Here is a 112,064-nt window from a genome sequence, read left to right on the forward strand (position 1 = left end):
GGCGTTCCGCGAGCTCGGCGAGCACTACCGCTACGTGCACTGACGCGTCGGCGTCGCGGTCAGTCCGTGAGGCCCTTCGCCAGTCGACGCGACCACGTCGGGCCACCGTAGATCAGCCCGCTGTAGACCTGCACCAGGTCGGCCCCGGCCTCCAACCGCTCGCGGGCGTCCTCCGCTGTGCTGATCCCGCCCACACCGATCAGGGTGAGCCGGTCCCCCACCCGGCCGCGGAGCAACCGGACGACCTCGGTGGAGCGCTCGCGCAGGGGTGCGCCGGACAGACCACCGGCGCCGCACGCCTCGACCTTCGCTGCGTCGGTGGTCAAGCCGTCGCGCGAGATCGTGGTGTTGGTCGCGATGATCCCCGACAGGCCCAGGTCGAGCGCCATGTCGGCGACGGCCAGCACGTCCTCGTCGGACAGGTCGGGGGCGATCTTCACCAGGAGCGGCACCTTGCCGATGCCGACCGCCTCGTCCGCCGTACGACGCACGTGGGCCAGCAGCGGGGCGAGCTTCTCGACCGCCTGGAGGTTGCGCAGGCCGGGGGTGTTGGGCGAGCTCACGTTGACGACGAGGTAGTCGGCGTGGGGCGCGAGGAGCCGGGTCGAGGTCTCGTAGTCGGCCTCGACCTGGGCCTGGTCGTGGTCGGGCACGACCTTGGACTTGCCGATGTTGACGCCCAGGACCGGGCCGCGATCGCGCCGACGGCGCTCCAGCCGCGCCGCCACCGCGTGGGCGCCGTCGTTGTTGAAGCCCATCCGGTTGACGATCGCGCGGTCCTCGGGCAACCGGAACAGCCGCGGCTGCGGGTTCCCCGGCTGGGCGAGGGCCGTGACCGTGCCGATCTCGACGTGGCCGAACCCGAAGGCACCCATCCGGTCGTGGACCTGGGCGGTCTTGTCGAAGCCGGCAGCGAGACCGAGGCGGTTGGGGAAGGTGAGCCCCATCGCCTCGACCGGCGCACCGCCGGGGATCGCCGTACGGGTGAGGACCGGTCCCCCGGCACGCAACGCGTCGTAGGTGAGGTGGTGCGCCTTCTCGGCGTCCATCCGGACCAGGACGTGGTCGAAGAGCCTGTCGTAGACCCGCGGCATCCTCACTGCTCGTGCCACTCCTGGAGCGAACGGACCCCGATCGCGCCGGAGCGGATCGCGGCGATCCCCTGCACCGCGGCGGCCAGACCCTGGACCGTCGTGATGCACGGCGTGCCGGTCAGCACCGCCGCCGAGCGGATCTCGTAGCCGTCGACCCGGGAGTCGCCACCGCCCGTCGCTCCGTGGGGTGTGTTGACGATCAGGTCGATCTCGCCGTCGAGGATCATCTGGACGGTGGTCTTCTCGCCCTCGGGACCCGTGCCCTCGAAGTGCTTGCGCACGATGGTGGCCTGGATGCCGTTGCGGCGCAGCACCTCGGCGGTGCCCTGGGTGGCGAGGATTTCGAAGCCGTAGTCGACCAGGACCCGCGCGGGGAACACCATCGTCCGCTTGTCGCGGTTGGCGATCGAGATGAACACCTTGCCCTCGGTGGGCAGCGAGCCGTAGGCCGCGGCCTGCGACTTGCTGAACGCTGTGCCGAAGTCGGCGTCGAAGCCCATGACCTCACCGGTGGACTTCATCTCCGGCCCGAGGACCGTGTCGACGAACTGTCCCTCCTTGGTGCGGAACCGGTTGAACGGCAGGACCGCTTCCTTGACCGCGATCGGTGCGTCGGCCGGCAACGTGCCGCCGTCGCCCTCGGCCGGCAGCGCACCGGCGGCGCGCAGCTCGGCGATGGACTCGCCCAGCATCAGCCGGGCGGCGGCCTTGGCGAGCTGGGTCCCGGTCGCCTTGGACACGAAGGGCACCGTGCGGGACGCCCGCGGGTTGGCCTCGAGCACGTACAGCACGTCGGAGCCGAGCGCGAACTGGATGTTGATCAGTCCCTGCACCCCGACGCCGCGCGCGATCGCCTCGGTGGCCTCACGGATCCGGGTGATCTCGGCCGCGCCCAGTGTGATCGGGGGCAGGGCACACGACGAGTCACCGGAGTGGATGCCGGCCTCCTCGATGTGCTCCATCACGCCGCCGAGGAAGAGGTCGGTGCCGTCGTACAGGGCGTCGACGTCGATCTCGACCGCGTCGTCGATGAACCGGTCGACGAGGACCGGCCGGTCCGGGCTGATCTCGGTCGCGGCCTCGATGTAGGCAGCGAGGGCAGCGTCGCTGTAGACGATCTGCATGCCGCGGCCGCCGAGGACGTACGACGGACGGACCAGCACCGGGTAGCCGATGGTGTGGGCGATGGCCTGCGCGTCCTCGAAGGAGACCGCGGTGCCGTGCTTCGGCGCGACCAGGCCCGCCTCGGCGAGGACGCGGCCGAAGGCCCCGCGCTCCTCGGCGAGGTCGATGGCCTCCGGGCTGGTGCCCACGATCGGGACACCGGCGTCCTGCAGCCCCTGCGCGAGGCCGAGCGGCGTCTGGCCGCCGAGGGTGGCGATGACACCGGCGATCGGGCCGGCTGCCTTCTCCGCCTCGTAGATCTCCAGGACGTCCTCGAGGGTGAGCGGCTCGAAGTAGAGCCGGTCCGAGGTGTCGTAGTCGGTCGAGACCGTCTCGGGGTTGCAGTTGACCATGATGGTCTCGTAACCGGCCTCGCTGAGCGCGAGGGAGGCGTGCACGCAGGAGTAGTCGAACTCGATGCCCTGACCGATCCGGTTCGGGCCGGAGCCCAGGATGATCACGGCCTGCTTGCCCTCGGCGCGCGGGAGCACCTCGGTCTCCTCGTCGTACGACGAGTAGTAGTACGGCGTCGCGGCCGCGAACTCGGCAGCACAGGTGTCGACCGTCTTGTAGACCGGGCGCACGCCGGCGGTCTGGCGCGCGACGCGCACCTCGGACTCCTTGAGCCCACGGATGCCGGCGATCTGGGCGTCGGAGAAGCCGTGCCGCTTCGCAGTCCGCAGCGCGCCGGCGTCGAGCAGCTCCGTCGCCGCGACTTTCTGCGCGATCTCGTCGATCAGGAACATCTGGTCGACGAACCACGGGTCGATCTTCGTCGCGTCGTGGACCTCGTCCTGCGTGGCACCGGCGCGGATGGCCTGCATCAGCTTCTGGACGCGACCGTCGTGCGGCACCTTGATCGCCTCGAGCAGCTCGTCCTTGTCGCCGACCGGGGAGGCCCACTCGAAGGGCGCCTTCTTGTCCTCGAGGGAGCGCAGCGCCTTGTTGAACGCCTCGGAGAAGTTGCGGCCGATCGACATCGCCTCGCCCACGGACTTCATGTGGGTGGTGAGGGTGGTGTCGGCGGTCGGGAACTTCTCGAACGCGAACCGGGGCACCTTCACCACGACGTAGTCGAGGCTCGGCTCGAAGGAGGCCGGGGTCTCCTTGGTGATGTCGTTGGGGATCTCGTCGAGCGTGTAGCCGATCGCGACCTTGGCGGCGATCTTCGCGATCGGGAAGCCCGTCGCCTTCGACGCGAGCGCCGAGGAGCGCGAGACCCGCGGGTTCATCTCGATCACGATGACGCGGCCGTCGGCCGGGTTGACGGCGTACTGGATGTTGCAGCCGCCGGTGTCGACGCCGACCTCGCGGATGATGTCGATCGCGAGGTTGCGCAGGTGCTGGTACTCACGGTCGGTCAGCGTCATCGCAGGCGCGACGGTGATCGAGTCACCCGTGTGCACGCCCATCGGGTCGAAGTTCTCGATGGAGCAGATGATCACGACGTTGTCGGCCTTGTCGCGCATCACCTCCAGCTCGTACTCCTTCCAGCCGATGATCGACTCCTCGATGAGGACCTCGGTCGTCGGGCTGGCGGACAGACCGGCGCCGGCGATCCGGGCGAGGTCCGACTCGTCGTAGGCGATGCCGGAGCCGAGGCCACCCATGGTGAAGGAGGGCCGTACGACGACCGGGTAGCCGAGCTCGACCGTGGCAGCCTCGACCTCGCTCATCGAGTGGCACACGAAGCTGCGGGCGGTCTCGCCGCCGACCTTCGCGACGATCGCGTTGAACAGCTCGCGGTTCTCGCCGCGGTGGATCGCATCGAAGCTGGCGCCGATCATCTCGACGCCGTACTTCTCCAGGACGCCGTTCTCGTGCAGACCGATCGCGGTGTTCAGCGCGGTCTGGCCGCCGAGGGTCGGGAGCACGGCATCGATCGGGAAGCCTCGCTCGGCCTCCTTGGCGATGACCTTCTCCACGAACTCCGGGGTGATGGGCTCGATGTAGGTCGCGTCGGCGAACTCGGGGTCGGTCATGATCGTCGCCGGGTTGGAGTTCACCAGGACGACCCGCAGGCCCTCCTCCTTGAGCACCCGGCACGCCTGGGTGCCGGAGTAGTCGAACTCGCAGGCCTGGCCGATGACGATCGGACCGGACCCGATCACCAGGACCGACTTGATGTCTTCACGCTTCGGCATCAGGCCGTCTCCTCCAAGAGCTGAACGAATCGGTCGAAGAGGTACGCCGCGTCGTGCGGGCCCGCGGCGGCCTCGGGGTGGTACTGCACGGAGAAGCTCTTGAGGCTGCCCTCCGCGCTGCGCAGCTCGAGTCCCTCGACGACGTCGTCGTTGAGGCACACGTGGCTGACCGTCGCGACGCCGTACGGCGTCTCGGTGGCGGTGTCGCGCGGGGCGTCGACGGCGAACCCGTGGTTGTGGGCGGTCACCTCGACCTTGCGCGTCGTGAGGTCCATGACCGGCTGGTTGATGCCGCGGTGCCCGTACTTCAGCTTGTAGGTGCCGAAGCCGAGCGCGCGTCCGAACAACTGGTTGCCGAAGCAGATCCCGAAGTACGGCAGGTCACGTCCCAGGGCCTCCTGGAGCAGCTCGACCTGACCGGTGGTCGCCGCCGGGTCGCCGGGTCCGTTGGAGAAGAACAGGCCGTCGGGACCGTTGTCCCCGACCGCGAGCACCTCCTCGATGGATGCGGTGGCGGGCAGCACGTGCACCTCGATGCCGCGCTCGCTCATCCGCTGCGGCGTCATGTCCTTGATGCCGAGGTCGAGGGCCGCGACGGTGAACTTCCTGGTTCCCTGTGCCGCGACGACGTACGTCTCGCTGGTGGACACGGCCTCGGAGAGGTTGGCGCCGCTCATCTCCGCGGACGCCTTGACCTTCTCCAGCAGCACCGCGGGATCGGTGTCGACGGTGGAGATGCCGACCCTCATCGCGCCGCTCTCGCGCAGGTGGCGGGTGAGGGCGCGGGTGTCGATGCCGGAGATCCCGACCACGCCCTGTGCCTTGAGCTCGTCGTCGAGCGAACGGCGCGAGCGCCAGTTGCTCGGGACGCGCGCAGGGTCACGCACGACGTAGCCAGCGACCCAGATCCGCTTCGACTCCGGGTCCTCGTCGTTCATGCCGGTGTTGCCGACGTGCGGCGCCGTCATGACCACCACCTGGCGGTGGTACGACGGGTCGGTCAGCGTCTCCTGGTAGCCGGTCATGCCGGTGTTGAAGACCGCCTCACCGAAGGTCTCCCCTTCGGCGCCGTAGGCCTCGCCGTGGAAGGTGCGTCCGTCCTCGAGGACGAGCAGGGCCGGGGTGGTCATACGAGAGCTCCTTCCGACACCGTCGGGGTGCCGCGCAGGAGCGTGGCCACCACCCGTCCGGTGAGCTTGCGGTCATGCCAGGGGTTGTTGCGGCTCAGCGAGACGCTGTCCGCACGGTCGACGACGACCTGCGCGGCCGGGTCGACGAGAGTCAGGTTGGCGGGCTCGCCCACCGCGATCGGCCGGCCGTGGCCGTCCAGTCCGGCGATGCGGGCCGGGTTGGCGCTCATCACGCGGGCGACGCCGGCCCAGTCGAGCAGGCCGCCCTCCACCATCACCGTGCTGACGACCGACAGCGCCGTCTCGAGGCCGAGCATGCCGAACGCCGCGTCGACGAAGGCGTGCTCCTTGTCGTGACGCGCGTGGGGCGCGTGATCGGTGGCGACGGCGTCGATGGTGCCGTCGGCGAGCGCGGCCCGGAGTGCCTCGACGTCCTCCGCCGGACGCAGCGGAGGGTTGACCTTGTACGTCGGGTCGTAGCCGGACAGCAGGTCCGTGGTGAGCAGCAGGTGGTGCGGGGTGACCTCGGCGGTCACGTCCCAGTGCCCGTCGTGCTTGGCCTGCGCCTTGGCCCAGCGGACCATCTCCACACTTCCGGCGGTCGACACGTGCGCGACGTGCACCCGGCTACCGGTGTGGCGGGCGAGCATCACGTCGCGGGCGACGATGACCTCCTCGGCGATGCCGGGCCAGCCGGGCAGTCCGAGGCGCCCGGAGATCTCACCCTCGTGGCAGCACGCGGTCGGACCGGCGAGCGACGGGTCCTGGCTGTGCTGGCTGACCACGCCTCCGAAGGCCTTGACGTACTCCAGCGCACGCCTCATCACCCGGGCGTCGTGCACGCACTTGCCGTCGTCGGAGAAGACCCGGACCTTCGCGCGGGAGCGGGCCATCAGCCCCAGCTCGGCGAGCTCCTCACCGGCCAGGCCCTTGGTGACCGCACCGACCGGCTGGACGTCGACGAGCCCGGCGCTGCGGCCCAGGTCGAGGACGCGCTCGGCCGCCTCGGCGGTGTCGGTGACCGGGTTGGTGTTCGCCATCGCGAGCAGGGCGGTGTAGCCACCGACCGCGGCAGCGCGAGATCCCGTCAGGACGGTCTCGGCGTCCTCGCGGCCCGGCTCGCGCAGGTGGGTGTGCAGGTCGACGAACCCGGGCAGCAGGACCAACCCGTCGGCGTCGATCGTCCGGTCCGCGGCGCTCGAGACCGAGCCCAGCTCGCGGATCTCGCCGTCGACGACGAGCACGTCGCTCGTCGTACCGTCAGGCAGGGTCGCGCCCTTGATCAGGATGCTCATGCGCTGGCTCCATCGGTGTGGTCGGTCTCGCCGGCAAGCAGGTGGTAGAGCACCGACATACGCACCGCGACCCCGGCCGAGACCTGGTCGAGGACCAGGCTGTCGGCAGCGTCGGCGGCGTCGGGAGAGATCTCCAGGCCACGGTTCATCGGGCCGGGGTGGAGGATCGGCGTGCCGGTCTTCAGGGTCGCCAGGCGGTTGCGGGTCAGGCCGTAGCCGATCGTGTACTCCCGCGCCGTGGGGAAGAACCCGCCGCTCATCCGCTCGCGCTGGACCCGCAGCATCATCACCGCGTCGGCCTCGGGAAGCACGGCGTCCAGGTCGTACGACGTCGCGAACCCCGCCGCCTTGGACCAGTCAGCGACACCGGAGGGCATCAGCGTGGGCGGGGCGACCACGCTCACGCTGGCGCCCAGCTTGGTCAGGCACTTCACGTTGCTGCGGAAGACGCGGCTGTGGGTGACGTCACCGACGATCACGACGTGCTTGCCCTCGAGCGTCCCGAGCTTGCGGGTGAGCGTGTAACCGTCGAGCAGCGCCTGGGTGGGGTGTTCGTGGGTGCCGTCGCCGGCGTTGATCACGGGGATGTCGATCCAGCGGCTGATCTGCTCGGCCGCACCACTCGCACCGTGCCGGACGACCAGTCCGTCGACACCCATGGCGGTCACCGTCATGACGGTGTCGCGCAGCGACTCGCCCTTGCTCGCGCTGCTGCCCTTCGCCGACAGGTTGATCACGTCGGCCGAGAGCCACTTGCCGGCGATCTCGAAGCTCGAGCGAGTGCGCGTGGAGTCCTCGAAGAAGAGGTTGATCACCGTACGACCCCGCAGCGCGGGCAGCTTCTTGACCTCGCGGCGCTGCACGTCGTGCATCTCGGCGGCGGTCGCGAAGATCTGCTGGATGTCGGCGACCTCCAGGTCGTCGATGCTGAGCAGGTGTCGGTTCACGCGATCCTCACCCCGTCCTCCCCGTCGATCTCCTTGAGGCGCAGGCTGACTCGCTCGCTGCGCGCGGTGGGCAGGTTCTTGCCGACGTGGTCGGCACGGATCGGCAGCTCCCGGTGGCCACGGTCCACCAGCACCGCGAGGCGTACGACGGCCGGGCGGCCCAGGTCCGAGAGCGCGTCGAGCGCGGCCCGGATCGTGCGGCCGGAGTAGAGGACGTCGTCGACGAGCACGACGGTCTTGCCGTCGATGCCACCGGCAGGGACCTCGGTGCGGTGCGGGGCGCGGGTCGGGTGGGAGCGCAGGTCGTCGCGGTACATCGTCACGTCGAGCGAACCGGTCGCGACCGTCGTCCCCTCCACCGTCGCGATGTGGGCGGCGATGCGCTGCGCCAGCGGGACTCCGCGGGTGTGCAACCCGAGCAGCAGGAGGTCCTCGGCGCCCTTGTTGCGCTCCAGGATCTCGTGGGAGATCCGGATGAGGGCCCGGTTGATGTCATCGGCATCGAGGACGACGCGTCCCGCCGCGGGGATCGATCCGGAAGGGATCGGAGCGTGGGTAGGCATCAGCGTGCCTGACCTCCTTCTCCGCCTCACAGGACGGCTCGTTAAAGGATGTCGAACAGGCTCCACCCTAGCGGTTCCGGTGGGCTCCGACCGAACCGGGTGACGTGTGCTGCCCGTCTCTCAGCTCGACCGCAGACGCTCCAGCAGGGGGACGGCGACCTCGTCCAGGAACTGCTGCTGGTGTCGGTCGCCGATCTGCAGGACCGCGACGTCGCTGAAGCCGGCACTCGGGAAGGCGAGCACCGCCTCGGCGAGCGCATCGAGGTCGGGACCACACGGGATCGATGCCGCAACGTCCTCCGGCCGGACGTACTGGCTGGCCGCCTCGAAGCCAGCCGGTGTGGGCAGGTCCGCATTGACTCCCCAGCCGCCGCCGAACCAGCGGAACTGCTCGTGCGCGGTCCGGATCGCCTCGTCCTCGGTCGGCGCCCAGCAGATCGGCACCTGACCGATGGCACGTGCGCCGTCACCGATCCTGGTGGCGCCCTTCGTCGCGTTCCACGACGCGACGAGGTGGGCCTCCGGCTCGACGGCGATCAGGTGGTCGCCGATCGGTGCGAAGGCCTCGATGGCCCGGTCGCCGCCGACGGCGACCCCGATCTGCACCGGCTCGTCCGGCAGGTCCCAGATCCGCGCGGAGTCCACGTCGAAGTACTCCCCCTTGTGGTCCACCAGCTCGCCCGTGTGCAGCCGTCGGATCACCTCGATCGCCTCGGCGAGCATCGTCTGGCGGGTCTCCAGACCCGGCCAGCCCTCGCCGACCACGTGCTCGTTGAGGCTCTCCCCCGACCCCAGACCGAGCGTGAACCGTCCGTCGGACAGGACGCCGAGGGTCGCCGCCTTCTGGGCGACCACGGCCGGGTGGTACCTCATCGTCGGGCAGGTCACGTACGTCATCAGCTCGACCCGCGACGTCACCTGGGCGACCGCCCCGAGGACGGTCCACGCGTACGGCGCGTGGCCCTGCTCGGTGAGCCAGGGCGAGTAGTGGTCGCTGGACACGAGGAAGTCGAAGCCCGCCTCCTCCGCGTCGCGGGCATAGCCCACCAGCTCGCGGGGTCCGCTCTGCTCGGTCATGAGGGTGTAGCCAAAGGAAGTCATGAAGGTCCCGTACCCGAACCCGGCATTCAGTTACGGGGAAATGCCGAAGGGGCCCGCTGAGCGAGCCCCTTCGGATGCTTCTCGGACGGCCTACTTGAAGACGTCCTTCACCTTCTCGCCAGCCTGCTTCAGACTGGCCTTGGTCTTGTCGACCTTGCCCTCGGCCTCGAGGTCCTCGTCATTGGTCGCCTTGCCGAGGGTTTCCTTGGCCTTGCCCACGTTCTCGTCGGCGCTGTTCTTGATCTTGTCGTCGAGACCCATGCCTGACTCCTTGCGTCGGGTTTCGTGGACGGGACCGCCCACTCGGTGTGCACCCAGAGCAGTACCCGGGTGCTCCCGGTCGATCCGGTCGGAGTTCGATCCGGTCGCGGCGCGAGCACAGCGATCGTCTCGAGACCCGGTGGCCCTGTGCCGGAGCAGCCCACGGGCAGGCGGGTGCACCGGAGCCAGAGGTCTCGAGACGGCCGCGGACGGCCTCCTCGACCAACGGTGGACGCCAGCGCAACCCGGCCACCCGCCGTACCCACTCGTTGCTGCCCGCGACCCGGCCACCCGCCGTACCCACTCGTTGCTGCCCGCGACCCCGTTGGTCGAGGAGGTCGCGCAGCGACCGTCTCGAGACCCGGTGACCCGGTGCCGGAACCAGCCCACGGTCAGGCGGGTGCACCGGAGCCAGTGGTCTCGAGACGGCCGCGGGCGGCCTCCTCGACCAACGGTCGCGATGTCAGAGAGCCGCGGCCATCCCCGCACAGGCCCGCAACCACGCCCGCTGGGTCGCCTCGGACAGCTGGTTGTAGGCGATCACACCGCCGGCGACCAGGACCGGGTCGTAGGGGATCCGGTAGACGCCGCGGGTCCGCTGCTCGTACACCGCGACCAGGTCGCGCGCCAACGCCTCGTCGACCTTCGGCGAGGGGTCGGAGAGGACGGTGACGGTCTTGTACTTCAGGTTCTCGTAGCCGGCGTCCTGCAGGGCGTCGAGCATCCAGAGTCCGCTGTAACCGGTGTCCTCGCGCACCGTGCTGGTGACGACGAGGAGGTCGGCCGCCTCGGCGGCGGCGAGCCAGTTCTCGGCGCGCAGGTTGTTGCCGGTGTCGACCAGGAGGATCCGGTAGAAGCGCTCGAGCAGGGAGTGCACCTCGCCGAAGTCCTTGGCGTGGATGACGCCGGTGACGTCCGGGCGCTCGTCGGAGGCCAGGACGTCGAAGTGGGCATCGCCCTGCGACCGCACGAAGGCGCCGAGGTCGCCGATGCGCGACTGGTAGACGTCCTTGAACCGGCCGAGGTCCTCGAGCAGCTCACGCGTGGTGTTGCGGTGGGTGCTGCGCGAACCCCGGATCCCGAGCGTCCCGCGGGTCTCGTTGTTGTCCCACGCCACGACCCCGCCGCCACGGACCGTGCCGAAGGTGAAACCGGCAGCCAGCACGCCCGTCGTCTTGGCCGCACCGCCCTTGGGATTGACGAACGCGATGGTGCGCGGGCCGTCGAAGTCCTTCTGGATCTGCGCACGGTCGGCCTCGAACGCCTGTTCCTTCGGCCCCATCGCGGGCTTCAGCAGTCCACCGCTCCAGCGCCGGAGTCGACCACGCCAGCCCCAGGTGGCCGGGCCGAGGGTCTTGTCGGCGTCGCGGCGGTCGAGGAAGTCGGTGGCCGTCATGAACCGTCGCGGCTCGGGCGCCGCAGGAGGGGCCTGGGGCGGGGCCGCCCTCGGTGGGTACGACGGTGGCGGCGCCGAGGGAGGAGGACCGATCGGCCCGGACTGTGCGGGCGGCGCCGTCGGCGCGGTACTCGGCGCAGGACCCGACGCGGTGCTCGGCGCAGGACCCGGCGCCGGCCGGATCACCGTGTGCTCGTGCACGGGTGGGATCGGGTCCGTCAGCGGATCGAGGGGCGACCCCGAACGGGCGGCCTCAGCCTGGCGCCGGGCGAAGTCCTCGAGCTCGTCGGGGGTGTAGAGACGATCCGAGGTGTTGGAGTCCTCGGACGTCGGGTTGGCGGATCCGTCTGGAATGGGCTGACTCACGAGAACCTCCGAGATGGGCAGTCAGTCGTCGTCAACCTACCTGAGGTAGATCGTCAGGAGATGCTGTCCAGCGCCGTCTCGATCGCCCTGTGGAAGGTCGGGTACGCGAAGTGCATGCCCCGCAACGTGTCCAGTGACACCTTCGCGTGCACAGCCGTCACCAGCATTCCGATGATCTCCCCGCCGGCAGGCCCGACAGCGGTCGCGCCGACGAGCACACCCCGGTCGAGGTCGGCGACCACCTTGATGATCCCGTCGTTGCCGACCTTGTGGAGCCAGCCGCGGCTCGACTCGGGCAGCGGCGCCGTCCCGACACCCACGCGCAGACCGGCGTCGCGCGCCTGCTTCTCGGTCATCCCGACCGAGCCCACCTCGGGGTCGGTGAAGGTGGCCCGCGAGACGGCGTGGTACTCCGCCCAGGGGCCGTCCTCGTCGGTGAGGTCGCGGATCGCGATGTTCGCCTGGTACATCGACATGTGCGTGAAGGCACCCTTGGCGGTGATGTCACCGATCGCCCAGACCCCGTCGAGACCGGTGACCCGCATCCGCTCGTCCACGTCCAGGGAACGGGCCGACGGGTCGCCGCCGACGGTGTCCAGACCCACGTCAGCGACATTGGTACGACGCCCGGCGGCCACCAGGAGCGCCTGGGAGCCGATCGAGGTGCCGTCGGCGAGGCCGATGCTGAACGCGCCGTCGTGGGCCACCGAGGTCACGCCGACACCGGTGCGGACGGCGATGCCCTCGTCCTCGAGCGCCGTGGCGACGACTGCGCTGGCCTCGGGCTCCTCCGGGCCGAGGATCCGCGGTCCGGCCTCCACGACGGTGACCTCCACCCCGAACCGGGAGAAGGCCTGCGCGAGCTCGCAGCCGATGGCGCCGCCGCCGAGCACGACCAGGCTGGTGGGCAGCTGACGGATCTGGACGACGTCACGGTTGGTCCAGTACGGCGTGTCGGCCAGCCCGTCGATCGGCGGGACGGCGGGCTCGGTGCCGGTGTTCAGCACCACCCCGCGTCGTACGACGAACTCCTGCTCACCGTCGTCGGTGCTCACGCTCACGCGCCCCGGACCGGCCAGTCGGCCGTGGCCGCGGACGAACCGGGCGCCGGAGGCCTCGAGCCGCTCCACGGCGACGCGGTCGTCCCAGTCGTCGGTCGCCTCGTCGCGGATCCGGTCGGCGACGATCGTCCAGTCCGTGGTCACCTCCGCCGAGCCGCCGAGCGCGGACAGGCGTCGCGCCTCGGCGATGGCGTCCGCGGCGCGGATCATCATCTTCGACGGGATGCAGCCGAAGTAGGGACACTCACCGCCGACCAGTCGTCGGTCGACCCCGACCACCGAGAGTCCGGCCTTGGCGAGCGAGGCAGCGACGTGCTCGCCGCCCGGCCCGAGTCCGATGACGACGACGTCGACCTCCTGCGTGGCAGCCATGGCCCAAGACTGGCACACGCGGGGTCAGACCAGGGACGCCTTCTTGCGCTGGATCGCGCCGAGGACACCGTTGACGAAGGCCGGCGAGTCATCGGTCGAGAGCTCGCGCACGAGCGCCATCGCCTCGGTCACGGCGACGGTGTCGGGCACGTCGTCGGCCCAGAGCAGCTCCCAGACACCGATGCGCAGGACGTTGCGGTCGACTGCGGGCATCCGGGCCAGGCTCCAGTCGGTGGAGAACTCGGTGAGGACCTCGTCGATGCGCTCGCGACGCTCACTGACCCCCGCGACCAGCGTGGTCGTGTAGGGGTTGTTCGGCGCCTCGCCCTCGGCGTTGACGCGGATCAGCGCCTCGGCTCCGGTCTCGCCGCGCAGGTCGGCGGCGTACAGGACATCGAGGGCACGCTTGCGGGCCTTGGTCCGGGCTCCCATCGGGCGGGCGTCAGCCCTTCACGCGGGAGAGGTAGGAGCCACCCTCGCGGGTGTCCACCTTGATCTTCTCGCCCTGCTCGATGAAGAGCGGGACCTGGATCTCGGCACCGGTCTCGAGCGTGGCCGGCTTGGTGCGACCGGTCGCGGAGTCACCCACGACGCCGGGCTCGGTGTAGGAGACGAGCAGCTCGACCGAGGCCGGGAGCTCGACGAAGAGCACGCGGCCCTCGTTGGTCGCGATCACGACGTCCTGGTTCTCGAGGAGGAAGCCGGACGCGTCGCCGAGGATCTCCGGGGTGACCTCGACCTGGTCGTAGTCCTGCACGTCCATGAAGACGTAGTTGGAGCCGTCGTTGTAGAGGTACTGGAACGAGCGGCGGTCGACCGTGGCGGTCTCGACCTTCGTGCCGGCGTTGAAGGTCTTGTCGACGTTCTTGCCGGACTCCACGTGCTTCAGCTTCGTGCGGACGAAGGCCGGGCCCTTGCCGGGCTTGACGTGCTGGAACTCGACGACCTGCCAGAGCTGGCCCTCCAGGTTGAGAACCAAGCCGTTCTTGAGGTCGTTCGTCGTTGCCATGAGCCAGCCTTCTTCTGCAGATGTACAAGATCGAGTCGGCCCCGGAGGGCCGGCGAGGAAGTCTAGTCGGCGAGACGGCCAGCGATGAATTCGAGCGCCTGTCGGTAACCGTCGATGCCCTCGCCCTCGATCACCCGTGCCGCGTGCGGGGTGACGACGGAGGTGTGCCGGAACTCCTCAGGACGCTTCGACGGTGCACTGATGTGGACCTCCACCAGCGGGGCGGTGAGCTGGGCGCAGGCGTCGAAGAGGGCGTACGAGTAGTGCGTCCATGCCGCCGCGTTGAGGACGACCGGGGTCTCCTCGTCCGCCGCGGCGTTGAGCCAGTCGAGCAGCTCGCCCTCGTGGTTGGTCTGGCGGAGGTCGACGTCGAGGCCGAGCTCACTGCCCCAGGTGAGGCACAGGGTGGCCAGCTCGGGCAGGGTCGTGCTGCCGTAGATCTCCGGCTGTCGACGACCCAGACGGCCCAGGTTGGGTCCGTTCAGCACGTGCACCCGCCGCAGGCTCATGAGACCGATCCTCCCAGAGCGGCGTACGACGCGCGCAGGTCCTCCTCGGAGGGTCCGGCGAGGACGACAGGTCGGCCCACGTCCTCCAGGACGACGAAGCGGAGCTGGTTGCCGCGGGACTTCTTGTCGACCCGCATCGTCGCGAGCAGGGCGTCGAAGTCGGCACCGTCCCACGAGGTCGGCAGGCCCACGCGTCCGAAGGCGGCGCGGTGACGGGTGACCAGGTCGGCAGGCAGGACGCCCGCGCGGGAGGCGAGCTCGGCGACGTAGACGCAGCCGATCGCGACGGCCTCGCCGTGGCGGATGGAGTAGTCGGTCGACTTCTCGATGGCGTGGGCGAGCGTGTGGCCGTAGTTGAGCGCCTCGCGTCCGGGGTGTCCCCCGGTGCCGCCCTGCTCCTTCAGGTCACCGGCCACGACCTCGGCCTTGACCGCGATCGCACGCTCGACGAGCTCCCGGAGCACCGGCGAGTCCGCCGTGAGCGAGGCGGGGTCGTTCTGCTCGACGAGCTCCAGGATGCGGGGATCGGCGATGAAGCCGCACTTGATGACCTCACCGAGACCTGCGACGAGCTCTTCCGGCGGGAGCGTGGCCAGCAGGGCGAGGTCGCACAGCACGCCGGCGGGCTCGTGGAAGGAGCCGACGAGGTTCTTGCCGGCCGGGGTGTTGATGCCCGTCTTGCCGCCGACGGCGGCGTCGACCATCGCGAGCAGCGTGGTCGGGACGTGGACGACGGCGACGCCGCGCAGCCACGTCGCGGCGACGAAGCCGCCGAGGTCGGTGGTCGCACCCCCGCCGAGGGTGACCACGGCGTCGGAGCGGGTGAAGCCCTCCTCGCCGAGCGACTCCCAGCACGCTGCGGCGACCTCCCAGTGCTTCGCCTCCTCGCCGTCGGGCACCTGGAGCACGATGACGTCCAGTCCCTCGAGCAGGTCCGCGAACGGGTCGAGCAGGTCCTCGAGGGCCTCGGGGCAGATGATGGCGACCCGCTGGACCCCGCTGGGGAGCAGGTCGCGCAACCGGTCGAGGACACCGTGGCCGACCACGACGTCGTACGGCGACGCGGTGGCCACCCGGATCACGGAGCTCTCGCTCGGGGCACTCACAGCTGCTCTCCTCGGGGCGCGATGGCGGCCAGGACGTCGGCGACGACGTCGGCCGGGGTGCGGGCGTCGGTGTCCACCGTCACCCGCGCCAGTCCCTGGTAGACGGGGGTGCGCTCGTCGAGGAGCTGCTTGACCCGGGACCTGATGTTGCCCAGGAGCAGCGGTCGGCCGACGCCCAGGCCGACCCGTTTGACCGCGTCGGCCAGGCCGACGCGCAGGAACACGACCTGGTGGGAGGCGAGCAGAGCCTGGGTCGCGGGATCCAGTACGGCGCCGCCGCCGAGGGAGAGCACGCCTTCGTGGTTCTCCAGCGCCCAGGCGACGGTGTCGCGTTCCAGCGCCCGGAAGGTGGCCTCGCCGTCCTCGACGAAGATGTCCTGCACGCTCTTGCCGGCCCGCTCCTCGATCAGCTCGTCGCTGTCGAGGAAGTCGACGCCGAGGCGTTCGGCGAGCCGCCGTCCGACCGTGGTCTTGCCGGCACCCATCGTGCCGATCAGGACCGCGCGCGGACCGGTCACTTGAACCGGAGCGTGTCGAGGTAGCTCTGGACGTTGCGTCGCGTCTCGGTGACCGAGTCGCCGCCGAACTTCTCCAGCACCGCGTCGGCCAGGACGAGGGCCACCATCGCCTCGGCGACGATGCCCGCCGCCGGCACCGCGCACACGTCGGAGCGCTGGTGGTGGGCGACGGCCTCCTCGCCGGTGGCGAGGTCGACGGTGCGCAGGGCGCGGGGAACGGTCGCGATCGGCTTCATCGCGGCCCGGACCCGCAGGATCTCGCCGGTCGTCATGCCGCCCTCGGTCCCGCCGGAGCGTCCCGAGACACGACGCAGGCCGTCCTCGGTCGCGACGATCTCGTCGTGGGCCAGGGAGCCGGGCGTCGCGGCGATCTCGAAGCCGTCACCGACCTCCACGCCCTTGATCGCCTGGATGCCCATGAGCGCACCGGCGAGCCGGGCATCGAGGCGACGGTCCCAGTGCACGTGGGACCCGAGGCCCGGCGGGAGTCCGTGCACCACGACCTCGACGACGCCGCCGAGGGTGTCGCCGTCCTTGTGGGCCTGGTCGATCCGCTCGACCATCAGCTTGGAGCCATCGGGGTCCAGGCAGCGGACCGGGTCCTCGTCGAGACGAGCCACGTCGTCGGCGGCAGGGAGGTCACGCGAGGGAGTGCGGACGCCACCGATCTCCAGCACGTGGCTGACGATCCGGGCGCCGGTGGCCTGCTCGATGAAGTTGCTGGCGACACGACCGAGTGCGACCCGGGCCGCGGTCTCGCGGGCCGAGGCGCGCTCGAGGATCGGTCGGGCGTCCGGGAAGTCGTACTTCTGCATGCCGGCCAGGTCGGCATGACCCGGGCGCGGCCGGGTCAGGGCCGCGTTGCGGGCCTGCGCCTCGAGCACCGCCGGGTCGACCGGGTCGGCCGACATCACGGTCTCCCACTTGGGCCACTCGGTGTTGCCGACCTGGATCGCCACCGGGCCGCCCTGCGAGCGTCCGTGCCGGATCCCACCGGTGATGGTGACCTCGTCGGCCTCGAACTTCATCCGGGCACCGCGGCCGTAGCCGAGGCGTCGTCGGGCAAGGGAGTCGGAGATGTCGTCGGTCGTGACCTCGACGTGGGCCGGAAGGCCCTCGAGGATCGCGACCAACGAGGGCCCGTGGGACTCCCCCGCGGTCAGCCAGCGCAACATGGGCACGATTGTCCCACGCGGCACTCAGCTGCTCAGGACCTGTCCCAGCACCACGGCGACGAGGGCGCCGGCCACGAGGTAGGGCCCGTAGGGCACCTTGCGCCGGATCATCGTCCCGCCGCGGCGCATCGGCACCAGGGCGAGCACTGCCAGGAGCGCTGCGGCGACCACGGAGACCAGGAGCGTGCCGATCCCGAACGGTCCCAGCGCGAGTCCCAGCAGGGCACCGAGCCGGACGTCCCCGAACGCCATGATCCGCGGGCTGATGAACCACATCAGGCCGTAGTAGAGGCCGAGTCCGGCGAAGCCGATCGCACCGAGGACCAGCACCTGCGGCTCCTCGAGCGCGATGGTCGCGACCACCTCGAGGGCCAGCACCACGGCGTACGACGGCCAGATCAGCCGGGACGGGAGGTACCACGTGACGTAGTCGATGACGGAGAGCGCGATCCCGATCGGCACCAGGAACAGCAGCCAGGGAAGCCCCCACGCCCAGCCCGTGACCCCGGCCAGGGCGGCGCCGGCCACGGCACCGGCGATCGCGCTGCGCAGTGCGAGCCCGGGACGGGCCGCCAGCTCGGCGAAGGGCACGTGGTCGGGGAACTCCTCGGGGTTCTCCGCCGGGTTGTGCTCCGGCTCGGGGCAGAGCGCGATCAGGCGCGGGACGAGGAGACCGCCCAGCAGCCCGACCAGGGCGCCGACGAGGGCAGGGAGCACGTGCATGATCGATGAATCTATCGCTGGGACAACGCGTGTTCGCCCGCCGCGCGCATCGCGTCCAATGGCCCGTTGTGACCAGTGAACATCGCGAACTGGAGGACCGCCTGGTGCACCAGCAGGTCCAGGCCCGTCACCAGCACCTGTCCTCGAGCCAGCGCGGCAGCCGCGACCGGCGAGGGCCACGGGTCGTAGACCACCTCGAAGACCACGGCGGCCTCCGAGGTCGCAGCGACGAGCGCCTCGGTCTGCGCGCCCACCGGGATCGTCGACACGACGACCTCCCCGAGCACTGCGGCACCGTCGAGCGGGAGCACGTCGACCTCGAGTCGCGGGTCGCGCGCAAGCGCAGCCACCGTCTCCCCCGCCCGCGACGGGTCGCGCGCGAGCAGGCGGATCGTCCGCACGCCGAGCTCGGCGAGCGCGAGTCCGGTCGATGCGGCGGTGGCGCCGCCGCCGATGATCGTGGCGACGGTCGCCGGTCCGTCGTACCTCTCCCGGATCGCGGCGACAGCGCCCGGAAGATCGGTGTTGTCCGCGGCCCAGCCATCGGCAGTGCGCACCAGCGTGTTCGCGCCGCCGGCCAGCACCGCCCTGTCGCTGACCGTCCTCGCCAGCGCGAGCGCCTCGCGCTTCAGGGGTGCCGTCACCGACAGGCCCCGCCACTCCGGGCCGAGAGTCGCCACGAAGCCGTCCAGCCCCTCGGCCGCGACCCGTACGGCGTCGTACCGCGCCTCGATGCCGACGGCCGCGTGGCCGGCGCGGTGCAGCACCGGGGACAGCGAGTGCTCGACCGGGTCACCGACGACCCCGCACCGCGGGACGCCGGTCACTCGATCAGCACTCGTCATGCGTGCGGCAGTACTCCCGGAGCCGCTCGACGGCCACGTTGTGCTCGGCGAGCGTGGTCGAGAAGACCGTCGTCTCGTTCTCGTAGTCGGGGACGAAGAACAGCCACGGACCGTCGGCCGGCTCGAGCGCCGCCCGGATCGTCTTCTCGCCGGGCGAGCCGATCGGCCCCGGCGGCAGGCCCGTGTGCTGGTAGGTGTTGTAGAGCGAGTCGCTCTCACGCTCCTCCGCCGTGGTCCACACGTCACCCTCCCGCTTGCTGACGTAGGACACGGTCGAGTCCATCTGCAGCGCCATGCCGTCGTCGAGCCGGTTGTAGATGACCCGCGCGACCTTCGGGTAGTCCGCGTCGCGGTTGGCTTCGTACTCCAGGATGCTGGCGATGGTGATGATGTCGTGCGGGGTGAGACCCAGCCGGCTGGCCCCTGCCTCGATGTCGAGGTCCGTCTCGGTCTCCTCGGTCTTCGCGACCATCTGGGAGAGCAGGCTCTTCGGGGTGGTGCTGTCGGTGATCTCGTACGTCGCGGGGTACAGGTAGCCCTCGGGGTTGCCCTTGGCCTCGGCGGGCAGGCCGATGGTCTCCGGGTTCGCGAGGAGCCTGGTGAGCTGCTTCTTGGTGAACTCGGTCTTCTCCACGATCGTCTCGACGATCTGGCGGACCCGCGCGCCCTCGGTCACGGTGACGGTGGTGCCGGCCCCGGCGTTGGCGGGGTTGGCCAGGAACGCCACGGCGTCGGAGGCCTTCATCTTGAGCAGCATCGTGTAGGTCGCAGCCTGGATGCCCTGGGCCTCGGCGTTCTTGCCGGCCGCGTCCACGAAGGCGTCCGCGGAGGCGACGACGTCGAGCTCCTCGAGCTCCTCGCCCATGGAGCGGATGCTCTGCCCGGGATCGATGACGACCATCACCTCACCGGAACCGGGACCGGCGTAGTCCTCGGCACCGGCGAACATGTCCTTGACGTCGGAGATCGCGCCGCGCGCGAACCACGCCAGGATCGCGCAGAACAGCACGATGACGAGCAGCACCGGGGCGCACCCCGAGCGACGCTTCTTCGCAGCGCGCCGGTGTCCGCGGGCGGAGGGCAGAGGGGTCTGCTGCGGGTCCTGAAGGCCGTCCGGCTCAACCATGTGTCTCCTCGTCCTCACCTGGGGTGTCGGGCTGCACTGTCTCCCCCGGGGGCTGCCCGGTGGTGCGCTCGACGTCCAGCGCCTGCTGCAGGATCACGACCGCCGCGACCTGATCGACAACGGCGCGACGCTTCGCACCCTTGCGCTGGTCGCGCAGCATAGCCTCCGCCGTCACAGTGGTGAGGCGTTCGTCGACCAGCCGCACCGGCACGGGCGCCACCCGCCGCGCGAGCCGGGCCGCGAACTGGCGTGTCTTGAGCGCCGCCGGACCCTCGCCGCCGGACAGCGAGCGGGGCAGGCCCATGACGACCTCGATGGCCTCCTCGGCCTTCGTGATCTGGTGGATCCGACGGAGGTCGCCCGTGCCACGGCGGACCGTCTCGACCGGCGTCGCCAGGATGCCCGAGGGGTCGCACTTCGCGACGCCGATCCGGGCATCACCCGGATCGACGCCGATCCGGACGCCGCGTCTCATGCCGAGGCGATCGCCGCGGTGATCGCGGCCAGCGCCTCGTCGATGCGGGTGACGTCGGTGCCGCCGCCCTGGGCCATGTCGGCCTTGCCGCCGCCCTTCCCGTCGAGGAAGGGAGCAGCCACGCGCACCAGGTCACCGGCCGCGAGGCCCCGCGCCTGAGCGGCGTCGTTGAGCGCAGCCACGATGGCGGCCTTGCCGTCGACAGCACCGATCAGGACCACGGCTGCCGGCGTGTCGCCGCTCAGCCGGGCACGCACGTCGGTGGCCAGGGTGCGGACGTCGCCGCCCGAGGCCCCGTCGAGACGCTGCGCGACGAGCCGGACACCGTTGACCTCGACCGCTCCACCGGCGAGCGCGGCGCCGCCCGACAGCAGCTGAGCGAGGCGAGCCTTCTCGATCTCCTTCTCGGACTGCTTGAGCCGCTCGACGAGATCGCCGACCCGACCCACGATGTCGTCGGGCTGGGCCTTGAGCAGCGTCGAGAGCTGGCTCACGACATCGCGCTCGCGGGCGAGGTAGGAGAAGCCCTCCACACCGGTGAGGGCCTCGATCCGGCGGTTGCCGGAGCCGACGCTCGCCTCACCGGTCACCACGATCGTGCCGATCTGGCTGGAATGGTCGACGTGGGTGCCACCGCACAGCTCGCGGGACCACGGGCCACCGATCTCGACGACGCGGACCTTGGTGTCGTCGTACGTCTCACCGAACAGGGCGAGGGCGCCCCAGTCCCTGGCCTGGGGCAGCGTCATGTAGTCCCAGGCGACCGGGAGGTCGGCCCGCAGGGCGTTGTTGGCGACCTGCTCGATCTCACGGACCTGGTCGGGCGCGAGGGCGTTCAGCCAGCCGAAGTCGAGACGGAGGTAGCCAGGGCGGTTGTAGGAGCCGGACTGCAGCGCAGTGGGCCCGAGCACCTCGCGCAGGGCCGCGTGGATCACGTGGGTGCCCGAGTGCGCCTGGCGGGCGCCGGTGCGCCAGTCCGGGTCGACCCGGGCGTGCAACAGGGACGCGTCGGCCGGCAGCTCGCCGTCGACGACCCGCACCTGGTGGACCACCAGGCCGCGGACCGGACGCTGGACGTCGAGCACCTCGAGCGTGCCGCCCTCGAACTCGATGACCCCCGCGTCGGCCACCTGGCCACCGGACTCGGCGTAGAACGGCGTGCGGTCCAGGACCAGCTCACCGATCTCACCGGCGCCGAGCGAGGTGACCGCCGCTCCCTCGCGCAGCAGCGCCAGCGGGCGCGACTCGGTCTCGAGCGTCTCGTAGGCGAGCCACTCGGTGGGACCGTTGGCGTCGAGGATGCCGCGGTAGACGCCGGTGTCGGCGTGGTGGCCCTTCTTGGAGCGCGCGTCGGCCTTGGCGCGCTCGCGCTGCTCGCCCATCAGCTGCCGGAACCCCGGCTCGTCGACGGCGAGACCGGCCTCGGAGGCCATCTCCAGGGTCAGGTCGATCGGGAAGCCGAAGGTGTCGTGCAGCGCGAAGGCCTTGTCGCCCGAGATCGTGGTCGAGCCGGCCTTCTTCACCTCGACGGCCGCCAGGTCGAAGATCTGGGTGCCCGCCTGGAGGGTCTTGCGGAAGGCCTCCTCCTCGGCGAAGGCGACCTGCGCGATGCGGTCCCAGCCGGTCACCAGCTCGGGGTAGCTCTCGCCCATCCGGTCGCGCGAGACCGGCAGCAGCTCGGGCAGCGCCGGGGCGTCGTACCCGAGCAGGCGGACGTTGCGGACCGCGCGGCGCAGCAGGCGGCGCAGGACGTAGCCGCGGCCCTCGTTGCCGGGGGTGACGCCGTCGCTGATCAGCATCAGTGAGCTGCGGACGTGGTCGGCGATGACCCGGAACCGGACGTCGTCGATGTCGGCGCCCGCAGCACCGGAGGCGCCGGCGCCGTACTTCTTGCCGGTCAGCTCCTCGGCCCGCTCGATGACGGGGAAGATGACGTCGGTCTCGTACATGTTGTTCTTGCCCTGGAGCAGGTAGGCGACCCGCTCCAGGCCCATGCCGGTGTCGATGTTCTTGCTCGGCAGCGGCCCGGCGATGTCGAAGTCGTCCTTGGCGCGGACGGCGCTGAGCTCCTCCTGCATGAAGACGAGGTTCCAGATCTCCAGGAACCGGTCCTCGTCGGCCTCGGGGCCACCGTCGGCGCCGAACTCGGGACCACGGTCGATGTAGATCTCGCTGCAGGGACCACCGGGGCCGGGCACGCCCATGTTCCAGTAGTTGTCCTTCAGCCCACGCGGCTGGATGCGCTCGTCCGGCAGGCCGGCGATCCGCTTCCACGCATCGCGCGCCTCGTCGTCCTCGGGCAGCACGGTCACCCAGACGGTCTCCGGGTCGAACCCGAAGCCACCGTCGGCCTGGTCGCCGGTGATCAGCTCCCAGGCGTACTGGATCGCGCCTTCCTTGAAGTAGTCGCCGAACGAGAAGTTGCCGTTCATCTGGAAGAACGTGCCGTGCCGCGTGGTCTTGCCGACCTCCTCGATGTCGAGGGTCCGCACACACTTCTGGACGCTGGTCGCGCGCTTGTACGGCGGCGTCTCCTGGCCGAGGAAGTACGGCTTGAAGGGCACCATGCCGGCATTGACGAACAGCAGGTTGGGGTCGTCGAGCAGCAGCGAGGCCGACGGGACGACCGTGTGGCCGCGGGCCTCGAAGTGCGCGAGGAACCGGGAGCGGATCTCCGCGCTGCTGAGGTACCGGTCCGGCGTCGCCGTCATCGTGGGCCATCCTTCGTCGTGGGGTTCGGGGCGGCCAGGGAGGCCGTCATGGTGCTGCTCTTCTCGAGCGCGGTGGGCGGGTCGGCCCTCCGCGGTCCAGCCTCCAGAGCACGGAAGTGCTCACGCAACTGGCTTTCGGCGTCCACCTGGCCCTGGACGACCTCGTCGCGGAACATCCGTGCGCCCACGAAGGCCGCACCGATCCGGTCGCGCATCCCGTCGGGCGTGAACGCCTCGGCGATCCGGCGTACCCGGACCATGCCGTAGACGCCCGCTGCGGCGCCGGCGGTGAACCAGAGTCCTGCCTTCACCCGGACACCTCGATGCCGGAGCGCTGGCGTGACTCCCAGTCACGACGGGCCGCCTTGAGCATGACCTTGCGCTCCTTGCGCGACCTCTTGACCTCGCGCTTCATCTCGAAGCGGATCCGGTTGCGCACCTCGGGCGAGAGCGCGCGACGCAGTCCCGCAGCGAGGGCGGCGGTCTTGATCACGCTCTCGCGCAGCAGGATGTCGGCGAACTGGGGAGCCGGGAGGATCCGCGCGGGAACGCTCGGACCGCGCTCCTTGGCCAGGTCGGTGATGAGGTACTCGCGGTCGTCGACCACGGCCACCGGGACCCGCACCCGGGTCTCGACGGCACTCGCCTGCGCCCGCAGCTGCACCTCGAGCCCGGTCAGCTGCTGGCGCAGCGCGTCGGCGTCACTCGCCGCCGCGGCGAGCAGCTCCTCGGTGTGCCGGCGAGCCTGGCGCAGCGACCTCTGGAGCCAGAGGACGGCGCCGGTCAGGACCACGAGGCCGAGCACCGTCAGCACGGCCAGCCCATCGGGTACGGCGAGGAGGCTGGTCACGGTCGACAAGCCTACTTCCCCCGGATGATGCGGCGAACTCGCTCCCACCGTTGTTTCACCGTCGCCTCGGCGCCCAGCTCGGTCGGGCGGTAGTAGGCCGCGTCGACGACGACGTCGGGCGCGTACTGCTGCGCAGCGACGCCGTACGGCGCGTCGTGGGCGTAGATGTAGCCCTGGCCGTGTCCGAGCGTCTTGGCGCCGGCGTAGTGCGCGTCGCGCAGGTGCGGCGGGACCTGACCGATCTTGCCGGCGCGCACGTCGGCGATCGCCTCGAAGATCGCGGTCGTGACGGCATTCGACTTCGGGGCCACCGCGAGCGCGATCGTGGCGTGGGCGAGCGTGAGCTGCGCCTCGGGCATCCCGATCAGCTGCACCGTCTGGGCGGCCGCCACGGCGGTCGCCAGGGCCGTGGAGTCCGCGAGACCGATGTCCTCGCTGGCCAGGATCATCAGCCGACGCGCGATGAAGCGCGGGTCCTCCCCCGCCTCGATCATCCGGGCGAGGTAGTGCAGCGCAGCGTCGGCGTCCGACCCGCGCACCGACTTGATGAACGCGCTGACCACGTCGTAGTGCTGGTCGCCGTCGCGGTCGTAGCGCACCGCAGCCTGGTCGGCCGCCGTCTCCGCCGTCTCCACGTCGATGGTGGTGGTGCCCTTGGACCGGGCTGCACCCGCGGCGGCCTCGAGGTAGGTCAGCGACCGGCGCGCGTCGCCACCCGCGAGGCGCACCAGGTGACTGCGGGCCTCGTCGTCGAGCTCGAGCTCGCCACCGAGACCGCGCTCGTCGGTGACGGCCAGGTCGAGCACGGCGCCGATGTCGGCGTCGGTGAGTGGCTGGAGTCGCAGCAGCAGGCTGCGCGAGAGCAGCGGGGAGATGACGCTGAACGACGGGTTCTCGGTGGTCGCGGCGACCAGGGTCACCCAGCGGTTCTCCACCCCGGGGAGCAGCGCGTCCTGCTGCGCCTTGCTGAACCGGTGCACCTCGTCGACGAAGAGGACCGTCTCCTCCCCCGTCGCCACCAGGTCGCGGCGAGCGGAGTCGATGGCCGCCCGCACCTCCTTGACGCCGGCGGAGACCGCCGAGACCTCCACGAAGCGACGCCCGGTCTGCTGGCTGATGATCGAGGCGATCGTCGTCTTGCCCGTGCCCGGCGGACCCCACAGGAGCAGCGACAGCGACTGGTCGCCCTCCACGAGCTGGCGCAGGGGCGATCCGGGCGCCCTCAGGTGCGCCTGGCCGACGAGCTCCTCGAGGCCACGCGGGCGCATGCGTACGGCGAGGGGCGCCGCCGCGTGCACGGCGTCCGAGAGCGACCCGCCGGACGGCGTACCCCTGCTGGAAGGGGTGTCGAACAGCTGGGGCTCGTCATCCACGACTCGACCCTATCCGCGTGGTCCCTACGCGCGACCGATGGACTTGGCGTCGAGGTCGAACCAGGTGTCGGCGTAGCCGGGCTGGTCGACCAGGTCGTTGCTCGGGCTCACGCCCGGGTCCGGGAGACCCTCGCCGTTGACACCCAGCAGGCCGGTGGTGAGCGGCTCGCGCGGGTGCTCCCCGAGGCGACCCGGGAAGTGGCAGGCGACCTTGTGGCGGCGGCCGATCTGCATCAGGGGCGGCTCGTGCTTCGAGCAGATCTCCTGGGCGATCGGGCAGCGGGTCCGGAACCGGCAACCCGACGGCGGGTCGATCGGGCTCGGCACGTCGCCCTGGAGCTGGATCCGCTCACGTCGACCGCCCGTGGCGGCCTGGCGCACGTCCGGCACGGCCGAGAGCAGCGCCTGCGTGTAGGGGTGGTGGGCATTGCCGTAGATCGAGTCGCGGTCGCCGATCTCGACGATCTTGCCGAGGTACATCACTGCGATCTCGGGGCAGAAGTGCCGCACCACCGCGAGGTCGTGGGCGATGAAGAGGAACGCGATGTTGAACTCGCGCTGCAGGTCCTGGAGCAGGTTGACGACCTGCGCCTGGATCGACACGTCGAGGGCCGACACCGGCTCGTCCGCCACGATCACCTTCGGGCGCAGGGCGAGCGCGCGGGCGATCCCGATGCGCTGGCGCTGGCCGCCGGAGAACTCGTTGGGATAGCGGTTGTAGTGCTCCGGGTTGAGGCCGACGACCTCGAGGAGCTCCTGGACCCGCTTGAGGGTCTGGTTCTTCGGCACCACGTCGTGGATCCGCAGCGGCGCGCCGACGATCGCGCCGACCGTGTGGCGCGGGTTCAGCGAGCTGTACGGGTCCTGGAAGATCATCTGGATCTCGCTGCGCATCGCCTTGAGGTTGCGCGCGGAGATGGTGGCGAGGTCCTGACCGCCGTAGTGGATCGAACCCGACGTCGGCTTGTAGAGGCGGGTGATCGCCCGGCCGGTGGTCGACTTGCCGCAGCCCGACTCCCCCACGAGTCCCAGGGACCCGCCCTCAGGCAGCACGAACGAGACGCCGTCGACGGCCTGGACGTCGCCGACCTTGCGGCGCACCAGACCGGTCGCGTGGACCGGGAAGTACATCCGGAGGTTCTCGACCGTCAGCACCGGTGGCGCGGTCGGGTCGAGCTCCGCGGCGGAGTTGCCCGACACCTCCTCGAAGGAAGGCGCCTCGCCCCCGCCGGGGACCGTGACCGGCTCTGCTTCAGACACGCTCAGGCCTCCTTGGCCAGTTCGGGGGCGATCTCCGGGAGCACCTTGATCTCATAGATCCGGTCCGGGTTCGCCAGGTGGCACCGCTTGAGGTGGCCGGGACGCGCACTGGCCTCGAGGTCCGGGAGGACCGTCGTGCACAGCTGGCCGGGCACCTCGTCGCGGAAGCCGCACCGCGGGTGGAACGCACATCCGGTCGGCGGGTTGAGCAGGCTGGGCGGGTTGCCCGGGATCGGCACCATCCGCGCGTTCGTGTCAGCAGTCAGGTTCGGGACGCTCGAGAGCAGGCCCCACGTGTACGGCATCTCGGGGTGGGTGAGCACCTCGTTGCAGGGGCCGTACTCGACGGCACGGCCGCCGTACATGACCAGCACGTCGTCGGCCATCTCCGCCACGACACCGAGGTCGTGGGTGATGATGATGACCCCGGTGTTGAACTCCTTCTGGAGGTTGCCCAAGAGGTCGAGGATCTGGGCCTGGACCGTCACGTCGAGTGCGGTCGTCGGCTCGTCGGCGATCACCAGCGTCGGGTCGTTGATCAGCGCCATCGCGATCATCGCGCGCTGCCGCATGCCACCCGAGAACTGGTGGGGGTAGGCGTCGTAGCGACGGTCCGGCTGCGGGATGCCGACCAGCTCGAGCATGTCGACGACGCGGCTGCGGGCTGCCTTGCGGCCGACCTTGTTGTGGACCCGGTAGGCCTCGGCGATCTGGGCCCCGACGGAGTAGTACGGGTGCATCGCGGACAGCGGATCCTGGAAGATCATCGCGATGTCCTTGCCGCGGTGCAGGCGCATGTCCTCGTTGGACAGGGTCAGCAGGTCGACGCCGTCGAGACGGATCTCGCCGCTGACCTTGGCGCTGGTGCCGCGGTGGAGACCAAGGATCGCCGAGCTGGACACGGACTTGCCGGACCCGGACTCACCCACGATGCCGAGGGTCTTGCCCCGGGCCAGGGTGAAGGACAGGCCGTCGGTGGCCTTGACGATGCCGTCGCTCGTCGGGAAGTGGACCTTGAGGTCGTCGACCTCGAGGAAGGGTGCCGGGGTGCCGGACGTGGTCAGGGACGCAGTCACTGTCTCGTTCCCTTCCTACCCGAGCCGCACTCGGGGATCGATGAAGGCGTAGGCGATGTCGACGATGATGTTCATGAGGATCACGAACGCTCCTGCCACGAGCACCACGCCGATGATCGTCGGCAGGTCCCAGGCGTTGGAGGCATCGACGGTCAGGGAGCCGAGGCCGGGATAGGCGAAGACGCGCTCGGTGATGATCGCTCCGCCGAGTAGGCCGGCGAAGTCGAGACCCGTCATCGTGACGAGCGGGGTCAGCGCCGCGCGCAGGCCGTGCTTGAACAGGACCGTGCGCCCCTTCAGGCCCTTGGCCCGGGCGGTGCGGATGTAGTCCTCGGACAACGACTCGAGGACGAAGGCACGGGTGATGCGGACATAGCTGGCGAGGAAGACCAGCGCCAGGGTGAAGGACGGCAGGAAGAGGTTGCCGAACCAGGCGCCCACTCCCCCTTCGGCAATGGGCGTGTAGGCCGGGTAGGCCAGCAGGCCCCACTTGACGACGACGTACTTCAGGAAGAAGACCGCGATGAAGAAGGTGGGGAAGGCGAACGCGATCAGGGTCAGGCCGACGATCCCGCGGTCGATGATCGACCCCTTCGTGATCGCCGACATGATGCCGAGCAGGACGCCGAAGAAGAGCCAGATGACGACCGCCAGCACGGCCAGGGAGATGGTGACCGGAGCCGCTTCGGTGAGCAGCTCGTTGACGGTCTTCGCATTGAACTGGGAGTAGCCCAGGCAGGGGGCCGTGCAGTCGGTGACGATCTCGGGTGCGGCGGCACGCAGCTCGGGGTCGAGCGGGTACTTGCGTCCCTCGACGACACCCCTCACGAAGCTGCCCCACTGGGCGTAGAACGGCTTGTCGTAGCCGAGCGCCTTCTCGGTCACCGCGATCTGCTGCTCGTTGCAGATCTTCCCGCAGGCCAGACGGGCCTGGTTGACGGGCGCTGCGAAGAACAGCATGAACGTGACCAGCGTCAGCGTCAGAAGCAGCACCACTCCGATCACGCATCGGCGCGCGGCATATGCCCACATGTTCGGGTACTCCACCCTCTGTCTCGGTCGACGTGTGTGTCGTGCCCGCCGCACGCCCGATCGGGGCGGCTGGGCAGGGCTGGGTGGGCGCCTCGCGGCGCCCACCCAGCCGTCAGCCAGCAGTCAGAGCCTGCTGACCTCTGTCACTACTTGGTCTCGACCCCGATCAGGCCGAGCTCCGGGTAGGCCGACGACGCGGCCGTGGTGGTGAAGCCGGTGACCTTCGAGCCGAAGAGCCAGTTGAACTTCGTGATCTCGAGCGGCATGTAGGCGAACTCCTCGCCCAGGACCTTGTCGGCGTCCTGGAGCTTGGCGACCTGGTCCTCGACCGTCGAGGCGTTGGCGGACTCGTCGACGAGAGCCTCGAACGCGTCCGACTGGTAGCAGCCGTAGTCGTTGCCACAGGTGGCGTCGGAGAAGTTCGGGCGGCTGTCGAAGAGCGGCGGCAGGACCGTCGACATCGACGGCCAGTCAGCACCCCATCCGGCCCAGAGGACGTCGGAGTCCTTGTTCGGCGTCGCAGCCACGTCGTAGTACGTGTCCTGCAGACCGTCCAGGGTCACCTTGAAGCCAGCCGCGTCCCAACCCTCCTTGATGATCGCCATCGCCTTGTCGGCGGTGGGCGTCTTCGGGTAGCTGAGCTTGATCGGGTACGGCGTCTTCACGCCGGCCTCGGCGAGCAGCGCCTTGGCCGCAGCCGGGTCACCGTCGTTGTTGTTGTCCTCGGCGAACGCCGGGTTGTCCTGCGAGCCGGACACACCGGGGTTGACGATCGTCTCGGCCGGAGCCGCAGTCCGCTCGCCACCGAGGGCCTTGACGTAGCCGTTCAGGTTCAGCGAGACGGCGAGCGCCTTCTTGACCTTGACGTCCGTGATGCGCTTGGCGTTCGGCACCAGGTAGGAGTTGTACGGCGAGAGGACGTTGAGGTAGCGCTTCTCGACCTCACCGGTGATCTTCGGGAACTGCGGCGGCGAGACGCGAGCGTTGGTGATCGCGTACTGGTCGTTGCCGGAGTTCTTGATCAGGCGGTCGTTGAAGAGCTCGCCAGCGGTGTCAGAGTTGTTGATCTGCCACTCGATGACGTCCGGAAGGGCGAGACGCAGCTCCTCCGGCTTGTCGGTCTTGACGTCGTACTGGTCGTTGCGGACCAGCGTGGCGCCCTTGTCCTTGTCCCAGACACCGCCCTCGACCTTGTACGGGCCGTTGGACAGGACGTTCCACTTGCCCTTGTCGCCCTCGTCAGAGGCCTCCTTGTAGGGGTCGACCATCATCATGCCGGCCGCAGCCTGCGGGAAGTCGGCCCACGGCTTGTTGAAGCGGAACGTGACCGTCTTGCCCTCACAGCTGACAGCGTCCTCGAACGCAGCCTGCTGCTCGGCAGTGGCCTTGTAGGGGCCCGGGTAGTCCTCCACGTCGATGTAGCTGAGCGTGTAGTTCGGGCCACCGATGATGACGTCGTTGGCGAAGACGCGGCTCGTGCCGTACTGGACGTCCTCACAGGTGACGTCGGAGCCGTCCTCCCACTTGACGCCGTCCTTCAGCGTGAACTTCCAGACCTTGCCGCCTTCGCTGGCAGTGCCGGTGTCCGTCGCCAGGTCGGCGACCGGGGTGTTGGCCACCTCGGGGTCCTCCGACATCGGGAACGCCACGAGGCCGCGGTAGAGCACGCGACGCCAGTTGGCGAGCTGGACGCCGTAGTAGATGCGCTGCGGGTCCGCCGCCTCGAAGGGGAAGGCCTGCAGGTAGTACAGGGTCCCACCCTTGGATGCGGTGGCCTCGGACTTGCCGCCCGGGCCATCGCTGTCCCCGCCACCACAGGCGGCCAGGGTCATGCCCAAGGCTGCTGCGGCACCAGCCGCGACTGCCTTCTTCAGATTCATACCCATTTGCTTCCTCCTAGGATGTGCGGCGCACGGCGCGGCACGTTCGTCGACGAGGTGTCGGCGAAGTCGGTCGGGATGGTGCGGGTCATCGCTGCGCCTTGGGGTCCAGGGCGTCGCGGACTCCGTCCCCGAGAAGGTTGAAGCTGACGACGATGATCGCGATCAGCAACGCGGGGAAGAAGAAGTAGAGGAACTCGGTGTCGGCGTAGCTCAGCGAGAGCGTCAGCACGTTGCCGAGCGTCGGGGTGGGCTCACCGATGCCGATGCCGAGGAACGAGAGCGCCGCCTCGGCCGACACGAACGCCGGCATCATCAGCGTGAAGGTCACCAGGATCGGCGCCCAGAGGTTCGGCAGGATCTCGCGGAAGTAGATCCGGCGGCGCGAGGCGCCCATCATCTTCGCGGCCTCGACGAACTCGCGCTCCCGGATCGAGAGCACCTGACCTCGCACGATCCGGGCGATGCCCGTCCAGCCGAAGATGCCCAGCACCACGATGACGTAGATCGCCGCACTGGAGTTCTGGCTCTCGATCCCGACCGTCTCGCGGATGAAGGCGAGACCGACGGTGGACAGCGCCAGCAGCATCAGGGTCTGCGGGAAGGCCAGCGTGAGGTCGATGATCCGGCCGATCACCATGTCGACCCAGCCACCGGCTGCGCCCGACACGATGCCGAGGACGACGCCGAGGACCATCGCGATCATCGTCGCCGAGATCGCGATGAAGAGCGAGAACGTCGTGCCGTACCAGAGGCGCGAGAGTGCGTCGCGGCCGATGCCCGGCTCGAGACCGAGCCAGTGGTTGCCCGACATGCCGCCGAACTTGCCGATCGGGTAGCTGAACTCGTCGAGCAGGTCGGTGTTGGTGCCGTAGGGGTCCAGGACGCCGAACTTCACCAGGAACGGTGCAGCGATCGCGGCGACCATGAAGAGCAGGACGACGACCGCAGAGATCATCGTGAGCTTGTCCTTGCGCAACCGCGAGAGCGCCAGCTGCGTCGGCGACTTGCTCGCGACCTCGCCGGCAACGGTCTCCGGCGTCGCAGTGGGATCAATCTGATGGCTGTCCAGATCGCTGCTCGGAACAGTCATTCCCACCTCATCACGTCGAGACTTCCGTTACGGCGAGCCGGGTCGTCTGGCCCCGGCACCGCAGGCGACATTAGGCGCAGCGGTTGCGCCAAAGCGATAGCGACGCGGTAACGGTTTGGTCTCGACGGCCGGTAAAACCTACCGGCGTCGAGGCTCAGGCGCCGGTTTCGTCCTCCGGACGGGCGTCGACACCGGCTTCCTTGCGCTGCTCGGGCGTGATGGGTGCCGGTGCTGCGGTCAACGGGTCGTAGCCGCCACCGGACTTCGGGAACGCGATGACCTCGCGGATCGAGTCCACCTTGGCCAGCATCGCGACGATCCGGTCCATGCCCACGGCGATGCCACCGTGCGGCGGGGCGCCGAACTTGAAGGCGTCGAGCAGGAAGCCGAACTTCTCCTGGGCCTCCTCCTCGCCGATGCCCATGACCGAGAAGACACGCTTCTGGACGTCCTCGCGGTGGATCCGGATCGAGCCGCCACCGAGCTCGCTGCCGTTGCAGACGATGTCGTAGGCGTAGGCCAGCGCGCTGCCGGGGTCGGTGTCGAAGGTGTCCGCGAACTCCGGCTTGGGGCCGGTGAAGGCGTGGTGGACGGCCGTCCAGGCACCCGCGCCGACAGCGACGTCACCGGAGGCGACGGCGTCGGAGGCGGGCTCGAACATCGGCGCGTCGACGACCCACGTGAACGCGAAGGCGTCCTCGTCGATGAGGCCACCACGACGGCCGATCTCCAGGCGGGCCGCGCCGAGCAGCGCGCGGCTCGACTTGGTCGCACCGGCGGCGAAGAAGATGCAGTCCCCCGGCACGGCGCCGACATGGGCGGCCAGACCGGCCCGCTCGGCGTCGGAGAGGTTCTTGGCGACCGGTCCCCCGAGCTCGCCGTCCTCGGCGACCAGGACGTAGGCCAGGCCCTTGGCGCCACGCTGCCTGGCCCAGTCCTGCCAGGCGTCGAGCTTCTTGCGGGGCTGGCTCGCGCCGCCCGGCATGACCACGGCGCCGACGTACTCGGCCTGGAAGACCCGGAAGGTCGTCTCCTTGAAGTAGTCCGTGCACTCGACGAGCTCGTTGCCCATCCGCAGGTCGGGCTTGTCGGAGCCGAAGCGAGCCATCGCCTCGGCGTAGGTCATCCGCGGAAGCGGACGCGGGATCTCGTAGTCGATCTGGGCCCACATCTGTGCGAGGACGTCCTCCATGAGGGCGATGACGTCCTCCTGGTCGACGAAGCTCATCTCGATGTCGAGCTGGGTGAACTCGGGCTGCCGGTCGGCGCGGAAGTCCTCGTCGCGGTAGCAGCGCGCGATCTGGTAGTAGCGCTCGAGGCCACCGACCATCAGGAGCTGCTTGAAGAGCTGGGGGCTCTGCGGCAGGGCGTACCAGCTGCCGGGCGCCAGGCGTGCCGGCACCAGGAAGTCGCGGGCACCCTCGGGGGTGGACCGCGTCAGCGTCGGGGTCTCGACCTCGACGAAGCCGTGCTGGTCGAGCACGTCGCGGGCAGCCTTGTTGATCCGGCTGCGCAGGCGGATCGCGGCGGCCGGGCCGCTGCGGCGCAGGTCGAGGTAACGGTGCTTGAGCCGCACCTCCTCGCCGACGTCGACGTGGTCGCTGATCGGGAACGGCAGCGGTGCCGCCGCGTTGAGCACCTCGACGGAGGTCGCGACGATCTCGATCGCGCCGGTCGGCAGGTTGGGGTTCTCGTTGCCCTCCACGCGCGCGACCACCTCACCGGTGATCTTGAGGCAGAACTCCGCACGCAGGCTGTGCGCCACGGCCTCGTCGCGGATGACGACCTGGACGATGCCGCTGGCCTCGCGCAGGTCGATGAAGGCCACACCACCGTGATCGCGACGATTGGCCACCCACCCGGCGAGGGTGACGGTCTGGCCGACGTGCTCGGCGCGCAACGCGCCGGCGTCCTGGGTGCGGATCACTGGGATTCCCCTTCGGTGGTGGCTTCGGTGGTGGCTTCTGTGGTGACGCTGACGACCTGCGGACGCAGGTCCTGGCTCGGAGGCTGCCATGTCGCCGGATCAGCGGCGACCTGGTTTCCCGAGCGGATGTCCTTGACCTCGTTGGTGCCGTCGTCCTGACGGAACCAGACGTACGGGATGCCGCGACGCTCCGCGTGGCGGATCTGCTTGCCGAACTTGGCCGCCGTGGGGGCGACCTCGCACGGGATGTCGCGGGCGCGCAGCGCCGTGGCGACGACGTCGGCCTCGGCACGGGAGTCCTCGTTAGTGACGGCGACGAGGACGACGCTCGGGACCGAGCGGTCGGCCGTCAGCAGACCCCGCTGCACCAGCGGGACGAGCACGCGGCTGACGCCGAGGGAGATGCCGACGCCGGGGTACGTCGTACGGCCGTCGCTCGCGAGGGCGTCGTAGCGGCCACCCGAGCAGATCGATCCGAGCGACTCATAGCCGTCGAGGCGGGTCTCGAAGACCGTGCCGGTGTAGTAGTCCAGGCCGCGGGCGATCGACAGGTCGGCCACGATGCGCGCCGTCGCCGTCGCCAGGGGTGCGCAGGCGCGGACCAGCGTCGCCAGCTCGTCGAGTCCCTCGTCGAGCAGGTCGTGGCTGACACCCAGGTCGCGGACCCGGTCGACGAAGGAGTCGTCGGTCGTACGGATCGTGGCCAGCGCCAGGGCCTTGTCGGCCTGCTCGGCGGTGATGCCCGCCTCGTCGAGCAGCAGGGTGTGCACCTTGGCGGGATCGAGCTTGTCCAGCTTGTCGACCAGCCGCATGACCTCGTCGATGCCAGCGGCGTCGACGCCGAGACCGGCGTAGAAGCCCTGGATCAGCTTGCGGTTGTTGACCTGCAGCCGGAAGCCGGGCAGGCCGATGGAGTCGGGATCGGCGAGGCGGCTCAGTGCCTCCAGCATCACCCGCGCGATCTCCACGTCGTGGTGGAACGGCAGGTCGTCCCGACCGACGATGTCGATGTCGGCCTGGGTGAACTCGCGGAAGCGGCCCTCCTGGGGCCGTTCGCCGCGCCACACCTTCTGGATCTGGTAGCGCCGGAAGGGGAACTCGAGCTTGCCGGCGTTCTCCAGCACGTAGCGGGCGAAGGGCACCGTGAGGTCGAAGTGGAGCCCGATGCCCTTGTCCTTGCCCGCACTCTCCTCCTGCAGGCGCCGAAGGACGTAGACCTCCTTGGAGGTGTCCCCCTTGCGGAGCAGCTGGTCGAGCGGTTCGACGGCGCGGGTCTCGATGTTGGCGAAGCCGTGGAGCTCGAAGGTGCGGGCGAGGGTCGCCGTCACCTCCTGCTCGACGTAGCGCTGGGCAGGCAGGAACTCGGGGAATCCGCTGAGCGGAGTGGGCTTGGCCATCGGTCCTGTCACAGTCCTCGGGTGACCCGGCCGGCATCGCCGGAGTCCACCAGGTCGAGAAGGTAGGGGTTGGTGGCACGCTCGCGGCCGATCGAGGTCTGCTCACCGTGTCCGGGCAGCACCACGATGTTGTCGGCCAGCGGCAGCACCTTGCTCGCTAGCGAGCGGAGCATGGCGGCGTGGTCGCCTCCGGGCAGGTCCGTGCGCCCGATCGACCCCTGGAAGAGCAGGTCGCCGGAGAACATCAGCTCGGAGATGTCCGGCCCGGAGAGGTCGTCCCACGGCGTGCGGAAGGTGACCGACCCGGCCGTGTGGCCCGGCGTGTGGTCGACCACGAAGCGCAGCCCGGCGAGCTCCAGCTCGGCACCGTCGGCCAGCTCGGCGACGTCGTCGGGCTCGGTGAACTGGTAGTCGCCACCGAGCAGCATGCTGGCGCTCTCCGGCGAGAGCCCGGCCATCGGGTCGGTCAGCAGGTGCCGGTCCCCCGGATGGATCCACGCAGTGGCGTCGTACGCACCGGCGACCGGCGTCACGGACCACATGTGGTCGATGTGGCCGTGGGTCAGCAGCACCGCGACGGGCTTGAGCCCGTGCTCGCGCACCACGTCGGCGACACCGCTCGCAGCATCCTTGCCGGGGTCGATGACGACGCACTCAGAGCCCGGTCCGGTCGCCGCGACATAGCAATTGGTGGCCCATGGTCCAGCGGGGAAGGCGGCGATCAACACCGACCCAGACTATCGGTGGCTGGACCTTTGATTAGCATGGGCCACTGTGACTACCTCTGACTGGGGCCGCGTCGACGACGACGGCACCGTCTACGTGAAGACAGCCGACGGCGAGCGGTCGGTCGGGCAGATGCCTGACGCGACTCCCGAGGAGGCGTTGGCGTTCTACACGAAGCGCTATGACGCCCTCGCCCTGGAGGTCGATCTGCTCCACAAGCGGGTCATCTCCGGGGTTCTCTCGCCCGAGGAAGCCATCTCCTCGATCAAGCTCGTTCGCGAGTTCCTGGTCGACGTGAACGCGGTCGGCGACCTCATCGCGCTGACCCGCAGACTCGACGAGCTCGGGCCGGTGATCGCCACGCAGCGCGATGCGCGCAAGGCGGTCAAGGCGCAGCGCGCCGCGGAGGCGCGGGCCGAGAAGGAGAAGCTCGCGGTCGAGGCCGAGAAGATCGCGACCGGCCGCGACTGGCGCAACGGCGCCAACCGGCTCCGCGAGCTCCTCGACGCCTGGAAGCAGCTCCCCCGCATCGACAAGGCAGCCGACGACGAGCTGTGGAAGCGCTTCTCGTCCGCCCGCTCGGCGTACACCAAGACGCGCAAGGCGCACTTCGCCGAGCAGGACGAGCGGCGCGAAGGTGCCCGCGGCATCAAGGAGCGCCTCGCCAAGGAGGCCGAGGACCTCGCGACCTCGACCGACTGGGGCCCCACCTCGGGCCGCTACCGCGACCTGATGCGGGACTGGAAGGCGGCCGGCCCGGCACCCAAGGCCGTCGACGACGCGCTCTGGCAGCGCTTCCGCGGCGCCCAGGACACGTTCTTCGGTGCCCGTGACGCCGCCAACGCCGCCCTCGACTCCGAGTTCGCGGCCAACGCCGAGGTCAAGGAGGCCCTGCTCGTCGAGGCCGAGGCCATCCTCGGGCCGCTCGCCTCCACCGGCGACCTCGCGGCAGCAAAGGCTGCCTTCCGCCTCGTCGCCGACAAGTGGGACGAGGCCGGCAAGGTCCCCCGCGAGCGGATCAAGGACCTCGAGGGCCGCATGCGTGCCGTCGAGCAGACGATCCGCAAGGCCGAGGACGAGCAGTGGAGTCGTTCGGACCCGGAGAAGTCCGCGCGCGCCGACGACATGGTCACCAAGCTCGAGACCGCGATCGCCGAGGCCGAGGCCAAGCTCGAGGCTGCTCGGAGCCGTGGCGACGAGAAGCGGGTCCGCGAGCTGGAGGACAACCTCGAAGGACGTCGCTCGTTCCTGGAGATGGCGAAGCGGGCGGCTCAGGACTACAGCTGACGCCCCGGCGCATGAATCCCCGGACACACCCGGGGATTCATGCGCTTGTCAGTGGGTCACCCGGTAGGCGTCGAACACACCCGGGACCGTCCGGACGGCGGCGAGCACGGTGTCGAGGTGCTTGGCGTCGGCCATCTCGAACGTGAAGCGGGACTTGGCGACACGGTCGCGTGAGGTCGTCAGGTTGGCCGAGAGGATGTTCACGTGCGCGTCCGACAGCACCATGGTGATGTCGGACAGCAGCCGGGAGCGGTCGAGCGCCTCGACCTGGATGTTGACCAGGAAGGTCGACTGACCGGTCGGCGCCCATTCGACCTCGACGAGCTTCTCAGGCTGGCCCAGCAGGCTCTCGGCGTTCGTGCAGTCCTTCCGGTGGACCGAGACGCCGTCGCCCTTGGTGACGAAGCCGAGGATCGAGTCCGGCGGGACCGGCGTGCAGCACTTGGCGAGCTTGACCCAGACGTCGGGCGCGCCAGTGACCATGACGCCGGAGTCGCCGCTGGTGGGGCGTCCCGAGCGCCGGCCGCGACCGGTGATCGTGACGGCCTCGGCGAGGTCCTCCTGTGCTCCCTCGTCGCCCCCGTGGAGCTCGATGACCTTGCGGACGACCGTCTGGGCGCCGAGGTTGTTCTCGCCCACCGCGGCGTACAACGCCTCGACGTCGGCGAGGCGGAAGGCCGAGGCCACGATGCTGAGCGACTCGTGGGTGAGCAGGCGCTTGAGGGGCAGGCCCTCCTTGCGCATCAGGCGGGCGATCTCGCCCTTCCCGCGCTCGATGGCCTCCTCGCGACGCTCCTTGGTGAACCACTGGCGGATCTTGGAGCGGGCCCGCTGGGACTTCACGAAGTTCAGCCAGTCACGTGAGGGGCCGGCGCCCTCGGCCTTGGAGGTGAAGACCTCGACCACGTCGCCGTTCTCCAGCGTCGACTCCAGGGGCACCAGCCGGCCGTTGACGCGCGCACCGATGGTCCGGTTGCCGACCTCGGTGTGGACCGCGTAGGCGAAGTCGACCGGGGTCGAGGCGGACGGCAGCGCGATCACGTCGCCACGTGGGGTGAACACGTAGGTCTCGGTCTGGGTGATCTCGAAGCGCAACGACTCCAGGAACTCGCCCGGGTCCTCGACCTCGCTCTGCCAGTCGAGGAGCTGGCGCACCCAGCTCATGTCGTCCCCGGGCGAAGTAGGGCCGCCGCGCTCTCGGCTGCCCGTGTCGGTGCCGGTGCGGCCGTCCTCCTTGTACTTCCAGTGCGCCGCGACGCCGTACTCCGCGCGACGGTGCTGGGCGAAGGTACGGATCTGCATCTCGACGGGCTTGCCCTGCGGGCCGATCACCGTCGTGTGCAGCGACTGGTACATGTTGAACTTCGGCATCGCGACGTAGTCCTTGAACCGCCCCAGGACAGGGTTCCATCGCGAGTGCAGGACTCCGAGGACGCCGTAGCAGTCGCGGTCCTCCTCGACGAGGATGCGGATGCCGACCAGGTCGTAGATGTCGGAGAAGTCGCGGCCGCCGACGATCATCTTCTGGTAGATCGAGTAGTAGTGCTTCGGTCGACCGGTGACGGTGGCCTTGATCTTGGCCTCGCGCACGTCCTTCTCGACCTGGCTGATGACCTCGGCGAGGAACGAGTCGCGCGACGGAGCCCGATCGGCCACCAGACGCACGATCTCGTCGTAGATCTTGGGGTGCAGGGTCGAGAACGCCAGGTCCTCGAGCTCCCACTTGATGGTGTTCATTCCGAGCCGGTGCGCCAGCGGGGCGTAGATGTCGAGCGTCTCGCGGGCCTTGCGCTCCTGCGTGGACTGCTTCACGAAGCGCAGGGTGCGCATGTTGTGGAGCCGGTCGGCCAGCTTGATGACGAGCACCCGGATGTCGCGGGACATCGCCACGATCATCTTGCGGATCGTCTCGGCGTTGGCCGAGTCGCCGTAGACCACCTTGTCGAGCTTGGTCACGCCGTCGACGAGCCGGGCGACCTCGTCGCCGTACTCACGACGACACTCCTCGAGGGTGTACGACGTGTCCTCGACCGTGTCGTGCAGCAGGGCAGCCACGAGGGTGGGCTCGGTCATCCCGATGCCGGCGAGGATCGTGGTCACCGCGAGCGGGTGGGTGATGTACGGATCGCCGCTCTTGCGCTTCTGGTCGGCGTGCAGGCGCTCCGCCGTCAGGTAGGCGCGTTCGAGGAGCGCGAGGTCTGCCTTCGGGTGGTTGACCCGAACGGCGCGGAAGAGCGGCTCCAGGACGGGATTCAGCGTCTGGCCGCGGTTGCCCATCCGGGCCAGGCGGGCACGCATGCTCCGTCCGCCGGCACCCTCGGTCGCGACGGGACCGGGCGCATCCGCATCCCGCGGTGTCACGCGGGGCGGAATGCGTTCCTCGGTCATTCCCCAAGTCTATGGGGCAGGACGAGGCTGCGTCAGACGGCCAGCAGAGAGGTGACCGACATCGCGTCCACCTGGTCGCGTCCCGACAGGAACGCGAGCTCCATCAGCACTGCGAAGCCGACGACCTCTGCACCGCACCGACGCACGAGCTCGGCGGTCGCCCGAGCCGTGCCGCCGGTGGCGAGCACGTCGTCGACGAGCAGCACCCGCTCCCCCGGAGCGACGGCGTCCTGGTGCAGCTGGAGGACGGCGTCGCCGTACTCCAGGGCATAGGCGACCTCGTGGGTCACGTGCGGGAGCTTGCCCGCCTTGCGCACCGGGACGAACCCGACACCGAGCGCGAGCGCGACCGGGGCGGCGAGGATGAAGCCCCGTGCCTCCATGCCGACGACCTTGTCGACCACGACCCGACCGTCCGGGTCACGGCCTGCCTCGGCGAGGGCGGCCACGACGGCACCGAAACCGTCAGGATCGGCGAGCAGCGGCGTGATGTCCTTGAACATGATCCCCGGCTCGGGGAAGTCCGGGACGTCGCGCACGAGCCGGGTGAGCGCCTCGACTGCGCGCTCACCCACCGCCGTGTCGCCCATCGCTACTTCTTGCCGCGCTTGGAGCGGGTCTTGCGCTCCGGCTGCTGGCGTCCGGAGCTGCCACGGTCGGACAACGGCCGGCTGCTCTGCGGGACCACTCGTCCGCGTCCGATCGCCTCGCCCTTCGAGCTCTTCCCGAGCGGGACACCCGAGCCGCGCGCAGGGCGCTCGTCCTCGTCGCCCTCAGCCAGCTCGTCCGGCTCTGCGAGGTCCACGCCACCGGTCGCGCCCGTGGCGGGCGTGCCCTCACGGACGGTCGAGGGCACCGCGGCGTAGCGGTCAGCGAGCGCCCGCTGCTTCGCCTTGGCCCGCCGGGCCTGGAGCTGCACCTCGGTCTCGCGCGACTTGATGTGCACCAGGATCCGCGGGGCGAGCACCACCGAGGAGTAGACGCCGACGCCCATGCCGACGAACTGCGCGAGGGCAAGGTCCTGCATGGAGCTCGCGCCCAGCTGGACGGACGTGACGTAGAGGATCACGCCGAGCGGGATCAGGGCCACGATCGCGGTGTTGATGGAGCGCACCAGCGTCTGGTTCACGGCCAGGTTGGCTGCATCGGCGTACGACTGGGTGCTCTTGCGCAGGGTGGTGGTGTTCTCCTTCACCTTGTCGAAGACGACCACCGTGTCGTACAGCGAGAAGCCCAGGATCGCGAGCAGTCCGGTCACGGCGGCAGGCGTCACCTGGAAGCCGGAGAGCGAGTAGACACCGACGGTCAGGATGATGTCGTGGAAGAGAGCGAGGATCGCGGCGACGGACATGCGCCACTCGCGGAAGTAGGCCCAGATGAAGAGCACCACCGCGACCAGGAAGATGCCGATGCCGATGAGCGCCTTCTTCGCGACCTCGGCTCCCCAGCTGGGACCGATGTCCTGGATCGAGAGGTCGCCCTCGTCGATCTGCGGGAACACCTCGTAGACCACCGCGGAGACGTCCGCACGCTGCTCCGCACTGAGGTTCTCCACCTGCAGGGTCAGCGAGGCGTCACCCTCAGTGGTGACGCTCGGGTTCTCGGCGTTCTCGATGCCGGCGTCCGCGACCTCTTCCCTGAGGGTGTCGGCGTTGTCCTGCGTGGCCTGGCCCGCGCCGACCGGCACAGAGAGCGTCGTACCGCCGGTGAACTCCACGCCCATGTTCAGGGGCTTGAGGAACAGCACGGCCACCGCGACGCCCACCAGAAGCAGGGAGGCGGCGTACCAGGTCCACGGCTTGCCGACGAAGTCGATGGACTTGCGCCCCTGGTACAGCTCGTTGCCGAGTCGCGACATCTTGCCCATCAGGCGTTACCTCCGGCGATCGCAGAGCGCGCGGGCGGGGGTGCGTCGGTGCCCAGCGTCTCCTTGCTGAGACCGGACATGCGGTGCCCGGAGTTGAAGAACTTGAAGTGTCCGAGCCACGACACCATGGGCTTGGTGAACCAGAACAGCACTGCGAGGTCGATCAGTGTGGTCAGCCCCAGCGCGAAGCCGAAGCCCTTCACCGCGCCCGTGGCGAACACGTAGAGGATGAAGGCCGACAGCAGCTGCACGGTGTTGGCCGCGACGCGGGTGACCCGTGCTCGGGCCCAGCCCGTCTCGACCGCGACCCGCATCGACTTGCCCTCGCGCATCTCGTCACGGATGCGTTCGAAGAAGATGATGAACGAGTCGGCGGTGACACCGACGGCGATGATCAGTCCTGCGATGCCGGGCAGGGTCAGCGTGAAGCCGGCCGTCTCGCTCAGCAGGAGCACCATCGCGTAGGTGATCGAGGCTGCCACGAAGAGCGAGCTGACCACCACCAGGCCGAGGCCCCGGTAGTAGATGAGGCAGTAGAGCATGACCAGTGCGAGCCCCACGACGAGGGCAGTGAGCCCCGCCTTGAGCTGGTTGCCCGCGAGGGAGGGCCCGATCTCCTCGACCGAGGTCTGCTCGTCGTCGAAGGCGATCGGCAGCGCGCCGAACTTCAGGCTGTTGGCGAGGTCGAGCGAGCTCTGCTCGGTGAAGTTGCCCGAGATGCTCGAGCGGCCGTCGGTGATCACCGCGGTCATGCGGGGGTAGGTGAGCACGACGCCGTCCAGGACGACGGCGAACTGCTCCTCGGTGCCTCGGAACGCGCGGGACACCTTCTCGAAGTCGTCAGCGGCACCCGGGGAACCCTTGGGACGGGCGCGGTCCTTGTCGTTGCCCATCTCGATGCCGACCTCCCAGCCGACGCCGTTCTGCGGCGTTCCGGCGGACGCGTCGTCGAGCTCGGTGCCCTCGATGACCGAGCGGCTGAGCAGGAACTTCATCGTCGGCTGCTCCTTGTCGGGCAGCAGGCAGGCGACGAGCGACTTGTCGGGGTCGTCCTCGATCTCGGCGAGCTTGCCGTCCTCGGCGTTGAGCAGCTGGCCCTTCGGGTCGCAGGTGTACTTCGCGAACTCCGCGATGGAGGCCTGGTCGGGCTGGCGGGACCAGGCGATGTCGTCCTCGACGGTCCACTTCTCGCCGTTGCCGGCGGGGTCGGCCTCGGTGGGCGTGCCCGGCTCGCCCTCGGCGGGCTCACTGGCACCGTCGGTGGGCACCTCGGTGACGGGCGCGTCGGTCGCCGGAGCGTCCGTCGCCGTGTCGCTGGCTGCATCGCTGGCGCCGTCCGTCGGCTCCTCGTCCGCCGCAGCGGAGAGGTCCAGGGGCGCACGGCCGAGGCCGCTCAGCTCGCCCGGCAGTCCACCGCCGGCCGAGGCACACGGGCCCGGGGTGGCGTCAGAGCAGGCGACGAGGCGGAAGCGCAACTGCGCCTGCCGCTTGACGGTCTCCTCGAGCTGGTCGCGGTCGCCGCCCTTGCCGGGGACCTCGACGACGATGTTGTTGCCGCCCTGGGTGGTGACGGCAGCCTCGGCGACACCGGAGCCGTTGACCCGCTGGTCGATGATCCGGCGGGCCTCCTCGAGATTCTCGCTGCTCGGGGCCTCCTCGGTCGTCAGCGTGATCCGGGTGCCGCCCTGGAGGTCGAGTCCCAGTGCGGGCTTCCAGGCGGTCTCACCCTCGTCGGGCGAGGCCTGGGACAACGCGGTGAGGCCGTAGAGCACGGCCATCGCGAGGAAGAAGATGACCAGGTTGCGCCCTGGGCTCGGTCGACGAGCCGCCATGTCAGCGCTCCTCTTCGTGGGAGGTGGATTCGGCAGGAACCTCGGCGTCGACGCCGTGGGACTCCTCGGCTGCCTCAGCAGTGTCGGAGCCGACCTCGCGGCGGACCGAGGAGACCGCACCGCGGACCACCTCGATGATGACGCCGGCGGCGATCTCGAGCTCGAGGGTCTCGTCCGAACTGCCGACGATCGTGCCGAAGATGCCCGAGGTCAGCATCACGTCGTCGCCGACGGAGAGCTGCGACTGGAGCTCGGCCACCTGCTTGCGCTGACGCGAGGCCGGTCGGATGATCAGGAACCAGAAGATGGCAGCGATCGCCACAATCGGCAGCAGGGAAACAACGCCTTCCACAGACAAACCTCTCCAGCGGGGCAGGGGAAAAGCGCCGCCCGACAAGGGTGTGGGCGCGCCGACGGGAAAGTGTAGCCACGGACACCAGTCGGCAGTGGATCGCCGCCTGATCCGACGTGCGGGGCTCAGTCCTCGAAGAGGGTGGGACCCGCTCCGTCAGCAGGGTACGACGGGGCAGCGAGCCCCAGGTGCGCCCAGGCTGCCGGCGTGGCGACCCGGCCGCGCGGGGTGCGCGCGAGGAAGCCGTTGCGGACCAGGAAGGGCTCGGCGACCTCCTCGACGGTCTCGCGTTCCTCACCGACGGCGACCGCCAGGGTCGAGACACCGACCGGTCCCCCGCCGAACCGGCGGCAGAGCACGTCGAGCACACCGCGGTCGAGCCGGTCGAGGCCGAGCTCGTCGACCTCGTACAGGTCGAGGGCTGCCCGGGCGACCGCACGGTCGACGGTGCCGTCCGCGCGCACCTGGGCGTAGTCGCGGACCCGGCGCAGCAGCCGGTTGGCGATGCGGGGTGTGCCCCGCGAGCGACCGGCGATCTCGGAGGAGCCGTCCCGGGTCACCTCGACACCGAGCAGACCGGAGGAGCGCCGCACGATGAGGTCGAGCTCGGCGGGCTCGTAGAACTCGAGGTGGGCGGTGAAGCCGAACCGGTCCCGCAACGGTCCCGGGAGCAGGCCTGCGCGGGTGGTGGCGCCGACGAGTGTGAAGGGCGGGATCTCCAGCGGGATCGCGGTCGCTCCCGGTCCCTTGCCGATGATCACGTCGACCCGGAAGTCCTCCATCGCGAGGTAGAGCATCTCCTCGGCCGGTCGCGACATCCGGTGGATCTCGTCGATGAACAGGATCTCGCCCTCGTTGAGGCCGGAGAGGATGGCGGCGAGGTCGCCGGCATGGGTGATGGCCGGGCCACTGGTGATGCGCAGGGGCGCGGACATCTCGTGGGCGATGATCATCGCGAGGGTGGTCTTGCCCAGGCCCGGAGGACCGGAGAGCAGCACGTGGTCGGGGGCCCTCCCCCGCTGCCTGGCCGCCTCCAGCACGAGACCCAGCTGGTCGCGCACGCGCGCCTGGCCCACGACCTCGTCGAGGCTGCGGGGGCGCAGCGCCGCCTCGACGGCTCGCTCGTCCCCCTCGGCCTCGGCGGCCGTGAGCGAGCGCAGGTGGACCTCCTCGGCCTCCTCGAGCTCGTCCTCGTGGAAGGGCACGGCGATCAGGCCTTCGAGAGCGAGCTCAGGGCCGCGCGCAGCAGCGCACCGACGTCAGGAGACGTGCCGCTCGCCTGGTCGGCGACGGCGTCGACCGCCTTCTCGGCGTCGCGGGGGTTGTAGCCGAGTCCGACCAGTCCCTGGTGCACCTGGTCGCGCCACGGGGCGGCACCGGTCGTCGTACTCGCGTGGGCGACACCGGTCGGCGCACCGATGCGGTCCTTGAGCTCCAGGATGATGCGCTGCGCACCCTTCTGGCCGATGCCGGGCACCTTGGTGAGGGTCTTGACGTCATCGGTCGCGATCGCGGTCCTCACGCCGTCGGGCGAGAGCACTGCAACGATCGCCTGGGCGACCTTCGGCCCGACGCCCGAGGCCGTCTGGACGAGCTCGAAGATGACCTTCTCCTCGTCGTCGGCGAAGCCGTAGAGGGTCATCGAGTCCTCGCGCACGATCATGCTCGTGGGCAACGTGGCCTGGTGGCCGGTGCGCAGCTGGGCGAGGGTGCCGGGCGTGCACATCAGCTCGAGGCCGATGCCACCGACCTCGACCACCGCGCTGGACACGGTCAGGGCTGCGACGTTGCCGCGGACGAACGCGATCATCGGACTCCTCCGGGCTGCCGGGCAGCGGTGGGGCGGGTGCGGGTCGGGCGGGCAGCCGCCAGGGCGGCGTCGATGCGGGCCTGCGAGCCTCCCCGCCAGATGTGGGTGATGGCCAGGGCGAGGGCGTCGGCGGCATCGGCCGGCTTCGGCATGGCGTCGAGACGAAGGATCCGGGTGACCATCGCCCCGACCTGGGCCTTGTCGGCGCGACCGTTGCCGGACACGGCGGCCTTGACCTCGCTCGGGGTGTGCAGCGCGACCGGCAGTCCGCGGCGCGCGGCACAGACCATCGCGATGCCCGCCGCCTGAGCGGTGCCCATGATCGTGCTGACGTCGGAGCGGGCGAAGATCCGCTCGATCGCGACCGCGTCGGGCTGGTACTCGTCGAGACGGGCCTCGATGCCCTTCTCGATGCTCACCAGCCGCTGCGGGACGTCGAGCTGCGCGGACGTGCGGATGACACTGACGTCGATCAGCTGCAGCGGGCGCCCGATGGACCCCTCGACCACTCCGAGACCGCAGCGGGTCAGCCCGGGATCGATCCCCAGCACGCGCACGTCGTCACCTTCCGTCCGAACATGTGTTCGGACCCAAGGTAGACGATCGGCCCGTGCCGTCGTACGGCGACACGCCCGTGACCGACCGGTCGACGGACCCCCGACGGTGCGCGATCAGTCCTCGATCTGCTCGAGGACCTCATCGGATATGTCGGCGTTGGAGAAGACGTTCTGCACGTCGTCCAGGTCGTCCAGGACGTCGACGAGGCGGAAGACCTTGCCGGCGGCCTCGGGCTCGGCGACGGGGATGTCCATCGACGCGACGAACAGGACGTCGGCGGACTCGTAGTCGATGCCGGCCTCCTGGAGCGCGGAGCGGACCGCGACGACGTCGGTCGCCTCGGACTGCACCTCGAAGGAGTCACCGTGATCGGCGACGTCCTCGGCACCAGCATCGAGGGTGGCCTCGAGGACGTCGTCCTCGGAGATCTCCTTGCCGTCCTGCTGCTTGGCCACCACGACGACGCCCTTGCGCGTGAACAGGCGCGAGACCGAGCCGGGGTCGGCCATCGTGCCGCCGTTGCGGGTGACGGCGGTGCGGACCTCCATCGCGGCACGGTTGCGGTTGTCGGTGAGGCACTCGACGAGCAACGCCACGCCCTGGGGCCCGTAGACCTCGTACATGATCGTCTCGTAGTCGACGCCGCCACCCTCGAGCCCACCGCCGCGCTTGACCGCGGAGTCGATGTTCTTGTTGGGGACCGACTGCTTCTTCGCCTTCTGGATGGCGTCGAACAGGGTCGGGTTGCCCGAGACGTCGGGGCCGCCCATCTTCGCGGCGATCTCGATGTTCTTGATCATCTTCGCGAAGAGCTTGCCGCGCTTGGCGTCGATCGCGGCCTTCTTGTGCTTGGTGGTCGCCCACTTGGAGTGGCCTGACATGTGTCCCGTCCCTGTCTACCTCGACGACTGCGTGCTTCTGCTGCCGGAACAGCCCTGCAACCCTATCCGGAGACCAGGTCGAGGAAGACGCGGTGCACCCGACCGTCCCCGTCGACCTCCGGATGGAAGGACGTCGCGAGCAGGTGTCCCTGCCGTACGGCGACCGGGTGACCCTGCGCCACGGCCAGCACCTCGACCTTCGGGCCGGTCTGCTCGACCCACGGTGCGCGGATGAACACGGCATGCACCGGGTCGGCCAACCCGGCGAAGTCCAGGTCCCCCTCGAACGAGTCGACCTGGCGGCCGAACGCGTTGCGCCGCACCGTCACGTCCAGCCCGCCGATGGTCTCCTGGTCGGCGGTGCCGCCCTCGATCCGGTCGGCCAACAGGATCATCCCCGCACACGTCCCGAAGGTGGGCATGCCTCCCGCGATCCGTTCCCGCAACGGCTCGAGCAGCTCGAAGGTGCGGGCCAGCTTGGCCATCGTCGTCGACTCACCGCCCGGCAGCACAAGGCCGTCACAGCGCTCGAGCTCGGACGGTCGCCGTACGGCGAACGCGTCCGCGCCGAGGGCGGTCAGGGTCTGCAGGTGTTCCCGGACATCGCCCTGGAGGGCGAAGACTCCGATGGCTGGCACGGCTGGCGATCCTAGACGAGCGTGCCCGACAATGTTCGCCCGGTCGGACGACGAGATCGAACCGTTTCGTCGCAGGATGCTGACCAACGTGCCTGGACATCACAACTACGGAGCCGTGCAACTCATCCTGTTTCCGCCCGGTTGAATCCTCCAGATCGCGCGGATCACAGGCAGGGTTCGAGTCGCCGCCTGGCCCTCGAGCTGAGCGTAGACAGCGACCTGCCACGTGCGGTTGCCGCTTCCGCCTGGAGCAATGCTGACCGACACCGTGCCGCCCTGCGCCACAGCCGCACCGGTGGTACCAGACGGCTGGTTCGGTTCGCCGACTGTCGGGGTTCCGTTGATCTCCTGGACCTGCCAGAAGTACTCGTAGCTGGCATTGGTGTTGATCCAACTGATGTTGATGTTGGGTGTGGCCTGCGCACAGTTGACCGGCCCCGTCCAGATCACGGCAGGAGGCGCGGGAGTGCTGGCCGTCGTCGTCGCGGTGGCCGTGTCCGTCCAGAACGCCGAGGTGAAGGCCCATGGCGCCTGCCCAGTGGCGCCCAGCAGCGTCCCGGTGAGAACGACGCCGGCGACGCCAGTCGGCACCAGCACCCGCGCGCGGGCCGAGCCGGCCGCGTCGTCGTCGTCGCGACGTCCGTAGCCCAGCCACAGAGCGCTGAGAACGAGGAGTCCGCCGGCGAGCAGCCCGAATGGGCTGGCAGCCGCGTTGAGTGCGTAGCCGGCGTAGGGCACGCCGAAGGCCACCCGGTCGACGGAGGTCACGGCGTAAGCCTGGTCGTCGGGCACCTTGTTGGTGTCGCCCTGGAGCGTCAGTACCGCACTGTCCCCGCCCGGAGCGATCTCCACGATGCGGTGGGTGACGCGGTTGCCCTCGGCGTTGACGACGCTGACGACGTCACCGACGCGGAGGTCAGCGGCGGGCACCTCACGGGCCACGCCGAGCGCACCGGCCTCATAGCTGGGGCTCATCGACCCGGAGGCAAAGACGAGTGGCGTCACGTTGAACAGCCAGCCCGCGAGAAGGGAGAGCAGACACAGCGAGCCGAGGACTCCCCCGGTCCAGAGGACTGCTTCGCGCCCGAAGCGCAAGGTCTTGGTCATCACGGCACCTGACTGGCTGGGAAGGTGAAGGTGATGTTCGACGTCGAACTGGCTGGAAGCACACCCGCCGGACGCGTCACCTGGACGCAGATGTCATGGGCCTGGGTGGGCGCGAGGCTGGCGCCTGCCGGCTGGTCGAACCCGTTGAGCGACGCGTTCGCTCCACCCACGAGCGTCCCACCGGTGCAGGTCGTCCCGGTGACACCTCCACCGCGGCGCACCGTGACCTGAAGGGCGCCGCCGAGGGTTCCGGTGGCAGATGCCTGGATCCGGTAGGAGAACGTCACCGCACCGCGGCTGTTGTTGGTCACCGGCAGCACAGCCGCCCTGGTGTCACCGGGCGCGAGGTTGCTGAGGGCGAGTCCTCCCCAGCCGTAGGTCTCGGGCTTGACCCGGACGTTGTTGGCGAGGTCGAGATGGATCGCGCCGGCATTGATCGGTCCTCCCGAGAACGTGTCTTCGGTCGTCCAGTAGGCGGATGTGGCAACCGCGCCCATGCCGACCAGGAGGCCGGCGGACAGGAGTGCGCGAGTACGGCCTCTGCCGAACCAGCTGCCACGAGGTGCGCGGTGACTAGGCACGGGCCACCTCCTCGCTCTCGCGGCGGCGAGTACGGACGAGCGCCAGCCCGCCACCGATCAGGCCGGCGGCCAGCCAGACCAGGATCATGTCGACCGGAGAGCCGGTGTCCGGGAGGCCTCCGTTGTCCACGCCACCGACATTGCCGTCTCCGTCTCCGTCGCCGTCGTCGACGCCACCGACGTCGCCGTCCTCACTGAGAGTGATCGTGGCGCGCAACGGGATGATGCCGTTCTCTCGGGTGGATTCCGGGCGGAAGGTGCCCCGAAGGGTCACGGTCGTGCTCACGCCCTCCGCGACGTCGAGCGACGTCGAGCGCAGGCTGGTCGTGCCGTCCTCGATGTTGACCCATGCCCCGTTGCCGAGGCGCGCCTCCACCAAGAAGTCGTCGTCGGCGAGCAGGGTGTCCGGGTCGGCCGCGACCACGTCGACGGTGAGTTCGGCCGCGGACGGGCCGTCGTTGCGCACGAAGAAGGAACGCTCCTCCACGTCGCCCGGGACCCAGATGAAGCTCGGGTCGAACAGTGGAGTGGCGAGCTGGTCGCCCCAGGTCGTGCCGTCGTTGCTCAGCCCGATCTCACCATCGGCGTGCGCGGGCGCGGCTGCGACGCCGACAGCCAGGACGGCTGAGGCCACGAGCGACGCGAGGCGACGGATCACGAGAACTCTTTCGGTTGAGACGGATGGATCACTTTGCTGTCGAGCTGGTGGTTCAGTGTGCGGCGCGATCATTCGATCGGCCGCGGCGGGCCCTGATCAAGCCGAAGGCGAGAGCGATGGCGAGGCCGGCGCCGGCAGCCAGGGCTGCGGTACGTCGAGCATCTGCACGACCCGTCCGGATGACAGGTGACGTGATGTGGTCATCTGCCGCTCCCTTCGCGTCGTCCTGTTGGGTGTCGCCGGTCTCGGCCAGCACAGCGGCTGTCCGCTTGCGTCGGCGATCCCGGAATGCTCCGACGAGCATGAACACTGCGTATCCGATCAGTCCTGCTGAAACCACCAGGACTGCTGTCTGCCGTTGAGAACCTGTGATCGCCTTGTTGACATAGCCGAGATAGGGAATCGAGTACCAGAGCTTGCCCTGGATCTGCACCGGTTGAACCGGATCCCTGTCCACTGAGCCGTTGTCGTCGCCCTTCGTGCTGAAGACGGTCTTGCCGTCCAGCCCTACAGCGACTTCGGTGACTCGGTGAGTGACGACTGTCGGCTTGCCCGACTCGATCTGGTAGGTGACCACGTCACCTACCTTGATCTCGTTCGTCTTCACTGGCTTGACGACGACCAACGTGCCCGGGGGGTACGACGGACGCATCGAGCCGGTGAGGACGGTGTAGGGGGTTGCGCCGGCCAACCGCGGTACGACGACCGCGGCGGCCAGCACACCCACCACACCCAAGATCACGAGCCAGGCCACCACCTGACCGAGCCATCCCCCGAATCGGCGCATCACTCAGTCAGACCCACGGCAGCCTCAGAGGGTCACGGAGTGGTGTCGTGAACCTGGACGGCCTCGAGCGCAAGAGTGTCGAGCGCCGCGGTGTCGTTCTGCGAGCCGTTGGTCGCGGGACCGTACGGGAAGTCGACCTCGATCTCGACGGTCACGGCGTGCGCGCCGGGCTCGTCGATCGCGCCGGCGGTCGGGGCGGTCAGCGTCGCGGTGATGTCGATCTCGCCGCCGAAGGCGGCCTCAGCGGCAGCGACAGAAGTCGGGGTGAGCGAAACGGTCGCGCCCACGTGCTCGCCGGTGATCGTCAGCGTGCCGGTGCAGGTCTTGGTGATCGTGTCACCGGGGACGAGCAGGGTGATGACATCGGCGCCCTCGGTCCAGTCGTCGTCGCAGATGACGTCGCCGAGCTCGAAGCTGCCGGCGGTGATGGTGCCCGCGTCGGCGTTGCCGGTGTCGCTCCAGAAAGCAAGGGTGCTCGCGCCACCCATGAGCAGAACGGCGGCCGAACCGGCGGCCAGCGCGCCCTTCGTGGTCTTCTTCATTGTTGTCTCCATGTCCCCATGCCCCGTTGTCCCCGGGTCCGGATCAGTGATTCCTCGGTGTGTTGATCACGAGGCACACACGCCTCACGACCCACAACGAAGGGGAACACGACACGTCATGAGGCGTCCGGCGAATAGGGACATTCGTCCCGGAGTTCTCGGGAAATTGTCCCGGCCCACCAGAAACGGCGACGGGCAACCATCGGATCCGATGGTTGCCCGTCCGTCCATCGCATCCGATGGTCCGAGATCAGCTCCCGGTGGAGTGTCCGGGAGTCGTCACCAACCGCGCTCGGAGAGGCGGTGCGGCTGTGCGATGTCCTCGACGTTGATGCCGACCATCGCCTCGCCCAGACCCCGCGAGACCTTCGCCACCACGTCAGGGTCGTCGAAGAACGTCGTCGCCTTCACGATCGCCTCAGCCCGCTGCGCCGGGTTGCCCGACTTGAAGATGCCCGAACCCACGAACACGCCCTCGGCGCCGAGCTGCATCATCATCGCCGCGTCCGCCGGGGTCGCGATGCCACCCGCGGTGAACATCACCACCGGCAGCTTGCCCGCCCGAGCGACCTCCTTGACCAGGTCGTACGGCGCCTGCAGCTCCTTGGCGGCGACGTACAGCTCGTCGTCGGACAGCACCGTGAGCCGGCGCAGCTCGCCCCGGATGGTGCGCATGTGGGTGACCGCGTTGGACACGTCACCGGTGCCGGCCTCGCCCTTGGAGCGGATCATGGCCGCACCCTCGGTGATCCGGCGCAGCGCCTCACCCAGGTTGGTCGCACCGCACACGAACGGGACCGTGAAGGCCCACTTGTCGATGTGGTTGGCGTAGTCGGCCGGGGTCAGCACCTCGGACTCGTCGATGTAGTCCACCCCGAGGGACTGCAGGACCTGCGCCTCGGCGAAGTGCCCGATCCGGGCCTTGGCCATCACCGGGATCGAGACCGCGGCGATGATCCCGTCGATCATGTCGGGATCGCTCATCCGCGAGACCCCGCCCTGGGCGCGGATGTCGGCCGGGACCCGCTCGAGGGCCATGACGGCCACAGCGCCGGCGTCCTCGGCGATCTTGGCCTGCTCGGCATTGACGACGTCCATGATGACGCCGCCCTTGAGCATCTCCGCCATGCCGCGCTTGACCCGGGTGGTGCCCTGTTCCTGCTGCTCGCTCATGGGGTCGATCCTACGACCTCCCGAACAGTGTTCAGGAGGGGGTGTCCGGGCTGGCCCCGGCGGCGTCCGGCCCGCCCTGCGCGTCCAGCGCGAGCGCCTGTCGTCGCACCTTCAGGACCCGGAAGATGACCGTGTAGGTGCTGGCCACGGCAAGTGTCCAGAGGGTGAGGTACATCAGGATCGGCAGGTCGAAGATCGCCGCGAGGCCGGTCATCACCAGGATCGACACGAGCCGGTCGGACCGCTCGGCGATGCCACCCTTGGCATCCATGCCCAGGGACTCCGCGCGCGCGCGGGCGTAGGAGGTGATCGACCCCATCACCAGGCACCACAGGGTGACGCAGAGGTAGAGGTAGCTGTCGCCCTGGTCCTTGCCGGTGCCGGCGAAGTAGAGCGCGAGGCCGCCGAAGATCGCACCGTCGCCGACGCGGTCGAGCGTGGAGTCCCAGAACGCGCCGAATTTCGAGGTGCGACCCATCTCCCGGGCCATCCGGCCGTCGATGATGTCGCTGAACACGAAGGCGGTGATGACGAGCACGCCGATCAGCAGCTCGCCCTGCGGGAAGAAGACCAGCGCTCCGGCGCTGACCCCGATGGTGCCGACGAGCGTCACCGTGTCCGGGCTGATGCCCAACCTGATGAACAACCGAACGAAGGGGTGCAGCACCGTGCCACCCCAGAACTCCTTGAAGCGCTCCAACACGGCCAAGAACCTACTGGACGCGAGCCCCGGGCCACGCCTCGGCGAGCAGGTCACGGGTGTCGCCCAGCAGCTGCGGGAGCGTCTTGGTGCCCCCGATCACGGTCATGAAGTTCGAGTCGCCGGACCAGCGCGGGACGACGTGCTGGTGCAGGTGGCCGGACAGGGAACCGCCCGCGGCTCCCCCGAGGTTGAGCCCGACGTTGAAGGCGTGCGGCTGCGAGACCTGTCGGATGGCGCGCAACGCCGACTTCGTCAGCGCCGTCACCTCGAGGGTCTCGTCGTCGTCGAGATCGGTGTAGTCCGCGACGTGGCGGTAGGGCAGCACCATCAGGTGGCCGGGGTTGTAGGGGTAGAGGTTGAGGACGACGTACGCCGTCTCCCCTCGTACGACGACCAGGTCGTCGTCACTGGACGTCACCGCCTCCCGGGTGATCCGGCAGAACGGGCAGGCCGGGCGCGGGGCTGCGTGGGCCGGCGGGTCGTCGGCGGTCTCCTCGCCACGCACGTAGGACATCCGGTGCGGCGTCCAGAGACGCTCCAGGCCGTCGGGGTCGCTCACTCCGGGCCCTCCTCGGACGTGGTGAGCGCCTGGAGCAGCTCAACGATCGGGAGGTCCGGGAGGTTGAGGCCCCGACTGAGCGCCATGCCGTTGATCTGCATCCAGATCGAGTCGGAGAGGATCCCGATGAACGCCTCGGTCGACGGGGCCCGGTCCGCACGCCCGAGCCAGCGCCGCACCGCGGCGAACACGGCGCCGATCAGCCCGAAGACCCACGGGTCAAGGCCCGCACGGTCGTCCTCGGACAGGTCGGCCGCGAGCGCGTCGACAACGACGGTCATGATGCCCTCGATGCCCTCGGCCACCTGCTCGACGGCCTCGCCGAGCGGGCTCGGCCCCCACCCGGACAGGTCGCGCTCGGCGAACCAGTAGAGCGAGGGGTGGGACTCCGACCACCGCACGAAGCTGCCCACGATGCTGTGGACGATCTCGTCCGGGGTGCCGTCGAAGGACAGCGCCGGCAGCAGCGCGCCGCCGACCGTCTCGCAGATCTGGCGCTGCACGGCGCGGTCGAGGTCGGCGCGGTCCTCGAAGTGGCGGTAGATCACGGTGCGGCTCATGCTCGCCTCGTCCGCGACGTCCTGGACCTGGAACTCGTCGCCGGGAGCCTGGCGCTCGAGCACCGCGATCGCGGCGTCGATGATGACCTGCCGGCGGACCTGGTTGTGCTCCTGCCAGCGTCGGCGGCGACCGTCGAGGGGCTCCTCCCCGCTGCCCTCAGCGCTCATTGGCAAACCCTCTCACGTCAACCGGTGGAACCACTGGCCGAGGTCGGCGGCGATCCCGGGGCAGGTGATGTTCTGGTCGCGCCGCTGCTCGACCCACTGCCCCATCACGGCCGTACCGCCCTGGATCGACCAGTCCGGACCGCACCGGTTGAGGGCCTCGGCACGTGAGGTCTGACCGGCCGCACGCCACTCCGGGATGCCACCGAGGTCGAGGTCGCCGACCACCCGGGCGTAGAGGCTGGGCGTGGAGTAGACGCCGATGCGGAAGCCGGCGTCGACGTACCCACGGGCCACCCCCTCGATGACCGCGGCGTTCGCCTTCAGGTTGCTGCTCCACTCGAAGACGGGGACCGGCTCGACATCGATCCAGATGATCGGGCTGAGCAGGCCGACCTCCCCCATCGTGCCGATGTTGAAGCGGGCCTGCTGGTAGCCGACGTTCTTGAGCTGCCCGGTCGTCGTCGACGCGTCGTGCGGACCGTCGGCGCCGTACTTCTCCAGCGTCTTCTTGCTCGGGTAGCTCGAGACGGCGTAGACGGAGACGAGCACGTCGTTCTCGCGCGCCCACTGGACCTGGTCCTCCAGGCAGGGGTTGAACGTGAAGCCGGGGCCGTTGGTGAGCCCGAGCACGACGTACTCGGCCTCGGGCAGGGGCATCGGCATGGCCAGCCCCTGCTTCTCGGGGATCCCCATGCCCTTGGGGCACTGCGGCCAGCTCACGTCGCCGCCGAGCACCTCGCCGTCACGCGGCGCGATGTTGCCGGTGGGCTGGGTGCCCTCGCGAGCGAGGTCCTCGGCCGCCTCGGCCAGGTCGCTCGCGTCGGCACCCGGATCGCCGGCGTCACCGCCCGGCTTGCCGTCCGCGCCGTCCGAGGGCGTCGCCGTGCTCGGAGCAGGCGGACGCGGCGGCGCGCCCGCCGAGGGGTCGGAGCCGCTGCACGCCGCGAGGGCAGGCAGCAGCGCCGCAAGGAGTACGACGCCCGCTGCCCGCCTCTTCACGTCGTCAGACCTGCTGACGCGAGGCCACGGCGGCGACCACACGCTCGATCGCCTCGGCGATCGGGACGCCGTTGTCCTGGCGGCCGTCGCGGTAGCGGAAGCTGACCGCGCCCTTCTCGACGTCCTCGCCGCCGGCGATCAGCATGAAGGGGATCTTCTGCAGCTGGGCGTTGCGGATCTTCTTCTGGAACCGGTCGTCCGACTCGTCGACCTCCACCCGGATGCCGCGCGCCTTCAGCTGCGCTGCGACGTCGTACATGTAGTCGGTGAAGGTCTCGGCGACCGGGATCCCGACGACCTGGACCGGAGCGAGCCACGGGGGGAACGCGCCGGCATAGTGCTCGACGAGGACCCCGAGGAACCGCTCGATCGAGCCGAACTTCGCGGAGTGGATCATCACCGGCTGCTGCTTGGTGCCGTCGGAGGAGGTGTACTCGAGGCCGAAGCGGGCCGGCTGGTTGAAGTCGTACTGCACCGTGCCCATCTGCCAGGTGCGACCGATCGCGTCCTTGGCCTGGACCGAGATCTTGGGGCCGTAGAACGCGGCGCCACCGGGGTCGGGGACGAGGTCCAGGCCGGTCTCGGCTGCGACGTCCTCGAGCACCTTGGTGGCGGTGGCCCAGTCCTCCTCGCTGCCGACGAACTTGTCCGGCTTGGCGTCGTCGCGGGTGGACAGCTCGAGGTAGAAGTCGTCGAGCCCGAAGTCGCGCAGCACACCGAGCATGAAGTTCAGCAGGTGCTTGACCTCGGCCGGTGCCTGGTCGGGGGTGCAGTAGGAGTGCGAGTCGTCCTGGGCGAAGCCGCGCACCCGGGTGAGGCCGTGGATGACGCCGGACTTCTCGTAGCGGTAGACGCTGCCGAACTCGAACAACCGCAGCGGGAGCTCACGGTAGGAGCGCCCCCTGCTGCTGAAGATCAGGTTGTGCATCGGGCAGTTCATGGCCTTGAGCTGGTAGTTCGTGCCCTCGAACTCCATCGGCGGGAACATCGTGTCGGCGTAGTACGGCAGGTGGCCGGAGGTGTGGAACAGGCCGTCCTTGCTGATGTGCGGCGTGCCGACGTACGAGAAGCCCTCCTCGATGTGGCGGAGGCGGACGTAGTCCTCCATCTCGCGCTTGAGCACGCCACCCTTGGGATGGAACACCGGCAGGCCGGAACCGATCTCGTCGGGGAAGCTGAACAGGTCGAGCTCCCGGCCGAGCTTGCGGTGGTCGCGACGCTCGGCCTCCTCGAGGCGGTGCAGGTGCTCCTCGAGCGCCTCCTTGGTCGGCCACGCCGTGCCGTAGACCCGTTGGAGCTGCTTGTTCTTCTCGTCGCCGCGCCAGTACGCCGCGGCGCTGCGCATCAGCTTGAACGCGGGGATCCGCTTGGTGGTCGGCAGGTGGGGGCCACGGCAGAGGTCCTTCCACGCGACCTCGTTGTTGCGGTTGAGGTTGTCGTAGATGGTGAGCTCGCCCGCACCGACCTCGGCGCTGGCACCCTCGGCGGCGTCGGCGGCCGAGCCCTTGAGTCCGATCAGCTCGACCTTGTAGGGCTCGTCGGCGAGCTCGACCAGCGCGTCCTCGTCGGTGGTGATCCGGCGCGAGAAGCGCTGGTTCTCCTTGATGATCTTGCGCATCGCGGTCTCGAGCTTGACCAGGTCCTCGGGCACGAACGGCACCGGGACGTCGAAGTCGTAGTAGAAGCCGTTCTCGATCGGCGGACCGATCCCGAGCTTGGCCTCCGGGAAGAGTTGCTGGACCGCCTGCGCGAGCACGTGGGCGGTCGAGTGGCGCAGGATGTCCAGGCCGTCGGGGCTGTCGATGGCGACCCCTTCGACCTCGTCGCCGTCGGCGAGCTCGTAGGACAGGTCCTTCAGCTGGCCACCGACCCGGGCGGCGATGACGTCCGCGTCGTCCCTGAACAGCTCCCAGGCCTTCGTGCCCTCGGTGACCGTCGACTCCTGACGCGCATCAGGGATGAGTACGACGACCTTGATGTCGGACACGGAGGGGCTCCTTCACGAGACGGCTGTGCCCGGTCCCGGGCACGACGCCGATCGTATCGGCCAGCCGGACCCACCACCCAGCCGATTCCCCCACCGGCGAGGAGCGCACCCGCCTTCCCAGGACCCCGGACAGATTTTACCAAGGGCTCAGCGAAAACACCGGCGCAAGAGGCGGAGCATCCTTACGCTCCTCGCGATGGGTACTCCGCGTCGAGCGATGTTCGCGTCGCTCCTCGCGGGCGGCGCGGTCGTGGCGACCGGTCAGGCGGCCGATGCGGCGTCCTCCGAGACCCGCCACCTGCTCGTCGCCGAGCTCCGCAGCGGCGATCTGGTGGTCGGCACCGGCGGCACGGTCGTCCGCATCCACTCGGTGAGCAGGTCGAGCGGCCGGTACGCCGTGCGCGCGTTCAGCCCGTTCGACACCTCGACGTACCTGCTCAAGCCGCGCAGCGGCACCACCTTCTCCGCGGCCCAGCGCTTCGTGGTGCTGCTCCGCAGGGTTCCGGCCTCCGCGGTCCCGCTGACCGCCCGGCCCGTGGTCGCCCCACCGTCCGTGATCGACGGAGGGCGACCGTGACGACGATCCGGTTGCGCCGCGGGACCACCGCCCAGTGGCAGGCCGCCAACCCGGTCCTCCTGCAGGGTGAGCCCGGGGTCGACACGACCACCGGCGCACTCCGCATCGGCAACGGCACCTCGAGGTGGCTGAACCTGCCGCAATACCTCGACGCCGAGACGGTCCTCGCCCTCGGCAGCACCACCGAGATCGTGCGGGTCGAGGACGTCACGAGCCCGACCTTCACGCTCACCCCGGCCACGGCGACGTACTTCAGCCTGAACCTCACGGCGGACGTCAGCCTGGTCGCGGACGGCTTCGTCGAAGGGCAGTCGGTCACCGTCGAGCTCGTCCAGGACGCGGTCGGCGGACGCGAGGTCGTCCTGCCGACAACCTGGGTGGGAGCAGCGGCGGTCGTGCTCACGACCACTGCGGACACCCTCGAGCGCCTCGTGGTCTGGCGCGCTGCCGGACGAATGAACGTCCAGCAGGCCAGCGGCGGGCCGTTCGCACTCCCGGCAGGTTGAGGACGGGATCGATGAACGGGTTGATCGACGTGTTCGGCGTGGCCGGACAGTCGAACGCAGCCGGCCGGGGCACCGCATCCGCCGCGCCGATCACCGTCGCCGGGCTCGCGCACGAGTTCCGACAACCGGACGTGCTGATCACGCCTGCGCTCGACCCGTTCCACGGCGCCGCCCACGGATCGGCGTGGCCTGCCTTCCTCGACACCTTCACGGCAGCGTCCGGACGTCCTGCCTGCATCGTCTCGAAGGCGATCGGCGGCTCGGCCCTGCTCCCGGCCGCCAGCGTCACCAACGGCCACTGGTCCCCGACCGGCTTGTTGCGCGCGGCCGCCTCCGCGGCGTACTCCTCCGCGCTCACGCACCTCGCCGCGGCAGGGTGGACGCCTGTGTGGAGAGGCGTGCTGTGGCACCAGGGCGAGAACGACGCCCAGGCACTGCGGAAGCTGCCGACCCTCTCCGCGCAGTACGCCGCCGCGCTGATCGCCCTCGCCGGCCACTTCGCCACCTCGGTCGGACCGGGCGAGATGTACGTGCTGCGACTGGGTGACCGGCAGGGCTTCGAGGACGGGTACGCCGCCGTCCGCGCCGGCCAGGACGTGGCCTGCGCCGCCCCTGGGCTGACGATGGCCTACGACGAGTGCGCCCAGTTCCCCGCGCGCGGCTGGATGCGCGACCCGCTCCACTACGCGCAGGTCGGCCTCAACCACATGGGCGCGGGCGCCGCCCGCAACGTGGCCACCCACCTCGGACTCCTCGCATCGGCCGAGGCGCCGCCGCGCGGGATGACGATCGCGCGGCGGCTCCGGCAGGCGCTCTGAGCTCGTCGGCCGGTCAGGCCGGTCAGGCCGGTCCGGGCAGCTGGTCGACGTACACGCGCCCGATGTCGCCGAGATCGCTCTGACAGGCGTCGCCGATGGTCGGCACCACCGGCGCCTTGCCCGACACCTCGCACCCGCGGTAGCCGTTCTCGTACCCGACGCCCGAGCCGACGACCTGGAGGTTGAAGTCCTCGCCCTTGACCGGCTTCAAGCGGAAGATGCCGTTGCGGTCGGTGAGCACGTGGACCGCGATCGCGTTGCCGGAGGCGTGGCGCAGCCGGACCGACGCACCGACGACCGGGGCCGAGGTGACGGCGTCGACGAGCTTGCCCCGGACGTAGGCGGGCAGCGCGTAGATGCGGCCGAGCGAGGTGCCGTCGACGTAGCGGGTGCCGTAGGTGTAGCTCGGCTGCACCCACTTCGGCGTCTCGCTCGGGTCACCGCCGACGACGCCGCCCTGGACGGTCGCGTTGGCGACGACCTTCACGTACGACCCGCCGCGCGGCCTCGGACCGGTCCGGGTGACGTAGAACCGCCCCTCGCTGTTGGTCGTGGTGGAGCCGATGAGCGTCCCGGAGGTCCGGAGCGCAGCTCGATCTTGAGGCCGGCGGCGGGCACGCCGCCGGAGAAGACGCGCCCGCTGATGGGCGCCGGGGCCTTGGCCGCTGCGAGGGGCGCGGCCGTGCTGGGCTGCGCGAGGAACGGGAGGAGTCCGGCCGCGAGGGCGGCCAGGACGACGAGGAGTCGCTTCATGTCACTTTTGTACGACGTCACCGCCCGCCGCCGCAGGAAAACGACGAGAGCCGCACTCGTCGAGTGCGGCTCTGCCTGCGGGTCTCGTGCTGCTGTGGAGCTGTCCGGGTGGGCGATACTGGGTTCGAACCAGTGACCTCTTCGGTGTGAACGAAGCGCGCTACCACTGCGCCAATCGCCCGGAACGGAACCCGAAGGAACCGCGGTCGGAGACTCTAACGCATCTCCTGACCGCGGTTCACATCGGGACCTCGCCGCCCGCAGGGGGCGCGCTCAGCCCAGGTGGTGCACCTCCTGCAGCCGGTGCACCGGGGTGTCGAGGCCCGCGTGGCGGGCCTTGAGCTGCAGCGCGAGGTAGAGCGAGTAGTGCCGCGACTGGTGCAGGTTGCCGCCGTGGAACCAGAGGTTCTCCTGCTGGGTCGGCTTCCACATGTTGCGCTGCTCGCCCTCCCACGGACCGGGGTCCTTGGTGGTCTCGGAGCCGAGGCCCCAGACCTTGCCGACGCGGTCGGCGACCTCCTGGCTGATCAGGTCGGCGGCCCAGCCGTTCATCGACCCGTAGCCGGTGGCGTAGACGACGAGATCGGCGTCCAGCGTGGTGCCGTCGGCGAGGACCACGGAGGTCTCGGTCAGGTGGTCGACCTGACCGTGGGCGAGCTTCACGTCGCCGCTCGCGACGAGCTCGGCGGCGCCGACGTCGATGTAGTAGCCGGAGCCGCGGCGGAGGTACTTCATGAACAGGCCCGACCCGTCGTCGCCCCAGTCGAGGTCGAACCCGGCGGACTCCAGCCGGTCGTAGAAGTCCTTGTCGCGCTCCCGCATCTGGTCGTAGAGCGGGATCTGGAACTCGTGCATGATCCGGTACGGCAGCGAGGCGAAGATCAGGTCAGCCTTCTCCGTGGTGACACCGGCCTCCAGCGCCCGCTCCGAGTAGAGGTCGCCGAGACCGATGTCCATGAGCGTGTCGCTCTTCACGATGTGCGTCGAGGACCGCTGCACCATCGTGACGTCGGCCCCGGTCTCCCAGAGCGCCCCGCAGATGTCGAAGGCGGAGTTGTTGCTGCCGATCACGACGACCTTCTTGCCGGCGTACGCATCCGGGCCGGGGTGCTGCGAGGAGTGGTGCTGCTCGCCCTGGAACACCTCCGCGCCGGGCACGACGGGGATGTTGGGCTTGCCGGACATCCCGGTCGCCATGACGAGGTGGGACGGTTTGAGCACCAGCGGTGCGCCCTCCCGCTCGAGGTGGACGGTCCACTCCCCCGCCGCCTCGTCGTACGACGCGTCGGTCGCCACGGTGTTGGACCAGTACGGCACCTCCATGACCCGCGTGTAGAACTCGAGCCAGTCGCCGACCTTGTCCTTCGGCGCGAACACCGGCCAGTTGTCGGGGAACTTCAGGTAGGGCAGGTGGTCGTACCAGACCGGGTCGTGGAGGCAGAGCGACTTGTAGCGGTTGCGCCACTGGTCGCCGGGGCGCGGGTTCTTGTCGATGACGAGGGCGGGTACGCCGAGCTGCCGCAGCCGTGCGCCGAGGGCGATCCCTCCCTGGCCGCCGCCGACGACCAGCACATAGGGCTGGGTGTCGACACCGAGAGCGGCGTTCTCGGCCTGCTGCTTCTCCAGCCACGTGACGCGCTCGGTGCTCGCACCGTGCTCGGCGCCCATCGGGCGTCGTACGCCCCGCGGCTCCTCGTGGCCCTTGAGCTCGTAGAGGGTCGTCAGGAAGGTCCACGCCTTCGGGCCCTCGCCGTCGCCGTCGCCCCCGTCGAGGAGGCGCAGAAGGCCACGACCACGACCCACCGCGGTCTCGAACTCGAACCACGCGGTGGTGACGCCGTCCGCAGTGACGGCGGGCTCCGAGAGCCGGAAGCCGGACGGGTCGACGCGGTCGAGGGTGCTGGTCAGGAGATCGGCGACCCCGGCGGGGTTCTCGACCGTCGTGAGGTTCCACGAGAAGGCGATCAGGTCGCGCCAGAAGCTCGTGGCGGCGAAGAGGTTCGAGGCGCGGTCGACGTCACGGGCGACGAGGGCGTCCTCGAAGGCGGCGAACCACGCAGTGGCGGGATCCTCGGCCGTGGCGAGGGTGGTGGGACGTTCTTCGAGCTGGGTCATGCCGAGAAGGAGACGCCCCGGCACCCCGCGGCCGGAACCGTTGCACGTTGTTGCATGTGGCCCCGGTCACATCGCGCACCTATCGTGGAGGCATGGCCACGCACGACCTCGCGATGCGGGCCCGCGACCTGGTCCGGATCCACGACGCGGTGCTCTCCGGATCCGCGCCGCCCGAGCGGCCGCGGGCCGTCGTGGCCCGGTCGTGGAGTCGCGTGATCAGCCTCGGGATCGACCCCGACGGTCGCAACGGGCGGGACCCGCTGACGCCTGCTGACGTGGACGAGCGGCGTCGTACGTCGCGCCTGGCACTCGTCATCGACGAGATCCGCGAGCTGCTGCTCAGCGCCGCCGACGCGTCGAACTACCTCGTCGTGGTCGCCGACTCCGAGGGCGTGGTGCTGTGGCGCAGCGGTTCGCCGCGGGTGAAGCGGCAGGCCGACGGCCTCGGGTTCACCGACGGTGCACTGTGGACCGAGGCAGCCGTGGGCACCAACGCGATCGGGACCGCCCTCGCAGAGGGTGCTCCGGTGCAGCTGTTCTCGGCCGAGCACTTCGAGAACGCCCAGGTCCCCTGGTACTGCACGGCCTCCCCCATCCACGACCCGATCGACGGATCGCTGCTCGGCATCGTCGACGTCAGCGGTCCGGCGCTGACCCTGCACCCGGCCATCGAGGCGCTCGTGACCGCGTCCGTGCGCCTCGCCGAGGCGCGCCTGTGGCGACACCACGAGGAGCGGCTCGAGCAGCTGCGGCGTACGGCGCAACCCTTGCTGTCCGGCGCGAACGGTCCCCTGCTCGTCGTCGACGACCACGGCTGGGTCGCGGCCCACCAGGGCGTGTCGGTGCGCGACCGGATCGAGGCGCCCCGCACCGATCGCGCGGTCGCAGTGCCCGGGCTCGGACTGTGCCTGCCCGAGCGACTGCGGGGCGGCTGGTTGATCCGGCCGTCCGGCGAGGAGACGGTGCTGCACCTGACCCTCGACCTGGGCTCCACGCCAGCGATGCTGGAGGTCCGTGGTCACGACGCTCCGTGGCGCGTCGCCCTCTCACCGCGCCATGCCGAGGTGCTGGCCGCCCTGGGATCCGCCGGACGCGGCGGGTTGACGGCGGGCGTCCTGAGCCACCGGTTGTACGGCGACGGGGAGCACCAGGTGACGGTGCGGGCCGAGATCTCGCGGATGCGCAAGGCCCTCGGTGCGCTGCTGGCGACCAACCCCTACCGGCTGGGCGAGGGCGTCCAGCTGAGCATCGTCAACGATCGAAGCCGATGAGCGCCGACTCGTTCTCGCGCCAAGCCTTCGCTGCCGCCGTGGTCACCGGCCCCGGAGCAGGCAGGTCGCGGTCGTTCCAGCGGTGCACGCCCTGGACGTCGCGGGTCGTGGAGACCACGAAGATCTCCTCGGCCGCCGCCGCGATCGCGATGGGCTCGTCGACCTCACGGCCACCGAACCACTCGAGCACCAGATCCCTCGTCACGCCTGCGAGGCAACCGCTGGCGAGCGACGGGGTCCGCAGCTCGCCGTCGACCACGTAGAAGACGTTGGTCCCCGTGCCCTCGCACAGGTTGCCCGCGAGGTTCTCGAAGACGGCCTCGGTCGCCCCGCGCTGCTGAGCGGCCGTCAACGCCACGACGTTCTCCGCGTACGACGTCGTCTTCAACCCGGCCAGCGCCCCGCGCTCGTTGCGCGGCCACGGAACCGTGATCACCGCCGTCGTCTCCGCTGCGGGCGCCATCGGCGACGCCACGACGATCACCGTCGGCGGCTCCGTGCCACGCCCGCTGCCCAGCGGCGCATTGCCCCCGGTCACGGTGATCCGCAGGCGCCCCAGAGCGATCGGGTCGCCCTCCAGCACCGCGGCGACCCCCCGTCGTACGTCGTCGATGTCGAGGCCGACCAGGCCCAGTCCCGCTGCGGATCGCTCGAGCCGGTCGAGGTGTCGCTGGAACGCGAAGGGCTGGCCGTCGACCACCTTCACGGCCTCGAACACCGCATCCCCCACGGTCAGTCCGTGGTCGGTCACGGGCACCGCCGGAGCGGTCGCGTCGGGCAGGGTCTCACCGTTGATCCACACGCGCATGGGGCCAGCCTAGGAGGGTGCGCGACATGCCCAAATGGACCCCCGTTTTGGTGCCGTTCAGAGGATCGGCTAATGTTCTCAACCGCACCACAGAGCGGCCGGAAACGGTCCGCAAAGAGGTGCGATGCGGACATAGCTCAGTTGGTAGAGCGCAACCTTGCCAAGGTTGAGGTCGCGAGTTCGAGTCTCGTTGTCCGCTCGGAGAGGTCAGGCCACTGGCTGACCAGGTCAGTCCAGGTGATTGGTTTGGTAGGCCTCCATGGTGGGTTGGCCGAGAGGCGAGGCAACGGACTGCAAATCCGTGTACACGGGTTCAAATCCCGTACCCACCTCCACACAACTCCACAGCACCACCACGGGCGATTGGCGCAGCGGTAGCGCGCTTCCTTGACACGGAAGAGGTCACTGGTTCAAACCCAGTATCGCCCACCAGTAAAGCCGCAGGTCAGAGGCCCTTTTGGGGCCTCTGTTCTGCTTTTCGTGCAACATACGTGCAACAAGGATTCGGCGCGCGCACCTCGTCAGCGGCACTCAGAGTTGCGCTGTGGGCATCTTTTGCGGAGTGGCTTCTAGGTCGTCGAGCTTGATCCGGATGGCCCGCTTTCCGCAGCGGTACGCCGGAAGCGTGCCGGCTGCGATCCAGCGCCGGATCGTCCTGACCGAGACCGACATGGACTCGGCCGCCTCCTCGAGGCTCACGTAGACCGCGATGGCTCGTCGCTCAGCCATCGGAACGCACCTCGACCTGGGTGACCTTGGCGGAGGCCAGGAAGCAACGGGCCTCCGCGACCGTCACGTAGAGCCGGCCAACGCCCTGAAAGCGCGTCCATCGCGGGCCGATGCCACGGCGACGCCAGTCACGGACGGTGCGTTGCGGTGTGCGGATGAGTTCGCAGAACTCCTCGAACAGGATCAGGCCGTTGTCGTCCCAGTCCTCGGGGATCCCGATGGGTGTCACCATCACGTCGCCTTTCGTTGCTGGCCGCCGACGGGTTCGGCGACTCTGGTTGAGAAGCACCGCCCCTCGTGTGGGTCGGACGTCCGCTGACCGCTCGTGTCGAGACCGGCTGCTCCTTGGTCACCTAAGTCGTCTCAGGTCCCGCGAGCGATCACCTGAACGATGGGACTTGGTCAACGACCGATTCCCTGCCCCCGCGGAGGGGTGCTCAGGGGTTGCCGCTCTTCAAGCCGCCGCGGGCGCTCGGCCAGTCCGTCGGTCAGGGCGGCGGCCTGCAGTGATTCGGAATGCGCCAGCGCCCGTGTGCCGTAGCGCTCGATGTCCTCGTCGACGCGGGTCGCTGCGTGTCCTGGGCCGAGGTCGGCTCGATTGCGACTGAACACGCCCGCCCATTGCTCGCGGGCGTCCTCGACAGAATCGGCGACCATGTGGGCGACGTTGCTGTGGCGGCCGCGGGTCATGGCGACGTACGCAGATGCTGCTCCGGTGGTCTCGCCCACGACGAGGTGGGCGGAGTCGACGGTCTCGCCCTGGGCGCCGTAGACGGTCGAGGCGAAGGCCAGTTCGACGTGCCGGTCGGCGTAGGCGGCGGGCAGTTCTCGTTGACCGGCGCGACCGGTGACCAGCAGGCTCCCGTCGTCGCCGATACCGGCGACGGTCCACACGTCGCGGTTGGCGACGCCGAGCTCGCGGTCATTGCGACGCGTCGCGACACGGTCACCGAGGCCGATCCGCTCACCACTGCGGGTGACGGGCTCACCGTTCCGCTCATCACGGGGCTGGCGGTGGTCGCGGATGGCGGCGTTGAGCGCGCCGACCTGTTCGCGGGTGTCGGCGATGATCAGGTCCTCGCTTGCGGCGCCGATGTCCGCGAGGGCGGCGGTGCGTTCGACATCGGTGGCGTGAACGCTGATGAGTCCGCGCTCGAGGAGGGCGTCGAAGACGTCGGCTGGGTGGTCGCCTTCGCGCATCTTCAGGCTGAGGTCGGCGTACTCCGGATCGACGAATCGATGCACGGACTCGAGCTCGAGATGTGCGGTTGGTGGTGTCCAGCGTGCGGCGATGTCGAGTAGCCCGCCGCGACCGACGGCGGGCAGTTGGTGGCGGTCCCCGAGAAGCGCAACAGTCGCGCAGGCGCGGTCGGCGATCGCAAACAGTGCGCGGGCAGTGTCCTGGTCGAGCATCCCGGCTTCGTCGATGAGCAGGACGTCGCCGGGTGACAGCCGTGCGGCGACGTTGATCTGTTCGCGGGCGAGGTTGATGCGTGACCAGTGGCCGTCCTGGTCCCATCGGAAACCATTTTGGTGGATGAGCCAAGCCGCGGAGAACGCATCGGTGCCGACCTGCTGTCGCGCAGCCTGTGCTGCTTTGAGGGTCGGTGTGACGACAAGAAGTCGGCGGTACTGCGCATCGAGGGCAGCGCGGGCGGCGGCGAGGGTGGTGGTCTTTCCGGTGCCGGCCGCACCCTCAATGACGAGGAGGCCGGCGTCGCCGGCAAGTGCCGCGACGACCGCCCGTTGCGCGGCATCGAGGTGGTCGCTGTTCGTGATCCGGCCCGGACGTTGGACCGGTTGCAGTACGCGCGTTGCGATGGCGTCGATGAGTTTCGCTTCGACGTCGAGTACCCGGTCGGAGGTGAGGTTCCTGATGTGGTCCGGCACGTCACCGCGTTCGCGCAACGGCCGGCAGCAGGCGACCGCGCGTGCGGTGAGGTCTTCGGCCAGCTCCGTGCGTGCGGCTCGGTCGGCGATGATGCCGACCGCGGGGATCAGTTTCTCGACTTCGCCGCGAATGTCGGCGGCGTTCCAGGCCGAGCGTTTCGCTCCGAGCCGGGTGAGGACGAGATCAACGGCAGCGTCGCGACGCAACCGACCGATAGTCGTCGCTCGAACCTCGACGGGTTCTATCGGTAGACGGAAGCCGAGGTCGTGCAGCTCGACGTTCCACCGAGTGACAAGGTCGACGCCGTCGGCCGGTACAACCTTGTCGGGACGTGCATCAGCCCACGCGCGACGATCCCACGACTGTCGCAGCTTCGGCCCCGGCTCCTCGCCGGGGTGCTCGGTGCGCCATGCGGCTTCGTAGCGGTCGACGTTGCGGTTGATCTGCGAGGTTCGTTGGCTGAACCGACCGGCGTACGGCGCGAGCTGCTGAATCTCGCCGGAGTCGTCGAGCGTGTAGCCATGTTCGGCGAGCGCGGTGCGGAACTCGGGGTCGCACATCACGGCGGCGTGACCGATGCCATTGAGCGCCTCGATGGAGTCAACAACTCCGACGGAGTGCAAGCCACGCCATGCACCTGCCGCGTGCACGCGCGCGTTTATCTGAACGTGCAGGTGACGGTGCGGGTCACCGGCACGCGATGTGTAGTGCCGCACGACCGCGGCCTCGATCTTCTCGACGGGTACCTGGACCTGGCGTCCGCGCGGACCGACGCGTGTGGTTGCGTGCTGGGCAACCCACCCGATGACCTCCTCGGCCGCGCGGGTCTGTGCCGCTTCGTAAGCAGCAGCGAGATCCGGATGGAGTGCGGCCGCGAGCGACCAGGTCTTGGGTCCATTGACGACCACCTCGACGAACCTCAACGCGCGATCGTCATCGCGCAACCGGCCCTTCGGCTGACCGGTGGACACGTCGTACCCGGCCACCCACTTTTCGTACGTCGGGCCGTCGAGATCGGGACGCCGATCGATGACAGTTCCGTCGCCGCTCACGTTGACGGCGTAGTGCTCGGCAACGCCGCTTCCCTCGGCGAGGTAGTAGTCATCGCCACGTGAGTGGTCGGCCTCGACATAGGAGCGTGCGGCGGCTGCCGAGCCGCGGTAGAACTTCACCCCACCGTGCATGATGTCCTCGTCACCGCCCGTCACGTCTCGTCAAAGACCCCTGAAATGACACCGGTCCGTCCCCCCGGGGGACGGACCATCTACGAACCTTCGTAGCATGCGTGCCGCCCGGTTTCGAGCCTTCCAATCACCTGGTGGGGATCGGGTTTTGGGACTCGCCAGCGTCCGTCAACAATCGTCATTGGGGCTCACAGCTGAATGCAGCAATGAGATGTACTCAGTGATGTCCTCGGGGTCGCACAAGGTGCGACTGCAGGGGCAGACGACCACCAAGCGGGACGTTCCCGGAGGCACAGGGCCGACGGTTCGCGGGCTGCGCGGGCGCCGCGGCAGAAGCTATGTAGAGCTGCCGCGCATGCCGATCGACGACAGCACCGGAGGTCGTCTTGGCGTCGATTTACGTTGACCCAGTCGATCCTCGACGATGAGAATCGATCTAGCGGATGCCGAAGATGTTGGGACCCCGCACCGTCTTCTATCAGCAGTCCCCTGGGCTGCGAACAGCGTGGGTTGTGTAGGCGTTGCGTTTCGCTTGGCCGCCTTCGCCGAGCGCGACCCGCACGATCATGCCAGCGCTCTCAACTGGTCTTTGCGCACTTCCTTGAGTTCAGAGGACGTTCGTTGTCCTGGCTGCTCGGGGACGAGCCGGGAGTCGGCGTCCACCAGATCGGCCCGAATGGGCTCCCCGCGGCTTGCGCATCATCGTGAGTGGCGGTGCTGGCCGGCAGTTTCCACATCTACGACGACATCAGGTCCAGAACTGATCGAGTGACTCACATTCAGTCGCCGATGGCCCCAGGACTTCTCGGGGCCATCGCCATTTCGGACGCGGAGATCTCGCCACCAATCCCGTCTATTCTTCACCGGGCTGTCACGAGGACGTTGCTCATGACCGGCAGCGTGAGGATTGGTCGCTCGCGCCGTGTCGCTCTGCCAGTTGATCCAGCATCTGAGCCAGAGCGTCGGCAAGTCGGCGCGTACCGGCGATCGCCGCTTCGGGACCGGGCCCGAGCTGCCTGAGATCGGTCAGGTCAAGCGGCGGACCAATGTCGATGGTGACGGTGGGCCGTTTGAACAGTTTCGGGCGGCGGCTGTAGGCCGGCAGGATCTCTTCGGCGCCTCGTTGGGCAACGGGAATGAGCGGCGCTCCTGATTCGATTGCCAGCCGCACAGCGCCTGTCTTGAGTTCCATCAAGCCGCCGTCAGGGTCCTTGGTGATCGTTCCTTCGGGATAGACCACGAGCAGTGCACCGCTGCGAAGTGCCGTCAGGGCGGCGCCGAATCCGTCGGCACCATGAGATCGATCCACCTCCACATGTCCGGCCGCACGGAACCACCTCCCTACGATCTTTTCTTCGAACAGGCTGCTCTTCGCAAGAAACGCCGGGATCCTTCCGTTGGCGAGGACCATCTCGGCGACGAGTAACGGGTCCAGTTTGGAGATGTGGTTCGCGGCGAGTACGGCTGGGCCGCGTGCGGGTATCCGCTCGACTCCACGCCAGTCGCGCCGGCGCACCAGAATCAGAACCGGCTTGCAGATCACGACGGCCACCCACCAGGCAACGCCCCAGTCCGTGTGCCCTCCAGGAGACGTCACAGGATGATTGCCCGGGCCCTGCGAACCACGCGCCGCGCACGTCGCGCATCTGCGGAGGTCATTGTCCTTGGCTCTGCTCTTGTTCGGCGCCGGCGGCGAAGTGACCGGGATCGACCACCACGAAGGTGGCGTCGGCTGATCCGGTCTTCTTGCCGGTTGCATCAGACGCCTCAGCGTGCAGCAGGAGCCGGCGTCCTGTGCGATTCGTGACCTGTACCCGGAATGTGTAGGGATGGTGCAGTAGGAACGGCGCGTGATATTCGACGGTGAGACTGCGCGTGACAGCCAGTGCTCCGACGGTGTAGAGCGAGAAGCCGAAAAGGTCGTCGAAGGCGAGGGCCACAGCTCCACCGTGAGCGATGCCGGGAGCGCCGACCTGGGCCTCGTCGAACGAGTGCACCGCTTCAACGCCTGAGGCGGTGCGAACCGCGCGAAGGTGCAGACCGGCGGAATTGTCTGGCCCGCACCCCGCGCAGTGCGGGGAATGTGGCGGCAGCACCTGGCCGACCTCCACAGTGACCTGACCGGCGAGATGCGCCGCCCATCCAGCGATCAGACCCCCATCGCGGTAGTCGAGCTCTTCGTGCCGGACAACAGATGCGTAGTCGTAGTCGTGGTCCCCCAGTGTCGCCATGTGCGTCGCTCTTTCTTCTCCACGGACTTGATATCGCTCTTGATGCGATCGGTCATCGTGACGGCAGGAGTCGATCAGTGATCACCAGCCAACGACCTGGCAGCAGCCTCCAAGGACTCGACCAGATGCAACTCCAGCTCTGGTAGACGACCAGCGATCAGGACCAGTTGCTCGATCCGAGAGCGTGGTTCGGCGTCGCGTTTGGCCGCGGCGCGCGCGGCGTCGGTCCAGGTCTGCGCACAGCGGGCGGCTTTGGTCGCAAGGTCTGTGGTCGCGGCGTCGCCGGTCAGCCGTGCGACCTCTGCGCAGCCGTCGGCGACCAGACGGCGGAACAGACCGCCGCCGGTTCCTGCCTTTTCAATGAACGCGCCAACGCTGAACAGAAGTATTCCGAGTTCGTCGTCCGGGAGTTCTGCCCAGGTCGCGACGTCTGCGGCGAACAGATCAACGGCCTCCAGGCCTTCAGTACCGAGGGCCGCCGTCGTCGGATCGGCGATGCTGTGGGGCGATGGTTCACGCATGTTGGCGGCGGATTGCCTGAACGCCCCTGCGGCGACTTCCTCGAGGGCGGGAAGCGAGCGGGGCCAGGTGATGCGGTAAGTGCAATGGCGGGTGGGTTGCGGGAACGCCGTGGAGGACCGTGCCCGGGCCAACGCTTCGAGCGGAACTTCCTGGACGTCTGCGCGGTCGTTGTCCACGACGAAGGCGAGCTCCCTCTCCTCGTCGTAGCCGATCACCACGATGTCGTGGCGGCTCATCTGCAGTTGGACCCGCAGGTACGGCAGTTCCGCGATGTCGCCCCACACAAGGCTGGGTCGTCCGGCGTCGAGCTCGTCTCGGACCCACGACCACCCCTCCTCGGGATCATCGGTGGTGAGGACCTGCACCTGCCCACCCAGACGTAGCGGTAGATCTACTTCGAACTCGGCGCCGCGCCCGACCAGATACAGCGGGGGAAAGAGGTCGGTCGATCGGAGGTAGGACAGCCCCAGGGCGCCGCCGAGCGCGAACACCAGACCCTCATCGGGCGGTCCGTCCCATCCCAAGCCGTTCCAGTGCAGCAGGTCGCGCATCGCACCCGAACCGCAGTGCCCTCCCATTCGGTGGGGGTAGTTCTGGATCAGGGTTCTTCGGGGCACGGGACGTCCTTCTCGTATTTGCCGGTTGGTTCAGAGATGCGGGGGTTAGCTGTTCCGGATTCGCTCCAGGTAGGCCTGGCGGGCCCCCATGTCGACGTCGTCGAGGAATACCGAGTCCGTGCCAAGGGCGGAGCCGAGCGCGGTGGCAAGTCGTCCGGGCACGAACTTCATTGCTGCGACCATGCCGCCGGCAACGCGGGTGACGCGTACGAACGGACGGGGTTGCTCGATCAGATCGGCCGTCGCCCGCGCGATCTCCTGCGGCTCGGCGTTACGCAGACCCTTCGCCCCGGACGTTCCAGCGACCAGTTCGGTGTTGGTGAAGGTGGGCCGAACGGTTGACAGGCAGACTCCGGACTTGCGGTACTCCTGGCGGGCCGCCTCAGTGAACCCGATGACGGCGAACTTCGTGCCGCAGTAGGTGGCCAAGCCGGGCACGGAGAGCTCGCCGGCCAACGACGCAGTGTTGATGATGTGCCCGGCGCGCCGCGGCAACATCCGCTGGAGGGCCAGCTTGGTTCCGAAGATCACGCCAAGGACGTTGATCTCCACCTGCCGCCGGGTCACGGTGTCCTCCTCCTCGTGCACGTGCCCGGTGGGCATGATGCCCGCGTTGTTGATCAGCACGTCGATGGGACCGAGTTGCGTCTCGACCATGTTGAGGAAGGCCCGAAAGGAGTCGGGATCGGTTACGTCGAGTCGGGCGACGGAGGAGATGCCGAGCTCATCAGCGGCCTCCTTGGCACGGGCCTCGTCGATGTCGCCGATGGCGACGCGGTGGCCGCGTCCGATCAGTTCCTTGGCCGTCTGGTAACCGATACCGCGGGCTCCGCCGGTGATCGCGATCGTCTTGGCGGGAAAGAGTGTGGGGCGAGTCATCTGATGTGCTCCTGGTGCAGGCCCAGGCGTTGACGCAAGCCGCGACCGGCTACCGTGCGCAACACTCTTCGGGCGATGGCCGTACGCCGGGCGGAGTACGGGTACCACGTGAGTTCTCGTGTCAAGACGGGGAATCGCGGCTCGGTCACCGCTTGCACCCGGCAGTACTTGTGGAGCCCGTCGGCTCCCCCGAGCCGCGCGCCCGTCCCCGACGACTTCCACCCGCTGTGCGGCAGCGTCATCGCGAACAGGTTGCTGAAGACGTCGTTGATGTTGACCGCTCCAGCATCCAGGCGTCGTGCGATGCGCTGGGCCCGAGCGTGGTCACGAGTCCAGACCGTGGCCGACAATCCGTACGGCGAATCGTTGGCCAGTCGGATGGCTTCGTCTTCGTCGGCGACGCGCATCACGGGGATCGTGGGGCCGAAGGTCTCTTCGGTCATGCACGCCATCGTGTGATCGACATCGATCAGGACTGTGGGCAAGTAGTAGTTCCCGGCCTCGCCTCGTCGTCCGCCGGCCACTGCGTTCGCGCCGGACGCTACCGCCTCGCTGACGTGGCGATCGGTGATCTCGACCTGCCTTGCGGTGACCATGGCACCGACATCGTCGCGCGCGCCCACCCCCTGGGTCAGCGACTGCACGCGCTCGGTCAGCCGAGCCACGAACTCCTCGTACACCTGGGCAACCACATAGACGCGCTCGACGGAAATGCAGACCTGCCCTGCATTGAACAAGCCACCCCAGGCGATGCCCTCGGCCGCACGGGCGAGGTCGGCGTCTTCCAGGACGATTGCTGGATCCTTGCCGCCAAGTTCGAGACTCACCGGCTTCAACTGCTCAGCGCAACGAAGTGCGACCGCACGCCCTGTCACTGTCGAGCCTGTGAACTGGACGAAGTCAGCGGCATCCACGACGGCGGAGCCAGTGTCGCTGGCCCCCGTGACATGTGCCAGAACGGGCGGGGCGCCGATCTCGTGCCAGCCTTCGATGACCCGTGCGCAGGTCAGTGGTGTCTCTTCCGAGGACTTCACCAGGACCGCGCACCCGGCAGCCAGCGCGGGAGCTGCGTCCATGAGAAAGAGAGTGATCGGGAAGTTCCAGGGGGTGATCAGGCCGACGAGAGGATGGGGCCGGTAGGTCTTGGAAAGTCGCTTCGGCAGGCTCAGCAGTCCCGCGGACCTGACCCTTTCGTCGGCGAGAAAGTCCTCGGCGTGGTTGGCGTAGTAGGTGATGAATTCGCAGGACGCGGTCGTCTCCACGAGGGCGTCAGGACGCACCTTGCCGGTCTCGGCCTGAAGCAGGTCGGTGAGCTCGTCGGTATGAGCAAGGATCCAGTCCCGCCACTGGTGCAACCATTGTGAACGCTGCCGTGGACCATCCTCGGCCCAGGTAACTTGGGCGAGGCGAAGCTCGGTAGCGATGCGCGTCACGGCGTCACGATCATCTACGGAGATGGTCTCCACCAACCGGCCGTCGGCTGGGTTGCGCACCTCAAGCATGGTCGCTGTGGTTGTTGGGCTCATCGGTCCTCCTGTGGGTGCGCAGACCCGGGTGAAGCGTCAGTTTGGATCTGGCTCGTCGACTTGATGGTGAAAGCGTCGTCAACCGCAGGCGCGGAGGAATCCACCATCGAGCCATAGGTGTGGCGAAGCTCGCTCAGGATCTCGGCCAAGGGCAGGTCGTCGAAGAGGCCACGCTCGTGGACGTACTCCATGTGCTGGATTCCGTCTGCCGTGAAGGCGTGCATGAGTGCGTGGTGCTCACCGTCGAACTCCACCGGAGGAACACCGAAACGAGCACACAGCTCGACGTTGAACGCCGGCGTCGCCTTGAGCCACCTGCCGTCGATGTGGAGACTGCTGTATCCGTGGTAAACGAACAGGTCCGTGCCGCCCATGAGTGTTCGCAGGGTCTGGGTTTGCAGATGGTTGCGGACATCGGCGAAACCCAAACGCGCCGGAATGCCTGCCGCGCGGCACACCGCAGTGAGCAGCACGGCTTTCGGGACGCAGTAGGCGCGACCGGCCTGGAGCACGAAGCTCGCGCGGTAGTGCGCAGGGTCGGCCGACACCGTGTAGGGGTCGTACCAGACCCGGTCGCGGACGGCGGCGAACAGTCGTCTCGCTTTCTCGGTGTCGGTCCTCGCGTCACCGACCGTGGCCGCGGTGAAGTCGCGGACGTCCTCGTGCTCGAAGTCGAGAAATTCCGTCGGCTCCAGGTGGGACGCAAGGATCTGACTCATCGGCGCTCCAGGGTGATCGGCAACCCGTCGACGGGAATCGGTAGTGAGGTGTTGTCCCATCTGACTTCGTAGCCGTCGGGGACCGTCCAGCTGTAGGTGCGCAGCATCTGGTGCAGGATGGCCTTGACCTCCAGGGTCCCGAAGTGGAGACCAATGCACTTGTGCACCCCGCCACCGAACGGGATCCACCCGAAGCGGTGGTGCTGGTCTTCCCGACGCGGCTCACTGAAGCGTCCAGGGTCGAATTTGTCGGGGTCGGTCCAGCATGTCTCGTCGAAGTGATTGGCGGCCGGAGCGATGGCAACCAGCGTGTCTGCTGGAATGTGGCTCCCGGCAATCTCGACGTCCTCGACGGTCTTGCGCATGACGATCGGCACTGGCGCCACCAGGCGCAGCGTTTCCTTGATCACCAGATCGAGAGTCGCCAGCGACTCCAGGTCGACGATGTTCGGGGTCCGGTCGCCGAGTCGGTCGGACTCGGCCCTGGCCTGCTCCTGCCACCCCGGGTGCTTGGCGAGGAAGTAGGCGGCCGCCGCAGTGGTGATGGTCGAGGTGTCGTGGGCGGCCATCATCAAGAAGATCATGTGGTTGATGACGTCCTCATCGGTGAAGGCGTCCCCTTCGGCGGTCTGCGCATGGCACAGTCCCGCGAACAGGTCGCCGCCCTGACCCTCGCGGGCAGCAGGCAGATGTTGTGCGAAGTAGGCCTCCAGCACCGCTCGCCCACGCACACCAGCTCGCCAGCGTGTCCCGGGCAGCGGTATCCGCACGATCGAGCTGGCTGCCCGTACGGTCGACACGAAGGCGTCGTTGATCGCATCGGTGTCCTGGTTCCCGCCGCGCCCCGCCATGAAGACGTCCGTGGCAACGTCGAGAGTCAGGCTCTTGAGCAGGGGGTAGAGCCGGTTGGACGTGCCGGCGGTCCAGCCTTGGATGTTCGCCTCGACGGTCGGTCCGAGTTGGTCGACGTATCCGGCAAGCCGGTCACGGGTGAACGCCTCCTGCATGATGCGTCGATGCATCTTGTGTTCGTCGAAGCTCATCAGCATCAGGCCACGGTGGAAGAACGCGTCGATGAGATAGGTCCAACCGTCCTGGGAAAAGGACCTCGCTTTGGTGGTCAGTGCTTCTTGTGTGGCGTCGGGGCCGGCCACCGCCACCACCTTGGTGCCGAACGCCCCCATCCAGGACACCGGACCGAAGCGCCTGTATCGGGCACGCGTGAAGTCCGACCCGAAGCGGATGTAGTCGACGGTGTGTCCGAGGAGAGGGAGTCCGGCGGTCCCTCGGACGGGCTTGAGTCCGGAGCCTTCCGGAACTGGGGCGAGCTCGTGGACCGGCCACCGGTCGCTGGCCTCGCGCAGGGCCGCGTCCCATCTACTCGGTAGCGACGCCAGGAGCAACGACGAGAGCCGGTCGCGCCTCTTCGTGATTGCTCGTGGGAGGAGGTTCGTCACTTGATGTCCTGTCTATGAGCGTTCCCGGTGGTCAGCAACGGAGGCGTACTACGCCGCTCGGCCTACCCGCGTATGTCGGTCAGATCTGGGACAACCAGCTCCGCCCGTCCCAGCAGCGGAGCACCTTGCGCCAGGAGCCGCTTGGTCAACATGAAGTCACGGGGACGGTTCACGCAGTCCGCGGCGATCAGCACACCGTGGCGGAGGTAGAAGCAGGTGAAGTCGCGGTCTTGACGGGGATCACCGCTGAGCACGACTTCGTCGTAGCCGGTGTTGAGTCCGGCGATCTGGAGCTTGACGTCGTACTGATCTGACCAGAACCACGGAAGCGCAGTGATTTCTTTGGCCTTCCCGCAGAGGGTGGCGGCGGCCACCTTGGCTTGCTCCCCCGCGCTCGGTACGCACTCGAGACGAACTCGACGACCGTGACTGGCCATGGTGCGGCTCGTGCAATCGCCGGCCGCAACGATGCCGGGGTCGCTCGTGCGGGCTCGATCGTCAATCGCGATGCCGTTGTCGACAACCAGTCCTGATGCCGAGGCGAGTTCGGTGTTCGGCTCAACACCGATGCCCACGATGACGAAGTCAGCAGGAATTGATTCGCCGCTCGACAGGAACACTTCGCGGACCTGGGTGTCCCCGGCGATGGCCTCGACAAGTGCATTCGTCCGAATGGAGACGCCCGCATCTCGGTGGATCCGCTCGAAGAATGCTGAGACCTCGGGGGCCGTCACTCGTTCGAGGACACGCCCGGTCGCCTCGAGCACCGTGACATCGAGCCCCAACGCGCGCAACGACGCGGCTGTCTCCAGCCCGACGTAGCCCCCACCGACGATGACGGCTCGCCGTCCGGGCGAGGCGGCTCCACGGATCAGCTCGACGTCCTTGGCGGTGCGCAGGTAGTAGACACCGCCAAGTAGGGCGCCCGGCACGAGAAGTCGTCGCGGCCGAGCACCGGTGCACAGGGCAAGCTTGTCGTAGCCCAGCGACTCGCCGTTGCCCAGCACCAGGTGACCAGCGGTGCGGTCGATCGACTTGATCGTTGCATCCAGAAGCTGGATCTCCTGCTTGGCGTAGAACGCTGCGCTACGGATCGCCAGATCCTCAAGGGTGCTCTTGCCCGCCAGCAGGGCCTTCGACAGGGGCGGGCGTTGGTAGGGCAGCGCCGACTCATCGCCCACCAGGACGACCTCCCCGGTCCACCCCTCCTGGCGCAGACTCGCCGCGAGCTGCGCGCCGGCATGGCTTGCGCCGACGATCACCGCTCGCTGCCCGGTCATGCGCCGGCCTTCGGGGTGAGACGGACCATCAACTCACTGATGCCACGTACGAAGTTTGACTGCACGTACTCCGGCTCGCCCACCACCTCGATCTCCTCGAAGCGCGGAAGCAATTCCTCCCACAGGACCCGCAACTGCAGCTCGGCCAGCCGGTTCCCCATGCAGCGGTGGACGCCGAACCCGAAGGAGATGTGGTTGCGCGCGTTGGCACGGTCGATGATCAGCTCATCAGGCCGATCGAAGACGGCGGCGTCGCGGTTGCCCGAGGCGTACCACATCACGACCTTGTCGCCCTCACGGATGAACTGGCCGTTCAGGATGGTGTCGACCTTGGCGATCCGGCGCATGTAGGCGAGCGGAGTCTGCCAACGGATGACCTCCGAGACCATGTTGGGGATAAGGTCAGGGTTGGCCTTCAGCTTCTCGAACTGATCCGGGAACTGGTTGAGCGCAAGGACACCACCACTCATCGAGTTGCGGGTCGTGTCGTTGCCTCCGACGATCAGCAACACCAGGTTTCCGAGGAACTCCATCGGGCGGTCGATGAGGTCCTTGGTGTTCTCGTTGCTCTGCAACATGGTGATCAGGTCGAAGCCGGGTTCCTCCCCGGCAGCAGTCCGGGCGGCCTTGTCGTGCCAGAGGGCGCTCAGACCTCCCGCCATGTCACGCATGCCACGGAAGACCTCATCGTTGTCCGAGGGACCACCGTTGGCTTGCTCCATCGAGGACGCAAGATCTGACCAGTAGACGAGCTTGTCACGCTGCTCGTAGGGGAAGTCCAGCAACGTGGCCAGCATGCGCGCAGTCAACTCGACCGAGACGCGCTGCACCCAGTTGAACGGCTCACCCACCGGGAGTTCGTCCAGCACCTCGCGAACGCGCTCTCTGATGAGCCCCTCCATCTCGCGCAGATTCTTCGGTGCGACGACGCCTTGGACCGCCTGCCGCTGCAGGTCGTGCCGCGGCGGATCCATCGCGATGAACATCTCGATGTCGAGGAACCGTGGTGGCACGCCGATGACGATCAGGGGTTCGGCAGAGAACGAGTCATGGTCCTTGTCGACCGCGATGATGTCGGCGTGCCGGGTGACAGACCAGAACGGGCCGAAGGGACTGTTGGGCTGGTAGTGCACGGGGGCTTCGGTGCGCAGACGCTCGAAGTAGGACTTCCAGCGACCCTGCCGGTACATGAACGGATTGCTCATGTCGATGTCGGCGAGGTCGATCTCCTCGACCGGCGGGATGGGGCGCTCGACAAACATCTTCTTGCCATTGGTCCCCGTGACCCACCTCCTGGTCTTGTCGTAGAGATGTGCGCCCTGAATCTGCCGCTCCATCGGGATGGTTGCCTGGACCTTGGCGGTGACCGCCTCAGGAATTTTCATCACTTCTGCCCGTTCTCGCTGGTCACATCTGGAATTCGGGGAGTCGGACGGTCAGCCCGTCCCATGCGTCACAGACCGCCATTTGGCACGACAGTCGGGAGGTCGGTTCACGCTCGGGGTTCATCGCGAGCATCTGCTCCTCATCGGGGCCGGAGAGCCCGACCCGCTCGGACCACTGAGGGTCGACAATGACGTGACAGGTTCCGCAGGCAGCTTCCCCACCGCAGTCGCCGTCGACGCCGGGCACCGCGTTGTTGGTCGCGACCTGCATCAACGACTGCCCCGCGTCCAAGGACGCCGTGTGCGTCTCGCCGTCGTGCGACACGAACATCACCACTGCCATGATCAACTCCTGATGCGTCGTAGGGAGGGCACAAGGCCTTGGGTCAACTCTTGCCGCGGACGCCGGTCGTGGCTATGTTCGCCCGGGCCAGTTAGTTGTGAGTTCGGCTCAGGGAAGCGGGTTCGATGAACCTCAATGAAGCGGGAGTGCCCTACACGGCATTCGCGCAGCTGCTCGAGAGCCAGGCACTTGGAGCGGGCGCTGTGGCACGGTTCCGCGCCATCATGGCCCGTGAGGGCGTCACCGAGGCGACCTTGCTGCAGCACGACGGGCAGATCCCAGTGCGGTGGTTCCGGGAGGTCTACCCCACGCTCGATGCCCACCACGCCACCGAACTCGGCCACACGTTCGCAGAACAGGCTCAACTGACCTCGTTCGGCCCTTTGAGTCTCCCCTTGATCAGCGCAGGATCCGTGGCCGAGATCATGGAACTTCTCACCTACCTGCCCTTGATCACGACAGCCGTCACCACACGGTTCCACCCGAACGACGAGGGCCTCACAGTCGGGCTCACGGGTCATATCGGCGATCCGGATCTGGATTGTCTGCTCGTTACCTACTGCGGCTCGGCACTGCGGAGATTGATCCAGATGCTCGTCGGCGACGGGTCGACCGTCAGACTGCACACCAGTTGGCCAGCGCCCGCGTCCGTGACTCAGCACGAAGCCTCACTGGACGGGCACCTGGTCTTCAAGTCTCCGATGACATTCCTCCACGTGCCCACGGAGACGCTGAATGAGGTCTGTCGGTTCTCCGACCCGGTTGCATATCGCCTCGCGATTGCCGATCTCCGGGAGTCCCTCGAGCACAGGATCGGGCCGACGTCCTACTCGAGCAGGGTACGGATCTCCCTGGACGAGGCTCTTGAACTGAAGACGTGCCAGACGGTCGCCGATGAGCTGTCGATGTCTGCCAGCACCCTCAAGCGGCGCCTCCAGGAAGAGGGCACCACATTCCGCGACCTGCTCGAGACGTCATTGCTGGAGCGCGCCACGCTACGCCTGCTCGACCGATCCATGTCGATCAGCGAGATCGCGGTCGAGCTCGGGTACAGCGACCTCACCAACTTCTCGCACGCCTTCAAGAGGTGGACTGGTCAGTCTCCGAGGCAGTTTCGAGAATCCAGTCACAGTTGGTAGCTGAGACCTTCCGGACGGGCACGCTGATGTCGAACACGGCAGCGGCGGGGAAGGTCGGTTCATTGCGGTTGGCGGTGCCGATCGCTGCCATCGGTCAGGACGGTCGTCCCGGACCCTTGAAGTGCTCGAAGTCAACGGTGACGAAGAGGGCACCCGACCTCGCGACCAAGGCACCGTCGGAGGCCTGGAGGGTGGCGGCCATGTGAATCTTGCGTCCAGCACGTTCCGCGATGCTGGCTTGAAGCGTGTATTCGAGGCCCAGCAGCACCGGGCTCAGGTACTCGACGTCGAGCTTGCGGGTAACGGCGAGGTCTCCGATGGAGTACAGCAGGAATCCGAAGAGATCGTCGAAGACAGTGGCCACTGCGCCACCGTGCGCGATGCCGGGTGCACCCACGTGGCGAGCGTCAAAGGTGTGGGTGGCAACCACCGTGTCGGGGGCGTTGCGGGTCACGACCAGGTGGTGGCCATGTGGGTTCTCCGCGCCGCACCCGAGACAGTGGCTGTGGTGCGATGGCAGGGTCGCCCCGACTCCGCGGGAGACGTCTGGGTCTTGTCGCCATCCGGCGAGCAGGTGGTCGAAGGTGTTCTCACCCATTACGCGTGGGTCTCATCGAATGTGCGTGGCGCCAGTCCGTCGAAGAGGAGTCGCGCTACGGCGTCGGCGATGCTTTCCATCGGCCGTTGACTTCCGACCACTGCCTCCATCAACCCAGCGACCGTGACCGCGCCGAAGATCATGACCGCGTCGGACATCGTGTCCTCCGACGGCAGCAGCGAACCGTCGTCGGCGCCGTCACGGAGCAGCTGTTCGACGGGTTGGTAGAAGGCTGCACTGAGGGCACCGGCGAGTTGAGGGAGGCGGGTTGCGCGACCGAGATCGCCGACCAGGGCTCGGCACGAAGCCGGGTTCTGGAGCATCACGCTCAGCTGGGCACGGATCACTCGCGTCAGGCGTTCCCGCGCGGTCCCTTGACTCTCGACCGCGACACCGACCTCAGCTGCGATGGCCGTCAGCAGGTCGTTGAGCAGGAACGCGAGAATTTCGGCCTTCCCTCTGAAGTGGTAGTAGAGCGTGGAGACGGGTATCCCGGTGACTTCTGCGATGTCCTCGATCTTGGTGTCGTCCAGTCCTCGCTCCGCGATCAGTTCCGAGGCTGCGTAGATCTTGCTGGCTAGTTGTACCGGCAGTGGCTTCATCGGTCCTCCCATGACGCGATCATCCTATGTTTTTGCAGAATTTTGTGTTGGAATCGGATTCCAACATTAGATGCCAAGGAGATCGGCCCATGCCAGCGCCTGTTCGCGGGAACCCGGTCACGTGGCTGTCGAGCACGGCCCTGAAGTTCCCTGCGCTCACTGTCGCCATCTGGCTGGCACTGAGTGCAGTTCTGGTCGTCGTTCCGCCGAGCCTTGAAGACGTTGTCGAACGAGGCACGACCGCATTCCTGCCTGACGGGGCGCCGAGCGTGCGTGGCCTGGACGCGATGGGTTCTGCGTTCGGCACGGGAAAGGCGGAGGCCTACGCGTTCATCGTCCTGGTCAACGACGACGGGCTGAGCAAGGCCGACGGGGCCACCTATCGGCGTCTCGTGGCCGGGCTCGATGCCCATCCGGATGAGGTGGTCGAGGTCCAGGACTATCTGGAGCAACCTCAGTTGCGGACTGTGTTGACCAGCAAGGACGGCCGCGCCACCTACATCCCAGTCGGGTTGAAGGCCCCTATCGGGTCGCCTCGGTCGAACGAGGATGTGGCGCTCCTACGCGGCATCGTCGATGACGCGGGCACTGCCCCGGGCACGAAGGTCCACATCACGGGCGACCCGGCGACGGTGGCTGACCTGACCACGGCGGTCGAGGAGGCCTCGGACAGGATCCACCTCATCAGCGTCGGCTTGCTGGTGCTGATCCTGGCGCTGATCTATCGGCGACTGGTCACCGTGCTGATTCCGCTGGTCACTATCGGGGTGGCCCTGGTCTGCACACGGGGCGTGCTGTCGATCCTCGGTGAGTCGGGGCTCGCACTGTCGTCGTACACCTCGGCGTTCGTGATGGCCATCGTGCTCGGTGCTGGCACTGACTACTCGGTGTTCCTGATCAGCCGGTTCCGGGACGAGTACCGTGACACCGGCCAGGTGGCGACGGCGATCCAGACGGCCACGACGCGGATCGGGACCGCGCTGGTCGCCTCCGCTGCCACGGTGATTCTGGGCGCGAGCACGTTGATCGCGGCCAAGCTCGGCATCTTCTCCACCACCGGTCCGGGGATGGCGATCGCGGTCGCAGTGTCCCTGGCGGCCACCCTCACCCTCACTCCCGTCCTCATTGCCTGGACCGGCACCCGGATCGGACCTGCGCCGGCGATCCGCCCCGAGTCCCTGTGGAGCAGGGTCGGCACGCTCGTCGCAGCACGACCCGCTCGGGTGCTCGTCGGCAGTGTCCTGTTCCTGGGAATCCTGGCAGCGTTCCTGCCCACGATGACGCTGTCGTTCAACACCCGGGCAGCTCAGCCCTCAGACACGCCGAGCAACATCGGAAACGCTGCACTGACCAAGCACTTCGCACCCAACGAGACTCTGCCCGACTACATCTTGGTCACGGCGCAACGCGACATGCGCAACCCGAAGGACCTGGCCAGCCTCAACACCCTGAGCCGTGCCATCGCCAAGGTCCCGGGGGTGACCTCGGTACGCAGCATCACCCAGCCCAGCGGCGAGCCGTTGTCGCAAGCACAGATCAGCAAGCAGCTCACCACCCTGGCAAAGCAGTTGAACAAGGCGGACCGCAAGCTCACCAAGGCACAACCCGGCCTGATCGAACTCAGCGACGGAGCCGCCGAGCTGGACCGAGGCGCCAACAAGTTGGCCGACGGCAGCGTGCAGGCCGTGGACGGCGTCGACCAGTTCGTCACCGGCCTGACCGAACTCAACGAAGGGCTGGAGACTGCCGCAGACAACACCGATACCGCTGCGTCTGGCGCAGGCGACCTCGCCGAGGGCGCACTCCAGCTCGCCCGTGGGCTTCAGAGCGCGCATGACAAGGCCACCCTCGGGGTCGAGGGACTCAAGGCGATCGAGCAGGCGCTTGCCAAGGACCTCCTGTGCGGTGTCGACCCGGTCTGCAATAAGGCGAGAAAGGGACTCAAGCAGATCGTCGATGCCCAGGACGAACAGCTCCTCGGCGGCCTCCAGGAAGCTGCTGACGCCGCCCTGAGCATCGCGAATGGACAAAGCACCCTCGCCGACGGACTCCGCAAGCTCCACGGCGGCCTGGTCCGCGCAGAGAAGGGCAGCGGACAACTCGCCGACGGGCAGAAGGTCTTCCGGACCAAGCTCCTCCAACTCGCGACAGGGACCGAAGAGCTCGCCGCAGGAACCAGTGCGCTGAGCCCGGGCATCAATCAGCTCGCAGACGAGACCTCCCGACTCACCGACGGACTCGACCAGGCAGGCACCTACCTCTCCGACGTGGGCGCACAAGCCAACACTGCGGATGCCGGCGGGTTCTACCTCCCCGCCAGCGCGCTCGAGAACCGGGACTTCGCGCTGGCCCGCACAACGTTCCTCAGCGCCGACGGTCGGGTCGCCCGGATCCAGATCAGCGGCGAGACCGACCCGCTCAGCGTCGATGGCGTCGACCGCTACACCGTCACCCGCGATGCCGCAGCACGAGCCATCCGCGGCACGACCCTGGCTGACGCCGACCTGCTCGCGACAGGAGCCGGCGGGCTGGGAGCAGACCTCCAGGACTACCTCGACCACGACACCCGTTTCGTGGTCGGACTGGTCCTTCTCATCGTGTTACTCATCCTGATCCTCACCCTCAGGTCACTGATCGCTCCCGTCTACCTGCTGGCCTCGGTGATCTTGTCCTGCGGCGCGGCACTCGGCCTGACCACCTTGTTCTGGCAACACCTCATGGGGCAGAACATCGAGTTCAACGTGCCCGTCATCACGTTCGTCCTCTTGGTCGCCGTCGGCGCCGACTACAACATCCTGCTGATGAGCCGGATGCGAGAAGGAGGCCTGAGCCTCAGCCGACGCGACGTTGCTGATGCCGTCACCGCCACCGGCCCCGTCATCACCTCGGCCGGCGTCATCTTCGCCAGTGCCTTCGTCGCGCTGATCGGCTCGTCCGTGCACGGACTGGCTCAAACCGGATTCGCCGTCGCAGTCGGACTCCTCCTCGACACATTCGTTGTCCGCACCCTCGTTGTCCCCGCGTGCGCCGCCCTGCTCGAGGAGCACAACTGGTGGCCCACGCGACCCGGCACTGGTGAGGCCAGCGAGTCCGCGTGATCGCCGATCGAGAGCAGAAGGGACACCTCAGGATGAGCCAACCCGTCAGGATCTACGACCCGTTCGACCCACAGGTCCAACAGGACCCGTACCCGGTCTACGAGCAGTTGCGAGACGAGGCCCCGGCGTACTGGGCCGAGGACGCCAACACTTGGGTCCTGAGCCGTTACGACGACGTCTCCGCGGCTCTCGCCGCTCCAGAGACCTTCTCTTCGGCCAAGGGGATCTTCCCGTCGCCACCCGGCGTCGATCAGTCGGACCTCTTCCTACCGATGCTGATCATGACCGACCCACCACGGCACGCCCAGCTGCGCGCCCTCGTCAGTCGGGCCTTCACGCCGCGACGCATTGCTTCGATGGAGACCTCAATCCGGCAGACCACTGACCACCTTCTCGGGCAGATCAACCCGGGCCCATGGGACTTCGTCTCCGATTTCGCGGGACCCTTGCCTGCGATCGTGATCGCCGAACTGGTCGGGGTTCCCGCCGACGACCGCGAACAGTTCCGGGCATGGTCATCGACCCTCGTGCAAGCGAACCCGATCCACGGAGCGCGCGATGGTCTTGCCGCAGCCGCGTCGCTCTACGAGTACTTCGCCGGCTTCCTCGCCGAAAGACGCCGCACACCCAGGAGAGACCTGATCTCCGATCTGGTCCATGCCGAGGTCGAGGGCGAAAGACTCACTGACGACGAGGTGTTGGGGTTCTGCCTGCTGCTCCTGGTGGCCGGCCACGAGACCACGACGAACCTCCTTGCCAACAGCATGGCCATCCTCACAACCCGTCCCCAGGACCGAGCCCGGATGGCACACGAGCCTGCGGTCCTGGCCTCGGCAATCGAAGAACTGCTGCGCTACGACTCCCCCGTTCAAGGACTCTCGCGGACCCTGACCCGTGACATCACCCTCCACGGCGAGACGCTCCACTCCGGGCAGACAGCCCTGCTCCTCTTCGGCTCCGCCAACCGTGATCATCGAGCGTTCGCCAACCCCGACGAGTTCCAGGTCGAACGCGAGCCGGGACGCCAAGTCGCCTTCGGGCGAGGACCTCACTTCTGCCTCGGAGCCGCCCTCGCCCGCATGGAGACACGGATCGCTCTTCACGCCTTGCTCAACCACACGTCCTTCAAGTGGTTCGCCGATTTACCCGCCGCCAAACGACTTCACTCCGGCCCCATCCGCGGCTACGCATCACTTCCCGTGCAGTAACGGACCCAATCAACGACAGCGAAGGAGGTACCGATGAAGGCCGAGCCCAAACCGAGTCGCGCCAGCGTCCTGCACGCGGTCATCGACACCACGCTTGCCCGACGAGACGGGCAGATCCCTACCGACATCGAGGGTATCGACAACTTCTTCGACGGCATCGAGGACCTTGCAAGCGCACTCCTTCTACGTTGGCACACACGCCTGATCGCATCGCTGGAACGCGGACTGTCCGATGAACCCGAGGATCGCGAGGAAGCCGTCATCGAGGCATGGCGCCACGCCACCTGGATCTACTGGGGCGTGCGAATGGTGATCGACGAACTGACGGAGAACCCACCGACCGAGACCATTGCCGAAGCCGTCCGCATGACCGCCCGCAACGACTGGGCAGCCATGGCCATCGCCGCCGGCCTGGCCAGCGGGTTCGACGAACCCGCCGCCCGCGTCGGCCATCGAATGGAGCTGGAGGCACGCCGCCGCAACCAGCTCGAGCGCAGCACGGCCCGGGACCCGCACGAACGAGGGTTTCTCATCAGACTCAAGGACGCGATCATCGGCCGCGCCTCGACCTCACCGCTCTCCGATACCTAGTGTCCAAGTTCCTGGGGAGTCGGGCCAATGTCATTCGCCGAAGCCACTGATCCGCGCGGCGGGCCCTAATCGAGCCTAGGAGCGGCCGGGGTTGGCGCGTTCACGCCGTCACCAGGTCCCGCGCCGGGACGTAGATGTTCCGGCGGCTCAGCCAGTCAGGCGTCTGTGCGCGGACCCGGTCCGGGGTGAGGAACGGGTGCTCGGGTGTCCACGGCGTGGGCAGCGATGAGCGGATCGACCAGGCCGGCGCGTCGAGTCCTGCCGACTCGAGTTCGTGAGCGACGACCGCAGCCAGCAATGCATCCCACTCGGCCGATCCGACCGAGGCGGGCTCGGCCGCCCATGAATCGAGGAGGATCTGGCGCAGTGTGTCGTCTTGTTCGCCGACGATCGCGTTGAGGTGGTCGCGGCCCTGGAGGAGCATCCGCCAGATCCACTCCCTTTCGCCGGCGAGGAAGTAGCCCCGCATCGCAGCAGCGGTGGCAGGCGCCGACATCAACCCACGGGCTTTCGCGGCGCCGAGAGCACGACCGAGCCGCTGGGCGCGGATGAGGAACTGGGCGAAGGGTCGGGTGTCGCCGGTGAGGTAGGTCGAGAGCCGCGGCGCCGAGGTCCCCAGTGCCCGGGCGAAACCGGCTTGGGAAAGGCCGCTGATGGTCACCGCGTCTCGCAGGAGGGTGATGACCTCGGCGCTGTCGCGGTCGAGTGGCTGTCCCATGCCCGGATTCTACCATTATCTAACTCGGTAACGGCTTCCCTCGCATCGATGCAACCAAGCTCCTCAGCGATCGGTCAGAGGTCCTTCGTGGCCAGGCTCGACAGGGCTTCGGCTATGACCTTGTCGCGGTTCTCGGCCGCGTGCTGATAGCGCAACGCTGCGCCGGCAGTGGAGTGTCCGAGGCGGGACATCAGTTCGGCCAGGGTTGCGCCAGTGCTGGCAGCCAGGACCGCTCCGGTGTGGCGAAGATCGTGGAACCGGAGATCAGGTCGACCGGCGGCCTCCCGGGCCTTGTAGAAGACCCTGTAGAGGGTGGCGGGCGCCAGGTGCTTCGTTGGGTCGCCAGCGGCAGGGAACAGGAGGCCATCGCGGCCTCCGGTGATGTTGTCGCTCAGGTGCGCCTTCACGACGGGGAGAAGGTGCGGTGGAATCGAGACGTCGCGCGTGCCCGCGTCTGACTTCGGCGTGCCGATGATGGACTCGCCCTTCACGCGGACCACGGCTCGGCGGATCTTGACGACGCCGTTGATCACGTCGAAGTCGTGGCGGCGTAGTTCGGTGATCTCTCCGAAGCGGAGTCCGCACCATGACGCGAGCAGGATCATCAGCCGGTAGCGCTCAGGCATCGCCTTCGTCAGTGCCTCGAGCTCAGCCAGGGTCGCAGGGGTGATCTGCTTGACGCGTTTCGTGTTGGCCGCGCCGCGAATGTGACAGGGATTGAAGTCGATCAGACGACGTTGCACGGCGTCGCCCAGGATCGTCCTGAGCAGGCCATAGGCATGTGCAGTGGCGGTCGGGGTCGCCTCCCCCATCCGGTAGTGCCAATCGTCGATCAGATCGGCAGTCACGTGCTTCAGGGCGACGTCGCCGAACGTCGGCAAGATCCGCGCGTCGAGAATCTGGCGATAGTGATAGCGAGTGCGCGGCTTCAACTGACGATGCGTGAGCCAGCGCTCGGCGTGCTCCCCGAACGTGAGTGGCTTAGTCGTCCTAGGCGGCGTCCAGTCCTCGTTGTTGATCTCGCGACGCCGATCGGCGAGCCACGCCTCGGCATCCTCAGCCGTCTCGAATGTCACCGATGCCTTGTGCCGGACTAGGTCGGGACCGAGGTAAGACGCCTGATAGCGCTTGCTTGGAAGCTTCCTGATCGCTCCGAACCCGCGCCTGCGTGGCATGCCCACTCCCCATTTTCGTGCAACAACGTGCAACAAGGATGGCAAAACCCGTGCATTTCTGTCCAGATGCAAAAGCGATACTGGATCCTGTTTCCGCAGGTCAGGGGCGTTTTGTCCACTAATGTCCAGTATCGCCGCATCCCGTGAAACAAGATTCAAACCCAGTATCGCCCACCAGAGAACAGCAGGTCAGAGGCCCTTTCGAGGGCCTCTTTCCCATTTCGGGAGCAGTCGGGAACGATGGCCAGATGATCACCGCCGACGAGGTCATGCGCCTCCTGCTCGTCGCGGCGCCGTCCTCCGCCGGGATCTGGGACGAGTCCGGGAGTGATCCGACCGACGACGTAGAGGACCGATTGCACTACGTCGACGCGAGTGCGTTCGCGCGGCATCTCGTGGGCCAACTGCAGGCCGGCGCCACCGGTGAGTTGTCCGCTGCCTTCGACGCGATCGAGCGCCTGCACCTGGAGGGCGACGACGGCGTCCGGGAGCTGGCGACGATCGGCTACCTCGAGGGACTGCAGTCAGCCGCGTCGCGGGCTGGCGTGGAGGCGAGCGAGATCGAGGCGTACCTCGGCCCCGAGTCGCTGCGATGGTGGCGCGGCCTCGACGTCTTCTGGTCGGGCGGCGCGCCCGTCGTTCGCCCACAGGACTGACAGCTCGACCAGCAGCAATGGACATGACATTCGAACAGGTGTACCCTTGTCCTACGGCCGATGGCGGGGCGCTCCCAGTGGCTCCGGGTTCCTGAGGTCTGAGTTCGTCAGGACATGACACGCACCGTCCAGGTGTGGAGTCGCTGCACCACCGGTGCCTCCTGGAGGGCGACAACCCCGTTGTCGTGCCTGCCCGAGGAGCCCTCGATGTCCGTCGCCACCGCCACCCGCACCCACCCGATCCTGGGGTGCGTGGACGAGGTACGCGCGGCACTCGCTGCGGTGGGTGAGGTCCAGCCGGTCTTCATGGACACCGCACAGAAGCAGGCCGCGCTGGTTGAGCTCGCTCAGGCCGAGGCCCAGCTCACCGAGCTGCGGCTCCGGGTCCTCGCCGCAGCCGACGGCATCGGCCAGGAGTCCGGTGCCCGCGACGCCGCGGCCTGGCTCTCCCACGCGACCAGGACCGATCCAGCCCTCTCMCGAGCCGASGCCCGGCTCGCGAAAGCACTCGAGATCCGCACCACTGTCGCCGCCGGCCTGCGCACAGGCCAGGTGACGGCCGCACAGGCCCGCGTGATCACCAACATAACTGGTCCAGGACGCCGAGACCACACTGGTCGGCTACTGCGACCAGTTCCGACCCATCGARCTACGCCGACTGGCACGACGCCTSCTCGACATCATCGCCCCCGAGATCGCAGAAGAACACGACGCCAAACGCCTCGAGGAAGAAGAACGCCGCGCCCACRCCAAGGCCTTCCTCACSTTCCTCGACCGCGGCGACGGCACCACCCACCTCCGCGGCCTGCTGCCCACCCCGGTCACCGAACGACTCAAGCGCTACCTGMACGCCTACACCTCACCCCGCGCAACCGAAACCCGAGAGACGACGGGCAACGGCGAACGCGTCCCCCAACACCGGGCCCACGCCCACGCCTTCAGCGCACTCCTCGAGCTCCTCGACCCCGACCAGCTCCCCGAGCACGGCGGCGACGCCACCACCCTGATCATCACCATGACCATCGACCAGCTCCGCACCGACCTCGCCACCGCCGACRTCCTCACCGACAACGACAACGGCGAGCTCACCATCACCGCCGGACAAGCCCGACGCCTCGCCTGCCAAGCCGCCCTCATCCCCGCCGTCCTCGGCACCGACAGCCAACCCCTCGACATCGGCCGCACCGCCCGCCTCCACCGCCCCCACCAACGACGAGCCATCCGGCTACGCGACCGCCGATGTCGCGGCGAAGGCTGCACCATCCCCGCCRCCTGGTGCGAGATCCACCACCGACAACCCTGGACCCACGGCGGCCACACCACCATCGAGGACGGCGTCTGCTTCTGCTCCCATCACCACCACCTCATCCACGACCGCGCCTACAACCACACCTGGCTCCCCCACGGCGACGTCCGCTTCCACCGACGCACGTAGCGGGGCGTGCCCACCGCGACACACGTTGTTCACCGCGCGCCTCTCGCGCGCGGTCCGGAAGGAGCGTAGACAGGGGTGACCGCCGGGCGACCGGGCCCGGCCTCTCGGCTGGAGCTGTCCCATGCCTCGTGCAACGCACCTCTCCCCCAGCGTTCCCGTGCTCCGCACCCTCGGGCCCGCGGGTCGACTGCTGCTCGCTCTCGGCGCCGTGCTCGCCCTCGTCCTCGGCGTACGACCCGCGCCCGCGCAGGCGGCGAGCTTCACCGGCACCCTCGCCCAGGCAATCGCACAGATCCCGACCGCCGGCGAGAGCAACACCGGCTACGACCGCAACCTCTTCCCCCACTGGGTCGACGCCAACGGCGACTGCCAGAACGCCCGCCAGGAGGTGCTCATCAGCGAGGCCGACGCGACCGTCATGTACACCACCTCCGGGAAGTGCACCGTGGCCTCCGGACGGTGGTACTCCTACTACGACCGGGTGTCCTGGACCAATCCGGGCGACGTCGACATCGATCACATGGTGCCCCTGGCCGAGGCATGGGGGTCAGGGGCGCGGAGCTGGACCACCGCGCGCCGCCAGGCCTACGCCAACGACCTCGGCGACCATCGCACGCTGGTCGGGGTCACCGACAACGTCAACCAGGCCAAGGGCGACAAGGACCCGAACGACTGGATGCCGACCTACGACAGGTGCCGCTACGTCGCCGAGTGGGTGGCCGTGAAGATCCGCTGGGGACTGAGCGCCGACAGTGCCGAGAAGTCCGCCCTCTCCGGCTACGCAGCCGGCTGCTCGAACACCGTCACCGTGAGCACCGCCTGACCCGCCTGACCCGCCTGACCCGCCCACGACCACGAAACGCCCCGTCCTGCGCGAGGCAGGACGGGGCGTCCGAATGTCCGGCGGATGTGGGGCCCGTCGGACACATGTGGTTGGGGAACCGGGGATGACGCTAGTGGCCGGACCCCGGTTCGCGCGTGCAATTCGCGACTTCCTCATGAAACACATAGGAAAAGACAGGCGCCCCCACAGCGCCTGTCTCATCCGTAGGCCGAGCCCGTCTGCGGAGCCACCCGGATCGGGCGGAGCTGGGCGGCCGGGAACCACTCGGTGACGATGCGGCCGTCGCGGTCGGCATAGGTGACCAGGCCCTCCCAGCCGGTGTCGCCGAAGCGCCAGTCGATCACCAGACCCGGGAGCTCGACCGGCACGAAGGCCGGTCGAACCCAGACATGCCGCACCCCCGCCATGTCGCCACAATAGAACATGTGTTCGATCGACGCCATGGCGAGGGTCGCGGTCCCTACCCTCGGTCGCCGTGGACCGTCAGGGGGTGGGGTGGTCGAACGGCGTGACGGCGTCGCTTGCCGGCTCCGGGGCCGACCTCACGGGCTCGGGGGCACTCGCGCTCGACTTGCGGGCGAACGCGGCTGCACCGGCCGCCAAGGCTGCGACCAGGCCGACCAGGAGCAGCTTGCGTCCCCGGCGGGGCTTCTGGGTCGGCAGCCGGTCCGAGACCGCGTTGGGCAGACGGTCCACGACGTTGTCGGGGACTCGACCGGCTGCCGCCTGGACCGCAGATCCAACCGCGTCGCTGGCGACGGCCATCCGTCCGCGGCCCTCGGCGGCCGCCGCTGTCACCTTGGGCACGACCACCGTCTCGACAAGCTCCTTGAGGTCGTCGGCGACGTCGCGCAGGTCGTGGGCGAGGTCGTGCGTGGCGTTCTTGGCCATGTCAGCCTCCTGTGGGGCTCAGGGATCAGGTACGACGTCGTGGTACCCGATCCCCGAGATGCAACCCTGCGCGAGCCGACACCGACCGGCTCAGCTCGCGACGAGGCCGACCTCGCCCGCGCACTCGTTGCAGCGGGTGCGGCGCTCGTGCTGCTCGGGAGGAGCCTCCAGCAACTTCCGGTACCACCGGGTCTGCTCGGTGCGCCGGTAGCAGCGAGGACACCATTCGTGTCTGACCCACGGTCCGTAGTCCTTGCCCATGGCCCACAGCATGGCGGGGACGCGAGGTCCACGTCGCGCGACACCACCCAGTATTCGCAGGGGTGAGACAGGTCTGCCCGATCGTCGTGCGCCGGCCTAGTCCCGATGAGTCATCAGGAGGGGCGACGGTCCTGGATGTACGCCGCCGGCCAGACGATCTGCGCGCAGGACTCAGGTCAGGACGTGCCCGGCCGACGCCGCAGCCTTCGGGGCACCAGGCGACTCCATCGCTGCCCCCACCGGGCACGAGAGGACCGCAGCCCCTGCCGCCACGGCACCGACGCGGGTGAGAAGCCGGCCCACCACCGTCGCCACCACGGGGTGGCACGACGCATCCGCTTGACGGCCGTACCCACGTCGGCCCAGTACGCCGTGACGTCGGCCTCGCTCGGAGCCCCGAGGCCGAACACGTGCCGGTCGGCCTCGACGGCCAGCGAGGACGTGTCGACGGTCTCGAACCGCTCGGCGAGGGCCAGGCCGCTCTCGCGGCGGGTGTGCCCCTCGGGCAGCCGGACACCGAGATCGCGAGCCCGGTCGGTGAGCTCGCGCCAACCGCCGCTGAGCCGGTCCACCGGGTCGCTCGCGCGGCGCCGCCGACGGCGACGCAGTCGCTTCACGAGCAGGATCAGCCACAGCGGGGCGAGCAGGAGGACGATCCGCAGCACCCACCACAGGATCCCGAGGATGCGCAGGATCAGGTCCCAGATCTCGTCCGAGGAGTCGCTCCCGCTGCCGTCCGGCGGGACTCCCTGGACGTCGGCAGGTTCCTGCGGCAGGACCGGGGGCTGGACGACGTACGGCTGCGGCACCTCGTCGGGCGAGTCGTCCAGCGGCGGCGGCGTGCGGTCCTCGGGCGGCGTCGGGTCGAAGCGCATCCAGCCGCGGCCCTCGAAGGGCACCTCGACCCAGGCGGCGATGTCGTCGCCGGTCACGACACCTCCCGAACGGACCTGCTCGAAGCCGAGCACGACCCGCGCGGGGATGCCCTGCCGCTGGACGACGTAGGCGAGCGCGGAGGCGTACTGCTCGTCGTTGCCGACCATCCGGCCCGGGTCCTGCGCCAGGTCGGCCAGCCTCTTGGCGCCGTGTCCCGAGGCGGAGTAGCCGAACTGCTTCGGGTCGAGACCGTCGTTGAAGTAGCCCTCCTGGAACCCGCGGGTCAGGGTGACCACCCGCTCGTAGTCGGTCGCGACACGTCCCCGGCCGAGCCAGGTCGCGGCGAGCTCGTCGAGGGGCTCGATCGCGAAGTCCATCGAGGCGATCCCGACCGAGCGGTCCGCACTGGTCGCCCGGGCGTCGTTGGTGCAGCTCGCGCCGGTCCCCCAGTCGACCCGGTAGGCGTCGCCCTCGCGGGCGCCGCCGCGCTCCGCGAGTGCGCCGGAGGAGGTGTTGATCAGCAGCTCGCGACCGGCGTCCGGTGCCGCGTCCTCGGTCCGGGACGCGCCCTCGGCCGTCCCGACCGTCGGCACCCAGGTGCCCCGGTAGTCGTCGACGGTCACGCTGATCGCGTCACCGCGCTCGGAGGCGGGTGCCGGCCCGAAGGCACTCGACCCGGTCCGCTGGTCCGAGGTCGAGACGTTCCACACGATGCCGTCGAAGGTGTCCATCGTCGCCAGCCGCACGCACGGGTCGCCCGCCGGCAGGCCCTCGAACGTGAACAGGGCGTCGGTCTTGTGCTCCTTGTAGTAGGAGCGGTACGCCGCCAGCGGGCTCTTGAAGTCCAGCTCCGACAACGGAGGCTCCACGTGGTCGCGCAGGACGTCGCGAGTGCGCGGCTCCGGCGCGATCGCCGTCGCTCCCCAGCCCACGACACCGGCCACACCGAGGACGGCCGTGCCGAGGGCGATCCGGCGCACCCAGGAGGTCGAGAGGTGGCGCAGCGAGCGCCATCGGGTCCACACCAGCAGGACGACGAGCAGGAGTGCGCCCCGAACGACCGGCAGCTCGGTCTCGCGGGTGCCGAAGGCAGCAGCGAGCGCGTACATCACCACCACGACGAGACCAGCGGCGCCGGGCCAGCGGCTGCGCCACAGGAAGGTCGCTGCCGACGCACCGCCGACGAGTGCGACGAGGAAGGGCACGACCAGCTCACCGCGCTCCGACCCGAGCGGGACGGGAAGGGTCAGCACGGTCCGCCAGGACTCGACGACGCCGGTCACCAGCGCACGCTCGGCCCCGGGGGTCGGCAGGACGCCACCCAGGGCCTGGTCAGGGACGGCCGCAGCGGGGCCGACGAGGAGGTAGCCGAGGGCGAGCGCGACGGCGCTCAGCAGCGGCCCCCAGCGCAGCTGGCGAGCCAGTGCGGTGAGCCCGGCGCCGACGAGCAGGCCGGCAGCCGCGGCCGCCACCCACCGCGAGCCGCCGTAGGCGTCACCGAGGGGCAGCAGGGCCAGGGCCCCCGCCAGGGCCAGCAGCAGCGCGTCCGCCGCGAACAGGCGGACGCCGGGACGGGTGTCGTCCTGGAGGACGGTCATGCGCCCAGCCTCCGCACGGCCGGCGGCAGGTCCTCGAGCCGGCCCAGAGTGGCCAGGTCCAGGTCGCCCATCGAGCGCATCACCAGGTCCGCGTCGATCCGGCTGCGGACGACGACGGTCCGCACGTCCGGCCCGAGGTGGCGGCGCGCCGCGCGGAGGTCGGCGGCGTCGGTGACCGAACCGCACACGAGGATCGCGACGCTCGCCCCGTGGACGTCACGGCCGAGGCGACGCAGGCCACCGGACAGGCGGGGCGCGCTCGCGTCGTACCCGACCCCGGAGAGCTGGTCGAGCAGCAGCGTCGCGTGGTCGGAGCGCAGGTGGGCGGTCGAGGTCATCGCGGACAGGGTGTGGCCGTCGCGGATGGTCTGGGCGCCCAGCGAGCCGACGACCGAGACGGCGAGCTCGAACTCGTCGTCGTCGGCGTAGTCCTCGAGACGGGTGCTCAGCGCGACGAGGAGGTGCGCGCGGCGGGTCTCCTCGAACTGGCGCACCATGAGCGTGCCGGTCCGGGCGGTCGACTTCCAGTGGACGAAGCGCCGGTCGTCGCCGGGGACGTACTCGCGCAGGGCGTGGAAGGACACGTCGTTGTCCGAGAGCTTGCGAATGGTCAGGCCCTCGAGATCACGCACGAACCCTGCGGCGGAACCCTCCACGAGGACGGTCCGCGGATGGACGTGGAGCAGCTGGGCGTCGGTGACCTCGTGGTCGCGACGCAGCAGCAGGAACGGGTCGGCGCGTACGGCGCGCACTGGACCGAGGTCGAGGATCGCGCGACGGGTGGTCGGGATCGCGAACAGCTCCTCGTGGGTGCCACCACCCGGCAGGGAGGGTACGTCGAAGGCCGCCACTCCCCTGCCGACCGGGAGCTCGACCATGGTCGGCAACGCACGCCGTCCGCCGGGGTTGGTCAGGATCAGCCGTCCGTTGGCGCGCTCGCCGACCACGACCCGCTCGCGGGTCAGGTCCAGCTGGGCCTGCAGCCGGGGACGGCCGACGACGAACACCGCGCAAGCAGCAAGGAGGACCACCAGCGCCACACCGGTGAAACGGAGCTCGGTCCAGCCCAGGCGCCAGCCGGCGACCAGCGCGACGACGGCCAGCAGGAGCAGTCCCCGGGCGGCGGGCGACACGACGTCGGTGACCGGGGCGACGGCCTCGCGGGGACGGGCAGTGCGCGTGCGGGCACGCTCACGCAGCCCGAAGGCCGCGCTCGTGCCGCGTCGCCGCAGCCCGACGGCGCGACGGCGCCAGGCGCGCGTCGTCCGGTCGCCCGCTTCGCTCATCAGCCTTCCCCGTTCATCCCGTCACGCCCCGTTCATCCCGTCACGCCCCGTTCATCCCGTCACGCTCACGCCGTCGCTCGCTCCTGCGGCGCGGGGACGGTGGCGAGGATCCGCTCGACGACCTTCTCGCTGGTCAGGCCGCGGAACTCCTCCTCGGGGTCCAGCACCATCCGGTGCGCGAGCACCGGGACGGCGAGCGACTTGATGTCGTCGGGAACGACGTAGTTGCGCCCGGCGGCAGCGGCCCAGATCCGCGAGGCGGCGATGAGTCCGAGGCCTGCGCGCACCGAGCAGCCGAGCCGCACGTCAGCGGCGTGCCGGGTCTCCTCGCAGAGCCGCGCGACGTACTCGAGCAGCGAGGTCTCCGTGTGCACCTGCTCGCCGAGCTCGATCATGCTCACGACGTGCTCACTGCTGATGATGGCGCCGAGACCGGCACCGTGACGGCCGCTCTTGGGGTTGCTGAGGATGGCGACGGTGCTGGCCAGGTCGGGGTAGCCCAGCGAGGTCTTCATCAGGAACCGGTCGAGCTGCGCCTCGGGCAGTCGGTAGGTCCCGGCCTGCTCGATCGGGTTCTGCGTCGCGATCACCATGAACGGACGCGCCACCTTGTGGGTGACGCCGTCGACGGTGACCTGGTTCTCCTCCATGACCTCCAGCAGCGCCGACTGCGTCTTGGGCGAAGCGCGGTTGATCTCGTCGGCGAGCACGACGTTGGCGAAGATCGGTCCCTTGCGGAACTCGAAGCGGTGCGAGGCCTGGTCGTAGATCGTCACACCCGTGACGTCGCTCGGCAGCAGGTCCGGGGTGAACTGGATGCGGTGCTGCTCACCGTGCAGCGTCTGCGCCATCGCCCGCGCCAGCGAGGTCTTCCCCGTGCCGGGGAAGTCCTCGAGCAGCAGGTGTCCCTCGGCCAGCAGGCAGGTGAAGGCGAGCTGCACGACGTGGGTCTTGCCGACGAGGGCGCGCTCGACGTTGCCGACCAGCTGGCCGAACGTCGAGGCGAACCACTCGCTCTGCTGGGGCGTGAGGGTCACGGAAGGCTCCTTCTGATGGGGGTACGACGAGCGGTGTGCGGCCCGGTGCACGGCTCGGTCACGGTGAGCCCGATCCGGAGACGCCGCCGGCCGTGACGGTGACCGGCTGGGGGAAGCCGGTGTACCAGCTGTTCGACGACGCGTCCGCGCGCCCGTCGCCGCCGGTGGTGACGCACTTGTTGCTGGACCACGGATCGCCTGCCTGGACCGCCGTTCCGCAGTACTGCGTGCCCGACTTGAAGCCGACGAGGCGGAAGTGGATGTAGCGGCAGCGACCGGTGCTGGTGTTGGGCGAGGTGCAACCACCGATGCTGGCGCCGGCGTCGGAGAAGTAGACGTCGACCTGGCGCGCATCGGCGTTGTCGCACTTCTTCGCGCTCCAGTCCGACCAGCCGCCTGCCGCCGTCCGCTTGCGGACGGCGAAGCAGGCCTGGTCGCCGCCCTGGGCGGTGTCGACCGGCGTGGTGCCGCCCCCGGTGGCCGGCACGAGCACCGCGCTGTCGCCCGTCGAGGAGATGTCGAAGTCGGTGTTGGTGATCGCCCGACCGTTGCCGTCGCCGGCGTTGTAGGTGAACGACACCTGCCGGTAGCCCGGATTGACGTTGGTGATCGTCGGCGGGATCGGCTTCGCGTACGGATCGAAGTTCCCGCCCTCGCCGGCCGACCCTGCGACCTCGCCCTGCCCGGTCGGCTGGGTGATCGGCGTCAACCGGACCGACTGGTTCTGGGCGGCGCTCAGGAACGGGACGTCGAAGGCCGCACCTGCGCCCTCGGCCTGGGTCGGCGCCGGGACCCGCCCGGTCCAGCCGTCGGACGTGCGCACGTCGTACGCCGTCACGGGGAACCCGCCGTTGTCCGAGGGCGTGGTGAAGCTGACCCGCCCCTTGTACGCCGACGTGGAGCTCGTGCACCCGACGCAGTCGCTCGCCTTGGTGATGCCGCTGGGTGCCTTCGCCTTGTCCCAGGCCACCTTCGCCTCGGACTGGGGCGACCAGGCATCAGCCGTGCCGGAGCGGTTCGTGGCGCGGACCTGCGCGGTGTAGCTGTGGCCGTTCTCGACGTCGAAGGACCGACTGGTCGTGCCGCCGTCGACGGTGACCGTGGTGAGGTCGGCGCCGTCGACGAGCACCTTCACGTCGTAGCTGAGGACCGTGTCGTAGCCGTTGTCCGGCTCCCCCAACGCGGGCCAGGACACCGTCAGGTAGCCCTTGCCGTCGTCGTTCGGCGGCTCGGCCACCATCCCCGGAGCGGCCATCGTGCCCGGCTTGGTGAACGGGACGCCCTGCGCGGACGGCGGCGACATCGGGCCCTCACCGGCGTCGTTCACCGCGAGGATCTGGAACGTGTACGACGTGCCGTTGGCCAGGCCGTCCCAGACCAGCGAGCGGTCGCCCGGACCTGCCTGCCGGGGTGTGGTGGCCGGGTTGGAAACGAGCTTGTAGCCGCTGATGTCCGAGCCCTCGTTGGGCGGCGGCGTCCAGCGCAGGCGGAGCTTGCCGTTGCGGTCGGTGAAGGCGTCCTCGATCACCGGCGCGGTCATCTGTCCCGGCACCTCGTCGGGCGTGACCGGGCTGGAGGCGGCACTCGGGTCGCTGACGCCGATGTCGTTGACCGCCTCGACCGTGAAGCGGTAGGTCTCACCCGGATCGAGACCGTCGACGAGGCACTGGGTCGCGACACACTCCTGGTCGCCGCCGTTCCACCGCACGACGTACCCGGTGATCGGGCTGCCGTTGTCGGAGGGCGCCGTCCAGGTCAGCTGGACCGAGTCCGGACCGCCCTGGACGGCCCGGGGTGCGTTGGGGCGCTCGGGCGGACCGGCGACGGTGATCACGACCCGGCTGGAGACCTGGCGCTCGACCTCGCCCGAGCCGTCGTCCATCGTGTAGGCCACCACGATCTCGCCGGCGTCGTCAGGCGTGACGCGCAGGACCGTTCCGGAGGCCGACGGCGTGCTCGCCGGGCCCGTCGAGCTGACGTCGACGACCTCGTTGGACTCCTCGATCGGGTCCTCGAGCACGGCCGCGGCGAGGTCGATCTCCACGACCTTGCCGACCTCCGCATCGGGGATCTCCAGCTCGCGCAGGCGCATCAGCGGCTGCGCGGCCGCGTTGTCCTCGGCGCCGATGACACTCACCCTGACCCGGCCGGTGCCGGGGTCGGCGTCGCCGTCGTCCGCGGAGACGGTCAGCTCCACCTCGCCGCTCACGGCGTCGTCGGGAGCGCTGATGCTCAGCACGTCGTCGTCGATGGCGGTGTCCACGTCGGTGTCGGCGTCGTCCTCGGCGGCGACCTCGAAGGACAGCTCGTCGCCCTCGTTGATGTCCGAGGCCAGGCGCGCGAGGTCGACGGTGACCGGGTCGCCGCCGGCGAAGACCACCACGTCGGTCGAGCGGACCGTGGGCGCGACGTTCTCGGACGGCAGCACCGTGAGCGGGACGGTGATCTGGGACTGCAGCGAGTCGGGGTCGTTCTGGTCCTCGCCGTCCAGGACGCCGAGGGTCATCGAGGCGGCACCGTAGTAGGACGCGGGTGCCAGGAACTCGAGCTTCGTCGCGCTGACGGCCCGGGCGTCGCCGTGCGCAGCGGTGATCCGGTCGGTCCGGGCGACCTTCGGGGTGCGGCCGGCGCGGACCACGACGACGTCGTCGAGCTCGATGGACGCCTTCTCCCCGGCCGTGACCTCGACCGGAACGGCCTCGGAGTCCAGCACCGGCGGCATGCTGTCAGTGCCGGCGACGTAGACGAACCCGAACGACGACTGGTCGGTCGCGTCGGTGACGCGGTACGGGACGACCTGCGACTCCTTGGCGACGGTGATCCTCAGCTTGCGGTCGACGACCGACGCCACGGCCGCGTCCGGGGCCTCGAGCACGAGGTCCGCCTTCGAACCGTCAAGGTCGCCGTCGTTGTCGAGGACGTCGACGTCGACCGTGTCGCCGGCCTGCTTGCCCTCGAGCAAGCTGGAGTCGGCGACGTCGTCCTGGGTGATCGGCGCGTGGTCCGGCGCGTCCTCGCGGACGGTGACCGTGAGGAAGCCCGAGGAGGACGCACCGAGACCGTCGGAGACGGCGTACTCCGCGACCTTGTCGACCTCCTGCTGCCCGTCGAGGGAGGGGACGTCGACCTCGACCGTCGCCCCGTCCAGACGCATCGCGCCGCCGACGTCGCCGGTGGCGTCGGCGAGCTCGTGGAAGCCGGCCTCGTCGAGGACGAGCGGGTCGCCGTCGGGGTCGGAGTCGTTCTGCAGCACGGGGTAGTTGATGGTGAGCCCCGGCTTGACCAGCACCTGGTCGTCGAGCGCCGCAGGCGCCTGGTTGACGGCGCTGCGGGGCGCGACACCGATCCGCACGTCGGCGGTGGAGGACAGGCCGTAGGGATCGGTCACCTGGATCTTGAAGGAGTCGGTGCCCGTGGCGCCGTCGCCCTCGAAGGGCTCGTACTCGAACCAGTCCGCGCCCGAGCGCAGGATCCGGCCGAGCGACGGCGGCTCGACCAGCGAGGTGTAGACGACCGGGTCGCCGTCGGGGTCGGCGCCGAAGGCCGCCACGGGCACCCGGATCGCGTGACCGGTGACGGTGCGGTCCTCGATGGGTCGCGGCTGCGGCGCCTGGTTGTCCTCGGCGTTGTCGGGCTTGATGTTGAGCACCAGGCGGGTGTCGGCGCGCACGCCCTCGACGTCGCGGACGCCGTACCCGATCTGCAGCTGGCTGGTCCCGTCGTCCGGAACGAGCACGCGGATCGACTGGCCCGTCGCCACGATCGGCACGGTGCCCTCCTCGATCACCTTGCGCAGGGCGTCGACGTCGAAGAGGTCCTGCTGGCCCACCGTGAGCCGGTCGCCGTCGGGGTCGGAGTCGTTCTCGACGACGGGGATGTCGATGACGGTGCCGGCCCGCACCGTGACGACGTCCTCCACCGCGGTGGGGCGGCGGTTGCGTCCGCGGTCCGCGCTGGTCACGGCGATCGCGCCGCTCACCTGGTCGCTGCGGCCGTCGGAGAGGAGGTAGGTCAGCTCGGGCCGGCGTCCCTCGAGGTCTCCGGTCACCTCCACCCGCACGAACCGCTTGTTGATCAGGGAGGCCTTGACCACGCCCACGTCGGCCGGTGCGACCTCCACGCCCTGCACGATGAGGACGTCGCCGTCGGGGTCGGCGTCGTTGGCGAGGACGTCGACGAGCACCGAGCCGTCGGGGCGGACCGCGGCGATGTCGCGGGTGGCGACCGGCGGCCGGTTCGCGCCCGACGCCGGCTGCACGTCGACCCGGATCAGGGTCGGCTTCGACGTCCGTCCGTTGGCCGAGCTCGACGAGTACTCGAGGTAGTAGGTGCCGTGCTGGTCGGCACGGAAGGTCGCGGTGCCGCGAGCGGCGTCGCGCGACAGGGTCGCGGGACCTCCGGAGACCTTCGCGAGCGTGGGCAGCGCGAGCTGTCCGCCGAGCGGGTCGATGTCGTTCTTGACCGGCTCGAGCAGGATCGTGGAGCCCACGACACCGGTGAAGTGGTCCGCGACCGCCTGGGGCGCCGCGGTCTCGGGGTCCTCGACCTTGACGGTCACGGTGCCCTCGGCGACGGCGCCACCGCCGCGTACCTTGAACTCGATGGTCTCGGTGCCCGGGCCCTCGTCCTCGTCGGTGAAGTCGATCGTCCCGTCGGGACGGAAACCGACCTCACCACCCTCGCTCGTCGCCCCGACCAGCGCGAGCGAGTCGCCTTCCGGGTCGATCCACGCGGGCAGGACGTTCAGCGAGGAGTCGTGGCCCGCAGCGACGTGGAGGACGTTCTCCTGGTCCTTGATGAGCTCCGGCGCCTCGTCGGTCCCGTCGCCCTGGAGCGTGAGCTTCACGGTCGCCTTGGACGACGGGTTCTCGGGGTGGCCGTCGGTGATCTCGTAGTCGAAGCTCAGCGTGCCCGTCGCGTTCGGACCGACCTTGACCTGCACCTGGGTGCCCTCGCCGACGACGCTGTACGTCGCGTCCTTCGTGCTCGCCGGTGGTTGCTTGAGGGTCAGGATGTCGCCGTCGGGGTCGACGTCGTTGAGCGTCACCGGCAGGATCACCGTCGCGCCGGCTCGGGCGCCGAACTCGTCGTCCTCGGCCTTCGGGGGCTGGTTGCGGGGTCGGTCGCGGACCTCCTCCTGGACCTTCGCCTCCTGGGGGTCCTTGGCGTTCGGGTCGATCGAGTCCCAGTTGTCGACCCTGGTCAGGCCGTCCTCCTGCACCATCCAGGCGCTGCCGTTGGCGACGTCGTTGAGGACGACGACGTCACGGTTGCTGCGGAAGGTCAGCAGCGACGCATCGGTCAGCGGCGTGATCTCCCCGCTGAACGGGTCGGCGGAGCCACAGAGTCGCTGGTAGTTGTCGGTGCCGGGGTCGTTCCAGGCGGCGTGGGTGCAACCGTCCACCACCGCGGGGGCGGCGGGCGTCCCGTCGACGTCGATCGTGGACACCTTCTCGGCGTCACCACCGTCGAGCGGGACCGACCAGACCGCGGTCTCGGTGGCGACCTGGGCCACCTCGGACTCAGGTCCGACCTGCTGCAGGACCGGGCTGTCGCCGTCGATGCGGACCGGGTCCTTGCCCGGGAGCAGGACCTCGTCGTAGCGAAGGACCACGGGGACCTCACCGACTGCGGTCAGCTCCGGGTCGTCGAGGAAGTCCTCGTCGAAGTCGAACTGCTCCCCCTGGACGGGCAGTCCGGTGGCGTCGAGTCCCCACGCCGTGACCCGGTGCCTGGCCCGGTCCAGGACGAGAGCCGTGCCTGCGGTGGTCACCGCGATGCTGCTGCGGGGCGAGACCTCCGTGTCGGGCGGTGCACTCTCCAGCCCCTCGAGGCGGTCGGCACGGCGCAACCACACCCGTCCGGTCGCGTCGTCGATCACCGCGACCGTCGTACGGCCGGCGGCGGCCTCGTACGTCGCCGGCAGCGGCACCGGACGCGCCACTCCGGCGAGCACGTCGACCACGGACACGGTGCGCGCGACGTTGCCGCCGCCGTCATCGAAGACCTGGACGCTGCCGGCCTCCTGGAAGACATCGGTGCTGGTCGTCGTGGTGACCACGCCGAGCTCCAGCTCACCGACCTGGGAGTTCAGACGGGCCATCAGGCCGCGGTCGGAGTTGGTGACCCACACGCCGCCGTCATTGAGGTCGACGTCGTGGATCGGCTCGCCGTCGTACTGGATCGCGAGGACTGCGACGGTGCCGGCCAGCAGCGTCAGCACAGCACCCTGCGCGACGCGCCTCCGGCGCGCTCCACGGCTCCGAGCCCGCAGCGTCGACACGCGTGCTCCCCTCGTCAAGTACAGCGCATCCGGCGCTCAGTAAACATCACTCAGGAAGCAGGAGCGTCATCGTGCCACGACGCACTCCGTCAACGGTGTCGAGATCTGGGACTCACGGACCGTGGAGATCGAGATGCAGACCTGCTCCCCCGCCTTCGCCGGGACCGCGAGCGAGGACTCCTCGCCGCGGGTCTCCTCGGCCAGACCGGCCAGCGTCGCACCGGTCTCCACCAGGAAGGCGTCGCCGGGTTGCGGCGCCGGATTGGTCCAGCTGAACCGGATCCGTCCGCCTGCCTGGCGGACCTCGAGCTCGGTCGGCTGCACGGGGCCGCCGACGATCAGCGACGGCTCGTCGATGCTCTCATCGGGTCCGTCGTCCTGCGGCGCCGGGGCCGGGTCGTCGGCCAGCAGGGCCACGGCGACGACACCGCCCACCACCGCGGTCACGAGGAGACCGGCGAGCAGTCCCCACGGCGTACGACGGGGCGCACGAGGGTCGGTCTGCGGTGCCGGTGCGCCGCCCGGCGAGGATCCCGGCACCCATCCCGGCCCCGTCCCGGGAGCGGGTGGCGCGGGAGGCCGCGGCCCCAGCGGACGGCGCATGGTCCCGGGCAACGCCGGCAGCCCCGGGAGGTCGGGCATCTTGCGGATCGTGTCCGGCTCGGGCACCGCGCCGCGGTCCTGGACCCCGGTGTCCTCGTCGGCGCCGGTGATCTCGCGCGGTCGCAGCAGCGCTCCGCGAGCGGCGAACTCGTCGGGGACGATGATCGAGATCGGCCGGACGACGGTGTGGCCGTCATCGCTGGCGGTGACGCGCCGGGAGGCGGGCGAGGCGTCCAGCACCTCGAGCCGGGTCATCGGGAGCTGCAGCTCGACCTGCACCTGCTGCACGGCCTGCGCGAAGGCCATCGCCGAGGCGGGCCGGTCGTCGAGCCGCTTCGACATCGACCGCAGGAGGAGCGCGTTGAGCGAGTCCGGGACGTCGTCGCGGAGCACGCGGGAGGGTTCCTGACGCTCGATCCGGTCGATCAGGTCGGTCGTGTCGTTGGCGCCGCCGGGGATCTCGTGGGGTGCGCGACCGGCCAGCAGGGAGTAGACCGTCGCCGCGAGCGAGTAGACGTCGCTGCGCACGTCCAGCAGCGTCGGGTCGAGGAACGCCTCGAGCGGCGACCAGGGCACCGAGACGGCATCGCTGCCGCCACCGGCGACACCGGCGACCGTGGCGATCCCGAAGTCGGTGAGCAGCGGGGCGCCGTACGCGCTGGTCAGGATGTTGTGCGGCTTGATGTCGCGGTGCAGGATCCCCACCCGGTGGGCGGTCTCGACCGCGCTCGCCACCTTCACCGCGATGTCGAGCACCTCCGGCACGGCCAGGCGCTCGCTGCGGAACCGGTGCCCGACGTGCGGCGGCGGGCAGAACTCCATGACCAGGTAGGCATGGCCGGAGGCGCTGACGTCGGCCTGGAAGATCGGCACGATCGACGGGTGCCCGGAGAGCTGGGCCATGACGTTGGCCTCGGCCCGGAACTGGGCGACCCCCGCCGGGCTGGAGGACTCCCGGAGCACCTTGACCGCCACCTGCCGGGCAGGGAACTCCTGCCGGTACAGGTGGACGTCGGCGAAACCGCCGGTGCCGATCGGCCCGACGTAGGTCAGGCCGGCCAGCAGTGGTGGCGGGCCCGAACCAGCCATCGAACTGGCCATGGAACGCTCAGTCCTCGTCCGTCGCGAAGTCCTCGTTGTGCGTGCCCGGGCGCGGCGCCCACGGCAGCTCCTTCGCCGGTCGTACGACGACGAGGCGGTCGCCGCGCGCGAGGAGGGTCACGACGGGGTCGAAGTAGCGGTAGACCTTCTCGTCGCGGACGACGGCGATGACCTGGTCGGGCAGCGACTGGGGCGGCATGCCGACCTCGTTGACCAGCAGCTCCCGCTCGGCGACCTCGAGCCCGTCGCCGTAGCTCAGCAGGTCCTCCATGACCTGGCCGAGGGTCGGCGACAGTGTGGAGAGGCCGAGCAGTCGCCCGACCGCGTCGGAGGACGTGATGACCGAGTCGGCGCCTGACTGCCGCATCAGCGGGGCGTTCTCGTGCTCGCTCACCGACGCCACGATCCAGGCGTCCGGGTTGAGCTGGCGCACGGTGAGCGCCGCGAGGACGTTGGAGTCGTCGCGACCAGTGGTGATGATGACCTGGTCGGCCTCGGCGACACCGGCACGCTGCAGGACGCCACGACGGGTCGCATCCCCCGTGATCACGGCCAGCTGGTCGGCGTGGGCGTCGGCGAGCGCGATCGGGCTCGGGTCGACGACGACGACGTGGTCGCGGTCCAACCCGTTGTTGACCAGGGTCTCGACGGCGCTGCGGCCCTTGGTGCCGTAGCCGATGACGACGACGTGGTGTCCCATGTTCTTCCTCCAACGGGCGATCCGGAACATCTCGCGTCCACGCTGGGCCAGCACCTCGAGGGTGGTGCCGATCAACAGGACGAGGAACGCGATGCGGGCGGGCGTGATGATGAACGCGTTGACCAGACGCGCCGGATCGCTGACCGGCGCGATGTCGCCGTATCCGGTCGTGCTGAGGGTGACGGTCGTGTAGTAGATCGCGTCGATCAGGGAGATCGTGCCGTAGGGGTCCTCGACGGTCGCGTCCCCGGCGTCGCGGTAGCCCTCCCGGTCGAGGTAGACCAGCAGCACCGTGCCGACCAGGATCGCCATCGCGGCGAGGAGCCGGCGACCGAGCTCCCACCACGGGGAGCGGGTCCGTTCGGGCAGTGCGATGCGCCCCACGGTCGGGGTGTGTGCCGAACCTCCTGCGACGTCGCCCACGGCCCGGAACCTACTCCACCGGATCCGGAGCACGGCGAAGCAGGCGGCTCATCAGCTCGCGGCGCGCCCGCTGGGTGCTCTCCTGGGGGAACACCTCGTCGAACGCGGCGTTGACGCCCGCGCCGATCAGCACGGCCAGCGCGGCGATGTAGAGCCAGATCAGGATGGCGATGGGCGCGGCCAACGGTCCGTAGATCGAGTGCGAGTCCTGGGCGGTCACGGTGAGGATCCAGCGCAGCAGGTAGGACCCGCCGATCCAGCTGACGAGCGAGAAGGTGGCCCCCGGCAGGTTGAAGCTCCAGTTCGTCCGGACCGGCACGGAGACGTGGTAGAGCGTGGCGAGGAAGCAGATGCAGATCACCACGATCAGCGGCCAGTAGAACTCCATCAGGAACTCGGCCCGGTTGGGGAGCCAGGACCGCACGAGCTTCGGGCCCGCGACGACCAGGGGCAGCGTGATCGCGCCGGTGATGACGGCGAGGATGTAGAGCACGAAGGCCAGCGCCCGCGTCTTGACGATCCCCCGGTGGCCGCCGAGCCCGTGCATGATCGTGATGGTGTCGACGAAGACGTTCAGGGCACGGGACCCGGACCAGAGCGCCAGCACGAACCCGAGCGAGATGACGTCGAAGCGACCGCCCTCCAGCACGTCATTCATCGTCGGGACGATCACGCGGTTGACCGCGGTGTCGGTGAGGAACGCCGAGAAGAGGTCGATGACGGCCCGGCGGACCTCGTCGACCTGCGCGGCGGTGAAGTGGGTGGTCACGTAGCCGACGCCGCCGGCCAGCGCGAAGATCAGCGGCGGCACCGACAGCACCGCGAAGAAGGCGCCCTCGGCTGCCATTCCGGTGACGCGGTAGCGCAGGCAGGAGCTCACCGTGCTCACGACGAGGCGCCAGAACAGCTGGCCGAAGCGGCGGACCCGATCGGTCGGCTGATCGGTCGGCTGATCGGTCGGAGCAGGCGCGTCGCTGCCCACCTCGTCCGCCATGGCTCCACGCTATCTGTCACGAGTGACGGACTCCGGCATCCCGAGCGGCCTAGCATCGGGTGATCTGCATCGCTCAGGTCGGAGGTCCCCATGCACGAGCGCTCCGCACTCGGTGCCGCTGACGTCCCCGACGACACGCTCGCGTCGATGGTGGCCGACCTGCTCCAGACCGGCGACGCGCCGCTGAGCCTGCTGTCGTCGTACGCCGAGGAGGTGCCCTACGAGATCCCGGCCATCACGACGGCAGGGCGGTGGTGGGTCCGGGGCGAGGTGTCGGTGGACGGGCACCGTCACGGTTTCGCGCTCTTCGTGAAACAGGTGCACGAGTGGTCCCGCTCGCCCTTCTTCGCCCACCTGCCGCCCGAGATCCAGCCCTGGGCGGCCGCCCAGGTGCCGTGGCGGACCGAGGGTGCGGTCTACCGCTCGGACCTCGGCGACCACCTGCCCGCCGGACTCGCGCTCCCGCGAGCGGTCGGCGTGCACGACATCGACGACCTGTCCTACTCCGTGTGGCTGGAGGTCGTCCCGATCGAGGACGTCGCGTGGGACCTCGACCGCGATCGCCGTGCGGCCCACCTGCTCGGCCGCTTCGCCGCGCACCCCGGCGTCCGCGAGCGGGTCGGGATCGGCGATCACGAGTGGGACATCACGAGCTACGTCGAGGGCCGGCTGCGCTTCCAGGTCCTGCCGATGCTCGGCGAGGACGCCATCTGGCAGCACCCGCTGGTGGAGCCGGGCTTCGGTGACCTGCGCGACCGGCTGACACAGGCCGCTGCCGACGTCGACGCGATCGCGGCGGAGCTCATGGAGCTGCCGCTCCTGGCGGGCCACGGCGACGCCTGCGCCAACAACCTGCTGGTGCGACCGGGCCGGACCGGTTTCACGATGATCGACTTCGGCTTCTTCACCCACCTGCCGGTCGGCTTCGACCTCGGCCAGCTGCTGGTCGGGGACGTCCAGCTCGGGAAGCGCTCCGCGCACGACCTGCTCGAACGCGACGAGGCGTGCCTGGCGTCGTACGTCGACGGGCTGGCCGTCGAAGGATTCGACATCGCGATCGAGGTGGTCCGACGTGCGCACGCCCTGCAGCTGGTCCTGTTCACCGCACTCTCGTCGCTGCCGTTCGAGGTGCTCGATGCCGAGCCGGACGAACAGCTGCGGGCGATGGCGGCCTCGAGAGCCGCCATCGCCCGACATTCACTGGACCTGCTGGACCAGACCGGCCCAGCTCAGACCGGCTGAGCCTCGCGCGGGCGCTCCGCCTCCAGCTGCTCCGTCGGCGGCTCCGCGTCGTCGTCGACCATCGTGGTCTCGTCGAACGGGTCCGCACCGGACAGGGCACGGTCCAGCTGGTCGCGGTCGATGCTGCCGGTCCAGTGACCGACCAGGACCGTGCCGACGGCGTTGCCGGCGAAGTTGGTGAGCGCCCGGGCCTCCGACATGAAGCGATCGATGCCGACGATCAGGCCGACGCCGTCGACGAGCTCGGGACGGTGCGACTGCAGACCACCGGCGAGGACGGCCATGCCGGAGCCGGTGACACCCGCAGCGCCCTTGGCGGCGATCATCATGAACAGCAGCAGCGAGATCTGCTCGCTGATGGCGAGCGGGGTGCCAACGGCCTCGGCGATGAAGATCGACGCCATCGTCAGGTAGATCGCCGTGCCGTCGAGGTTGAAGGAGTAGCCCGTCGGGACGACCACGCCGACGGTGGTCTTGTCGATGCCGGCGTGCTCGAGCTTCGCAATGACCCGCGGCAGGGCGGACTCGGAGGACGACGTCGCCAGGATCAGCAGGAACTCGCGACCGAGGTAGCGCAGCAGGGCGAAGATGTTGATCCCGGTCGTGACCTTGAGCAGCAGGCCGAGCACGATGAAGACGAAGAGCAGGCACGTGATGTAGAAGCCGATCATCAGGACCGCGAGGCTCTTCAGCGCGTCTGCGCCGCCCGCGCCGACCACGGCGGCCATCGCGCCGAAGGCGCCGATCGGAGCTGCCCACATGATCATCCCGAGCAGGCGGAACACCAGGCGCTGGACGTGACCCACCACGACGAGGACCGGAGCGCCGGCGGAGCCCATCCGCTGCAGTGCGAAGCCGACGAGCAGGGCGACCAGCAGGGTCTGCAGCACGCTGCCGCTGGTCAGCGAGCTGAACAGCGACGTGGGGATGATCCCCAGCAGGAACGCGGTGGTGTCGGCGTGCCCCTCGGCCGCCTTCTCCTGCGCGATCGCAGCGCCGTCCGCGGTGATCTGCAGACCGTCGCCCGGGTGCAGGAGGTTGCCGACGACCATGCCGATCGTCAGGGCGACCGTCGACATCACCAGGAAGTAGACGAGGGCGAGTCCGCCGACCCGGCCGACCTTGGCCGCGCTGGCGACCGAGCCGACACCGAGGACGATCGTGCAGAAGATGATGGGCTGGATCATCATCTTGATCAGGTTCACGAAGCCCTCGCCGAGCGGCTTCAGCTCGAGCGCGAAGCCCGGGAACAGCAGGCCGGTCGCGATACCGAGCAGCACCGCGCCGATCACGGCGAGGTACAGGTAGTGCGTGGCGCGTGAGCCCTGCTTGGGCTGCGCTGCCGTGGTGGTGGATGTCATGGGTTCCTCCTGGTCCGGGGCCCACGCCGGGGCCACGAGCCACTCTGGTTCGAACCGTGACGGCGGTCACCGTTGTGTTCGTTGTGTTCGTGGCGCAGGTCACACCTCCCGCCCTGCGGTGGGCAAGAATGGCGACGTGCCTCGACCCCGCCTGCTCCGCGACCGGTCGGTCGCGCGCCAGGTGCTGCTGCTCCAGGTCGGGAGCGTGCTGCTCCTCGTCCTGATCGGGATCCTGATGGCTTCGTACGACGCCCGGCGGGACTCGCGCAGCCGGGCGACCCAGCGCGCGGTGGCCGTCGCCCAGACCGTCGCCGACTCCCCCACCGTCAGCGAGGCGCTCGCCAGCGTCGATCCGACGCCGCAGCTCCAGCCCTGGACCGAACGGGTCCGACGCGACACCGACACCGACTTCGTCGTGGTGATGGCGCTGGACCGCACCCGCTACACGCACACCGACCCCACCCAGATCGGCCGCCCCTTCGTCGGCGACCTCGGTGGCGCGCCGGAGGGCGAGGTCTTCACCCAGGAGTACACGGGAACCCTCGGTCCGTCGGTGCGTTCGGTCGTGCCGGTCGAGGACGACGGCCGGGTGGTCGCCCTGGTGTCGGTCGGCATCACGGTCAGCGACATCAACCGCGGACTGCGCCGCGACGTCACCATCGTGGCGCTGGTCGGCGGTCTGGTGCTGATCGTCGGCGTCGGGGGTGCCGTGCTGTTGAGCCGGCGGCTGCACCGGCTCACCCACGGGCTCGGGGAGCAGGAGCTGGCGCGGATGTACGAGTACTACTCCGCGGTCCTGCACTCGGTGCGCGAAGGCCTGCTCCTGCTCGACGGAGAGGGCCGGGTGCAGCTGGTCAACGACGAGGCACGACGACTGCTCGCGCTGCCCGACGACGTCATCGGCACCCCCATCGAGGAGCTGGGCCTCGCGCCCGGGCTCGTCGCTGCCGCCCGGGCTCGCACGGCGGAGTCCGACGACCTCTACCTGGCTGGCGAACGCATCCTCGTCGTCTCCTCGGCGCCGGCCCGCTGGGAAGGGCGCGACGTGGGCTCCGTGGTGACCTTGCGCGACCACACCGAGCTGCGCTCGGTCACCGGTGAGCTCGAGGTCGTGCGCCGGCTCACCGAGTCCCTGCGCTCGCAGAACCACGAGTCGGCCAACCGGCTCCACACCGTCGTGTCCCTGATCGAGATGGGTCGCTCGGAGGACGCCGTCGCGTTCGCGACCGACGAGTTGCACCTCGCGCAGCTGCTCACCGACCAGGTCGTGGACGCGGTCGACGACCCCGTGGTCGCAGCGCTGCTCCTGGGCAAGTCGGCCGAAGCGGCCGAGCACGGCGTGGACCTCCGGGTCGAGGGCGAGCTCCCGCCGGACAGCGGGGTGCCCGCTCGCGACCTGGTGACCGTGCTCGGCAACCTCCTCGACAATGCCTTCGACGCCGTCGGACCGGTCACGGAGCGCCGCGTGCAGGTCACGTTGGGCGGCGGCCCGGTGGGCGACGCGCACACCGTCCGGATCATCGTCGGCGACAGCGGCCCCGGCCTCCCACCCGGCGACACCGAGCGCGTCCTGGACCGCGGCTGGACCACCAAGGCGACGCCCGGCACCGGCCGTGGCCTGGGTCTGGCCCTGGTGGTCCAGGTCGCCCGTCGCCACGGCGGCAGCGTCGACGTGGGCCGCTCGGACCTCGGCGGCGCGGAGTTCACGGTGCTGCTGCGGCCGACCGGGTCCCCCTCGTGACCGTCCGGGTCCTCGTGGTCGAGGACGAGGCGCTGGCCGCAGAGGCGCACGCGGCGTACGTCGCCCGGGTGCCCGGCTTCGAGCTCGCCGGCGTCGCCCGGTCGGCCCGCGACGCGGTCCGGGCGCTCGACAACGCACAGGCGGCCGGGACGCCGGTCGACCTGGTGCTGCTCGACATGAACCTGCCCGACGGGCACGGGCTGGGCCTGCTCGCCGGTCTGCGCGGTGCCGGGCACGTCTGCGACGTCATCGCCGTGACCGCGGCGCGCGACACCAAGGTCGTGCGCCAGGCCGTGGTGCAGGGCGTCGTCCTCTACCTGCTCAAGCCGTTCACCTTTGCGACCTTCCGCTCCAAGCTCGAGCAGTACGCCGACTACCGCGCCCGGATGGACGCAGCACCCGCCGAGGTCGTCCAGGACGAGGTCGACCAGCTCCTCGGCTCCCTGCGCCCGACCGGCAGCGCTCCACTCCCCAAGGGGATGAGCGCCGAGACCCTGCGCACGGTGACCACGGCGCTCAGAGAGGCCGGGGGCGAGCTGTCGGCGAGCGAGGTCGCCGCCACCGTCGGTGCCTCCCGCGTCACCGCGCGGCGCTACCTCGAGCACCTCGCCGACCAGGGCCTGGCCGCGCGCGGCGTCCGCTACGGAGCCAGCGGCGGCCGACCGGAGGTCAGCTACAGCTGGCAGTGAGCACCGCTCGTTGGTCGAGGAGGCCGCCCGCGGCCGTCTCGAGACCTCCGGGCACGGTGCACACGTTGGTCGAGGAGGCCGCCCGCGGCCGTCTCGAGACTGTGAGGCTTGGCATGCAGCCTTGGTGGTGATGGGCTGTGGTCGGTGACCACGGGCGTGAC

The 112,064-nt window shown here is 69.1% G+C and carries 102 protein-coding genes and 4 tRNA genes (1 of these 106 running past the window's edge); 20 read left to right on the forward strand and 86 right to left on the reverse strand.

Features of this window, described 5'->3' with window-relative positions; translation table 11 throughout:
- Nucleotides 1–43: the 3' end of a M48 family metallopeptidase gene (locus ASE01_RS20070; protein WP_056756626.1), read on the forward strand. The gene continues 1,064 nt to the left of window position 1, outside the view; the window shows 43 of its 1,107 coding nt (coding positions 1,065–1,107); the start codon falls outside the window, past its left edge; its stop codon occupies nucleotides 41–43.
- A 16-nt stretch (nucleotides 44–59) separates the two neighbouring features.
- Here ASE01_RS20070 and ASE01_RS20075 read toward each other — a convergent pair whose 3' ends face one another.
- The 9 genes from ASE01_RS20075 to ASE01_RS20115 all read right to left on the reverse strand — a co-directional run bounded on the left by ASE01_RS20075 (nucleotide 60) and on the right by ASE01_RS20115 (nucleotide 11,095).
- Nucleotides 60–1,094, reverse strand: a complete 1,035-nt coding sequence (locus ASE01_RS20075) for a quinone-dependent dihydroorotate dehydrogenase (RefSeq protein WP_056756628.1) — start codon at nucleotides 1,092–1,094, stop codon at nucleotides 60–62.
- A gap of 2 nt (nucleotides 1,095–1,096) precedes the next feature.
- Complete coding sequence (carB, locus tag ASE01_RS20080; protein ID WP_056756631.1) at nucleotides 1,097–4,402, reverse strand: carbamoyl-phosphate synthase large subunit; 3,306 nt, start codon at nucleotides 4,400–4,402, stop codon at nucleotides 1,097–1,099.
- Complete coding sequence (gene carA / locus ASE01_RS20085; RefSeq protein ID WP_056756634.1) at nucleotides 4,402–5,532, reverse strand: glutamine-hydrolyzing carbamoyl-phosphate synthase small subunit; 1,131 nt, start codon at nucleotides 5,530–5,532, stop codon at nucleotides 4,402–4,404. The genes carB and carA overlap by 1 nt, the downstream gene beginning before the upstream one ends.
- A complete protein-coding gene (locus tag ASE01_RS20090) occupies nucleotides 5,529–6,827 on the reverse strand; it encodes a dihydroorotase (protein WP_056756637.1) in 1,299 nt (432 codons plus the stop codon). The genes carA and ASE01_RS20090 overlap by 4 nt, the downstream gene beginning before the upstream one ends.
- The gene (locus ASE01_RS20095; RefSeq protein WP_056756639.1) at nucleotides 6,824–7,774 is read right to left on the reverse strand and encodes an aspartate carbamoyltransferase catalytic subunit; all 951 of its coding nucleotides are present in this window, start codon (nucleotides 7,772–7,774) and stop codon (nucleotides 6,824–6,826) included. Before ASE01_RS20095 ends, ASE01_RS20090 begins: the two co-directional genes overlap by 4 nt.
- On the reverse strand, nucleotides 7,771–8,337 hold the full coding sequence (gene pyrR / locus ASE01_RS20100; protein ID WP_056756642.1) for a bifunctional pyr operon transcriptional regulator/uracil phosphoribosyltransferase PyrR: 567 nt from the start codon (nucleotides 8,335–8,337) through the stop codon (nucleotides 7,771–7,773). Before pyrR ends, ASE01_RS20095 begins: the two co-directional genes overlap by 4 nt.
- A 120-nt stretch (nucleotides 8,338–8,457) precedes the next feature.
- Nucleotides 8,458–9,438 carry a TIGR03557 family F420-dependent LLM class oxidoreductase gene (locus tag ASE01_RS20105; protein WP_056756646.1) on the reverse strand — a complete coding sequence of 327 codons (981 nt, stop codon included), beginning with the start codon at nucleotides 9,436–9,438 and terminating at the stop codon, nucleotides 8,458–8,460.
- Nucleotides 9,439–9,528: 90 nt separating this feature from the next.
- Nucleotides 9,529–9,699 (reverse strand): CsbD family protein, encoded by a 171-nt coding sequence (locus ASE01_RS20110; RefSeq protein ID WP_056756651.1) that lies wholly within the window; start codon nucleotides 9,697–9,699, stop codon nucleotides 9,529–9,531.
- 463 nt (nucleotides 9,700–10,162) lie between these two features.
- On the reverse strand, nucleotides 10,163–11,095 hold the full coding sequence (locus tag ASE01_RS20115) for a MinD/ParA family protein (RefSeq protein WP_235536133.1): 933 nt from the start codon (nucleotides 11,093–11,095) through the stop codon (nucleotides 10,163–10,165).
- Between ASE01_RS20115 and ASE01_RS25320 the strand changes: the two genes are divergently transcribed.
- Nucleotides 11,094–11,393, forward strand: coding sequence for a hypothetical protein (locus tag ASE01_RS25320; RefSeq protein WP_235536134.1), 300 nt, complete (start codon nucleotides 11,094–11,096; stop codon nucleotides 11,391–11,393). The two genes, ASE01_RS20115 and ASE01_RS25320, sit on opposite strands and share 2 nt — an antisense overlap.
- A gap of 121 nt (nucleotides 11,394–11,514) precedes the next feature.
- Here the strand turns inward: ASE01_RS25320 and ASE01_RS20120 are convergent, their stop codons facing one another.
- The 23 genes from ASE01_RS20120 to ASE01_RS20230 all read right to left on the reverse strand — a co-directional run bounded on the left by ASE01_RS20120 (nucleotide 11,515) and on the right by ASE01_RS20230 (nucleotide 35,707).
- Nucleotides 11,515–12,894, reverse strand: a complete 1,380-nt coding sequence (locus tag ASE01_RS20120) for a dihydrolipoyl dehydrogenase family protein (protein ID WP_056756655.1) — start codon at nucleotides 12,892–12,894, stop codon at nucleotides 11,515–11,517.
- 24 nt (nucleotides 12,895–12,918) lie between these two features.
- Nucleotides 12,919–13,326, reverse strand: a complete 408-nt coding sequence (nusB, locus tag ASE01_RS20125) for a transcription antitermination factor NusB (protein ID WP_056756657.1) — start codon at nucleotides 13,324–13,326, stop codon at nucleotides 12,919–12,921.
- 10 nt (nucleotides 13,327–13,336) lie between these two features.
- Nucleotides 13,337–13,903 carry an elongation factor P gene (gene efp, locus ASE01_RS20130; protein ID WP_056756659.1) on the reverse strand — a complete coding sequence of 189 codons (567 nt, stop codon included), beginning with the start codon at nucleotides 13,901–13,903 and terminating at the stop codon, nucleotides 13,337–13,339.
- A gap of 62 nt (nucleotides 13,904–13,965) precedes the next feature.
- Complete coding sequence (locus tag ASE01_RS20135; protein ID WP_056756662.1) at nucleotides 13,966–14,412, reverse strand: type II 3-dehydroquinate dehydratase; 447 nt, start codon at nucleotides 14,410–14,412, stop codon at nucleotides 13,966–13,968.
- Nucleotides 14,409–15,518: a 3-dehydroquinate synthase gene (gene aroB / locus ASE01_RS20140; protein ID WP_056756665.1), complete on the reverse strand. Its 1,110-nt coding sequence runs from the start codon at nucleotides 15,516–15,518 to the stop codon at nucleotides 14,409–14,411. Before aroB ends, ASE01_RS20135 begins: the two co-directional genes overlap by 4 nt.
- Nucleotides 15,515–16,036 (reverse strand): shikimate kinase, encoded by a 522-nt coding sequence (locus ASE01_RS24570; RefSeq protein WP_235536115.1) that lies wholly within the window; start codon nucleotides 16,034–16,036, stop codon nucleotides 15,515–15,517. Before ASE01_RS24570 ends, aroB begins: the two co-directional genes overlap by 4 nt.
- On the reverse strand, nucleotides 16,033–17,211 hold the full coding sequence (gene aroC, locus ASE01_RS20150) for a chorismate synthase (RefSeq protein WP_056756668.1): 1,179 nt from the start codon (nucleotides 17,209–17,211) through the stop codon (nucleotides 16,033–16,035). The genes ASE01_RS24570 and aroC overlap by 4 nt, the downstream gene beginning before the upstream one ends.
- 24 nt (nucleotides 17,212–17,235) lie before the next feature.
- On the reverse strand, nucleotides 17,236–17,934 hold the full coding sequence (locus tag ASE01_RS20155; RefSeq protein ID WP_056756671.1) for a prepilin peptidase: 699 nt from the start codon (nucleotides 17,932–17,934) through the stop codon (nucleotides 17,236–17,238).
- An 11-nt stretch (nucleotides 17,935–17,945) separates the two neighbouring features.
- The gene (locus tag ASE01_RS20160; protein WP_056756674.1) at nucleotides 17,946–18,779 is read right to left on the reverse strand and encodes a shikimate dehydrogenase; all 834 of its coding nucleotides are present in this window, start codon (nucleotides 18,777–18,779) and stop codon (nucleotides 17,946–17,948) included.
- Nucleotides 18,766–19,905 (reverse strand): endolytic transglycosylase MltG, encoded by a 1,140-nt coding sequence (gene mltG, locus ASE01_RS20165; protein ID WP_056756676.1) that lies wholly within the window; start codon nucleotides 19,903–19,905, stop codon nucleotides 18,766–18,768. Before mltG ends, ASE01_RS20160 begins: the two co-directional genes overlap by 14 nt.
- Entirely contained in the window at nucleotides 19,898–20,380 is a 483-nt protein-coding gene (gene ruvX / locus ASE01_RS20170) for a Holliday junction resolvase RuvX (protein ID WP_056756678.1), read from the reverse strand. Before ruvX ends, mltG begins: the two co-directional genes overlap by 8 nt.
- Nucleotides 20,377–23,091 (reverse strand): alanine--tRNA ligase, encoded by a 2,715-nt coding sequence (gene alaS / locus ASE01_RS20175; protein WP_056756682.1) that lies wholly within the window; start codon nucleotides 23,089–23,091, stop codon nucleotides 20,377–20,379. Before alaS ends, ruvX begins: the two co-directional genes overlap by 4 nt.
- Nucleotides 23,088–23,402, reverse strand: a complete 315-nt coding sequence (locus ASE01_RS20180; RefSeq protein ID WP_056756685.1) for a DUF6167 family protein — start codon at nucleotides 23,400–23,402, stop codon at nucleotides 23,088–23,090. Before ASE01_RS20180 ends, alaS begins: the two co-directional genes overlap by 4 nt.
- Complete coding sequence (locus ASE01_RS20185; protein ID WP_157537622.1) at nucleotides 23,399–23,941, reverse strand: hypothetical protein; 543 nt, start codon at nucleotides 23,939–23,941, stop codon at nucleotides 23,399–23,401. Before ASE01_RS20185 ends, ASE01_RS20180 begins: the two co-directional genes overlap by 4 nt.
- Nucleotides 23,942–23,952: 11 nt before the next feature.
- On the reverse strand, nucleotides 23,953–25,314 hold the full coding sequence (locus ASE01_RS20190; protein ID WP_056756695.1) for a replication-associated recombination protein A: 1,362 nt from the start codon (nucleotides 25,312–25,314) through the stop codon (nucleotides 23,953–23,955).
- A gap of 24 nt (nucleotides 25,315–25,338) precedes the next feature.
- The gene (locus tag ASE01_RS20195; RefSeq protein ID WP_056757039.1) at nucleotides 25,339–26,514 is read right to left on the reverse strand and encodes an ABC transporter ATP-binding protein; all 1,176 of its coding nucleotides are present in this window, start codon (nucleotides 26,512–26,514) and stop codon (nucleotides 25,339–25,341) included.
- A 62-nt stretch (nucleotides 26,515–26,576) separates the two neighbouring features.
- A complete protein-coding gene (locus ASE01_RS20200; protein WP_056756697.1) occupies nucleotides 26,577–27,650 on the reverse strand; it encodes an ABC transporter ATP-binding protein in 1,074 nt (357 codons plus the stop codon).
- Between the two features lie 15 nt (nucleotides 27,651–27,665).
- Nucleotides 27,666–28,682: an ABC transporter permease gene (locus ASE01_RS20205; protein ID WP_056757042.1), complete on the reverse strand. Its 1,017-nt coding sequence runs from the start codon at nucleotides 28,680–28,682 to the stop codon at nucleotides 27,666–27,668.
- 146 nt (nucleotides 28,683–28,828) lie between these two features.
- Nucleotides 28,829–30,568: an ABC transporter substrate-binding protein gene (locus ASE01_RS20210; protein ID WP_056756699.1), complete on the reverse strand. Its 1,740-nt coding sequence runs from the start codon at nucleotides 30,566–30,568 to the stop codon at nucleotides 28,829–28,831.
- Between the two features lie 82 nt (nucleotides 30,569–30,650).
- Entirely contained in the window at nucleotides 30,651–31,655 is a 1,005-nt protein-coding gene (locus ASE01_RS20215) for an ABC transporter permease (protein ID WP_056756701.1), read from the reverse strand.
- 154 nt (nucleotides 31,656–31,809) lie between these two features.
- Nucleotides 31,810–33,582: an aspartate--tRNA ligase gene (aspS, locus tag ASE01_RS20220; RefSeq protein ID WP_056756703.1), complete on the reverse strand. Its 1,773-nt coding sequence runs from the start codon at nucleotides 33,580–33,582 to the stop codon at nucleotides 31,810–31,812.
- The gene (gene hisS / locus ASE01_RS20225; RefSeq protein ID WP_056756706.1) at nucleotides 33,579–34,979 is read right to left on the reverse strand and encodes a histidine--tRNA ligase; all 1,401 of its coding nucleotides are present in this window, start codon (nucleotides 34,977–34,979) and stop codon (nucleotides 33,579–33,581) included. Before hisS ends, aspS begins: the two co-directional genes overlap by 4 nt.
- 8 nt (nucleotides 34,980–34,987) lie before the next feature.
- Nucleotides 34,988–35,707 carry an MBL fold metallo-hydrolase gene (locus tag ASE01_RS20230; protein WP_056756709.1) on the reverse strand — a complete coding sequence of 240 codons (720 nt, stop codon included), beginning with the start codon at nucleotides 35,705–35,707 and terminating at the stop codon, nucleotides 34,988–34,990.
- Nucleotides 35,708–35,753: 46 nt separating this feature from the next.
- Here ASE01_RS20230 and ASE01_RS20235 point away from each other — a divergent pair, with 46 nt between their 5' ends.
- Nucleotides 35,754–36,992, forward strand: a complete 1,239-nt coding sequence (locus ASE01_RS20235) for a DUF349 domain-containing protein (RefSeq protein ID WP_056756713.1) — start codon at nucleotides 35,754–35,756, stop codon at nucleotides 36,990–36,992.
- Between the two features lie 48 nt (nucleotides 36,993–37,040).
- Here the strand turns inward: ASE01_RS20235 and ASE01_RS20240 are convergent, their stop codons facing one another.
- The 21 genes from ASE01_RS20240 to thrS all read right to left on the reverse strand — a co-directional run bounded on the left by ASE01_RS20240 (nucleotide 37,041) and on the right by thrS (nucleotide 57,142).
- A complete protein-coding gene (locus tag ASE01_RS20240) occupies nucleotides 37,041–39,290 on the reverse strand; it encodes a RelA/SpoT family protein (RefSeq protein WP_056757045.1) in 2,250 nt (749 codons plus the stop codon).
- Nucleotides 39,291–39,412: 122 nt separating this feature from the next.
- Nucleotides 39,413–39,970 carry an adenine phosphoribosyltransferase gene (locus ASE01_RS20245; RefSeq protein ID WP_056756717.1) on the reverse strand — a complete coding sequence of 186 codons (558 nt, stop codon included), beginning with the start codon at nucleotides 39,968–39,970 and terminating at the stop codon, nucleotides 39,413–39,415.
- Nucleotides 39,971–39,972: 2 nt separating this feature from the next.
- Nucleotides 39,973–41,247 (reverse strand): protein translocase subunit SecF, encoded by a 1,275-nt coding sequence (secF, locus tag ASE01_RS20250; RefSeq protein ID WP_056756719.1) that lies wholly within the window; start codon nucleotides 41,245–41,247, stop codon nucleotides 39,973–39,975.
- Nucleotides 41,247–43,079 (reverse strand): protein translocase subunit SecD, encoded by a 1,833-nt coding sequence (gene secD, locus ASE01_RS20255; RefSeq protein ID WP_056756721.1) that lies wholly within the window; start codon nucleotides 43,077–43,079, stop codon nucleotides 41,247–41,249. The genes secF and secD overlap by 1 nt, the downstream gene beginning before the upstream one ends.
- A gap of 1 nt (nucleotide 43,080) precedes the next feature.
- Nucleotides 43,081–43,431 carry a preprotein translocase subunit YajC gene (gene yajC, locus ASE01_RS24115; RefSeq protein ID WP_157537624.1) on the reverse strand — a complete coding sequence of 117 codons (351 nt, stop codon included), beginning with the start codon at nucleotides 43,429–43,431 and terminating at the stop codon, nucleotides 43,081–43,083.
- A gap of 125 nt (nucleotides 43,432–43,556) precedes the next feature.
- Nucleotides 43,557–44,636, reverse strand: a complete 1,080-nt coding sequence (gene ruvB, locus ASE01_RS20265) for a Holliday junction branch migration DNA helicase RuvB (protein WP_056756723.1) — start codon at nucleotides 44,634–44,636, stop codon at nucleotides 43,557–43,559.
- 5 nt (nucleotides 44,637–44,641) lie between these two features.
- Complete coding sequence (ruvA, locus tag ASE01_RS20270) at nucleotides 44,642–45,241, reverse strand: Holliday junction branch migration protein RuvA (RefSeq protein WP_056756726.1); 600 nt, start codon at nucleotides 45,239–45,241, stop codon at nucleotides 44,642–44,644.
- Nucleotides 45,238–45,789 (reverse strand): crossover junction endodeoxyribonuclease RuvC, encoded by a 552-nt coding sequence (gene ruvC, locus ASE01_RS20275; protein ID WP_200958930.1) that lies wholly within the window; start codon nucleotides 45,787–45,789, stop codon nucleotides 45,238–45,240. The genes ruvA and ruvC overlap by 4 nt, the downstream gene beginning before the upstream one ends.
- Nucleotides 45,790–45,912: 123 nt before the next feature.
- Nucleotides 45,913–46,680, reverse strand: a complete 768-nt coding sequence (locus tag ASE01_RS20280) for a YebC/PmpR family DNA-binding transcriptional regulator (protein ID WP_056756732.1) — start codon at nucleotides 46,678–46,680, stop codon at nucleotides 45,913–45,915.
- Nucleotides 46,681–46,742: 62 nt separating this feature from the next.
- Complete coding sequence (gene pdxT / locus ASE01_RS20285) at nucleotides 46,743–47,318, reverse strand: pyridoxal 5'-phosphate synthase glutaminase subunit PdxT (protein WP_157537626.1); 576 nt, start codon at nucleotides 47,316–47,318, stop codon at nucleotides 46,743–46,745.
- Nucleotides 47,319–47,423: 105 nt separating this feature from the next.
- Nucleotides 47,424–48,425: a signal peptidase I gene (locus tag ASE01_RS20290; RefSeq protein WP_056756735.1), complete on the reverse strand. Its 1,002-nt coding sequence runs from the start codon at nucleotides 48,423–48,425 to the stop codon at nucleotides 47,424–47,426.
- A complete protein-coding gene (locus tag ASE01_RS20295; protein WP_157537627.1) occupies nucleotides 48,425–49,006 on the reverse strand; it encodes a SipW-dependent-type signal peptide-containing protein in 582 nt (193 codons plus the stop codon). Before ASE01_RS20295 ends, ASE01_RS20290 begins: the two co-directional genes overlap by 1 nt.
- Entirely contained in the window at nucleotides 48,999–49,664 is a 666-nt protein-coding gene (locus ASE01_RS20300) for an LPXTG cell wall anchor domain-containing protein (protein ID WP_056756740.1), read from the reverse strand. The genes ASE01_RS20295 and ASE01_RS20300 overlap by 8 nt, the downstream gene beginning before the upstream one ends.
- Nucleotides 49,665–49,716: 52 nt before the next feature.
- Nucleotides 49,717–50,418, reverse strand: coding sequence for a signal peptidase I (locus ASE01_RS20305; protein WP_235536117.1), 702 nt, complete (start codon nucleotides 50,416–50,418; stop codon nucleotides 49,717–49,719).
- A gap of 65 nt (nucleotides 50,419–50,483) precedes the next feature.
- Nucleotides 50,484–50,993 (reverse strand): alternate-type signal peptide domain-containing protein, encoded by a 510-nt coding sequence (locus ASE01_RS20310; protein WP_056756751.1) that lies wholly within the window; start codon nucleotides 50,991–50,993, stop codon nucleotides 50,484–50,486.
- Nucleotides 50,994–51,272: 279 nt separating this feature from the next.
- A complete protein-coding gene (pdxS, locus tag ASE01_RS20315) occupies nucleotides 51,273–52,166 on the reverse strand; it encodes a pyridoxal 5'-phosphate synthase lyase subunit PdxS (protein ID WP_056756753.1) in 894 nt (297 codons plus the stop codon).
- 31 nt (nucleotides 52,167–52,197) lie between these two features.
- Nucleotides 52,198–52,869: a phosphatidylinositol phosphate synthase gene (gene pgsA, locus ASE01_RS20320; RefSeq protein WP_056756756.1), complete on the reverse strand. Its 672-nt coding sequence runs from the start codon at nucleotides 52,867–52,869 to the stop codon at nucleotides 52,198–52,200.
- A gap of 10 nt (nucleotides 52,870–52,879) precedes the next feature.
- Nucleotides 52,880–53,383, reverse strand: a complete 504-nt coding sequence (locus tag ASE01_RS20325) for an HIT family protein (protein ID WP_056757050.1) — start codon at nucleotides 53,381–53,383, stop codon at nucleotides 52,880–52,882.
- 41 nt (nucleotides 53,384–53,424) lie between these two features.
- Nucleotides 53,425–54,156 carry a TetR/AcrR family transcriptional regulator gene (locus ASE01_RS20330; RefSeq protein ID WP_056756757.1) on the reverse strand — a complete coding sequence of 244 codons (732 nt, stop codon included), beginning with the start codon at nucleotides 54,154–54,156 and terminating at the stop codon, nucleotides 53,425–53,427.
- A gap of 12 nt (nucleotides 54,157–54,168) precedes the next feature.
- Complete coding sequence (locus ASE01_RS20335) at nucleotides 54,169–55,155, reverse strand: hypothetical protein (protein WP_056756758.1); 987 nt, start codon at nucleotides 55,153–55,155, stop codon at nucleotides 54,169–54,171.
- 4 nt (nucleotides 55,156–55,159) lie between these two features.
- A complete protein-coding gene (gene thrS / locus ASE01_RS20340; RefSeq protein ID WP_056756759.1) occupies nucleotides 55,160–57,142 on the reverse strand; it encodes a threonine--tRNA ligase in 1,983 nt (660 codons plus the stop codon).
- A 196-nt stretch (nucleotides 57,143–57,338) separates the two neighbouring features.
- On the opposite strand from thrS, the gene ASE01_RS20345 reads away from it, so the two are divergent.
- Genes ASE01_RS20345 through ASE01_RS20355 form a run of 3 tightly spaced genes read left to right on the forward strand, consistent with a single transcriptional unit; the run spans nucleotide 57,339 to nucleotide 59,043 of the window.
- On the forward strand, nucleotides 57,339–57,719 hold the full coding sequence (locus ASE01_RS20345) for a hypothetical protein (RefSeq protein ID WP_157537629.1): 381 nt from the start codon (nucleotides 57,339–57,341) through the stop codon (nucleotides 57,717–57,719).
- Nucleotides 57,716–58,225, forward strand: a complete 510-nt coding sequence (locus tag ASE01_RS20350) for a hypothetical protein (RefSeq protein ID WP_056756762.1) — start codon at nucleotides 57,716–57,718, stop codon at nucleotides 58,223–58,225. The genes ASE01_RS20345 and ASE01_RS20350 overlap by 4 nt, the downstream gene beginning before the upstream one ends.
- A gap of 11 nt (nucleotides 58,226–58,236) precedes the next feature.
- Nucleotides 58,237–59,043, forward strand: coding sequence for a sialate O-acetylesterase (locus ASE01_RS20355; protein ID WP_056756765.1), 807 nt, complete (start codon nucleotides 58,237–58,239; stop codon nucleotides 59,041–59,043).
- A 22-nt stretch (nucleotides 59,044–59,065) separates the two neighbouring features.
- Here the strand turns inward: ASE01_RS20355 and ASE01_RS20360 are convergent, their stop codons facing one another.
- From ASE01_RS20360 to ASE01_RS20370, 4 genes are all read right to left on the reverse strand, one after another.
- Entirely contained in the window at nucleotides 59,066–59,530 is a 465-nt protein-coding gene (locus ASE01_RS20360) for a carboxypeptidase-like regulatory domain-containing protein (protein ID WP_056756768.1), read from the reverse strand.
- The gene (locus ASE01_RS24575) at nucleotides 59,527–59,796 is read right to left on the reverse strand and encodes a hypothetical protein (RefSeq protein ID WP_157537633.1); all 270 of its coding nucleotides are present in this window, start codon (nucleotides 59,794–59,796) and stop codon (nucleotides 59,527–59,529) included. The genes ASE01_RS20360 and ASE01_RS24575 overlap by 4 nt, the downstream gene beginning before the upstream one ends.
- A gap of 109 nt (nucleotides 59,797–59,905) precedes the next feature.
- Nucleotides 59,906–59,977: transfer RNA gene (locus tag ASE01_RS20365), tRNA-Val, on the reverse strand.
- Nucleotides 59,978–60,069: 92 nt separating this feature from the next.
- A complete protein-coding gene (locus ASE01_RS20370; protein ID WP_056756772.1) occupies nucleotides 60,070–61,911 on the reverse strand; it encodes a flavin-containing monooxygenase in 1,842 nt (613 codons plus the stop codon).
- A gap of 92 nt (nucleotides 61,912–62,003) precedes the next feature.
- Here ASE01_RS20370 and ASE01_RS20375 point away from each other — a divergent pair, with 92 nt between their 5' ends.
- Nucleotides 62,004–63,182 carry a GAF domain-containing protein gene (locus ASE01_RS20375; RefSeq protein ID WP_056756775.1) on the forward strand — a complete coding sequence of 393 codons (1,179 nt, stop codon included), beginning with the start codon at nucleotides 62,004–62,006 and terminating at the stop codon, nucleotides 63,180–63,182.
- Here the strand turns inward: ASE01_RS20375 and ASE01_RS20380 are convergent.
- Nucleotides 63,163–63,990 (reverse strand): aminotransferase class IV, encoded by an 828-nt coding sequence (locus tag ASE01_RS20380; RefSeq protein WP_056756778.1) that lies wholly within the window; start codon nucleotides 63,988–63,990, stop codon nucleotides 63,163–63,165. The genes ASE01_RS20375 and ASE01_RS20380 overlap by 20 nt on opposite strands.
- Nucleotides 63,991–64,116: 126 nt before the next feature.
- Between ASE01_RS20380 and ASE01_RS20385 the strand changes: the two genes are divergently transcribed.
- The 3 genes from ASE01_RS20385 to ASE01_RS20395 all read left to right on the forward strand — a co-directional run bounded on the left by ASE01_RS20385 (nucleotide 64,117) and on the right by ASE01_RS20395 (nucleotide 64,422).
- Nucleotides 64,117–64,189: transfer RNA gene (locus tag ASE01_RS20385), tRNA-Gly, on the forward strand.
- A gap of 62 nt (nucleotides 64,190–64,251) precedes the next feature.
- Nucleotides 64,252–64,325 (forward strand) — tRNA-Cys (locus ASE01_RS20390).
- 22 nt (nucleotides 64,326–64,347) lie between these two features.
- Nucleotides 64,348–64,422 (forward strand) — tRNA-Val (locus ASE01_RS20395).
- A 99-nt stretch (nucleotides 64,423–64,521) separates the two neighbouring features.
- Here ASE01_RS20395 and ASE01_RS20400 read toward each other — a convergent pair.
- The 13 genes from ASE01_RS20400 to ASE01_RS20460 all read right to left on the reverse strand — a co-directional run bounded on the left by ASE01_RS20400 (nucleotide 64,522) and on the right by ASE01_RS20460 (nucleotide 78,753).
- Nucleotides 64,522–64,719 carry a helix-turn-helix domain-containing protein gene (locus ASE01_RS20400; protein WP_056756787.1) on the reverse strand — a complete coding sequence of 66 codons (198 nt, stop codon included), beginning with the start codon at nucleotides 64,717–64,719 and terminating at the stop codon, nucleotides 64,522–64,524.
- Nucleotides 64,712–64,951, reverse strand: coding sequence for a hypothetical protein (locus ASE01_RS20405; RefSeq protein ID WP_056756790.1), 240 nt, complete (start codon nucleotides 64,949–64,951; stop codon nucleotides 64,712–64,714). The genes ASE01_RS20400 and ASE01_RS20405 overlap by 8 nt, the downstream gene beginning before the upstream one ends.
- Nucleotides 64,952–65,121: 170 nt before the next feature.
- On the reverse strand, nucleotides 65,122–67,794 hold the full coding sequence (gene mobF / locus ASE01_RS20410) for a MobF family relaxase (RefSeq protein ID WP_082606268.1): 2,673 nt from the start codon (nucleotides 67,792–67,794) through the stop codon (nucleotides 65,122–65,124).
- A gap of 886 nt (nucleotides 67,795–68,680) precedes the next feature.
- Nucleotides 68,681–69,346, reverse strand: coding sequence for a lysophospholipid acyltransferase family protein (locus ASE01_RS24120; protein ID WP_235536118.1), 666 nt, complete (start codon nucleotides 69,344–69,346; stop codon nucleotides 68,681–68,683).
- A gap of 103 nt (nucleotides 69,347–69,449) precedes the next feature.
- Nucleotides 69,450–70,025 carry a PaaI family thioesterase gene (locus ASE01_RS20420; RefSeq protein ID WP_082606256.1) on the reverse strand — a complete coding sequence of 192 codons (576 nt, stop codon included), beginning with the start codon at nucleotides 70,023–70,025 and terminating at the stop codon, nucleotides 69,450–69,452.
- A 74-nt stretch (nucleotides 70,026–70,099) separates the two neighbouring features.
- Nucleotides 70,100–71,125, reverse strand: coding sequence for a BtrH N-terminal domain-containing protein (locus tag ASE01_RS20425; protein ID WP_200958932.1), 1,026 nt, complete (start codon nucleotides 71,123–71,125; stop codon nucleotides 70,100–70,102).
- A gap of 84 nt (nucleotides 71,126–71,209) precedes the next feature.
- Nucleotides 71,210–72,043 carry an SDR family oxidoreductase gene (locus tag ASE01_RS20430; RefSeq protein WP_056756798.1) on the reverse strand — a complete coding sequence of 278 codons (834 nt, stop codon included), beginning with the start codon at nucleotides 72,041–72,043 and terminating at the stop codon, nucleotides 71,210–71,212.
- Nucleotides 72,040–73,569: an aldehyde dehydrogenase family protein gene (locus tag ASE01_RS20435; RefSeq protein WP_056756804.1), complete on the reverse strand. Its 1,530-nt coding sequence runs from the start codon at nucleotides 73,567–73,569 to the stop codon at nucleotides 72,040–72,042. Before ASE01_RS20435 ends, ASE01_RS20430 begins: the two co-directional genes overlap by 4 nt.
- Nucleotides 73,566–74,288, reverse strand: coding sequence for a transglutaminase-like domain-containing protein (locus tag ASE01_RS20440; protein ID WP_056756807.1), 723 nt, complete (start codon nucleotides 74,286–74,288; stop codon nucleotides 73,566–73,568). The genes ASE01_RS20435 and ASE01_RS20440 overlap by 4 nt, the downstream gene beginning before the upstream one ends.
- On the reverse strand, nucleotides 74,285–75,685 hold the full coding sequence (locus ASE01_RS20445; RefSeq protein ID WP_374587354.1) for a cytochrome P450: 1,401 nt from the start codon (nucleotides 75,683–75,685) through the stop codon (nucleotides 74,285–74,287). The genes ASE01_RS20440 and ASE01_RS20445 overlap by 4 nt, the downstream gene beginning before the upstream one ends.
- A gap of 122 nt (nucleotides 75,686–75,807) precedes the next feature.
- Nucleotides 75,808–77,025 carry an NAD(P)/FAD-dependent oxidoreductase gene (locus tag ASE01_RS20450; RefSeq protein ID WP_056756823.1) on the reverse strand — a complete coding sequence of 406 codons (1,218 nt, stop codon included), beginning with the start codon at nucleotides 77,023–77,025 and terminating at the stop codon, nucleotides 75,808–75,810.
- Nucleotides 77,022–78,410 carry a cytochrome P450 gene (locus ASE01_RS20455; protein WP_056756827.1) on the reverse strand — a complete coding sequence of 463 codons (1,389 nt, stop codon included), beginning with the start codon at nucleotides 78,408–78,410 and terminating at the stop codon, nucleotides 77,022–77,024. The genes ASE01_RS20450 and ASE01_RS20455 overlap by 4 nt, the downstream gene beginning before the upstream one ends.
- A 22-nt stretch (nucleotides 78,411–78,432) precedes the next feature.
- Nucleotides 78,433–78,753, reverse strand: coding sequence for a 2Fe-2S iron-sulfur cluster-binding protein (locus ASE01_RS20460; protein ID WP_056756828.1), 321 nt, complete (start codon nucleotides 78,751–78,753; stop codon nucleotides 78,433–78,435).
- Between the two features lie 125 nt (nucleotides 78,754–78,878).
- On the opposite strand from ASE01_RS20460, the gene ASE01_RS20465 reads away from it, so the two are divergent.
- The gene (locus ASE01_RS20465; RefSeq protein WP_056756829.1) at nucleotides 78,879–79,892 is read left to right on the forward strand and encodes a helix-turn-helix transcriptional regulator; all 1,014 of its coding nucleotides are present in this window, start codon (nucleotides 78,879–78,881) and stop codon (nucleotides 79,890–79,892) included.
- A gap of 94 nt (nucleotides 79,893–79,986) precedes the next feature.
- Here the strand turns inward: ASE01_RS20465 and ASE01_RS20470 are convergent, their stop codons facing one another.
- Nucleotides 79,987–80,346, reverse strand: a complete 360-nt coding sequence (locus ASE01_RS20470) for a PaaI family thioesterase (protein ID WP_235536120.1) — start codon at nucleotides 80,344–80,346, stop codon at nucleotides 79,987–79,989.
- 143 nt (nucleotides 80,347–80,489) lie between these two features.
- Entirely contained in the window at nucleotides 80,490–81,092 is a 603-nt protein-coding gene (locus tag ASE01_RS20475; RefSeq protein ID WP_056757058.1) for a TetR/AcrR family transcriptional regulator, read from the reverse strand.
- A gap of 89 nt (nucleotides 81,093–81,181) precedes the next feature.
- Here ASE01_RS20475 and ASE01_RS20480 point away from each other — a divergent pair, with 89 nt between their 5' ends.
- From ASE01_RS20480 to ASE01_RS20490, 3 genes are read left to right on the forward strand one after another with little or no spacing between them, the layout of a single operon-like run.
- Entirely contained in the window at nucleotides 81,182–84,190 is a 3,009-nt protein-coding gene (locus ASE01_RS20480; protein ID WP_161605253.1) for an MMPL family transporter, read from the forward strand.
- Nucleotides 84,187–85,398 carry a cytochrome P450 gene (locus tag ASE01_RS20485; RefSeq protein ID WP_235536121.1) on the forward strand — a complete coding sequence of 404 codons (1,212 nt, stop codon included), beginning with the start codon at nucleotides 84,187–84,189 and terminating at the stop codon, nucleotides 85,396–85,398. The genes ASE01_RS20480 and ASE01_RS20485 overlap by 4 nt, the downstream gene beginning before the upstream one ends.
- A 33-nt stretch (nucleotides 85,399–85,431) precedes the next feature.
- Entirely contained in the window at nucleotides 85,432–85,989 is a 558-nt protein-coding gene (locus ASE01_RS20490) for a hypothetical protein (RefSeq protein WP_056756832.1), read from the forward strand.
- Nucleotides 85,990–86,089: 100 nt separating this feature from the next.
- Here ASE01_RS20490 and ASE01_RS20495 read toward each other — a convergent pair whose 3' ends face one another.
- Together ASE01_RS20495 and ASE01_RS20500 are read right to left on the reverse strand one after the other, a co-directional pair.
- Nucleotides 86,090–86,707, reverse strand: a complete 618-nt coding sequence (locus tag ASE01_RS20495; protein ID WP_056756837.1) for a helix-turn-helix domain-containing protein — start codon at nucleotides 86,705–86,707, stop codon at nucleotides 86,090–86,092.
- Nucleotides 86,708–86,781: 74 nt separating this feature from the next.
- On the reverse strand, nucleotides 86,782–87,783 hold the full coding sequence (locus ASE01_RS20500) for a tyrosine-type recombinase/integrase (protein WP_200958921.1): 1,002 nt from the start codon (nucleotides 87,781–87,783) through the stop codon (nucleotides 86,782–86,784).
- 347 nt (nucleotides 87,784–88,130) lie between these two features.
- Between ASE01_RS20500 and ASE01_RS20505 the strand changes: the two genes are divergently transcribed.
- The 3 genes from ASE01_RS20505 to ASE01_RS20520 all read left to right on the forward strand — a co-directional run bounded on the left by ASE01_RS20505 (nucleotide 88,131) and on the right by ASE01_RS20520 (nucleotide 90,796).
- Nucleotides 88,131–88,538: a hypothetical protein gene (locus ASE01_RS20505; protein ID WP_056756841.1), complete on the forward strand. Its 408-nt coding sequence runs from the start codon at nucleotides 88,131–88,133 to the stop codon at nucleotides 88,536–88,538.
- 589 nt (nucleotides 88,539–89,127) lie between these two features.
- On the forward strand, nucleotides 89,128–89,973 hold the full coding sequence (locus ASE01_RS24125) for an HNH endonuclease signature motif containing protein (protein ID WP_082606259.1): 846 nt from the start codon (nucleotides 89,128–89,130) through the stop codon (nucleotides 89,971–89,973).
- A gap of 121 nt (nucleotides 89,974–90,094) precedes the next feature.
- On the forward strand, nucleotides 90,095–90,796 hold the full coding sequence (locus ASE01_RS20520) for an HNH endonuclease family protein (RefSeq protein ID WP_082606260.1): 702 nt from the start codon (nucleotides 90,095–90,097) through the stop codon (nucleotides 90,794–90,796).
- Nucleotides 90,797–91,014: 218 nt separating this feature from the next.
- On the opposite strand, the gene ASE01_RS20525 is transcribed toward ASE01_RS20520, so the two are convergent.
- From ASE01_RS20525 to ASE01_RS20570, 10 genes are all read right to left on the reverse strand, one after another.
- Nucleotides 91,015–91,224 carry a hypothetical protein gene (locus ASE01_RS20525; RefSeq protein WP_056756857.1) on the reverse strand — a complete coding sequence of 70 codons (210 nt, stop codon included), beginning with the start codon at nucleotides 91,222–91,224 and terminating at the stop codon, nucleotides 91,015–91,017.
- A 76-nt stretch (nucleotides 91,225–91,300) separates the two neighbouring features.
- Nucleotides 91,301–91,708, reverse strand: a complete 408-nt coding sequence (locus tag ASE01_RS20530) for a hypothetical protein (protein ID WP_056756860.1) — start codon at nucleotides 91,706–91,708, stop codon at nucleotides 91,301–91,303.
- Nucleotides 91,709–91,798: 90 nt separating this feature from the next.
- A complete protein-coding gene (locus ASE01_RS20535) occupies nucleotides 91,799–91,969 on the reverse strand; it encodes a hypothetical protein (RefSeq protein ID WP_157537635.1) in 171 nt (56 codons plus the stop codon).
- 176 nt (nucleotides 91,970–92,145) lie between these two features.
- Entirely contained in the window at nucleotides 92,146–94,443 is a 2,298-nt protein-coding gene (locus ASE01_RS20540; protein ID WP_056756865.1) for a transglutaminaseTgpA domain-containing protein, read from the reverse strand.
- On the reverse strand, nucleotides 94,440–95,729 hold the full coding sequence (locus ASE01_RS20545; RefSeq protein ID WP_056756867.1) for a DUF58 domain-containing protein: 1,290 nt from the start codon (nucleotides 95,727–95,729) through the stop codon (nucleotides 94,440–94,442). The genes ASE01_RS20540 and ASE01_RS20545 overlap by 4 nt, the downstream gene beginning before the upstream one ends.
- Before the next feature lie 65 nt (nucleotides 95,730–95,794).
- Entirely contained in the window at nucleotides 95,795–96,766 is a 972-nt protein-coding gene (locus ASE01_RS20550; RefSeq protein WP_056756871.1) for an AAA family ATPase, read from the reverse strand.
- A 58-nt stretch (nucleotides 96,767–96,824) separates the two neighbouring features.
- The gene (locus ASE01_RS20555) at nucleotides 96,825–103,049 is read right to left on the reverse strand and encodes an Ig-like domain-containing protein (protein WP_157537637.1); all 6,225 of its coding nucleotides are present in this window, start codon (nucleotides 103,047–103,049) and stop codon (nucleotides 96,825–96,827) included.
- Nucleotides 103,050–103,115: 66 nt separating this feature from the next.
- Nucleotides 103,116–104,753 (reverse strand): serine/threonine-protein kinase, encoded by a 1,638-nt coding sequence (locus tag ASE01_RS20560; RefSeq protein WP_056756877.1) that lies wholly within the window; start codon nucleotides 104,751–104,753, stop codon nucleotides 103,116–103,118.
- Between the two features lie 7 nt (nucleotides 104,754–104,760).
- On the reverse strand, nucleotides 104,761–105,876 hold the full coding sequence (locus tag ASE01_RS20565) for a potassium channel family protein (RefSeq protein WP_056756880.1): 1,116 nt from the start codon (nucleotides 105,874–105,876) through the stop codon (nucleotides 104,761–104,763).
- A gap of 10 nt (nucleotides 105,877–105,886) precedes the next feature.
- A complete protein-coding gene (locus tag ASE01_RS20570; RefSeq protein WP_056756882.1) occupies nucleotides 105,887–106,870 on the reverse strand; it encodes a YihY/virulence factor BrkB family protein in 984 nt (327 codons plus the stop codon).
- 90 nt (nucleotides 106,871–106,960) lie between these two features.
- On the opposite strand from ASE01_RS20570, the gene ASE01_RS20575 reads away from it, so the two are divergent.
- Nucleotides 106,961–108,112 (forward strand): phosphotransferase, encoded by a 1,152-nt coding sequence (locus ASE01_RS20575; protein WP_056756885.1) that lies wholly within the window; start codon nucleotides 106,961–106,963, stop codon nucleotides 108,110–108,112.
- Here ASE01_RS20575 and ASE01_RS20580 read toward each other — a convergent pair.
- Nucleotides 108,100–109,473: a cation:dicarboxylate symporter family transporter gene (locus ASE01_RS20580; protein WP_056756888.1), complete on the reverse strand. Its 1,374-nt coding sequence runs from the start codon at nucleotides 109,471–109,473 to the stop codon at nucleotides 108,100–108,102. The genes ASE01_RS20575 and ASE01_RS20580 overlap by 13 nt on opposite strands.
- Nucleotides 109,474–109,609: 136 nt before the next feature.
- Here ASE01_RS20580 and ASE01_RS20585 point away from each other — a divergent pair, with 136 nt between their 5' ends.
- Together ASE01_RS20585 and ASE01_RS20590 are read left to right on the forward strand one after the other, a co-directional pair.
- Nucleotides 109,610–111,214, forward strand: a complete 1,605-nt coding sequence (locus ASE01_RS20585; protein ID WP_235536122.1) for a sensor histidine kinase — start codon at nucleotides 109,610–109,612, stop codon at nucleotides 111,212–111,214.
- Nucleotides 111,211–111,903: a response regulator gene (locus ASE01_RS20590; protein WP_056756894.1), complete on the forward strand. Its 693-nt coding sequence runs from the start codon at nucleotides 111,211–111,213 to the stop codon at nucleotides 111,901–111,903. The genes ASE01_RS20585 and ASE01_RS20590 overlap by 4 nt, the downstream gene beginning before the upstream one ends.
- Nucleotides 111,904–112,064: the final 161 nt, after the last annotated feature.

It is taken from the genome of Nocardioides sp. Root190 (assembly GCF_001428565.1).
Classification (GTDB): Bacteria; Actinomycetota; Actinomycetes; order Propionibacteriales; family Nocardioidaceae; genus Nocardioides.

What these genes read in the sequence shown, in the direction of transcription:
- ASE01_RS20075 (WP_056756628.1), bottom strand. Translation starts at nt 1,094, where the DNA reads ATGCCGCGGGTCTACGACAGGCTCTTCGACCACGTCCTGGTCCGGATG.
- carB (WP_056756631.1), bottom strand. Translation starts at nt 4,402, where the DNA reads ATGCCGAAGCGTGAAGACATCAAGTCGGTCCTGGTGATCGGGTCCGGT.
- carA (WP_056756634.1), bottom strand. Translation starts at nt 5,532, where the DNA reads ATGACCACCCCGGCCCTGCTCGTCCTCGAGGACGGACGCACCTTCCAC.
- ASE01_RS20090 (WP_056756637.1), bottom strand. Translation starts at nt 6,827, where the DNA reads ATGAGCATCCTGATCAAGGGCGCGACCCTGCCTGACGGTACGACGAGC.
- pyrR (WP_056756642.1), bottom strand. Translation starts at nt 8,337, where the DNA reads ATGCCTACCCACGCTCCGATCCCTTCCGGATCGATCCCCGCGGCGGGA.
- ASE01_RS20105 (WP_056756646.1), bottom strand. Translation starts at nt 9,438, where the DNA reads ATGACTTCCTTTGGCTACACCCTCATGACCGAGCAGAGCGGACCCCGC.
- ASE01_RS20110 (WP_056756651.1), bottom strand. Translation starts at nt 9,699, where the DNA reads ATGGGTCTCGACGACAAGATCAAGAACAGCGCCGACGAGAACGTGGGC.
- ASE01_RS25320 (WP_235536134.1), top strand. Translation starts at nt 11,094, where the DNA reads ATGAACCGTCGCGGCTCGGGCGCCGCAGGAGGGGCCTGGGGCGGGGCC.
- ASE01_RS20115 (WP_235536133.1), bottom strand. Translation starts at nt 11,095, where the DNA reads ATGACGGCCACCGACTTCCTCGACCGCCGCGACGCCGACAAGACCCTC.
- ASE01_RS20120 (WP_056756655.1), bottom strand. Translation starts at nt 12,894, where the DNA reads ATGGCTGCCACGCAGGAGGTCGACGTCGTCGTCATCGGACTCGGGCCG.
- nusB (WP_056756657.1), bottom strand. Translation starts at nt 13,326, where the DNA reads ATGGGAGCCCGGACCAAGGCCCGCAAGCGTGCCCTCGATGTCCTGTAC.
- efp (WP_056756659.1), bottom strand. Translation starts at nt 13,903, where the DNA reads ATGGCAACGACGAACGACCTCAAGAACGGCTTGGTTCTCAACCTGGAG.
- ASE01_RS20135 (WP_056756662.1), bottom strand. Translation starts at nt 14,412, where the DNA reads ATGAGCCTGCGGCGGGTGCACGTGCTGAACGGACCCAACCTGGGCCGT.
- aroC (WP_056756668.1), bottom strand. Translation starts at nt 17,211, where the DNA reads ATGTTGCGCTGGCTGACCGCGGGGGAGTCCCACGGGCCCTCGTTGGTC.
- ASE01_RS20155 (WP_056756671.1), bottom strand. Translation starts at nt 17,934, where the DNA reads ATGCACGTGCTCCCTGCCCTCGTCGGCGCCCTGGTCGGGCTGCTGGGC.
- ASE01_RS20160 (WP_056756674.1), bottom strand. Translation starts at nt 18,779, where the DNA reads ATGACGAGTGCTGATCGAGTGACCGGCGTCCCGCGGTGCGGGGTCGTC.
- mltG (WP_056756676.1), bottom strand. Translation starts at nt 19,905, where the DNA reads ATGGTTGAGCCGGACGGCCTTCAGGACCCGCAGCAGACCCCTCTGCCC.
- ruvX (WP_056756678.1), bottom strand. Translation starts at nt 20,380, where the DNA reads ATGAGACGCGGCGTCCGGATCGGCGTCGATCCGGGTGATGCCCGGATC.
- alaS (WP_056756682.1), bottom strand. Translation starts at nt 23,091, where the DNA reads ATGACGGCGACGCCGGACCGGTACCTCAGCAGCGCGGAGATCCGCTCC.
- ASE01_RS20205 (WP_056757042.1), bottom strand. Translation starts at nt 28,682, where the DNA reads ATGTGGGCATATGCCGCGCGCCGATGCGTGATCGGAGTGGTGCTGCTT.
- ASE01_RS20210 (WP_056756699.1), bottom strand. Translation starts at nt 30,568, where the DNA reads ATGGGTATGAATCTGAAGAAGGCAGTCGCGGCTGGTGCCGCAGCAGCC.
- ASE01_RS20215 (WP_056756701.1), bottom strand. Translation starts at nt 31,655, where the DNA reads ATGACTGTTCCGAGCAGCGATCTGGACAGCCATCAGATTGATCCCACT.
- hisS (WP_056756706.1), bottom strand. Translation starts at nt 34,979, where the DNA reads ATGGCCAAGCCCACTCCGCTCAGCGGATTCCCCGAGTTCCTGCCTGCC.
- ASE01_RS20240 (WP_056757045.1), bottom strand. Translation starts at nt 39,290, where the DNA reads ATGCGTGCCCGCCTGGCCCGGATGGGCAACCGCGGCCAGACGCTGAAT.
- ASE01_RS20245 (WP_056756717.1), bottom strand. Translation starts at nt 39,970, where the DNA reads ATGGGCGACACGGCGGTGGGTGAGCGCGCAGTCGAGGCGCTCACCCGG.
- secF (WP_056756719.1), bottom strand. Translation starts at nt 41,247, where the DNA reads ATGGGCAAGATGTCGCGACTCGGCAACGAGCTGTACCAGGGGCGCAAG.
- secD (WP_056756721.1), bottom strand. Translation starts at nt 43,079, where the DNA reads ATGGCGGCTCGTCGACCGAGCCCAGGGCGCAACCTGGTCATCTTCTTC.
- ruvA (WP_056756726.1), bottom strand. Translation starts at nt 45,241, where the DNA reads ATGATCGCGTTCGTCCGCGGCAACGTCGCAGCCCTGACCGTGTCCAGC.
- ASE01_RS20280 (WP_056756732.1), bottom strand. Translation starts at nt 46,680, where the DNA reads ATGTCAGGCCACTCCAAGTGGGCGACCACCAAGCACAAGAAGGCCGCG.
- ASE01_RS20290 (WP_056756735.1), bottom strand. Translation starts at nt 48,425, where the DNA reads ATGACCAAGACCTTGCGCTTCGGGCGCGAAGCAGTCCTCTGGACCGGG.
- ASE01_RS20310 (WP_056756751.1), bottom strand. Translation starts at nt 50,993, where the DNA reads ATGAAGAAGACCACGAAGGGCGCGCTGGCCGCCGGTTCGGCCGCCGTT.
- pdxS (WP_056756753.1), bottom strand. Translation starts at nt 52,166, where the DNA reads ATGAGCGAGCAGCAGGAACAGGGCACCACCCGGGTCAAGCGCGGCATG.
- ASE01_RS20325 (WP_056757050.1), bottom strand. Translation starts at nt 53,383, where the DNA reads ATGTCCTACGTGCGTGGCGAGGAGACCGCCGACGACCCGCCGGCCCAC.
- ASE01_RS20330 (WP_056756757.1), bottom strand. Translation starts at nt 54,156, where the DNA reads ATGAGCGCTGAGGGCAGCGGGGAGGAGCCCCTCGACGGTCGCCGCCGA.
- ASE01_RS20345 (WP_157537629.1), top strand. Translation starts at nt 57,339, where the DNA reads ATGGGTACTCCGCGTCGAGCGATGTTCGCGTCGCTCCTCGCGGGCGGC.
- ASE01_RS20355 (WP_056756765.1), top strand. Translation starts at nt 58,237, where the DNA reads ATGAACGGGTTGATCGACGTGTTCGGCGTGGCCGGACAGTCGAACGCA.
- ASE01_RS24575 (WP_157537633.1), bottom strand. Translation starts at nt 59,796, where the DNA reads ATGAAGCGACTCCTCGTCGTCCTGGCCGCCCTCGCGGCCGGACTCCTC.
- ASE01_RS20370 (WP_056756772.1), bottom strand. Translation starts at nt 61,911, where the DNA reads ATGACCCAGCTCGAAGAACGTCCCACCACCCTCGCCACGGCCGAGGAT.
- ASE01_RS20375 (WP_056756775.1), top strand. Translation starts at nt 62,004, where the DNA reads ATGGCCACGCACGACCTCGCGATGCGGGCCCGCGACCTGGTCCGGATC.
- ASE01_RS20380 (WP_056756778.1), bottom strand. Translation starts at nt 63,990, where the DNA reads ATGCGCGTGTGGATCAACGGTGAGACCCTGCCCGACGCGACCGCTCCG.
- ASE01_RS20400 (WP_056756787.1), bottom strand. Translation starts at nt 64,719, where the DNA reads ATGGCTGAGCGACGAGCCATCGCGGTCTACGTGAGCCTCGAGGAGGCG.
- ASE01_RS20405 (WP_056756790.1), bottom strand. Translation starts at nt 64,951, where the DNA reads ATGGTGACACCCATCGGGATCCCCGAGGACTGGGACGACAACGGCCTG.
- mobF (WP_082606268.1), bottom strand. Translation starts at nt 67,794, where the DNA reads ATGCACGGTGGGGTGAAGTTCTACCGCGGCTCGGCAGCCGCCGCACGC.
- ASE01_RS20420 (WP_082606256.1), bottom strand. Translation starts at nt 70,025, where the DNA reads ATGGCGACACTGGGGGACCACGACTACGACTACGCATCTGTTGTCCGG.
- ASE01_RS20425 (WP_200958932.1), bottom strand. Translation starts at nt 71,125, where the DNA reads ATGGGAGGGCACTGCGGTTCGGGTGCGATGCGCGACCTGCTGCACTGG.
- ASE01_RS20430 (WP_056756798.1), bottom strand. Translation starts at nt 72,043, where the DNA reads ATGACTCGCCCCACACTCTTTCCCGCCAAGACGATCGCGATCACCGGC.
- ASE01_RS20435 (WP_056756804.1), bottom strand. Translation starts at nt 73,569, where the DNA reads ATGAGCCCAACAACCACAGCGACCATGCTTGAGGTGCGCAACCCAGCC.
- ASE01_RS20440 (WP_056756807.1), bottom strand. Translation starts at nt 74,288, where the DNA reads ATGAGTCAGATCCTTGCGTCCCACCTGGAGCCGACGGAATTTCTCGAC.
- ASE01_RS20450 (WP_056756823.1), bottom strand. Translation starts at nt 77,025, where the DNA reads ATGACCGGGCAGCGAGCGGTGATCGTCGGCGCAAGCCATGCCGGCGCG.
- ASE01_RS20455 (WP_056756827.1), bottom strand. Translation starts at nt 78,410, where the DNA reads ATGAAAATTCCTGAGGCGGTCACCGCCAAGGTCCAGGCAACCATCCCG.
- ASE01_RS20460 (WP_056756828.1), bottom strand. Translation starts at nt 78,753, where the DNA reads ATGGCAGTGGTGATGTTCGTGTCGCACGACGGCGAGACGCACACGGCG.
- ASE01_RS20465 (WP_056756829.1), top strand. Translation starts at nt 78,879, where the DNA reads ATGAACCTCAATGAAGCGGGAGTGCCCTACACGGCATTCGCGCAGCTG.
- ASE01_RS20475 (WP_056757058.1), bottom strand. Translation starts at nt 81,092, where the DNA reads ATGAAGCCACTGCCGGTACAACTAGCCAGCAAGATCTACGCAGCCTCG.
- ASE01_RS20480 (WP_161605253.1), top strand. Translation starts at nt 81,182, where the DNA reads ATGCCAGCGCCTGTTCGCGGGAACCCGGTCACGTGGCTGTCGAGCACG.
- ASE01_RS20490 (WP_056756832.1), top strand. Translation starts at nt 85,432, where the DNA reads ATGAAGGCCGAGCCCAAACCGAGTCGCGCCAGCGTCCTGCACGCGGTC.
- ASE01_RS20495 (WP_056756837.1), bottom strand. Translation starts at nt 86,707, where the DNA reads ATGGGACAGCCACTCGACCGCGACAGCGCCGAGGTCATCACCCTCCTG.
- ASE01_RS20505 (WP_056756841.1), top strand. Translation starts at nt 88,131, where the DNA reads ATGATCACCGCCGACGAGGTCATGCGCCTCCTGCTCGTCGCGGCGCCG.
- ASE01_RS20520 (WP_082606260.1), top strand. Translation starts at nt 90,095, where the DNA reads ATGCCTCGTGCAACGCACCTCTCCCCCAGCGTTCCCGTGCTCCGCACC.
- ASE01_RS20525 (WP_056756857.1), bottom strand. Translation starts at nt 91,224, where the DNA reads ATGGCGGGGGTGCGGCATGTCTGGGTTCGACCGGCCTTCGTGCCGGTC.
- ASE01_RS20530 (WP_056756860.1), bottom strand. Translation starts at nt 91,708, where the DNA reads ATGGCCAAGAACGCCACGCACGACCTCGCCCACGACCTGCGCGACGTC.
- ASE01_RS20535 (WP_157537635.1), bottom strand. Translation starts at nt 91,969, where the DNA reads ATGGGCAAGGACTACGGACCGTGGGTCAGACACGAATGGTGTCCTCGC.
- ASE01_RS20540 (WP_056756865.1), bottom strand. Translation starts at nt 94,443, where the DNA reads ATGACCGTCCTCCAGGACGACACCCGTCCCGGCGTCCGCCTGTTCGCG.
- ASE01_RS20545 (WP_056756867.1), bottom strand. Translation starts at nt 95,729, where the DNA reads ATGAGCGAAGCGGGCGACCGGACGACGCGCGCCTGGCGCCGTCGCGCC.
- ASE01_RS20560 (WP_056756877.1), bottom strand. Translation starts at nt 104,753, where the DNA reads ATGGCCAGTTCGATGGCTGGTTCGGGCCCGCCACCACTGCTGGCCGGC.
- ASE01_RS20570 (WP_056756882.1), bottom strand. Translation starts at nt 106,870, where the DNA reads ATGGCGGACGAGGTGGGCAGCGACGCGCCTGCTCCGACCGATCAGCCG.
- ASE01_RS20575 (WP_056756885.1), top strand. Translation starts at nt 106,961, where the DNA reads ATGCACGAGCGCTCCGCACTCGGTGCCGCTGACGTCCCCGACGACACG.
- ASE01_RS20580 (WP_056756888.1), bottom strand. Translation starts at nt 109,473, where the DNA reads ATGACATCCACCACCACGGCAGCGCAGCCCAAGCAGGGCTCACGCGCC.